The sequence below is a fragment of the Vibrio sp. SS-MA-C1-2 genome, from assembly GCF_021513135.1.
Classification (GTDB): Bacteria; Pseudomonadota; Gammaproteobacteria; order Enterobacterales; family Vibrionaceae.
In genome coordinates this window covers 1,614,805-1,730,147 of record NZ_CP090981.1, presented here as the reverse complement: position 1 = coordinate 1,730,147, position 115,343 = coordinate 1,614,805, and the positions used below count along the sequence as shown (strand labels likewise).

The following is a 115,343-nucleotide window of genomic DNA, read 5'->3' as shown; positions in this document are numbered from 1 at the left end:
TCGAGAAGATGCATCTATGAATTTAGCCGCTGTTGAAGAGCTTGCTCAACGTCATAAAAATTTAGATGTTGTTTTTGTCGAAAGTGGCGGTGACAATCTAAGTGCGACATTCAGCCCTGAATTAGCTGATCTGACTATCTATGTCATTGATGTTGCGGAAGGTGAAAAAATCCCACGTAAAGGTGGACCCGGTATTACTCGTTCTGACCTTCTAGTTATCAATAAAATCGACTTAGCACCTTATGTCGGTGCCTCATTAGAAGTTATGGAGCAAGATACTCAGCGAATGCGTCCAACCAAGCCATTTGTTTTTACTAACTTAAAAGAGAGTAAAGGCTTAGATGTGATTATTGATTTTATTATCACGGAAGGCATGCTGACTCTTAATGAAGAAGAAACAGTTTAACGCTGATTTTTTTATTTCATATTTTTCATTAACAATAGAATTCGATTCAACAGAGTGTTATGGCTAACTGGCTCAAATCAGCATAACACTCTGCGCCGCCCGAAAAAATCGATTAACAAATGATCACCAGTAAAATTATTATCTCCATTAATCTCTCCATTTAGTGAAAATATCTGTACTTATTTTTAAATTTTCTTTAAATTATTAATAACAATAGATAAAGGATAAATCGACACTTTTTTGTACGATTTAAGTAAATGGAATTATAATAATGAACAAAATATCCCTCGCAATAGTAGGTCTACTTGCAACAACCTCTACATCTGTATTCTCCGAAGAAATGACAAAAGTCACTTATAAAGCCGCTAAATCCACCAGCTCTTACTATCAAATGGCTGTTCAAGTGGCTGAAGGTGTAAAAAAAGCGACTGATGATGGCATGATTATTACCGTCGAAGAGAGCCAAGGTTCAGTGCAAAATGTAAAAGAGGCGAGTAAAAATCGTCCAAATTATATTTTCACCTCTCCACCCGCTCTAATTGATAATGCTCGTGCCAGCAAGAAACCATTCAGAGCAAGTAAGAAAGAGAAATACGATGATATTCGCGCACTCTACCCTATTCCTGCACTTACGATGCACTGGGTCGTCAGTAAAGAGTCTGAAGCAAGAGACTTCAGCGATCTTAAAGGTAAAGACTTTATTATTGGCCGTGGTAACTACGCCGCTCGTAAAACTGAAGATGTATTAAAAGCACTAGAACTTGATAAAGAAGTCAATGCGTTACAAGTCGAGTTGAATGGTGCCGTTACCGCGCTTAAAAATGGCAAAGTATCAGGTTTTGCTACCTCTAGCTCTTACCCCGCGCCAAATGTTATTGAAGTGGCAAGTTCATTACCGATTAACTTAATTAGTTTGTCTGATAGTGAATTAGCAAAAGTAAAAGGTACTCCGGTTACTATCCCAGCGAACACTTATAAAGGGGTTGATTACCCAGTTCAAACTATCTCGCTTCCTGTTGGTACGTATACCTTAAAGAGCATGAGTGATGAAACTGCTTATCAACTAACAAAAGCATTTTGGCAGTCTCGTGAAGAGATGGCAGGTATGTCTCCTTGGTGGCAGGGTGTTCAAGTGAAAAACCTAAAAGATCTAGCCGGTCCACTTCATCCTGGTGCAAAACGCTACTATCAAGAGCAAAACATCGCACTTCCTGAAAATTTAAAGTAGTTACTTTTTAACTTGAACGTTTCATCTGATGCTTTTTAACTATACCTAAAATAATTGGAGTTGCTAGTCAACGGCAAGTGAGTGAGGCTCCATGAGTATAGGTGTACTCTATGATGGGGGGCGAATAAGTGCAGCCAACAACCTAGTAACCTCAAGCATGAAGGTTGTAATTGGTTTTAATTTACAGTCAGTTAGAGCAAGACACAATTCAAGTCATCAGCGTCAAGGAATAGAGTCAGATATCAACTCACTCTATTCCTTTCTATTAATATCTGAATAATAAAAAATAATATGAATAAAAAAATATCTCACGGTACCATATTACTGTTGGCAATCGTTTCGGTTGCATTTCATTTATGGTTAGTCTTTTCTAGCCTCTACCCAAACCTTGTTACACGCCCACTCCATTTAGCTCTAGCGTTACCTTGGGTCTTTATTATAGGTAAAAAGAGCCGATTTCAAGCGATTAGTGGCACATTATTAACCTTTATCGGCGTAGCTATATGTTTTTGGATTGCATACTCCCATGAAGATCTCCTCGATCAATACGGATCATTAGAAACTGAAGCACAATACTTCTGGGGAGTAGGTTTAATTCTTATTGTCCTTGAGATGGCAAGAAGACAGGTAAAATTAGCCCTCCCTTTAGTTGCGGCTATCTGCATTGCTTATGGCTTATTTGGTGACTTGTTACCGAGCCAGTTTTCTCACGCTGGCATTCCATTAGACACCTTTCTAGGGACGCTAGTCATTACAGAAGGTGGACTTTGGGGATCATTAACAGGCATTAGTGTCAGCGTTATCTCTGTCTTTATTATTTTAGGTGCCTTTGTGAGTGCAGGTGAAGGTGGCAATGCCTTTATGAATCTTGCTGTCAAATTAGCTGGAAAATATCGAGCAGGCTCAGCGAAAGTCTCGATATTATCTTCAGCATTTTTTGGGTCAATCTCAGGTTCTGCCTCTGCCAATGTTGCCTCTACAGGTGCAATTACGTTACCAGCAATGAAGCGATTGGGTTATCCGCCCTCTTTTGCTGCCGCAGTCGAAGCGGTTGCCTCTACAGGTGGACAAATCATGCCACCTTTAATGGGAGCTGGCGCATTTTTAATGGTTGAACTGTTACGTGTTAGTTACGTCGAAATAATGGAAGCGGCAATCTTACCAGCCCTGCTGTTTTTCTTCTGTACTTGGGTCGGTGTTGACCACTTTGCTAAACGTTATAATCTAAAAGGGATTGCCAAAGATCAACTACCAACTTGGTACCTCGTCTTTCGTCTTTCAAGCTTCTTCTTCTTGCCATTTGCCACGCTATTAGTCATTCTATTTTGTACGACTTATACCGCTCAAGTAGGTGCAACTGCAGCCATTGCTGTCACAGCGGTAATGCTAATCGCAAATCGCAATGGTTTAGACTCATTTGAAAATATTTTAGAGAAGTACCAACAAGCTATTATTAACTCCGCAAAACAGATAAGTACCGTCGCTTCAATTATTATCTGCGCTGGCTTAATTATTGGCGTTCTCAATCTGACAGGGCTTGGGGTTAAAATTACCTCAATGATTCTCTCTTTTTCAGGCGGAAACTTATGGATTGCCTTACTGCTGACTGCACTTGCTTGTTTAATTTTAGGGATGGAAGTTCCGACAACCGCTGCCTATGCAATCTGCATTTCAGTGGCAGGTCCTGCGCTTGAGACATTGGGATTACCTCCACTCTATTCGCATCTTTTTGTCTTTTGGTATGCTTTACTTTCAACCATTACCCCACCTGTTTGTGGGACGGTCTTTATCGCATCGAGTATGGCTAATGCCCCTTGGTTACAAGTTGCAATGCGAGCAATGAGGTTAGGATTAGGGTTGTACATTGTGCCACTTGCCATGGTCGCAAACCCTTCACTGATCAAATTAACGACAGAGCCATTTTTTGCGCTGATTGCCGCAATCAAGATTGGTGTAGGTCTTTGGTTAATCAGCTATGCCTTAACGGGGAATAATCCAAGTAAATGGCGTCCACTTGCAGCCCTACTTATTGGTGGATTAGTGATATTTATGCTACCTGTTGGGAGTTTGAGTTAAATATAGCTAAAGTAATTGGAGTACGAGTAGGCGGCAAGTAAACGAAGCCTCATAAGTATAGATCGTCTATATGATGGGGCGAACGAATACAGCCAACAACCTAGCGACTTCAAGTATGAAGGGTATATTGGACGGCCAGAAAGAAAATATAAGATAGCGTCATAATACAATACTATCTATTATTACACATTATCTTACCCTTCGATAAAAATGAGAGCATATTAAAAATAATATGCTCTTACCTTTAAACCCTACCCTAGTAAACTAGGTAGAAAAAGTGTTAGCTGTGGAATATACGTCACCATAAACAGCACAATTAACATGGCAATAAACATCGGGAATATTTCTTTAATTATCACATTCAATTTCGTTTTTGATATTCCTGAAACTACAAATAACAGCATACCAAAGGGTGGCGTCGATAAACCAATCATCATATTCATCACCACCATCACACCAAAATGAACTAAATCAATCCCCATACCATCGACAACGGGCAAGACCATCGGAATAAAGACCAATAAAATCACCGTGGTATCTAAAAACATCCCCAATACCAGAAAGACAAGGTTAATTAATAGCAACAATAAAAAGGGGTTATCTGTGATAGTTAACAGGTGCTCACCGACTAATGCAGGAATATTTTCCATTGCCACGACATATGAGAATGCATAAGCCGCAGCAACAATACTCATCAAGATCCCCGTGGTTTTTACTGTATCTTGAACAATCAACCACAGCGCTTTTAACGACAGACAACGATAAACAAAAAATGAAATCAATAAGGCATAGAAAGCCGCCAATGCAGCCGCTTCTGTTGGGGTGACAATTCCACTATAAATGCCACCTAACAACACAACCACAGTAAACAGTGCAGGCAATGCGCTCCATGTCATCTGCAAAAATTGTTGCAAAGTATAAGATTTACCTAAAGGGTAATTGCGCTTTTTTGAGATATAACTGATATAAATCATCATGGCGATACCCAATAAAATTCCCGGGATCATGCCACCAATAAATAGCTGACCAATCGATGCACCGGAGAGCATCGCATAGAGGATCATAGGAATGCTTGGCGGAAAGATAGGTCCAATCGTCGAAGATGCTGCCGTAATCGCACAACTAAAGCCATCATCATAGCCGGCTTTTCTCATCGCTTTAATTTCCATGGCGCCAAGACCCGATGCATCAGCGACTGCCGACCCCGTCATGCCAGAAAAGATAATCGAAGCTAAAACATTGACGTGCCCCATTCCACCCCGTCGCTTACCAATTAATGCTGAAGCAAAATCAAATATTTTCTCCGTCACTACACCGCTATTCATAATTTTAGCGGTAAAAACAAACAGAGGAACCGCAATTAATAGATATTGCGACATTAGATTTGAGAGAATTTGATCCGCTGCCATTGAAACATCTAAACCAGCGGCCAATAGATAGAACAGTGTTGCCGTGATCATTCCAAGAGAAATCGGCAACCTTAAAATAAAAATCAAGCCAAAGCAGATAAGAAATGTCATCAATCCGATGGTCATGATTGGGCTTCCTTGTTAAAAATCAATTGATAGGTGTTATAGCTTAAACGGCCAATCACAATAATTGCAAACACCATGTAAGTCATGTAGATATAGTCAAACCGAATGCTTAAAGCCGTGGTTTTTTGAAAGTCCATAAAACTGATAAACTCATAAGTTGGCGATAATGACACCCCAAACGCGATAATCATCATTAAATTACCCGCGATTTTAGATACCCATTGCCATCGAGGAGAATAGCCATCATATAAGGAGCTAAAGACCACATGATCTTTATCTCTCAGCGCGTAACATGCTCCCAACAAAGTAATGACAAGAAAACAAATAAGCGTCACTTCCATCGGCCAAATTAAAGGCTGTCCGATAAAGTAGCGATAAAAAATTTGGATAATAAAGGTAATAAACAGAATAATAAACGCGACAGAAGGAATATAGACTTCTATGATGTTTAGACTTTTCTTTAAAAGGGCATTCAGAAACATTAGATTCTCAGAAAAAGACCAACCCTACCAACAATAGATAGGCGGAGTTACTAGGGTTAGTTACTTTAGATATTAATTGAATAGCGCGTGATTAAAATAACCTAGGGATTACTTTGCCGTAATTTGGTCATATAGCGCCATATTCCAATCTTTAGAAGATGGAGAGTTTTTATAATAGTCACGGGCATAGTCAATAAAAGCCGCTTTGTTTGGCGCATAAACACTCAAACCTTGAGACTTAAAGAAATCGACTAATTCTTTCTCTTGCGTTAAGACTTCGTTATCAACATATTTTCTTGCGATTTCTAAAGCAGAAAGGATCGCAGCTTTCTTCTCATCAGACAGGGCTTGCCATTTTCTTTCATTCATTGAAGGGAAAAATGGGTCAATAAAATGATCGGTTAATACGATAGATTGAGTGACTTCGTAAAACTTGGCATTTTTATCGGTTGGTAATGGGTTATCTTGACCATCAATCGCCCCGGTTTTTAGCCCCATATAGACCTCTGGAAACGCTAATGGTGTTGGATTTGCACCCAGAGACTTCGCCATCTCCATCCAAGACTTCGAATTAGGCATACGCAATTTTACACCTTGCAGATCCGCAGGCGTGTCAATTTTTTGATCCGAACGTAGGTTTAGCTGACGAGTACCATAGTAAAAAGCAGCCAATGGACGAATACCGGTTTTAGCGGCAATATCATCAAAGATTTGCTGACCAATCGGACCATTTAATACTTTCGTCATATGCTCGTAATCATTAAAAAGATAAGAAGACGCAAACATGGACATATAAGGAACATACTCAGAAAGCCAAGTTGGACTGGTGTAAATAATATCAACACCACGCCCACGACGGATTGCCGTCAATGCACTAATTTTATTCATTAGCTGAGCAGAGTGATAAACTTTAACATCCATATCCCCATCAGTCAGTTTAGCTAATTCATCCCCAAAGACTTGCATTCCTTTAATATGAGGATCGTTAGGTACACCTTCATCAGAAAAGATTAATGTTTGTGCTTGAGCATTTGCAGCAAATATTGTCACCAAAGCGATTGCTGTAACAGCCTTTTTTATCTTTTTAAACATCCTTAACCCTGTTAAAACTCATTTGAAATATAAAGTTCAATATTGTAATTTTATTTGTATTGCACTCCTACTATTATTTCTTATATTTGGGAATATGAACTCATATTTATGAATTTAATTGATCTTTGCTTAAACAATATCCAATTAATCACCTACCACGGCAACAGCGCCCCATCATAATTTCTAAATTCACCCGATTGAGAAAATTTAAACTCAGTAATGACTTTTTTTAATCCAGTAACAGACTCATTGACGGTGATATCGGCGCGATCTCCACCCATGTCTGTTTTTACCCAGCCAGGATGTAGCATCATAACAGCGACACCATCGCCCGCTAAATCTAATGATAAACCGGTACCAATAGAGTTTACTGCTGCTTTTGAAGCTCGGTAAATATATTCTCCACCGGCTTGATTTTTAGCCATCGAGCCCATGATTGACGAGATAATCGCAACTTTACTGTTGGTGGTTAATTTAGGCTTTAAAGCTTGAATCAATAATAACGGGGCTAATACATTAATAGACATCACCTCTTGAAAACCTTCATCAGTGATTTCTCCTAGAGGAATGCCTTTTGGCCCATACATCCCTGCATTACAGATCACTAAATCTAATGTACGTTCACCTAAATTTTCAGACAATTGATTTATCTGGGAGATATTACTGACATCGAGTTCAATGATCTCTATACGATTTGGGTGTTGTTTTGACAACTCTTGTAGTTCAATCGCCGACTCAGGGTGACGACAGCAAGCAATTATTCTATCTTGTTGATAAAGGTACTGTTTTACAAATTCGAATCCGATCCCACGGTTAGCACCTGTAATTAAAATATTTTGACTCATCTAACTGCCTTTTTCATTTAAAGTAAAATCATAATTTAGTATCTAAAATAGTTGATCCCTATCGTAATTACCAAACTTTAAATTATTATCTTGTAATCGGGATCATTTTTCAGATCTAATCAAGTTATTGCATATTCATCCTTTTTATATACTTAGGGTCATTTTTATTGAAAATTATCAGTTATGTAAACAATAATAAAGGATTACATATGCCAACTAAAAAAATAGTTGCTTTGGCCATTTCGTCTCTCTTTTTTACTGCAAACAGTAGCGCTTTTACCCTTTATAAAGGCGAAAATGGTGATATTCAGGATTTCTATGGTAAAGAAAGACGTACCTCGATTCAAAGCAGTACATTTAACTCAGGAGATTGGGAAGTCCTACCTGATGGCAACATCGATGGTTTAGGTCGTCCTGATTTAGCTGATGCGCCGATTCCCGCAACACCAGCAACTATTTCTGAAATTCAAGGTAATGATGGGAGTGGTTCAGATCTTAATGGTGAAACAATTTCTGTTACAGCACAAGTAAGCGCAGTCTTTACCAGTAAAGTAAAAGGGTTTTATCTTTATGATAATGATAATGATCCACTGAGCTCTGATGGCTTATTCGTAGAATCAAATGAAGCAGTCGAAGCTGGAGATTTCGTCACAGTTGAAGGTATTGTTAAAGAGTCTTACGGAATGACTCAATTAACATCTGTTACTTCTGTCACTATTGATTCAGCCGGTAACGAGCCAGCAGCAGCAGTTGATCTAGAAATGTTAACCTCTGATAACGGCTCTTTCTCTACCATGCTGCAGCGTTATGATGGTATGTTGGTTAAATTGCCAGAAGATATCAACCCATCTGAAGATGGCGATCAAGACATGCGTGTATCACGACCATATATGTTTGATTTTGATAACTTCAGTGAAAATATGTCGCTCGCTTATAAACGACCCAATGTTCAACCAAATCAGCGATTCGTCGCTGGTAGTGATCAAGCATTTGCAGCAATGGATGAGAATGATGATTTTAGATTGATCATTTTTGCCGATAATAGCAACACAGAAGCCGATATGATTGATTACTACCCTTCCTTTAACCCACAAAATTCAGGGTATGTGGGTGCCACAGAAAATGCCATTCGAATTAATGACAGTATCGTCGGGTTACAAGGTGTTATTAGTTTAGCTTACGGTGACTATCGTCTATATGTACCTAATGATGAGGCTTATTATATTGATACTAACAATGTCATTAAAAATACACCACGTACATCAGCGCCAGAGATTAATAGTGACCCAACTGCAGATAATAAATTTGTGATTAAGGTTGCAACACAGAATGTATTAAACCTATTTAACTCGCCATTTGGTGGTGACGCCAACCTGCAAGGTAATGATCGTGGTGCCAATAGCGATTTTGAATATCAACGTCAATTAGCCAAAATTACCGCTGCAATTCATGGTTTAGATGCCGATATTATTGGTTTAATGGAGATTGAAAATAATGGCTTTGGAGAACAAGGCTCTATTGCTCAGTTAGTTGATTCATTAAATATCGCTTATGACGAAAGTGACGCTGACAGTCAAGAAGACAGTGATGCGGTAAGTAAACGCTATGTATTCATCGGCTTTGACACCAATGGTAATGCTATTTTAGACAATGAAGATGCCATTGGAACGGACGTGATCACTTCAGGTATCTTATATCGCCCAGCGAAAGTGACAATTAAAAATAGTCATATTATTCCGATGCCACAACAACACGCCCCGACGATAGTAAACAGCAATAATCAGGTCGTAAAAGATAGCGATGATAATGTCCTTGAAAGCGGTGATAACTACATGCGAGACAGCGTTGCCGCAGAATTTATCGTCAACTCGACCGGTAAATACTTAACCATTGCAGTTAACCATTTTAAATCGAAAGGTTCTACCTGTTGGGAAGATTGGCAAGATACTGATTTCTCAGACAATGAAACTTGGGATGAAGATCCAACGGATACAGATAAGCAAGGGAGTTGTGAAAACTTCCGTGTTGCCGCTGCGGTTCAACTTGCCGATGAGATGGAAAAACTCGGTGATGATCGCATTTTACTGGGTGATTTCAATGCGTATGCTTATGAAGATCCAATGTTGGTATTAACCGATAACCCAACCAATAAAACCTTAACAACTTCACGTAACACTTTTATTCATCATATTGAAAAATATGGCGATACAGGTGCAACGGTACAATCAAGTTATGGTTATATTAATGCGATAGAACATCTTGCTAACGAGGGTGATATTACTTGGAGTTACTCATATAACGATGAAATTGGTTCACTTGATCATCTCTTGATTACTCCATCATTGGAAAATCGTTTATTAGATGCTGCGGATTGGCATATTAACTCATCTGAATCCCCATTGCTTGATTACAATACCGAGTATAAAGGCAATGGTATTGATGGTGATTACACAACGGATTACGACAATGGTGTTTATCAGTTCTATCATGATGATGCATTCCGTTCATCTGATCACGATCCAGCGATGATTACACTACAATATCAATATGCAGAAACAGAAAATAACAACGATATTGTGCTGCCAGTGAGCTCGGATATTGTTAAAATTCCTTACAATGTTCCAACTGGGGTTGAGTTAAATGTTGGTGATAAAGTGATGATGAAATTTGATCGATTAGATGATGAGAGTGTCGTTCCAACAACACCGATTACAGAATCTAACGTCACCTTTTTACAACTAGAAGCTCAAGGTCTACCGACAGGTGACAATGATGTTTCTATCTACGCGGTCAATAGCTCTGATGGTAGCAAAATTGAAGGCTCTGAAGTCTCACTCAATATCAATGTCGTTAAACCTGATTCATTAACACCGAAAGTCGTTGTTAATGAAAATGATGGCAGCGGTGGCTCTTTCGGTTTCGGTGCTTTACTAACATTATTAGGTTTAGGGTTTTTACGTCGAAAGAAGGGTTAAAGAACACGATAATCACCAATAAGACTTAAACAATATCTCACCACATTTTCTTACCTATCGTCTTTTTCAAAGCGAATAAACATAAGAAAGTGTGGTGAATTTACATGATGTACCCTGCCTAAACCTATTCACTCAATGTAACTGCTTTACAATAATTCCCCAAATCGCTTCATTAATGAAGAACTTTAATATCTATACCTAAATTAATTGACGTTGCTAGTAGGCGGCAAGTTTTAGGCCCCATGAGTATAGGTGTACTCTATAATTGGGGCGAATCAATACAACCAACAACCTAGGACTTCAAGTATAAAGGGTATTATTACTTTTCTTTTGGGAAAATAATAATAGCAAGTATTGGTGAGATAACCATAAGAGCGAACACATAAGAGAAGCCCATAGTAAAGCTGCCACTATTATCAATTGACCAAGCAATAAGTTGACTATTTATGGTTGCAAAAAGAAAAGTACAAAACCAAAAAACAGACATAGTGTAAGTAATTACCTTGGTATCTGCATTTTTAATACACTCTTTTGGTAAAGAGAAGATAAAAGCAAACCACGTTGCAAACACCAATCCAGTTAAGAATGAACAACTCAGAATAAGGATGTCATTTTTAGCAAACAACATGATGAATGTTGTTACTGCCATGAAGATACTCGTTTTAAATAACCAACCCTTATAATGAAAACCTTTTTGCTTAAATATTGGGCCAACAAAAGCTCCTAGCATGATACCCACTTGGTTAAATGTCCCACTCAAATGCGCATACGAGTCTTGCGGAAGATTTGCATACTTTGCATAATACAATGGCAAGAAAGTAAACATGAAGATCATCATGATCATTGCACCAATATATTGAATAATCATTCCCCAAACAACTCGATTAAAAATAGCTTGTTTAATTACTTCTCTTTTTTCTTCTGATGATAACTTAACTTTATTCGTTGTCTCTTGTTCATTATCTTTAAATGCAAAAAGCCAAATAATACCAAGAGCAAGAGTTAACAAGCCATATAACGCTAGCAAGTTTTTCCAGCCTCCCAACTGAGTAGATAAATAACCTGCTAGAGTTAAAGCAATAATAGTACCGATGATATTTGATGTACAATTGATACTATTTAATGAAGAAGCGTCTTTTTGATTAAAGAAACGAGCCACTGTTGGAACTAATGAAACTAAACAGATCGCACCACCCAAACCACCAAGGAATCGAATAACTAAAAGTAATTCAAAATTATTAGTTAATGGAATAAAGACTGAAATGCCAATCAGAATACAACCAAGTAAATAAGATTTTTTGGTGCCTAGCTTAGCGGTTAAAACAGCAGTACATACAGACCCAACTATTTTGGCCCATAAAATAACATTAGACATTAATGCTGCGTCAGAAACATTAACATGAAAATCAGCCATAATTTCTGGCATAACAGAACCTGTTGTTGCCCATGCTGCACCAAAAATCATGTACACTGCATAGAGAACAAACTCAATCGTCCACTTATTCATTACTTTTCTCCACTTAGCTTAGTCATTTCAATCAACATATCTGCCGCTGATTTCAACGATGACACGGGTAAAAACTCTTTAGTTGAGTGGAAATTGTGTGCGCCTGTAAAAATATTTATCGTTGGCAAACCATTTGGTGTAATTACACTTCCATCATATCCGCCACGCATTAAAAGTGGTGTTGGTGTAATCCCAAGATTATTCATCGCTTGTTGGACACTTGAAATTATTTGAGGGTTTTTATCTAAGCCTTCTTTGACATTAGAATAGGTATCTGAAAGCGTTAATTTAATACGATCTTCACCATATTTAAACTGAAGCAGAGAAGTTATCTCTTGCAATAATAATTTTCGACTTTTGTAGCCTTCTAATTCAAAATCTCTAATAGCAATATTTAACGTCGTTAATGCCGTATCTCCGGATAGATTTTGACACCAAAAATACCCTTCACGATCCTCTGTATGTTCAGGTCTTTCTTGTGCTGGAAGCAGATTAAAGAATTCATTCGCAATAACAAGTGAGTTGACTAATTTGTTCTTTGCTGACATCGGGTGAGCTGTCGCACCATTAAATTCAACTTTAGCATCTCCTGCATACCAGTTTTCAAAGACATATTCACCAATTGCACAACAATCAAGACAAATACCAAAATCTGCATTTAATTTATCGACATCTAAAGCCTTAGCTCCACGAATACCAATCTCTTCATCAGGAAGAAGAACAATTTTAATTTCACCATGTTTAAATGATGGTGTTGCAATCATAAATTTCACAGCTTCTACAGCAGAGGCAATAGCCGCTTTATCATCAGCGCCTAATAGGCTTGTTCCATCTGTAATAATGATATCGTCACCAGTATAATTGGCTAATTCAGATTCATAAATCACATCATTAGAATTAATTAATGCAACATTACCACCTTGATAATTTGATATAATCTGAGCTTTTGTATCTCCAGTATGATCTGCCGCTGTATCTAAATGAGCAAAAAAGACAATGCTTGGCATTTCAATGTCATTTGGCTTTAAAGTAATGGTAGTAATGGCGTTATCTAATATTTCTGTTGTAATTCCATCTTTGCCGTCGAGCTGATTGATAACATGTAAGGCTAAATCTCGTTGATTTGAGCAGCTAGGTAAGTGTGTTGATGCCGCTACTGCTGTTGTATTGATTTTTGTATATTCAAGAAATGTTGCTAGAATCTCTTTTTTATCTACATAACTCATTATAGGTATCCTACTAATTATTTCGGATTATTTTATTGAGGTCCACAACCTATTAATGTGATATTGATCACACCAAGCAGCTTGCAAAAATGTAAAATTACATTCGGATAATATATACACTTCACCCTATAAGATTACAAAACAAACCTTTCCTGACCAAGTTAACTTATCACTACAGTAATAAGTAATTGATTTAATATTATCTAACCAACACGCATAAAAAAACCTCTAGCCTAATCGTCTTGGATCGGGCTAGAGGTTTTTTATTTATATCTAAAGTCATTGACGCTGCTAATAGATGGGAAGTGAGTGCAACCAACAACCTAGCAGGTTCAAGTATCAAAGATATAACAGTAACTAACTATTATATTAATTGAACATAAATATTTAATTACTGATGAGCTTCCATCTTTTTCGCTTGCATCTCTTTTAGTGACGCTTGCTGCTCAGGTGTTAAGACGTTATACATTTGGTGACGTAACTTGGCAAAAGCCACTTTCTTATCAATCTGCTGATGGGAGATTTTATTCATTAACTCGGTTACAGCAGCTTGATCAAAGGTTTTCGCTTCAATTAATGTTCTTAATTGTTGACGATCAGCTTTTCTTACCGCTTTATTATCTTTCTTCGCGACTTTCAATTCTTCTTTAAATGACTTTCTTAACTCTTTCATCTGAACTTTTTGAGCGTCAGTTAAGTTTAACTGTTTAAAGGTTTTTTTATTAAACTTATGATGTTGACCACCATCGTGATGACAACCTTGATAAGACTTTTGATCACCAGAATGATGGTCAGCAAGTGCTGACGTTGAACTTAAAGCCAATGGTAATACAAGTGTAGAAAGCAATATTTTATTTAACTTTTTCATCATTATATCCTAGTTACGGTCGGTTCGAATTTGTAATACAATTATAGCCGTTACTCTGTAAATGAATGTGCTGCAACCGTAAAGAAATGTAATGATTACAGCCAGCAACCTAGCAACTTCAAGTAAGAAGGGTATAGTCATTTCAGTGTATCTGATTAATGATTAACATCTTCAAGATTTTTTTAGCCTTAATTATTCACTATTAATCAATGAACCAAGGTCGCTAATAACGTTCCTAGCGCAGAATACGATAAGTTTTTTTTACCTATAATAAAATTTTCATCCATTGACTGACGTCTAAATTCGCCATCAAATAGATATCTTTGAGTCTCTTTTGCGGCTAATTCAATATTTCTTTTTGTAACTGTTGCTAACCCCTGTTCATCCCAAATGAATTCACACCCTAAATCGATAATATTAAACCCAAACGGTTTAATATCCGATTCAAAAACGGGATATCGATAAACGACTTGAGGAACTTTTGCTACGATTCCTTCTAAAAATTGATTACCCCATCCTTCTAACCAGCTAGGATATGTCACGATATCAGCATGAACATAAGCATCCCAGAGAGAGTAATGTTTTTTCCCGTTAGTCACTTCACGACTATGCTTAATACATTGATTAATCGCCAACAATTTAACGTTTGATTTTTTGGCTTTATTTTTTAATTTTAAAAAGTACTCATTATCTTCATTCATACCCACAAGTAGTAAGACAATTTGACTCTCCGAAGTTATCATTTTTTTATTATAAAGCACCTTACCAACCCAAGAAGTTACCTCTTTTTGTTGTTCATTTTGTAACTGGGCAATGAGATCAATAGCAAGCTCAATCCCTTTTCTAGCCACTATTCTCGTCGCTTGTAAAAAGACAATATCAGATTCTTTTATGCCAAATTGCGCTCTAAAATCGTGGTTATAATCATCTACAACCCAGTGATTATTTTCAAAATCAAATACATTTGGGATAACTAACGACTCGATGTTCATCTTTTTCTTTAAAGAATCGGCGGCTAATTGATTAATGACACAATGCTTGTCTGTTACTCGTTTAGGGGGAAAATATTGATCTAAAATCTCTTGGATTTCAGGATAAACTGAGCTAGCAAACTTTTCTCGTTCCCAATGAAAATCATGATGATGATGTATAACTCGAACACCGGTTTTTTGAATTGCATTCTCAAGTCCAATTGCAGCAGATAAACTATGGCCAACCGCAAATATATTATTCGGAATAATCAGATCAATCTGCTTATCCTTAATTATTTTTATCGCTTCCTTTTCAATATCTTTTGCTTGTTGCTCAATCGCATGAACTAATTGTGTGGCATTATCAAAGTAGGTCGGCTCAATAAATGCATCTTGGGTGATTTTTGCATTCAGTCCATTATCATACCTTAATGCTTCAATACAATTTGCATCCACACTTCCTGCTGAACCTGCAAGATAAAAGGCTTCATGGCCTTGGTTTTCAAGTACCGATTTCCACTTATCCATCTCAAGAGAGACACCATCTGTTTCTCCAACTCGATAATGGGCTAATAGTATTTTCATTGATGGCTCCTTACTGGCTTATTATTCAAGAAACGAGGAATAATAAGCCAGCAAGGATCCTCGTTTCTAATGAAATGAAAATGGCTGTGATTAAAAACAGGCTAGGCTACAAGACCAACATGTGTGAGCCATGTGTTGCTTCTAATAGCTTCTCAGTATAAGTCGATGTTACTTGCCCAGAGTTCAGCGCCTCGACAGTTGTTTGTTCTTCTAGTTGTCCATTAGATAAAACATAAACATCATCACACATCCAATTAACGACATCAATATCATGAGTGACCATTAAATAGGTCAAATTTAGATCTTTTTGTAGTTTTTTTAAGAGATTAAGAACCTCAGCTTGAACAGATGCATCTAATGCAGATGTCGGCTCATCAAGTAACAATAGTTTTGGTGAAGGTAACAAGGCACGAGCAATGGCCACACGCTGTCTCTGTCCACCTGATAATTGATGTGGGTATCGATAACGAAATTTCGCCTCTAGCCCAACATCCTCTAAAACTTGCCCTACCCGTTCAGAGATATTATCCAGCTCATGAATCATCGCAACCTCAGTCAATGCTTGATTTATCGTATGCTTTGGATGTAAAGATGCATAAGGGTCTTGAAATACCATTTGAATGTTCTTACGCAACACTTTAGGGTATTTTGTGAATGGTTTTAAGGGTGACTCTACTAAATGAGTTTTACCTTGCCATTGATTGTTGATTCCAGTAAGCATTTGCAAAATGGTTGACTTACCTGAACCAGATTCACCAACTAACCCGACACATTGTCCTTGGTTAACTTTCATATTGAGGTTTTTTACCGCTAGAAAGTCTCCCCAAAAGATGCTCACATTTTCAAGGTTAATCATGATACTTTCTCCCAGCTAGGATTACGCTGTAACGTCGGTAAAACCTGATGACGATTATCATAAGAAGGTAAACATGATAATAACCCTTGAGTATAAGGATGCTTTGCATTTTTCAGCTCACCAGCATCTAATACTTCAACAATATTTCCTCGATACATGACGATAATTCTATCGCAAAAATCTGCAACCATCGGAAGATCATGACTAATCAAGATCAGTCCAGAATTATGCTGTTGGACATTTCTTTCTAAGATTCCCAAAATCTGTCGCTGAACAGTCACATCTAAGGCAGACGTTGCTTCATCTGCTATCAAAATCTTAGGCTCTGACATCAACATCATTGCAATCATAATTCGTTGTCCCATACCACCTGATAACTGATGTGGATAAGAACTTAATACACGTTCATGATCTCGGATAGCAACATCAGTAAGGCTCGAAATAATTGCGGCTAGTCCTTCTTTCTTCTTGCCTTTGTGGTGTAACATCCATGTTTCTAACATCTGCTGTTTAATGGTCATAACAGGGTTTAATGAATACTTTGGATCCTGCATGATCATCGAGATCCCTTGACCACGAATACCGCGCCACCCTTTATCGGATAAATTAAGTAAGGATTGTCCATCAAGCTCAAGCTTATCCGCACTTACTTTACCTGGTTGCCGAATTAACCCAAGCAGAGCGCGTGCTGTCATCGATTTACCAGAGCCCGACTCACCAACAATACCAATTTTTTCACGACCCATTTTTAAGTTGAATTTTTTTACAACATCAATCGGCCCTTTATTGGTTGGAAACGTCACCGTTAAATTTTTAATTTCTAGTAAAGACATAACTATTCCTTATTTCCCTTCTAACGCATCGCGCAAGCCATCACCTAATAAATTAAATGCGAGACTAACAAGTAAAATCGCAATACCAGGAATTGTCGCAACCCACCATTGATCAATAAGAAAAGAACGCCCTTCTGCAATCATTGCTCCCCACTCTGGTGTCGGCGGTGCAATACCCAACCCTAAGAAGCCTAAGCCAGAGGCAACTAAGATGATACCCGCCATATCTAACGTGACACGAATGATCACAGAGGTCGAACACATAGGAACAATATGTTTCAATAATATTCTTGGTGTACTCGCACCAGAAAGAATTGCCGCCTGAATATAATCAGAACGACGGCAAGTCAACGCTTCAGCTCGAGCAACTCGTGCATAAGGTGACCAGGCAGTTAAAGAGATAGCCATCACCATACTCCATAATCCTGGTTCCATAATCGCCACAAAAGCTAAGGCCATAACTAACTTAGGAAAAGCTAAAAAGATATCAGTAATTCGCATAAGCAACACTTCAACCCAACCACCGAAATAGCCAGCAACGACCCCAACTAACATCCCAAAAGGCGCTGTCGTGATTGTGACTAAAAAGACAATGAGTACCGTAACTTGGCTACCATAGATTAAGCGGCTAAAAATATCACGACCAAGATGATCAGTACCTAACCAGTTATCCCATGAAGGAGGCAATAATCGAGCAGCTAGATGTGTTTCGATTGGTGAATGTGTCGCGATCAATGGTGCAAAAATAGCCATAATCAGTAACAACAAAATAAATAGCAACCCAATAACAGTTAATGGATTACTCGCAAGTGACAACCAAATACGGTAAACACTAGAACATTGCGCTTGCCACTGGCTAGTTGGACTATCATCTAATAACCACATTTTTAAGTTAGGTTTATTTTTTTGTAGTTCAGAGACTCGAGTATTCATCGCTTTACCCTCGGATCTAGTAATGGATAAGCTAATTCAGCAAGCAGATTTAATGTCACAAAACAGACACCAACCACTAATGTTCCACCTAAAACCGCAGGCATATCAGCAGAAAATAATGCACTTGTTATATAAGCGCCCAATCCTGGCCATGCAAAGACGGTTTCTGTTAAAACAGCCCCTTCAAGTAGACTGGCATATGACAACGCTAAGATCGTAATTAGCGGAACTCGAATATTACGTAAGCAGTGCTTCGTAATAATATTCCACGTACTCACCCCTTTCACTTTTGCAGTAACGACATACTCTTTCTCAAGTTCATCCAACATCAGAGAACGAGTCATTCTGCCAATATATGCCATAGAAAAGTACCCTAATAACGTCACCGGTAATATTAAGTGAGCAACCGCATTAAAAAAGACCTCCCACTCACCAACCATTGCAGAGTCAATTAAAATCAAACCAGTCACTGGTTCAACTAAAAAATCATAACCAATATCTAATCGTCCAGGACCGGCAACCCAGTCTAATTGGGCATAGAAAATAAATAGTCCAATCAAGCCCAACCAAAAAACTGGTGTGGAATACCCAATTAAAGAGAAGACTCGAATAAAGTTATCTTGCCATTGACCACGTTTTAATGCAGCGAAGATCCCCAAAGGAATGCCTAACAATGTGCCAACAATCATTCCTAACGTTGCAAGTTCTAGAGTGGCAGGAAAAAATTCTTTTATATCATCAAAGACAGGGTTACCTGTACTTTGAGAAAAGCCCAAATCACCATTAAAGATATCTTTTAAATAAAGAGAAAATTGTGTCCATAGTGGTTGATCTAAGCCTAATTGCGCGCGCACTTGCGCATAAACTTCGGGGGTTGCACGATCACCAACAACCGCAACAACCGGATCAATTGGCATGATACGACCAATAAAGAAAGTAACCGCAAGCAATGCAAGGATGGTAACTGCAACAGTAGTTAGCTGTTTAACGATCCCCCAGCTAAAGGGGATCATGCGTTTTACCAAGCCTGTACTGCTTTTCGTACTTATCGCACTAGAAGCAATACTTGACATTATTTACTCACATTATGGTAGTAGATTTGATGGTTATTTGTTCCTTGCTCATAACCTTGAACATTATTGCGTAATGCTGATTGTTCTTGATTTTGGAACATAATAGAGAACGGTGAATTGTCCATCACCTCTTTTTGTAAGTCACGATACATCGCTAAACGAGTTTCACGATTACTCTCTTGTAGAGCGGCTTCAACTTTTGCGTTAAGCGCGGTATCTTGCCAGCCATTTCTCCATGTTGTCGTAGAAACATAAGCTGAATCATTATTATCCGCATTATATGCGAATGATTTAGCATTTGAGTGTGGATCAATAAAATCAGGTGCCCAATACAGTAAAATAGACTCATGGGTACGTGCGCGGTATTTAGTGATAACTTGATTACCCGTGCCAGGAACCAAGTTTAATTGAATCCCCGCTTGTGCAAATGTCGCTTGAATAGACTGAGCCATACTATTGAACGGTTCGCCATTAATGTAATCCATTGAAAGAGTTAAACCTTCTTGGTTTGCCTCTTTTAATATTGCTTTTGCTTTTTCAACATCAAGAGAATAAAGGTTTTCATTCAAGGCACCAGGCATACCGCTTGGCCAAAATGCTTGGTGCACCTTAAATTGATCTTTCAGAAATGAATCGGTCATTCCTTGATAGTCAATAAGATATTTCACGGCTTTCCATAACTTAGGATCATTAAATTTTTCATTTTTCACATTAAAAGAGAAAAAATAAACCGCTGCTTGTGGGTAGGTATTCACTTGAATATCACGGTTCTCTTTAATCGCTTGGATTTGGTCTGGCCCCAAGCCACGCGCAATGTCAATATCTCCTTTTTCTAGCATAATTCGCTGAGTTGTTGGTTCAGCAATATGACGATAAACAACTTGCTTAAGTACTTGTTCACCCTCCCACCAATTTTTATTTTGAGTTAATACAACTGTATTATTAGGTTTCCAAATACGTAATGCAAAAGGTCCTGAACCCGCACTATGTTTATTTAACCAAGCGTTACCGTAATCACCATTTTTATCATGACGTTTCACTTCTTGACTATCGACAATAGAAGCCGCTGTCGCCGTTAAGGCATTAAGTGTAAAGTCTGGAGATGTTCCTTCTTTATAGAAGACCTGTAATGTATCGTCATCGACTTTTTTTACTTTGCTATCAAAGTTTTCAGATGTCCAGCCCAACTGCTTAATCACGTATGCGGGTGTTTTATTGAGTTGTAGAACACGATGAAAAGAGTAAATAACATCATCCGCAGTGACATCATTTCCTGATGCGAATGTTGCGCCCTGATCTAAATGAAAGGTAATTGAGTGAGTCTTAGGATCCACTGTCCATGATGATGCAATACTGCTCACTAACGTCTCTGAATCTTTTGCCGTATACTCAACCAATTGGTCATAAATATTGTTTGCTAGCTCTCCCCCTGTAAACTCATAGATCTGAGCAGGATCAAGGGAGACTAAATCATCAATATTTTTAGCGACAACCAACGTCGATGCTGGTGTCTTTGCCGTCGCTGTATTTATGGCAATCGTTGAAAGCGCTAAACCCAAAACTATCGATTTTTTTACCCATTTATTTGAATTCATCATCTTATGCGTCCTCTGCAACCATTAATGATTCAACAAACTCGGCAATCAATTCTGAAGATTGCTGTACAATAGTGACTGCGTTATCCAAATCTAACGTTTTAAAAGCATCAGCTTTAGATAATAAGTTAACCGTACCAATAACGTTACCATTGTGTTGTACCGGCAAATTAACAGCCGCTCCCCAATTATTCGCAATAAATTGAGTTTCATCTTTTAATATATCAATTAATGTTTTTTGATCATGACAAATAAAAGGGGTTTTGTTGGTAATAACAAGGTTATACCAATCATCTTTAATGGTATCTTTCATGCCACTTAGCGCATAAATATCTGGGCGATTAGTATAACAACGACACGCTTTTTCTTGGTGTAAGCCCATAACGGTAATAAGTTCAAATTGAGTGATTGTTTCTAGTTGTTGTCGAATCTCTTCAAACTTTATGGTATTAAATTTCATTTATATACTCCCTGTATGTACCGAATAGAGGCACTAAAATCCATAATGATTAGCAATTGCTACATTCAATTACGTCTGTTTGTTTTATGAACAAATTATAATTATTCGATAAATATGCGATTTATTTTTACAAATAAATCGCTAAGCCCCATAAAACACTACATTTATAACACAAAACCCACAACAATAAATAGCATAAATGAATAAATATGCAGAGGTAAGACCGGAGGTGAATTTTACAATCTATTTAAAATTAACGATGTTCCACCAATACAAAAGAAGTCCTAAAGTGTGAGATCAAATTTTAAAAGCGGACTTTTGTCCTAATTTATATGTGCTCAATTGGTTATGATACTGCCATTGAAAATAAACGTGGAAAAAACAATGACAGCACATATTGATGGTAAATTAGGTGATTTTTCAGAAACAGTAATTATGCCGGGCGATCCGCTTCGTGCAAAATATATTGCAGAAACCTATTTGGAAGATGCTAAGCTCATTACGGATGTTCGTAATATGCTAGGTTACACTGGCTTTTATAAAGGTCAACGTATCTCAGTAATGGGTCACGGTATGGGTGTGCCATCAATGGTGTTATATGGTCATGAGCTTATCCATGAGTTTGGTGTTAAGCGTATTATTCGTATTGGTAGTATTGGGGCAACGCAAAAAGATGTCAAAATGCGTGACATTATTTTAGCTCAATCTGCAGGGACTGATTCTCCAACTAATGCTAAACGTAGCTCTGGTTATCACATGGCGACCTCAGCAACCTTTGAACTCTTACATAATGCATTTATGATGGCTCAAGAGAAATCGATTCCAGTTAAAGTCGGCAATATCTTCACTGGTGACCTTTATTATGATCCAGATGAAGAGATGATTTCAGCCCTCGAAAAGTTTGGTGTTCTTGGTGTTGATATGGAGGTTGCTGGACTTTATGGTTTAGGTCATCAGTTCAATATTGAAACGCTGGCAATTTTAACGGTATCAGACCACTGTATTACAGGTGAAGAAACGACCGCTCAAGAAAGACAACTCTCATTTAATAATATGATTGAACTTGCACTTGAAACGGCTATACACGCAGAAAAATAATCTTCTTTACTTAACGCTGGATATCAACCAATGAAAAATAAGATCACACTCACCGCAATAAGCTTTCTTGCTAACTTAGTTATGGCGGGGTTTGCCACTCAATTTGGCATGCTCGTTGAACCTATTGCTCATTTATATGACGCAAATGTCAATGAAGTCGCTTCTATTTTCTCTTTACTTAATGGTGGAGCGTTAGCAGGTACCATCGCTGCATTCTTTTTAATTGAGAAGATTGGTATTAAACGAATGACGGTTTTGAGTTATATCGCCATTGCGTTGAGCTCATTAAGTCTCTATGCCGCCTCTAGCTTAATGCTAGTCATGATTGCGATGACAATTATCGGTTTTTGTGGTGGTGTCGGTCTTTGTATTGCAGGTACGATTGTTGTTTCAGTTTGGAAAGACAAAATTCAAAGTACTATTTTAGTCATGCAAGATGCAACATTTAATATTGCTGGTGTTATATTCCCTCTAATTACAACTTACGCACTAACAAATAGCCTATCATGGAGCATTAGCTACTTAGCAGTAGGGTGTGTTGCGCTAGCTACCGCATTTATTGCGCTTATAACTAACTTTGACTTATGTACTAACTCTGGAGATGATCCAGAAAGTGAAATTAAGTCAGAGTGGAATTTCGGTATTATTAGTGGCGGTATTGGTCTATTTTTGGGGATGTTGGCACTGTACACGTTCTTAACTTGGGCTCCGATCTTTGTAAAAGATAAATTCAACATTCCCTTTGAAGATGCTGGAAATATTATCACTCAATATTGGTCAGCTGCTTTAGTGGGTGCACTACTATCTACATTAATTGTTTCACGAGTTAAGATTAACCACTTCTTGATTGCAATCATCAGTGCAGCAATGGTATTAACTGCACTAAAGAAACACAAGCTATGTATAAGCGGCTAGGTTGTGACATCACTCCTCCAACTACGAGCAACTAGAATTACGTTGAGTATATAAAATAATATTTAAAAAAATTTCAGTTCGTTGAAAAAGAGGTAAAACTAAGTAGTCAATCACATATTAATAGGCGTTGACTAACTTAATTCTCTCTCACATTATCAATTTATTGGCTTATTTACCCAATAATCCAAGAAGCTAAGTAAATCAGTTTTCATGTACTGGTTATAACTAACACCATGACCAATTTCAGGGTAAGTAATTACTCGTGCATTAACAAAACCAGCCATTGATAAATGATTTGCACAATTTCCAGTATTTTTACTGTAGTTAGTATTATAAGGTGCATCTTTTCCGAAATAAAAATCTTTATGGCCCATTATATTTAAGAAGGGGGTTTTCTTATTAGCTCCAACTTTGGGGTAATCGGTGAAATACCCTGGTTCACAACTCCAACTAAGAATCATTCGTCCTTTAAATTCATTACCTGCATACCTTGCAGTAGCAAACGCACCTTCTGACACGCCCAATAAATACATTTCATCTTTATTAACAAATTTCTGATTCAATAAAGAACCTACCACTTGTGTTATTTCAGCTTGTCGTATTTTGTGTACTTCTTCATATAAAGATTTTGCCACAGGTGAACTGAAGGTTGGACGATCTTCTATACTATGGGCATCAGGCGCAATAAAGATATAATCAGCATCAACAATCCAATTTGCATATCCATAATCCCACTTTAATTTTGGTTTACCGTCAGAGTGAGAAAATGTATTACCAGAACCATGCATATATACAATAGTCGGTGCTGAGGTGTTTTCTTTGAATTTTACGCTTTTCAAATTCTCATAATAACCATAAAAATCTTCACCCGAAGCTAATAAATAGCCAGGGATTCCTACCATTGCTTTATGTAAGCTTTGCTCAAATGTTGGATATTTTTCCAACATTTCTTTTGAGGATATTTTACCCAAATTCGTATATTCAGCAGAAACACCAGTTGATGTAATCATTAATAAAAAACAAGTTCCTCTAACAATATTATTCATTTTATTCCATTAAAAATTGCAATATAGAAATAAAATTCTAACAGCTTGATAGTTGAGAATATACAATCATTTCATATAACTTACTTATAGCAGAGTAATTAGAGTTACTAGCTGGTGAAAAAAAGCAGCCAACAATCTAGCAACATAAAATAAAAAGGCATAAGTATATATAAGTTATACATCAATAAACCTATCACGTAGCACTTCGTATAAACAACTTAGATTGGTATAACATACTGCTTTTTTTTACATTAAAGCTTCTCAAAAAATAGAGTAATCTGCCCTACTTCAACACCTAACTTCTTAATTTTGGTTAAATTAAAGACTCTTTTTTCGTCTTGTCGGTAGAGCCAATCATCAAAGGTAACCTTAACATTCGAATCATCCAACTCTAATTGAAAATCATATTGCCAATGGAGTGCATTACCTTGCTCTTTGCCGATAGCAACGCCAATAATATCATCAGCTTTACCAATATAACTGCCATCTTGCTGTTGTGTGATGATCCATATTCTTTGAGTAGTTTTACCATCATCAAAGATAAAATCTTCGACTAACGTTAATTTATCGTCTTTAATCGCCCCTTCCAAACTAACGGTAAAACGACGCATTTGTTTACCACTATAATCTTGAATCATTCCCCATGCTTGTGTTTTACCTTTAAAATAGCCAAAAAGATCAAATTTTGGCGTAGCGGATTTATACTCATCAATGTCAACGCTGCATGAAGTAAGCAACAAGATTAAGATACAAAGTAAATTTTTATAAACACTCATATTCACCTCATTGTTTATTCGATTTATTTTGGTAAAAAGTATTCACGTAGAATACGATTAACTAAAAACAATAAACGGATTCATTCTGATCCAGAGCAATCAGTTCTTAATATCAAACAATCCACTAACTCAACTATAGTGTATAGAGTCGTAATAAGAAAAGTCATTACAGTTAGACGCTTATTTAGGAGTGTGAAATGAAAAGTTTTATTAGATCCTTACCGAAAGTTGAACTTCACTTACACATTGAAGGTACGCTTGAGCCAGAGCTGCTTTTCACTCTCGCTAAAAGAAATAATCTCACCATTCCATACAACTCGCCTGAATCGTTGCGGGAAGCCTATAATTTTGATTGTTTACAATCTTTCCTCGATCTCTATTACCAAGGTGCTAATGCGCTACAAACAGAGCAAGATTTTTATGATCTGACTTGGCATTATCTGTTACGCTGTCAAGAAGATAACGTTATTCATACTGAAATATTCTTTGACCCACAAACACATACTGAACGCGGAATTTCATTTGATACCGTTCTCAACGGGATACACAGAGCATTACAAGATGGCCTAAATCAATTAAATATCTCATCACAAATTATTGCCTGCTTTCTTCGACATCTACCTGAACAAAGTGCCATTGAAACCTTCCAATCGATTGCTCAACACCAAGATAAAATTATTGCCGTAGGTTTAGATTCATCCGAACAAGGTCACCCTCCCGCTAAATTTAAACATGTCTTTGAACTAGCAAGAAACGCAGGATTTCTTACCGTCGCACATGCCGGAGAAGAAGGGCCAGCTCAAAATATAACGGATGCAATCGAATTGTTACACATTAACCGAATTGATCATGGTGTTCGTTGCACCGACGATGCAAACTTAGTTAACACGCTAATTAAAAAACAAATACCATTAACAGTCTGCCCTTTATCAAATCTTAAACTGGCTGTCTTTGATGATATGAAACAACACAATATTGTTGAATTATTACGTCAAGGCGTAAACGTCACGATTAATTCTGACGATCCTGCTTATTTTGGGGGTTATATGACAGACAACTTTCTCGCTGTCTCTCAAGCACATCCAATGAGTAAAAAAGAAGTCGCTCAATTTACAATTAATGCCATCAATGCCAGCTTTATTCCTGATGCACTCAAAGAGCACTATTTATCTCACGTTTCCACCTTCCTTCAAACAAATTAACCCTATCCCCTTCTTACTTGAAGTCGCTAGGTTGTTGGCTGCACTCGTTTGCCATCGACTAGCAATGTCAATTACTTTGGATATATAAAGAAGGAAACTAAATGAAAAGCCCCCTCTTTTATTCATCGATATCAAGCCGACCACCACCTCAGATTTCCCTTATTAATAACGATCACGAACAAATTAGAGCAATTTACCGTTTTAGTGAATAGTCAATGGATTGATATCGGTGCATTTATTGGTCAAACCTTTAATGATCAATTAATGGATATTCCTGCAAGTGAGCACCATCAATTTGCAGTTGTAATTGCAGATAGCGGTATTCAACAATCCTTTATTTGTGAAACAGCATCAAGCTTAAGTAATGCTAAACTTGCCGTTTCATTAGCTAACTGTATCAATAGTTATAGTAACCAAGATGAAAATAACCAATTGGTCAAAATTGGCATATTGGATGAAAATGGTCATATTAATGCTCAAGAACATAATAGTGACAACCGTATTTGGGCAAAAAGCGAGACAACGCAAATCTCTGTGACTTACCAAGCGATAGAAACTGAAACCGGATATATCTCACTAACCATTAATAATAGTAATCAAACAGCAAACAATGCCAGTTATACTCTATTTGCTTCTGATATTCATTCAGATAAAGCCTTTACCAAAATTGGCACTGTCGGCTCAGAAAGTACCTTAGAGCTTCCTGTTGGACAGTATCAAACATGGTTAGAATTAGATGTTCTTTTAGAAGGTCATGGTGTCGCTTATCGTAATGGAACCCTTTATTATTCTACAGCAACCCATATTTTCGCGATCCACAATTTGGCTACAGACTTAAATGATCATCAACAAATATCTGATCCAATCACAATCGCGACGCTTCCTGCTGGCGATACCTCATTTAGTCTTCTTGAGCCGACACGAAATGAAGGATTATTTTGGCACCAAAAACATACATTAAAATTCAATAGTCATGATCAAAGTGATCAAAACCTCTATGTTTCAATAGGCAAGCCATGTAATACCTGTGTGATAGAAGAGGAGCCTAATTACGGTACCGTATTAAAGGTTGATTTAAATAACGGTGAAATGACTCAAATTGCGAATGGTATCCGAAATACCGTTGGTTTTGATTGGGACCCAACCTCTGGCGATATCTGGTTTACCGATAATAACCGACAAAACTCAGACGGTAATGCGATTTATTATCCAGGAGAAATCAACCATATTAATGCGGATGACATTGCTAATGGCACAATTCCTCATTTTGGTTTCCCTTACCTTTCTGGCGTCGACACACCGGGGATCACACCAGAGCAATTTGCTGGGACATCAGGAACGACAGCTTTTAATTACTTGCCGCAAGGAGCTAAATTCACCGATCTTCAAGTATCAGAGATTGACTACACTCTTTATCAAGATCCGGACCTTGAACTTGAAGCTGCGTCTGCTGCGCTTGGATTGATGTTTTGGGAAACAGAGGGGATCCCTAGAGTATTAGGTCAACGTTCGATGATCTACACCACGCATGGCCCTGGTGATAATCAAAGAGCAGGATATGAAATCCGTCAAATGACATTAAATCCAATGGGCAAACCTATTTTAGATAAAGCGTTAATCACTGGATTTAAACAACCGTCGGGTGTCATTGGAAAACCAGTTGAATTACTTCGCCTTCCTGATAATTCTGTCTTAGTTTCAGATGATCAAGGAAACAGTATTTATCAATTAAAATATCAACCTCAAAGTGAAACAGGATCTGTCACCTTATTACCAACATCGGGTGAGCTAAATGATTATCAACAACCTATTATTGCCACATTAACACAGCCTGATGGTGTTCAACGTCGTCTTTTCTTAAAACTCGATGAGCAGGATATTCAGCTCTCAGGTTTACCCGTTGGCCAATATAACTTAGTGATTGATGAATTGGCTGTTGATGGGATGGATAACATGCATCCATCACAAAGTATTATTACGTTTGATATTACCCATGACGATGAACCTACCAGCGTTAGTTGGCACTACCAAAGTGAAAATAATCAAGTCGCTTATGGTGATGTATTAATTCACGCACCAGAAAAACCGACCGATGGCGGTGAATTCTATAGCAATAAAACCTAATATTGATGGATCACTTGATGAGTACAAAGACGATCCTAATGTAGAGTATGATCCAGTATTAAATCGCTACTTATTTAAGTTTAACTGGGGACAAAGTCACACATTAAACTTACCAAATGGTAATTATGATATTTATCCAAGTTATACCGATAACTCTATTCCAAACCAAGCTAAAGTCAGTATTTTAGTTTCTGGTGAAGGTGGTAATAATCAAACAGAAGTCAATATTGGTTATCAAGAGTTTACTTCGGATAAAGCTTATTTTGAATACCTCAATCAACAAACTTGTTCAAATTGTCACACAGGGCACTTTGCACCTAAATTTAGTGATGGGCCTCAAGCTAAATTGATCAATGAATATGCCGTCAATCCCAATGCAATTGCTGATATTGTCGCAGATATGCAAACACTCTACGGAGGTCGATTGTGATATTAACTGTCAGAGAACATCAACACGTTATTTAATTGAGGAACTTTGGGCGGATTACTTGCCTGATGTAGGTAGCCCTGTTGATACATCAACATTGCCAATTGATAGCTTCAATGGGGTTAGCTTTTATAGTAATCCAGCCAATATGGGTTATATGACCAATATCGACATCACTAAGTATGTTGATACTGCGCAGATAGTGGTCGAACAAATCAACTTAAATACCCTATCACAATGTCCAACGGCTGATGAGATCGGTAATTACTCTGAGTGGCAATCGGGATCGACTTATGTTGGCGGCGATCTTGTCATCTATAACGATGATGTATACCGTGCAGTTTTTTGGACTCAAGTTGCCCCTGATAGTCACTTTAGAGAGGAGAGTGAAATAGAACGTTTGCTTAATGATCAAAGAGCACACCGACAGTTTGCAAAATTCATGATGCAAACTATGGAGTTTACCGAAGATCGCGTGTTAGTCGAACAAGGCGCATTAACCAAAGATATTGCGACGGCAATGTTGGATGAATTTTATGCCTATATTGCACATTCTGTGTTCTCTGAAGAGAAAGGAACGTTTGCTGATCTGATGGCAGGAACAACAACCTCCGTTTCGCCCCCATTAGCAAATTATTACGGTTTAACTCAAAGCGGTTTAGTCTCGATCCTTTCCGAGCGCGGAAAAGGAATATTAAGCCTCGGTGCAGTCGGAGTTGCTTATGGCACCGATGAACGTACTCGCCCAATCCCTCGCGCAAGAATGGTACAACATTCATTACTGGGTTGGGACATTAGCCAAGCGGTTGGTGCAGCACCGAGTGAGTTAGAAAGTGACAGTTCAACTCGTGATTTTTGGCACCAATCAACAGGTCCTGGTACCGATTGTTGGGTTTGTCACGTCAAACTAAATGATGTGGGTTCTGCAATGGATGTCATTGATAAAGATGGACGCTACCGCCGTTTCGAAAATTACACGTCATTACTAGGTATTGAATATCTCAATGTCACCCTTGAGACAGACGGCATACTGTCAGATATTGATGGTAGAGATTACTCATTTAATGATTTAGCTCAACTTGCCGATATCATTTCAACCAGCACGGATGCGAGACAAGCGTTTGTCAGAAACTACTTCGATTACGTCGTTGGTGAAAGAGATAATAGTTTTGCGCCACTCTACAATGAGTACGCAGAATTTGATGATATTAAAACCTTTATGAAAAATGTTATCGCATCTGGCGCCGTGTTGGAGCGTAAGGAATAATTATGGACAATCAATATAAATTATCACGACGTCATTTCTTTCAAAAAACCGCGACGTTAGGGGTGGGTGCCGGAATTGGTGCATTAACGCCACTATCCAGTGCAATGGCGAACCCTAGCAATAACTCAAATACGAAGTTTTTCTTTATTAACTTTGCCGATGGATACCCAAATGGCACATGGTATCCAAGCGGTGAAAATGGCAACCTCACCATGAACGATTGTACAAAAGACCTTGATGCATACAAAGATAATATTGTCTTTTTCACTGGGGTCAATAATCACTTTGGTGCTGGTCATGATGGTTGGCGTGGATTATGGCGTGAAAGTCAGAGTCAAAATTCCATTGACGTTGAAATGGCAAACGCTTACTCAGAGGGGTTACCCAAACGAGCCGTTCGCTTAGGCGTTGATAGTAATTATTGGGGACATGGTGGTCGACAACCATCACTCAACTCAGATTCTTCTGTAGGTAATGCTCATGAAGATGATCCTCAACGTGTTTTTGATAACCTGTTTGCTCCCGTCTTTTCTACTCCGGGTGAAGCCCAAGATAAAGCCGATAGAGATCGTGCAAAAATTGATATTTTAGCCAAATCGATTGATGATGTTCGAATCTTGAAAAATAACTTAGGTTCACTTGAGCAGAATAAATTAAATGCTTTTGAAACCGCAGCAGTTCAAGCTCAAACTGAATTAGAAAATAGTTTAAACGGACAAACCGGTGTCTGTTCAAATATCTTCTCTGGTACCAGTTATGGCCGAGACCAACGAGCAGATCTTCAAGTTGCAAATGCGGCAATGGCGCTGGGCTGTGGACAGACTAAAATCGTTTCATTGCAACTTGGTACATCCAATGACTCAAAAGCTATTGAAACCTTTGGTGGCGGCCCCGTGCCTCATGATGCATCACATTGGTCATCAGCAACAAAACCCACTTATATTGCACACCGTCAATGGTATTTAAGTAAAGTTTTAAAGCTGATTGAACACTTAAAACTCCAGCCCGATACCAATGGCAATATGTTTGATAATACCGTTATTTTTGTTACTTCAGAGATGGGCGATGGGAATGCTCACAGTAACAGAGAGTTACCTGTCTTATTAATTGGTGGTAACAATACCCGATTAAACACCCAATCGGGTGGAAAAATCTATCGAGAAGTCGGTCCTATTGGGCGAATATTACGTAGCTATGCCGATGCTTATTCATTAAGCCATAGCTATTCCAGTTCGCCTATCTCAGGTCTTTTTTCATAACTAATACGATTCAACACTGATTAAAAGAAGTATTTATAATTACTTCATATTTACTTCCTTTCTAATTTTTCACGAGCCCCCTCGCCACTTTAGGTCGAGGGGATTCGCCGAAAGCCATAAAGTCACGATATTGTTTTACTCTCCTATTCTTTACTTGAAAGTAATTCCTCAAAGTTAAGATGAATATAATAAAAGGACTCTTAAATTCATGAAAAAAAGTATACTTAGTTTAGCGATTTTAACCATAATTAGTGCACCAGTTGCAGCCATTGAAGATTGGCAAGCTAAAAGCTATTCAGGTGGCAGTGAAGTCTGTCTTGATGGTAACCATTACCGTGCAAAATGGTGGGTTAGCGCAAGTGCTAAGCCTAACCCTAATTTACCAACGTCAGCCTCACAAAGTGGTTGGGGTAGCGCCCCTTGGCTTCCTTTAACAAACTCAGACGTTTGTCATACTGAACCTGAGATTATCGAAAACCAATCACCGATCGCCGTGGTAAATAACATTCTTTTACCTTTAAATACCAAAGAAGCGACTTTAAATGGCTCGAATTCACGTGATCCTGATGGTGATGCAATTAGCTTTGAATGGTCAACAGTCTCTGCCGGTATATCATTGAGCTCGACTGATATCGCAACCCCTTCTGTGACCATTGATGACTATGAATATAATATGGTCTATCAAATCCGCTTAACCGTCTCTGATGGCGCGCTAACAGACACGAAAATAGTGACAGTAACAACACCCGAAGAACCGACAATAATCGAAGAAAATAGACAACCAATCATACAACTAACAGAAGAATATTTATTATCTGCCGATCAAACGAGCATAACGTTATCCGCAGAAGGAACACATGATCCTGATGGTGATACACTGAGTTATCAATGGCGACCTTTAATCGTGGGTGTGACCATTGATGATGCGCAAAGTATCACCCCGACGATAAATATCACCGAATATGACTTTAATCGAGAGTATCAAGTTCAACTCACTGTGAGCGATGGCTATTTAACCACCTTTAAAGTGGTGACATTAAGGACACCCGCTCAAGAAGTTGATAATACTGCGCCACAAGCAAATGCAGGGGCGGATCTCATCATTCAACTGCCAGCGACTGATGTCCAACTAAATGGCTCTCAAACCAGTGATCCTCAAAATGATGTTTTATCTTATACATGGAAACAGTTATCTGGAACGCCAGTAACACTGAAAAATCCAAATACCGTGACCCCTCATTTTAATGTCGCTCATATTTCAGATCTATCGACACTCTCTTTTGAACTGCTGGTGAGTGATGGTGAGTTTGAAATGCAAGATATCGTAACAGTAACGTTGAAGCCAGAATCATTAACTGGCGATGATATTATTCATCGTTTTACTGACATTGACCGTTTACTTGAAATAAATTTAAACCATACGCAAGCTGAAACATTAAATGATAAATATGCCTCTGTACTAAATGTAAAAAACTTAGTCAAACCAGCCATAGTGACATTGAATAATATCCACTTTTCAGAGAATACCATTACCAATAATACCCCTTATCATTTAAATTCCGTTTATATTCAACAAAACCATATTATTTCAAAATTAACGTTAAATCAGACGATTCCTGCCTATAGTGAAGCCACATTATCAATTGATCTCAATAATGCTGTTCTATTAAATTCGCAGACATTGGCAAATACATCCATTAATTATCAAGGTAATCGCGGTATTGTTCCTCAAACCAGTAACTCTCGTTATGCAAATGCGATTGAACGTGCCAATGCTGAAAAAGTTCATATGTATGATCAATATATGATGAATAACCCAGCAACATTAGCAGAAATAACCACGCATTTAGATAATATATGCCAAGAAAATAGCTTATGTGAAAGTTATAACGATACAGCTACAAATTATGCGAGAGACACCTATTTTGCCAAATCAGTCTCAGGGATTAATACGACTTTTTGGATGGATGATGATGTATGGGGACTCGCAACAAGTGGCGCATTAAGTTTTAAACAAACCAAACATACACGCCATGCTTCAACACTTTGGATGCACCCAGCCCTAATGGGATTTATTGAGACCGGTTCATACTCCAAGAAAATTGAAGGTTCACAAGCACTGGTGCATGAGCTTTATCATAACTTTGGCTTTGCTCATGCCTCTGGTTGGCCATCAGCAAACGGTGTCGATGATCTTTTTGGCAAGAAATACGTTGATGACTATACGGTTAATATCGGTAATCAATATCTTCCTTCAGACGTCGTCGTGACATATCAAGAGGGACAACAAGGCACTTATACCTTTAAAACCTTTGGTAGCAACGCGCCTTTAAACTTTAGATTATTAGCAACATCTGAGCTAAATATAGAGCTGACAGAAAATGACACAAATACTATTTCACTTCGTTTTCTCGAAATACCTAAATCAAGTGTTTATGCGTCATTCTATACTGATAATGGTCAACAAATGGCCACTATTCCGCTCGACTTAGTGGCAGAAGTTAATTCAAAAGAAGCACTAAATGCCTTTAATCAAGAAGTCTCTAGCTTACTGAATCAGTCAGATACAATATACGTCTCGACAGCAGATGGGGCATGGGCTGGTAACTTTAATTTACCAAACAATGCTGATGCCGGTAAAGAAGTCCATTTTTCTCATATGGCGACCTATTCATCCTATGTCAATTACAATGGGCAACAAGACGTATTGAGAAATGGTGATTCGGCAGTTTATCGCTTTAACGGCAGTATTTGGGTTAAACTTTAAATCAGTGATTAATGAGGGTATTTTATGCCCTCTTCTTTTTATTGTTAACGAATAAAAAGTATAGAGTCGCTTGAAGAGATACATTAACATTACTGAAAAAAGATAAGGTATTTCATTTATACCCAAAATAATTGAAGTTGTTATTAGACGACAACTAAGTAAAGCCTCATGAGTATAGGTTTTCTATATGATTCGAGCGAACGAGTGTAGCCAACAATTTAGCGACTTGAAGTATAAAGGGTTATATATGATTAGTGTGAATAAACGCAGTCAATAACCTAGCAGCTTCAACGATGAGGAGTATGGTAAAGACAACACCGAGAATAATTTCAACACTAATGAAATAAAATGAATACTCCTCCGGTCTATATAGATAAGCATTAAAACGGAGAGCTAACATGAAAAAATCAATATCGATCATTTTTACCATCGTGGTATCAGCATTAAGCTTGTCATTTTTTTCCACTGCAGATGACTCTATGGGAAAAGCTAAAACGACTGACTCACATTATCAAGTTGCAACACTTGCCGGTGGTTGCTTTTGGTGCACGGAGGCCGATTTAGAAAAACTCAACGGTGTGATTGATGTTGAGTCTGGCTATGCAGGAGGTGACATTATCAATCCTACCTACAAGCAGGTTGCATCAGGAAGGACTCAGCACATTGAATCAATCAAAGTCATTTATGATCCAGCAATTGTTAGTTACCAACAAATCTTAGATTACTTTTTAAGGCATATTGATCCAACAGATGGTACTGGTTCATTTGTTGATCGTGGCGCTCAATACCGCCCTGCTATCTTCCCTCATAATCAAGAACAGAAAGAAGTTGCGACAGAATTTCTTCGTCAGGTTGAGGCGTTAGGTATTTACCAAAAACCTTTAAAAGTGGAGATCATTGATTATACAAATTTTTATTTGGCAGAAGGCTATCATCAAGATTACTACACAAAAAATCCAATTCGCTATGGTTATTATCGAAATGCATCAGGTAGAGATCAATATTTAACCTCTATCTTTGGTAAAGACCGTAAAACATCACCGATGACCTTAACAGCAATGATCGATAAATCATCAATGAATGATGTAAAAGTTAATCAATCGAAAATGATGACTTACCATCGTCCAACCGAGGCCGAAATAAAAAGTCGATTAACTGATATGCAGTATTATGTCACGCAAGAAGATGGCACAGAACGCGCATTCGATAATGAATACTGGGATAATAAAGAAGACGGCATTTATGTCGATATCGTGACAGGAGAGCCACTGTTTTCATCTGTTGATAAATATAAATCTGGGACAGGATGGCCAAGCTTCACAAAACCTATTGATGGAATTTATGTTACCACACAGACTGACTACAAGTTAATATTCCCACGCACAGAGGTTCGCAGTAAAATTGGCGGTTCTCATTTAGGGCATGTTTTTACTGATGGACCAGATCCAACCGGGTTACGTTATTGCATGAACTCAGCAGCGATGAACTTTATTAAAAAACAAGATTTAGAAGCACAAGGGTATGGTGAATATGTCGCATTATTTAAATAAATGATGGGAATATATAGCTAAAACAATTGGCGTTGCTAGTAGGCGAACGAGTACAGCCAACAACCTAGCGCCTTCAAGTATGAAGGGTATATTCGCTTATTGCTCTCATTAATGAACACTAATGAGAGCATATTGACTAAAAATAATTGGAACTGTTAGTCGGCAATAAATAAAAACCTGAAAGTATGCTAGATGATTGGGGCAAATACATGACCGACACAATCTAGCAGCTTCAAGTCTAAAGCGTATACCCCATTATTGTTAAGCTCGTAATCCAGCGGCAATACGCGTTGGATTTAATAACAAATCAATAGCATCAATAACAGAGAGACAATATAAGTCAGCACTCTCAATCGCCTTAACAGAGAGACCTTCTTTTGAATTTACGGCTATACCTACTTTTGCTGCTTGTAACATGAAAATATCGTTTAAGCCATTTCCTACCGTGACGGTGGTATCCAAATCTAAATGGCGAATGGCTTCTAGTTTTTCACGACCAACCATTTTACCTTCTAAACAGATTAATGATAAAGGTAATCCTTTTAACTCATCCGTTGCACTGCTAAAGGTATCTGCCGTTAATACATGAATATCGACAAGATGAGAAAGTTCAACCAGTTTATCTTCTACCGAATCAATCAGTTTTCCATCAACGGCTAACGTCCCATTAAAATCAAAAACAACATGCTCGATTGTCATCGTTTCATTAGGTAGTGTTATTGTTATCATTATACGTTACCCCATACTTAACTTTAATTAAGTGAACTTTTTATTTTAAAAATAGACTATAGAAATTATATTCTATGAAGGGCATTTATCTTTCTTTATATAGTCAAACATATATTCCATTTATGAGGGTTAACAAGTCAACTTAAATAAACACCATCAAACCATCTGATAATTATAATAAATATAATTCGATAAAGTTAAATATCAAATTCGCAGCTTATTTTTTTCACCGCGATAATAATATCTTTTTGTTCAGAGAATAATTCTTCTGGATAACCCACTTGTATCGACATATTACGAACGCCTTCAACACTCTTATCGTATGACTCGTGAGTGTGACCAGATAAAAATAGCGCCACATTTAACTCAGCTAATTCAATAAAAAAGTCATTGCTGTCACTACAAAAATAATACCCAAGCCCCTCGATATCAAATTTAGAATTAGCTAATTGATGCGATTGGGGAAAATGACTTAAACCGATCTTAATTCCTGCCTCACTTTGATTAAAATGGTTAACCATTGATTGTTGGTATTCCAAATTTAAAATTGGAAGATCAGAAGGTTTCAGTAACCTATCTCGGTAATGAATAAGCTTGAAGTCATCAATCGCCGTACTCAAGTTTTGTTTACTTTCTTCATCAAACCCTTTTAAATTTGACCAACCTATACCACCTGCAACACAAACTTTACCATCAAACAGTTCAACCGAACTATTTTCAATAAAGTGTAGGTTATCACACAGCTGATTCCAGCCATGAATATTCTGAAGGTAATCGTCATATGACAAAGTGTACAGTTCATGATTTCCTGCTATTGCAACAAACGTTTTATCTGGGAACTGATTCGCTGTTCGACTTAACGCTTCCATCATGTCATAACCGGTAGAAATATCACCGGTAAAAATAACTAAATTAGCTTCGTCATGAATAAGTTCAGAAATATCAATATGAGAAAATTCTTCGTGTATATCGGATAGATGTTGTAATTTTAATTTCATTATTACCTTAATGGGAGTTTATTATTTATACCCTTCTTACTTGAAGTTGCTAGGTTGTTGGCTACGCTCATTTGCCGTCGACTAACAACACCAATTATTTCAGATATACATAGTATAAGATAAAAGGCTAAATTTACTTGCTTTGCAATTGTAAACTCTATTTTTAATAAAGAGCATAAATATCAGTGAATTATAACAACAACTAAAAAGCCACCCCATATTGGAGTGGCTTCTATAAATTCGATTGCCAGTACCTGGCTAACTTTTCAATCTAAAACAGTCGCAACTTTACCATAAGTAGAGATAAGCTTGCCATTTTCAGCGCTTGTCCAGCACTTTACATTTTTATTCACAAGGTCAACGCTAGAATCACACTCTAAATGATCCACAATGCCAATTTCACCACAAGAAAGAATAACGACAGTTTCCATACTTAAACCTTTACCAAAGAATAATCACGACTAATATTTTCAATTTAGTACAGTTTTTCTGTAAAACAATAAAATCAATAAATAAATTGTTATTTTATTGTTAAATTATAAAAAAAGGCTAAAATACCTATTACCCTCTATTTTTTAATGGTTTATTTGCTTTTCTAGTAAAAGGAGTTTACATGAAAATAACAGACCAAGCGTTAACGACTCAACAAAACATTACGCAAGTCGAACTTAATGAACGTCTAAGTTTATTTGATTTGAGTAACAGTGATATAGATAAGTTAAGACGCTACAGTACGATTGTCACTCACCAAGTCGATACCATCATTGATCTTTTCTATGAGAAGCAGACACAAATCCCAGATATCGAAAATTTAATTGGTGATTTAGGTACACTTCGACGTTTAAAGTCGGCTATCCGTCAATACATTATTGAAATATTCACAGCAGAAATTGACCTTGATTATGTTGAAAGTCGTTTACGAATTGGCCTTGTTCATAAACGGATCGGCGTCGAACCTAAATTCTTTCTTTCTGCGGTCTATTACCTGCAATTAAATATCAATAAAGCGATCAGTGATCAAATTGAAGATAAAAGCATTGTTGAAGAGATTACGGGTATTTTAAATCGTTTGATTGAGTTTGATGTCTCATATATTTTTGACACTTATATAAAATCCATTATGAATGAGATTCAAATTGAGAAAGATCGCTCCGTTAAACACGCTGAAAATTTAGAAGCAAAAATTAAGCGTAAAACTGAACGCTACAAAGAACTCTCTCTGATTGATCCTTTAACTCAAGTTTATAATAAACGTGCATTTAATGAATTGGCAAAAGAAACATTTATTGAAGCAGAGCATTTAGGTGAATCTCTATCGTTAATCTATATCGATATTGATAAATTTAAACAAACAAATGATCAGTTAGGTCATGATGAAGGTGACAACGTACTGATTGTGCTTGCTGACTCATTAAGAAAAGTTTCTCGTCGAGATGACCTTATTTTTAGACTTGGTGGTGATGAGTTTGCGGTGATCTTAAATAACAGTAATACAAAGAATGTCTTAGAAAGTTATATACCTCGATTAATGACCAAAATTGAATCAACTGGTAAACCACTTTCAATCAGTTTAGGGCATTATCAAGTCGGCCCTGATGAATACTTAGCCCCAGCACAGGCGTTAAAACTAGCCGATCAAGAGATGTATAAAGTAAAGCGGAGTCGTACAACAGAGGGGAATGAAACCGAATTAATTAACAGAGAGAAAACACCCTATACCTAAAATAATTGGCGTTGCTAGTAAACGGCAAGTGAATGAGGCCTCATGAGTGTAGGTGTACTACATGATTGGGGCGAATGCGTGTAGCCAACAACCTAGCGACTTCAAGTATGAAGAGGATAATCCTCTTGAGTATTAGTCATGAATAAAGCCGCTACCCTATTTTTCTTTTTAGTTAAAAATAAATTAGCGGCTGACAGACCAAGAGCTCAATTAATCAAACATTTACTTGAGCTGTCGATAATTTTTTATATAATCGTTAATATCTGCACAGCTTTTCACATCCGCAGAATCATCATGTCGATTTAAATGAATAATACAAATATCGGTATTATTGTTATAAAAACGTCTAACATTGTCTAAATTATACATTTGATCATCAATAACTGCCTCAATCTTTCCATGTCGACTTTCTATTCCTGCAAAGTATTCCGTTTTATCTACATCATAATCAATACAGATCACTTCTGAAAACATATTTGGAAAAAAGGCTTGTAAATTACGCATTCGATTCGAATAGTGCTGCTGAGTACTACCAAAACTTGTTAACGCCACCAGCTTGTAATCTCTCGCTAATTTATGGATCTCATCGATGGCATCTGGATACCCCGTTAAATGACGACCAAATGCACTCAAGTTATAGGCATAAGCAAACTCTTGTGCAATTTTTTTATTGCTAGTACTGAATAACTCAGTCAATACAATATGAGTCGGCGCATTATAATGCTGTAAAATTGGAATGGGATTAATCCCATTATCTAAAGCAAAAAATGGTAAGTTTGACTCCCACTTTAACAACACTCCATCAACATCACAAACAATGACTTTTTTATCTTCCATTCGTTAATCTCATTTTTATTATTCTCTCGTTAATTTTAGTCATAATTATTAGGGATTTACAAAGCCTTTCATTAATTTAACTCTAAACTTAATAAACCTGTCTGCACACTTCATATAAAACCAATCCATATTTGCGCAATCAGGAGCATAAATAACTGTTTAAATTCAATGAATTAAATGAAAAAAAATCAAGTTATTGTTATTCAGATCACAGTATTAAATAATAATTAATAATCCCCTCCTTAACACTCCATTGACAATGGTAACCTTGCCATTACTATTAACAAGGATGAAACATATGACTTACAAAAAACTTCTTGCAGTCGCTATTTTTTCTACACTGCCTTTTACTGCAAATGCAGATCAATACCAAGATACTTATACAAGCTATATTGAGCAAGATCCGACAATCACTGCAAATTTATACCCTGAAATTGATGTAGACCTCTTTAGCCCTTATTTCCTATCAACTCCTAGGGATACTTTCACTACTTATAAAGAGATGGTGAAGTTTATGACAAGAATCGCAGAAGACAATGACTGGGCTGAATTGAATTACCTTGGTAAATCAGGAGAAGGTAAAAAAATACCTTATTTGACTCTTAGCAATAATGAAGGTAAAAATAAAAAAGTTCGCGCTTGGCTACAAGGAGCTATTCATGGAAATGAACCATCAAGCAATGAAGCCCTATTAGCGCTACTTGGTAATCTTGAACAAGACCAAAAAGGTACTTCAAAATTACTCAGCAACATGGATATCATCGTCATACCTGTGATCAATGCAGATGGTGTCGAATACTTTCAAAGAAGAAATAGTCGCAGCTTAGACCTCAACCGTGATCACTTAAAGATGGCATCCGATGAAACATTACAAGTAAAACAGCTATTCACAGAGTTTAATCCTCATGTGGTCGCAGATAGCCACGAATATGGACCTGGAAGTTATACATTATCTAAATTTGGTGATGAAGGTTACGAAAAATATTATGATGTACTTGTTGCAAGTGCACGTAACCCTAATATTGACTCAGCCATTCGCGATCTATCAAATGGGCCCTTCTTAAAAGATATGCAAAAATCGATGGATAAGTATGATATTAGTCATGAAATTTATTCAACTTATGGCTCTGGCGACAATGGTTATGTCAAAGTAACCGAGGCTGGGACTTCAGCAATTATCGGTCGAAATCAAGCGGGTTTAACCAATACTATTACCTACTTATTCGAAACTCGTGGTATTGGGCTTGGAGATCAACACTTCCAACGTCGAGTTGTTTCAATGTTAAAGCTAAATGAATCATTTCTTGCTTCAACAATGAAAAATAGAAACAAAATTTTAAAAACAATTGAAAAAGCTGAAAATGAAACGATTTATGAAGGCCTAACGGCTTCTAATAATATTATATTAAAAACTGAATCGCCTATTGAGTATAAAGACTACACTTTTGTAGATCTTGCGAATAAAAGTACCGTAACAATGGAGGTTGAATATCATTCTACAACGGATGTAACATCAACCTTAGAAGTAACTCGCCCTTACGCTTATATCCTGCCACCAGCTTATGGCGATATTATTGAAAAGCTAGAAGCGCTTGGTATTGAAGTGACTAAAACGACGGGTAAGATGACAAAATTAGTCGAAGCTTACAATATTACTGAAAGTTCACCAAGCTCAAGCCTATATGAAGGTGTTTTCAGAAATTATATTACAGGCATTGAACCGGTAATGCGTGAAATTACCTTCCCTAAAGGTACTTATATCATCTCAATGGCACAACCTAATGCTGACCTAGCAGCCATAACACTAGAGCCAGAATCTACAGACTCTTATGCTACATTTGGTTTAATCCCTGTTTCTTCGGGTGATCAATATCCAGTATTTAGAGATGTAGGCTATTAAGTCGTCTTCATGAGAAATTCACTATAAACCGAAAGTAAGGGTAATGACAGTTTACACATTATCATTACCCTTACTTAAACAAACAGTGAAATATTAAAAAAATCAATCTTTCAGCTTGATTTCTAAAAAAACTGTACTAGCTTTAAATTAAGCTATTGAAACATTTTATATTTTTACATATGGACGTGTCACTGAACTCGATCAGTGTTAGTTTCGCCCTGTTCCATATGATAAAGAGAAAATTATGTTTACAGAAAAAGAATTTATAGGTTGCACCCGCACTGGTAATGAAATCCTTATCTGTTTTAATACAGTAACTCCCCTAACGTTTAAATCTGATATATCTAAGCTTATCGTCAAAGAAAACGTCGTATTAACTAACGATGATAAATGTTATCTCATTAAAGGCGATGGTTGGTCTTTTTATGTTAGCGACCTCTGTCTACTCTTAATGCAAGAGCAAGTGTTAATCCCTACTGTATGTTATGCATAACTTTTTTATTCTATTTTTGGCGATCTTATTTGGTCGCCATATAATAAGATCGCCCTCGCATCATTGCCATTTTTAGACAAAATCCAGATTAAATAATCGTTGCCAATTCTGCAACAATAAATATCATCTGTATTAAAAATGCTGACTCCGTTGTAGTGAAGGCTAACATCCCAGCCAGATAATCTTAAATTAACCACAACAAATCTATTATTTCTTATCAAACTAGCGTTTTAGATCAAGTTGCGACAAAGATCCATTAGAATTGGTCGATATTTATAGGTATTCTATTATCTGGTGTAAACCGAACACTACCTTCATTTCTCATTAATTGAATTTTAGCAAGTTGCTTATAAATAATGTAATAACGACGGATATTAGCGACATATTTTACAGGTTCACTACTCACATGTTGCCGAGTAACCACTTCTACGTTCTTAAACCAAACGTTAGGATCATAACCTTTTCTCTTTGCTAAATTTCTCATTTTCCTTATTTTTGCAGGGCCCGCATTATAAGATGCTAGAGTAAAGTAAATTTGATCATCAGGTGATATTTTTTCATTATTAAAATATCGATTCTTTATAAACCGCATATACTTGATACCTGCATGGATATTGTTACTCACCCTATGAATATCTTTAATATTGACATTCTTATCTCTTGCTGTGCTAGGAAGTACCTGCATCACCCCTATCGCTCCTTTATGCGACACCTTACTTTGGTCTAAACCTGACTCCTGAAAGCCTTGAGCAGACATCATCCGATGGTCAAACTCATACTCTTTTGAGTAATGTATGAAAATTTCAGTTAAGGAGGCTAGCTTTTCTATTTTTTGGGGATCGAGAGCTTGGCTCAACCAGCGAGTATTATCTATATATTTTTTGTAAATGATATTACCCAGTAACGTACCTGCTTGTGCCTTTTTAATGTATTTATTAACTTCTTTTTCAAGTTGAGGCGTATTTTTACGTATCGCCCAAGCAATTTCACCCCCAGTTCGTAATGGAAAATCATCATGTACTTGTATATTTTCCATCACATTAAGCCATAAATTAGCTTTGTGACTATCCAGCACAGTACCGCTAATGTAGCCTAGGTTAACCATCTCAATTAACTCATAATCTTGCAAGCTCTCGTCAATGAAACGGATAAAAACAGGTGCTAACCCCTTTTTGTCTAACTTTTGATTAATGCGTTGTAGACTCTCAAAATAACTTGAACTAGCTCGTACCCAAAGTTCTTTACCACTAAGTTGCTCTAATGAAGTTATTGGTGCTTGACCAGATGAAGTAATAATCAATTCTTGAGTGTTTTTTATCATCGGATCGCTAAAGTCAACTAGCTTTAACCTTGATTTTGTAATCGTTAAATTAGCAACGGCTATATCACCGTAACCAGACTGTAATGAAGGCAGCAGATCATCTCGTTGTACTGGGATAACCTGAACAATGATCGATTTATGTGTTTTTCTCAGGTTTTTTTCAAAATGATAGAGCATTTCAGCCACGATCCCTTTCGGTCGACCTCTCTCTATGTAATAAAAACCAAGGTCGGCAGAAACAAGTACTCGGATACTCCCACGCTGTTTAAGCTTATCTAAATCACCTATATAAGATTTATTTTTTAGTGGCGATAACTCAAGGGCGAGAGATAGCGAGGAGAAAAAACTCAATACCATAATTAATAAAAATTTATTCACACATAACTCCTTGTTGGCATTTTATTAATTATTTTTCTAATATAGTTTGCATTTATTAAATAAAATTCTTAGTAATGTCTCGTTCTCAGTATAGTTGAAGATATGGATACCATGAGCCAACAGAAACAAAAATATAAAATGATTAAAATGACTTAAGCAAGTCAATTAATCACTAAAAATAGAAGTCACAGTCGATCTCTTTAATTCTCCTTATTATTGAACACACTTTACTGAGGTGATATTAACCTCTTCATAACCAGATATACCTTTATCTTTGCTAAAAAAACGTCTCTTCCACCATCAAGTACAAAACACAACAACAAATATAACTTATTAATATTTATATATAATATGTCTCAACTTCAATAAATCATAGTGATCAAAAACCAAGCAATTTAATGCAACCAATGTAATAAGCAGAATTGTGACACATCAATTGTATAGTCAACTAAACATCTAGTATTTTTCATCCACACATTTAGGTATTAGTAATCTTTTGGAGAAAAATAATGCTAAATAAGAGCGCAATTTTAGTCAGACAAGATGTGGATTCACCAGAAGAGGCCATTCGTTGTGTGGGTGAATTAATGGTAAAAAATGGTTTAGTCGAACCCAAGTATATCGACGGGATGCTTAATATATTCCATGAATTAGGCCCTTATTGGGTGCTCACTCCAGGGCTTGCGATGCCTCACGCTCGTCCCGAAGATGGTGCCAAAAAGTCTGGTTTCGCACTTATCACTTTAGATAAACCGTTAATTTTTGGTCACGATGAGCATGATCCCGTCACCATTGTTATAGGTATGTCAGCAACCGATTCAGAACAACATATAAAAAACATTCAATTATTAGCCACGCTGTTAAGTGACAGAACAAGACTCGATGGGATTGCCAATTCAAGCTCAATAAATGACGTTCTTAAACTCATCAATGAATAAAAAAAGGGAATCAATAATGAAAATTTTAACTGTTTGCGGATTAGGCATGGGGACTTCACTTATTTTGAGTATGAATGTCACCGATGTATTAAAAAAAGAGTTTGGGATTACCGATGTCAAAGTCGAACATATGGACGTCTCATCAGCAAAATCAATCCCTGCCGATTTAATTATTACTAACTCAGAGTTAATCGGTAATTTGAAAGATGCCCATTGCCCCGTTGTTGAAGTTAATGACTACGTCAACCACGAAGAAATAAAAGAATCATTACTCAAATCAGGATTATTTAATTAAAGGAGCATGACTATGTTAGACATTATCAAGTGGATAACGGTAAATATATTTGGAGAGGCTTCAATCTTAATCGGCTTAATTGTTTGCTTAGGTTTGGTGCTACAAAAAAAGAGTGTCTCTGATACGGTAACCGGAACTTTAAAAGGTATTTTAGGGTTTTTAATTATTGGTGCAGGTGCTGGAATCATCGTCCAAGCATTACTGGCTTTCCAACCGATTTGGACTGAAGTCTTTGGTCTAAAACAGATGACATTAGATCAAATTATTGGACAAGAGAGTTTCATTGCTCAATATGGTTCATCGGTCACCCTTGCAATGGCAATTGGTTTTGCTATTAATCTACTTTTGGCTCGCTTTACCCCTTGGAAATATGTCTATTTAACAGGGCATATGATGTTTTGGACCACCATGATATTTGCAGGGATTGCAGTCAATGTTGCCCCTGATGTTTCAGCGTTTAAATTAACGACTTTTCTTGCCATATTAATGGGCTTGTATTGGACAGCTCAGCCAGCAATAACCCAACCCTTTATGAGAAAAGTGACTGGAAATGACAATATCGCATTAGGTCATACCTCCGCATCGGTCGCTATTATTGGTGCACTCAGTGGCAAATTATTTGCAAAAAACAAAATTGACTCAGCAGATATTAAAGTCCCAGAAAACCTCGGATTTTTAAGAGATTCCAATGTCGTCACCGCCTTAACAATGCTACTGCTATTTTTTATCGGGACGTTTATTATTCAAATCAAAGGTGGGGAAAAAGCGCAAGAGATATTAAGTGCTTCCGGCGATCTCAGTTTCTACGTCTACTCTTTAAAACAATCTCTCCTCTTCACTGGAGGTATCGCTGTTGTTCTATTAGGTGTTCGTATGTTTATTGGTGAGATGGTTCCAGCATTTAAAGGGATCTCAGATAAATTAGTGCCTAATGCTAAACCTGCACTAGATTGTCCATTGGTGTTTAATTATTCACAAAATGGGGTTGTCATCGGCTTTGTTGGCGCATTTATTGGTTCATTAATTTGGTTGACAGTAATTGGTAACACCACCGGATATGTTTTTGTTCCATCAATGATCGTACTCTTCTTTCATGCAGGTACAGCTGGCGTTTTTGGTAATAGTACGGGAGGAGCAAAAGGTGCATTGTTAGCTGGGTTTATTACCTCAACCATTGTCGCTTGGGGACAGTACTTCTGTGTCACCTATTTAATTGATAGTACGATTCCAGATACGGCATTATGGGCAGCGGATTCTGACATGTTTATTCTTGCGCCAATTGTCGATTTATTAGCAGGTCTACTTCTTTAACTCACTAATCTTTAATCTATCAATATGGAGGAGGATATTTTCTATTCACTTTGTTACTCATATCAGATTTAATGCTAACCACATGATCTTTGTCATTGGTATAACAACAAATATAAATAGAATCAATATCCTCAATAACGATGTCTGAAGCCATTAATCTATACTTAAAACAAATAAGCTCAAAATTACAGCTAATTAAAAACAACCACTCTCAATACTCTGACGTCGCCTGTAAGGTGGTCGATGCTATTGAAAATGGAAATTCCATATATGTTTTTGGAGCAAGTCATGCTGGTATTATCACTGAAGAGCTCACCTATCGTGCAGGTGGATTAGCCATTTTTAACCCGATATTCAATCCTTCTTTGATGGTAAATATTACCCCCATTACCTTAACCTCTGATCTAGAAAAGCTTCCCAACTTTGGCAAGAAGATCATTGAATCATCGAAATTAAAACAAGGCGATATTTTATTTATTCATTCCGTTTCAGGAAGAAATCACGTCATCATTGATGCCGCAATAACAGCAAAATCATTAGGTGCCACGATTATTGGATTAACTAGCGTCGATACCAATAATAGAGTCACTTCAAAACACCCAAGCGGCCATTTATTAATCGATATTGTTGATTTTGTTTTAGATAATTATGTCGATTATGGTGATGCTTGTACCTCAATTTCTGGCGTTAAGCAATCTGTCGCACCTCTTTCCACGGTATTAGGCACCACCATTGCAAATAGTCTCGTATTAGCGATTACAGAACAATTTGTTGCGAGAGGGATTGCACCACCCGTCCTAGCTAGTGCAAACTTAGATGGTAATGCTGAAATCAACAGACAAATCTTCGAAAAGTACCAACAACAAATACATTATTTATAAGGAATCTAATGCCTAATAAGCTTCCCCTCTATTTAACAATCCGTAATGAGTTAGAACAACGAATATTACACTCGGTTTATCAAGAAAAAATTGAGGGGGAACTGACATTAGCCAGTGAATTTGGTGTCGCTAGAGGGACGATAAAACAAGCCGTTGACTCTTTAGTTCGTGATGGACTATTAGAAAAAAAACAAGGGAAAGGAACATTTATCAATCGTGAACAATTTGATAAAAAAATTAATGATTTTCCTGATTCACTTTCCTTTATGACCGCTAGTCATCCAATTTCGTGTCAAATCATGTCGATTATTCCCACCAATGCCAATTATGAACAAGCTGAAAAGCTTAATCTTCATGTTGGCTCACCACTATTCAAAGTTGACCGACGATACCAACAAAATGAAAAAATTATTGGATTTTTAGAATCTTACCTAGACAGTAATCTATTTCCTGATATTTCAACCATGCATTGCAATATGTCCCTTTATGAGCAACTAAGAACTTTTTATGGTATCACTGCCGTCGAAATTAAAGAGGACTATCAATTCTTATTGCCAACCGAAATAGAGCGGATCATTTTAGGTATTTCAGATCTCTCAGAGGTGATAATGAAAATAAATCGGGTCTCTTATAATCACAGCGGGAAAGTGGTTGATTACTCCAACATGTTAATCAAAAACAATCAATTAAGTGTGAATCTAAAATTAGATGCGTTACAGCAAGGTGAAAATAATAATCTGATTGCCAACATTCACTTTTAACTGTCAACGATCATTTAACAACAGCCCTTATTCTCTGGTAAGAAAACTATACCCTTCTTACTTGAAGTTGTGAGGTTATTGGCTACGTTTGTTCGTCGACTAGCAACGCTAATTATTTGCAATTTCATAACAATAATTAATAAGAGAGGTCTGATAAATATGACGCAAAGTTTAGAATCGAAGCAGAAATAATCAACTGTTCTAAGTTACCTCCCCTCTTCAATAGGAAAATCACATATAGTGCACTTGTCTATTCATCTAGTCATCTGTCACTGTCACTGTCACTGTCATCAATCATGAGTGACTGAGCATGGATAACTGAATATACCTAAAGTAATTGATGTTGCTAGTAGGTGAACGAATGTCGCTATGACGATGATAAACCTAGCCCAGAAACTTCAAGTAAAAAGGGAATAGTGACGAATAGACCTATTTTTTGTTTAGTTAGGAGAAGTAATAATGAATATAAAATATCCAAATATCGTGTTCATGTTAAGCTTAATTACTCCTTTGCCGCACAATCAACAGAGTGGCAACTTGTTGAACATGAAACATTTGATCGTCCCTTTACCACTGAAAATGCTGATTGGTTAGAAGATAAAGGAGGGGAAACCAGTTCTTGGTATATCGATGATTTTGATGACTTCGGTAAAGTGTGGAATAAGATTAGCGATCCGCAATTTACTAAAAACATGGGTTCAATGAAAATATTTCGTCAACGTGTCGTTTTCTCTGATAATGGCTGGTTAACCGCCGAAGTTGCAGCTCAAGATAAAGATGCCGATGGTAAACCAGACTCAAAACCAAAAGCCCATACCGTAAAACTTGCCAATGGAGAAAGTGGTTTAAAGTTGGATGAACCAAGTTGGGACTCTGGCGTCATCATTCGACCAACCAAACCCCTACCGGCTCAGTATCGCGTAGAAATGACGTTACGTAAAATTGATTTTGGTGGTAAACGTAATGGCAGTTTTGAGTATGAAGACAAATTCAACGGCTACTCAAAACCTTCTGACTGTAAAACCAACTTTCCTTGGACATTTAAAGGCTCCCCAGAAGATAAAACCCGTTGTGCAAGTCATAATGTCACCCAAGAAAATGGATTCTATTACTTAACGATTCTTGACCATGCTAATCCATCACCTCAAGGAAATCCGGGAATTCATTTACGTCGAAAAGTCGTTGTTGATGGCTACTTTTCTGATGCAGAGTGGTCTCAAGACAATGGGGTTTGTAACCCTAAAACCGGTGAGATATACGGTATTCAAGACTCTACTTTTAATGGAGTTAACGCCATATTTGTCCTAGGGAATAAGTTCCGTAAAGCTCCGTTTAATGAGTATTTCTTTAGAACGGCTTGTGGCGACTATCGGGGCGATGAACAATGGGGGACTGATAATAAGTACACAGATATATTAACCAGTGCCGAGTTACAACCCGAACTTCTACCCGAAAAAAGTTACACCTTTGCGGTAGAGCGTGATGAAGGTGGTTACACGATTGAAATGACAGGGCCATTTCGCCATGTTGGTCAAACGACATTACGTTATCACCATAAATTCATCGAAGAAGATCGACCAATTTGGCATTATAACCAGACAGCAGAAGAGTATGACGGGCAATTCAATGGTGAATTAACACATAATGGTTATGCAGCTAAACATATTCAAAAGAATATATGGCCAAAGGGCTCAGCTTATCCTGATACCTTTATTATTGGTGATCCTCATTTAAACTTCTATGAAGGCAGTGCAATTATTGATGATATTAAGTTGTTCGTGAAATCAGAAGATAATAAATAGTCATTTAATCAAACGGTATGCGATATTTATTATGAATGAGCTTCATTTATGATGAGTTTGTTTATTAAGTTAAATTGGGATTATTATCTTTTTGATAGAATCACTTTAAGCTATCCTAAACGAAAAAAGCCCTTGAATCATCAAGGGCTTTTTTGCTGTATGTGGCGGAGAGATAGGGATTTGAACCCTAGAAGGGCTACAAACCCTTGCCGGTTTTCAAGACCGGTGCTTTCGACCACTCAGCCATCTCTCCGCAGAACACGGCGAATAATACGGACTGTTCTTAACGCTGTAAACCTTTTTTTCTATTTTCAGACTGTTTGTTCAAGTTAGCGTCGTTTTGTTGATTTTATCGGCTTTTTCACCATAATTTCACGATAAATGATTAAAGTTAAATATCCACTGATTAAACATCCACTTATTAAAAGAGTTTACCGATTCCCTATCGCATTTCTACTCAAATTCTTAGATGAAAAACCCAAACAAACTTAATCGTTGTCGTTAAAATAGTTTTAACGGTATCACCACAAATTAGATTAGAAAAACTAATCTGAAATAATATTTTTTTCTCTTTAAAAAAAATAGAGGATATCTATAATAGCCAACATTGAAACGGGGAAGCTAATCTCTCCAACAAAAAACAAATCAATTTACCCTTTAATATCAAATAAATAGGCACAAAAATGGCAAAGCGCATCTTATCTAAAATTACTCGTACTTATCAGCGTTCTTTTGTTGAGCTATACAAGCGTGACAATAAGTAATATTTAGCCTATTTGAAACCTGTTTTTCATTAGCAAACGCTTTATTTGTTAATGAAAGCAGGTTTTTTTATATTTGCAATTTAAAGAGAGAAAGCTAACTGCCCTATATTCAAAGCAGAAAAGAGCTGTTGAGCTAAAAAAGAGTGATCTGATCTGAGATAATCTCATCAAAGGATTTATCGAGAAAAACTAAAATAGAATCAGCAACGGGCTTAAGCTGCTTATCTATGTAGTGTTGGTAATCAATTTGAGATTGCTGATATTCTTTGGGTTCCACACCATTAATCGTTAATACATATTCAATCACACCGTGATTTTGATACTGTAATTGTCGGCCTAACTTGGCATTAAACTCATCAGCAAGTCTTGCCGCACGGACTTGTGGTGGAACATTCTTTTGGTATTCGCTTAACTTGCGTCGTAAACGCTTTCGATAAATTAGCTGTTGGTCATAAATTCCTTGTTTTGTATCATTAACAAATCGTCTAATATACTCATCAACTGGCTTATCATGAAAAATTTGATCATAAAGCTCCTTTTGAAAGGTTTTCGCTAATGCAGTCCAGTCGGTTCGTACCGTTTCTAACCCTTTAAATACCGCTTTTTCTACTCCATTTTGCCAAATTAACCCCGCATAACGCTTTTTACTTCCTTGTTCTTGGTTACGAATGGTTGGCATAAAAAATTTATGATAGTGGGTTTCATACTCGATCTCTAAGGCCGATTCTCGTTGATAGTTCTGTTGCAGATGTTTTTGCCACCAGTGATTAATATAATTTGCTAATTCACAACCGATTTTGTTGGCTTGTTCTGGTGTTTTTGCCGATTTAAGCCAAACGAATGTAGAATCAGTATCGCCATAAATCACCTGATATCCTTTATCTTCTATCAACGCTTTGGTCACTTTCATTATCTCATGACCACGCATCGTAATACTGGATGCTAAGCGATGATCGAAAAATCGACAGCCAGATGAACCCAGTACGCCATAAAATGAGTTCATAATAATCTTTATTGCATGAGAAAATGCACTGTTGTTCTCTTTTTTAGCAACATCTCTCGCTGCCCAAAGTTTTTCGATCATTGCAGGTAAAAAGTGTTTAGTTCGATGAAAAACACCCCCTCGATACCCTGTCACTACATCAGCTTGTTCGCCTTGCTGTTCCTGCAATTGTAAACCTTCAATTAAACCCATGGGATCAATACAGAAAGAGCGAATAATAGCGGGGTAAAGCGATTTAAAATCCAAAACTAAAACAGAATCATAAAGCCCTGGCATAGATTCCATTACGTAGCCACCCGGACTCGCAATCCAATTTTCACTTTCTAAGTTAGGTGCAACATAGCCTGCTCGATGAAGCTGAGGCAGATAAAGGTGAGTAAATGCGGCAACTGAACCGCCATTTTTATCAAGTTCTAAGCCAGTTAAATTCACTCGCTCTATCGCAAAAGCAAGCAGATCAGTTTTTGCGAAGATCTCTTCAACTAATCGACAATCTTGAAAATTATAATAGGCGAGAGAAGGCTTATCTTGTTGAAATTTTCGGTTAATTTCCGCCATTCTATCGTGAGGGTTATCAATGGCTTTTCCTTTATTTAACAGCTCTTGAGAGACGGACTCCAACGACCATGAAGCAAAGTGATAACTGGCATTTTTTAAAGTATCAATACCATCTAACACCACACGGCCTGCAATAGATATATATCCGCGATGACTTCCTTCTCGAAAGTAAGGTTTCTCACTACCGCGACCAATTTTAAATGTTAATCCGTGCCAAGCAGCACGTTTTAATAAGAGTCGAAAATCAAAATCCACCACATTCCAACCAATAATGACATCCGGATCAAAATGATGAAACCACTGCTCAAGCCTGATTAATAAGGCTTTTTCATCTATTACCCACTCTATCGTAAATTCTGAGGGTGAATAATCTGGATGTAATGCTTTATCTCCGACCATAATGACTCGATTATCAACGTTAGATGCTAATCCTACCGAATACAGCACCCCCTTTTCTGAACACTCTAAGTCCAAAGAAACCATCAATAAGTTAGGATGATAAGGCTGTTCAACGGCTTTTGCTTGTGCTTGATAAACGGCTGTATAACCCTGCTTTTTTTGATACTGACCATTAAACGTGATCCCGCCTCGAATAAATCGCTCCATCATAAAGCGATCGGTTAGTCGAATATCTGCTTCAAAATAAGGAATATTTAAAGTATCAAAAAGCTTTAAGGCATAATTAAACTTCTGATGCGTTTTAAAATAACAAACTGCAATTTTCTGATGATTAAAGGTTTTTAATTTTAAAGGGGAAGTATCAACATCAATATCCAATGCCGTAATACGATTTAGATCTTCTTGATGTATAAAACAAAGTGGACGTTGATCATTAATAATCAATTGATGAGGTTGATTATCTGTTTTTACCCATAGGACAAGCTCATGATGATCACCGCGATCTCGACTGTGTCGCGTTAATACAAATCCGTGATGTTGATGAGGCAAGTTATCTCCTATACCTAAAATAATTGGAGTTGCTAGTAGGCGGCAAATGAGTGAAGCCCCATGAGTATAGGTGTACTATATGATTGAGGCAAACGAGTGCAGCCAACAACCTAGTGCCTTCAAGTATGAAAGGTATATTAGGCAAAATCAATTAATACTATTTTAGAATCCATGATCGCAGTATAGATTGATACGGTTATACTGTAAAAATTGTCTATTGTTGTATAAAATAGCAAACAACTTTACTTAAAAAAGAGAATCCACATGGACAATGAACAGCTTCTATCTGTTGATGATGTTATTGATACTGCCTACGATATTTTTTTAGAGATGGCACCTGATAACTTAGAGCCTGCTGATGTGATCTTATTTACCGCACAATTTGATGACCGCGGTGCCGCAGAAATGGTTGAAGTCAATAATGATTGGGAACAACATGTTGGCTTTGAGGTTGACAAAGACCTATTTGGTGAAGTCCGTATTGGCTTAGTTAATGAAGAAAATGATGTTCTAGACGATGTCTTTGCTCGTCTGTTAATTAGCCGTGAAACTGACAAGAAATACTGCCATGTTTTATGGAAACGAGATTAAAAATAACTTAATCGACTATTGATATAACGCCTATACCTAAAAAAATGAAGCAGTTAATTGGCTACAAATCAATGCAGCCAACAACCTAGCGACTTCAAGTATGAAGGGTATAGGCTATATGATTGGGTAGAATAAATGCAGTCAACAACCTATCAATTTTGAATATAAAAGATATACCCACAATATGATTTCATTTAATTAGAGTGACTAAAATCTACATCTATTTTTTGAATTTGCTTCACTAATTCTGCTAGTTTTCGATATGAGATGTTACCACTCCAGTAAGATGCTGGGATCCCTGAAAATTTTTCATAATACTTTGTATCAATTTTCATTTGTAAAGTTGCAATACTATCCAAGTCAATATCATGATAATACTTCGGAATTGAGAGCACTTCAGGTTTAGTGTTTGCATAACGAATTAATTCAAGGTTATTACCCGTATTATCTATCGGTAATAATGCAGGAGTTTGTTCACTTCCAAATTTAAAGTTTCGTTTTAACAGAAATTGTTTATTGGGCACATACTCTTCAGAGTTCCACCAAGTGCCATCGACAGCTGACATCACAGCTTTTGATTGAGACTTATCTACCGCACCTAATTGCTTTAATATACCATTAATATAAAGTGTCATATTACGGTTATATTGGTCTTTGCTTAAGATATCATTTTCTAATATCAAGTGAAGCGCAATTTTCGCGCCCAACATATTAGAATATAAATCTTCTAATGAAAATGCTGACTCTTCTTCTGACCACCCAGGAAAGATACCATAACCCACCCATTGTGCTATTTCATGAGTTTCTGCTTTAAAGTATGACACGCGTGCGGAAATATAAGCCGCAATAATCCATTTATCTTTATCTGATAGCGGTTCAACATCAAAAGGTTTCATTTCAACATATCGCTTACCTATTTCTCCAGGTAATTTGATCGTATGTTCACGACCAAGATGTGCTAATACTTCAAAAAATAATCCCATCGTATCATCCGCACTGTCTCTTAAGTGAGCAAGATCAATAAAGCCCCCTTTTTGAGTATAAATTAAACCATTATTCTCACTACCAGAGCGGCCTGTTGACGAGTTTATACCTAAAGTATATGAATAGACTCCGCCCGCAAAAGTATGAGGTCCAATCCCCTCAAGTTCAACGATATTGTTCAGTTTAAACCAAGGAATCGGTATTGATGCAACAGCAACTTTTTGCTGATCACCAAAAATACAACATGGACGGGTATTTTGCGGAACGATCAATTTAGGCATCAAGGTAGGATTAATATAATAAGATCTCTCTACGGCCCCCTTATTATCGAGAACAGCTTCAATTTCATGATGACTAGGTTCTGTTGATGCATCCCAGCTATCTACGGATGTACATCCAATTAAAGTAACCAATAATGATGCAGAAATTGATAATTTAATAGTGGCTTTGGAGAGCATTGACCTATTCTCAGTAAATAATTAAGAATAAATAGGATAGCCAATAAAATAAATTTAACTTGATGAAAAGAAATAATGTTGATCAACAATAATCTAATTAACAACATAACTTAAATATCAATAAAAACGACATCTTCTTGATAAACCACAATTAGTAACGATAATACGTTGATATAAATCAAGAAAAGAATAGAAAAAAAACAAAAATATCTAAAACAAGATTCATATCACAATTAATCCGATTTATAACTCATTTTATTTTCTCACCTTAGACAATGTAACCATCTCGACCTATACTCTGCCACAGTTTATAGGTACTTCTTGATACCTAATTAAATATAACACTTAATACCCAGTAATGAGGATCTAATGACAATAAAAAAACGTACCATTGCACTCATCGCCGTAATCGGTATCGCAGTTGGTTGGATAACGCTAGGAGGTACTGCATATGTCATGGAGAAAACTTCTAGTACTGAATTTTGTATCTCTTGCCACACTATGACTACCCCTTATGAAGAGTATCAAGGTTCTATCCACTTTAGTAATGCCAAAGGTATTCGTGCTGAATGTTCAGATTGTCACGTACCAACCGATCCTATCGGCTTTATCGTAACTAAATTAAAAGCAACCAAAGATATCTATCACGAATTTGTGACCGGTAAAATCGACACCGAAGAGAAATACGAAGCGCATCGTTTAGAGATGGCTGAAAGTGTTTGGGCTCAATTAAAAGCTAATGATTCAGCGACTTGTCGTTCTTGTCACACATTTGATGCGATGGATACTTATGAGCAGTCAAAAGATGCGGCGAAAATGCACCAATATGGTCAAGAAAACAATCAAACATGTATCGATTGTCATAAAGGTGTTGCTCACTTCCCACCTGAGTTAGAGATGGATTCATCTGCGTTTGATCACTTAATTGATCTAACAAAGTCAGCTGATCCAAAAGCAACGACAGTTTATCCAGTTCAACCAACACCAATGGGTGATTTAGGTACCATTAATCCTGCAACAAAACTAAAAGTGACTAACGTTGAAGGTGATAAGCGCCAAATTGAAATTGATGGTTATCAAATGGCAGGAGCTGAACAAGTTATTTATCTCGATAAAGGTAAGCGAGCAATCATTGCAAGCTTAACTGAAAAAGGAACGAAAGCCGTTAAACAAGGTGAAGAGTCTACCGATGATTACGGTAATAAATGGCGCCCTGTCACTTTAACTGCCGATATCGATACCCCGGTATTATCTGACCTAGAGCCTTTATGGGAATATGCAGAGCAATTAGACACCGTTTATTGTTCAACGTGTCACGCGAAAATCCATGCAAATCACTTTACTGTCAATGCATGGCCATCAGTAGCAAAAGGTATGGGTGCCCGTACCGATATCTCAGATTTAGATTTAGAAATTTTAACTAAGTTCTTCCAGTATCACGCGAAAGACGCAAAAAAATAATAAATAAATTAGGAGTTCAATCATGACAGAACTATCTCGCCGTGGATTTATGAAAGGAGTAGGTGCAACTGCTGGTGCCGTTGCTATTACCTCTATCGTTCCAATGACTGCATCTGCACAAACTCGCACAGGCTCAGCAGTATTAACTGCGGGTCGTTGGGGGCCAATGCTTGTTGAAACTAAAGATGGTAAAATCATCTCTTCAACTAACGCATTAGCACAAAGTGTACCGAACAGCCTGCAAACAACGGCACCTGATCAGGTACACACTAAAGCACGTATCAAATACCCAATGGTACGTAAAGGCTTCTTAGATAACCCAGGTAAGCCAGATGGCAAGCGTGGTAAAGATGAGTTCGTTCGCGTATCTTGGGATGAAGCTTATAAGCTGATCCATGAACAACATATGCGTATTCGTCAAGAGAGCGGTGCAGAATCGGTATTCGCAGGCTCTTACGGTTGGCGTTCAAGTGGTATTTTACATAAAGCTCAAACACTGCTGCAACGTTACATGAGCATGGCTGGCGGTTACTCTGGTCACCTAGGTGATTACTCTACCGGTGCAGCTCAGGTTATCATGCCGCATGTTATGGGCTCGATTGAAGTTTATGAACAGCAAACAACGTACCCTGTTATTTTAGAAAACAGTGATGTTGTGGTTCTTTGGGGCATGAACCCAATGAATACCTTAAAAATCGCATGGTCAAGTACGGACTGCCAAGGTATTGAGTTCTTCAACCAGCTTAAGCAGACTAAAAAAACAATTATTGCTATCGATCCAATTCGCTCTGAAACTATCGATTTCTTCGGTGATAAAGCAGAATGGATTGCACCGAACGCTGGGACAGATGTCGCATTAATGCTGGGTGTTGCTCACTCTTTAGTGAGTAAAGGTAAACACGATAAAGCATTCCTAGATAAGTACACAACAGGCTACGACAAGTTTGAAGCTTACCTACTAGGTAAAACAGATAAAACACCTAAGACACCTGAGTGGGCATCTGACATTACCGGTGTTCCAGCGAAACAAATTGAAGTGCTAGCGGACATCTTTAGCCAAAACCGAACCATGCTTATGGCGGGTTGGGGTATGCAGCGTCAACAATACGGCGAACAAAAACATTGGATGATCGCGACATTAGCTTCTATGCTAGGTCAAATTGGTCTACCAGGTGGTGGTTTCGGTCTATCTTACCACTACTCTAACGGTGGTAACCCAACTCGCGATGCGGGTGTATTACCGGCAATTTCTGCGTCAATCGGTGGTGGTTCTTCTGCTGGTAATGATTGGGCTGTTTCTGGCGCAGTTAATGCTTTCCCAGTGGCTCGTATTACTGATGCGCTTGAAAACCCAGGTAAGAAATACCAACACAATGGTAAAGAGTTAACTTACCCAGAAATTAAGATGATCTGGTGGGCAGGCGGTGGTAACTTTACTCATCACCAAGATACTAACCGTTTAGCGAAAGCATGGCAGAAGCCAGAGATGACTATTATCTCTGAACCTTACTGGACAGCAGCAGCAAAACATGCCGATATCGTTCTACCTATCACGACCTCTTTTGAGCGTAATGATATGACAATGACCGGTGACTACAGTAATCAGCATCTTGTACCAATGAAGCAAGTGGTTGAGCCTCAGTTCGAATCTCGTAACGATTTCGATGTATTTGCAGATATGTCTGAACTACTAAAACCAGGCCAAGGTCGTGATGTCTTTACTGAAGGCAAAACTGAAATGGATTGGTTAGTGGGTTTCTATGAGACTGCTCAAAAAGGTGCGCGTAAACAACGTATCCGTATGCCTAACTTTGGTCAGTTCTGGAAGAAAAATGAACTGATTGAAATGAAGATCAACAAGAAAAACCAACAATTTGTTCGTCATGCAGAGTTCCGTCAAGACCCTATCGTGAATGCGCTGGGTACGCCAAGTGGTAAAATTGAACTTTACTCTAAGACGATCGAAGGCTTTGGTTACGAAGATTGTCCTCCACACGCATCATGGATTGCACCTACAGAGTGGGTTGGTTCTGCGAAAGAGGGTGAACTTCAGCTAATGACAGCCCATGCTGCTCACCGTCTACACAGCCAGCTAAACTACGCAAAACTTCGTGAGCTTTATGCCGTTGCAAACCGTGAACCTATTACTATTCACGTTGAAGATGCAAAAGCACGTGGCATTAAAGATGGCGATTTAGTTCGTGCATTTAATGGTCGTGGTCAAGTTCTTGTGGGTGCACATGTGACTGATGGAATCAAGCAAGGTACGGTATGTATCCATGAAGGTGCATGGCCTGACCAGAATGAGACTGATGGTCTTTGTAAGAATGGTGCGCCAAACGTACTAACTGATGCGATTCCTACGTCTCAGCTAGCGAACGGTTGTGTTGCTAACTCTTCTTTGGTTAAAATTGAGAAATTCACTGGAACTGCGCCAACACTAACGGCGTTCAATCCACCGAAAAATGCTTAATCTTTTCCATTAAGATAAATCAGCGTTTTAGCTGAAAATAAAAAGCCCACATACCCCTTACACTAATAATGAGTAAGGGATGTGGGCTTTTTTTATTGGTTTTTTACAAGATTTATTTACGATTAACAGTAAAGTGTACTTTATGGAAGCGTAAATGTTCTTCTATAAAGCTAGCAATAAAGTAATAAGAGTGATCATATCCAGCTTGCATCCTTAGTTGCAATGGATAGCTCACGTCATCTGCCACCGCTTGTAAATTCTCAGGCTTTAACTGTTCAACTAAGAAGTTATCTGCGTCACCCTGATCCACCAGCATAGGAACTGTCTCTTTTGCTGACTTCATCAATTCACAACTATCATATTGCGCCCATAATTGCGGGTCATCACCTAAATAGTTGCTAAAGGCTTTAATACCCCAAGGTACAACCATTGGATTAACAATCGGACTAAATGCCGTCGCTGAGCAATACTTTTCAGGATTTTTTAGCGCAATGGATAGTGCACCGTGTCCACCCATTGAGTGTCCACTAATCGACCGTTGCTGACTAACTGGGAAGTTCGCTTCAACGACACTGACCAATTCATCAACCACATAATCATACATCTGATAATGTTGATCCCATGGTGCTTGCGTTGCATTTAGATAAAATCCCGCCCCTAAACCAAAATCATAACTTGAATCTGGATCATCAGGCACACCTTCACCACGAGGACTGGTATCAGGCGCAACAATCGCAATCCCTAATTCAGCAGCAACACGCAATGCCCCTGCCTTTTGCATAAAATTCTCATCAGTACAGGTTAACCCTGAGAGCCAGTAGACAACCGGAACTTCACTTCCCTTCTCTGCTTCTGGTGGTAAATAGATAGCAAAGCGCATTCCACACTTCAAGACTGTCGATTGATGAGAATATTGTTTTTGCCAACCGCCAAAAGCACGGTTTTCACTCACAAGTTCAATAGTCATCGAATATCTAATCCTTGTTATAATGGATAACAGAACGGATACTCTTCCCTTCATGCATCAGATCAAACGCTTCATTAATCGCTTCTAAGCCCATAGTATGAGTAATAAAATCATCAAGCTTGAACTTACCCTGCATATACTCTTCAACAAGACCTGGAAGCTCTGAACGACCTTTAACACCACCAAATGCAGAGCCACGCCATACACGTCCCGTCACTAATTGGAATGGACGCGTTGAGATCTCTTGACCTGCACCTGCCACACCAATAATCACCGACTCGCCCCACCCTTTATGACAACACTCTAACGCTGAACGCATCACATTGACATTACCAATACATTCAAATGAGAAATCTACGCCGCCATCGGTCATCTCAACAATCACATCTTGGATTGGCTTATCGTAATCATTAGGATTAATGCAATCTGTCGCCCCTAATTTCTTCGCCAGTTGGTATTTACTTTCATTGATATCAACACCAATAATACGGCTTGCTCCCGCCATTGTTGCACCAATAATAGCAGATAGCCCGATTCCACCTAAACCAAAGATAGCAACAGTATCACCCTTTTGAACTTTTGCCGTTTTGAGTACTGCACCCATTCCCGTTGTTACACCACAACCCAGTAAACAAACTTCTTCTAACGGTGCATCTTTGTTAACTTTTGCTAATGAAATTTCAGGAAGAACCGTATATTCAGAGAAGGTTGAACAACCCATGTAATGATAAATTGGCTCACCATCTTTATAGAAACGAGTTGTTCCATCAGGCATTAAACCTTTACCTTGAGTTTCACGCACTGCGCTACAAAGGTTCGTTTTGCCTGAAGTACAGAACTTACATTTACCACACTCAGCGGTATAAAGCGGAATGACGTGATCACCCACGCTAACACTGGTAACGCCTTCGCCGATTTGCTCAACAATACCGCCACCTTCATGACCTAAAACAGCAGGAAAAATACCTTCAGGATCTTCACCAGAGAGAGTAAATGCATCGGTATGACAAACTCCTGTTGCCACGATTCTGACTAAAACTTCACCTGCTTTTGGTAGCATTACATCAATTTCTTCAACAGATAAAGGTTGGTTTGGTCCCCACGCAATTGCTGCTTTAGATTTAATAAATTGATCACTCATGGCATCTCTCCTGAAAATATAAAATAGGTACTTATACCCGTCTGACTTTGGGTACTTAAATAAATTGTTATCCGCACCGTTTAAAAATAGTCGTTATTTTAAATAAGTCTAATCAATTCATAGACTATTCACTTTATCCACTATTATATTTATTTCTCATTTAATGATAATAGTGCTATTTTACAATTCACTTTTACTGAGTAGTAATAATAAAAATCATTTTTTGTTGATAGGTATCTGTATGTATTTATGGGAAGGCATGACTGAGTTTGTCTACGTAGCTGAAAGAGACAGCTTTACCGAAGCGGCAAGGGCATTATCGATATCAACAGCACAAGTAAGTCGACAAATTTCGGCATTAGAAAAGCGACTCAATATAAAACTTTTTTATCGTACAACAAGAAAAGTCTCTTTAACTGAAGAAGGACAAATCTATTATCAACATGCACGAGAGTTATTAGATGGATTAGAAAGTGCTGAAATGGCGATGACCAATTTGCAACAAAGCCCACAAGGAAAAATTAAGCTGACTGTACCTGTCTCTTACGGTGAGCGCTATATTCTCCCCTTGATTAATAATTTTATGCGGCTTTATCCTGATATTGAGATTATGGTTCAATTAACCAATAAAAAAGTCGATCTTCATGAAAATAATTTAGATCTCGCGATTCGATTAGGTCACTTAGAAAGCTCAAGCATGATGGCAAAACAGATAGGCAAACGGACACTTTCTATCTGTGCATCACCGCAATATTTAGATAAATATGATGAGCCTACTCATCCATCTCAACTAAAGGATCATCAATGTCTATTAGGAACTTACCCTTTTTGGCGTTGCAGAATAGCAAAAAAAGAACAAAAGCTAAAAGTATCAGGGCGTCTTTCTTGTAGCAGTGGTATCGCTTTATTAGATGCGGCAAAAAAAGGATTAGGCATTGTACAATTACCTAATTACTATCTTGAACAAGCCGTCTTAGATGGAGAACTGAAAAGAATCTTACAAGATTTCAAATCACAAGATGAAGGGATTTGGGCGCTCTACCCACAAAACCGTCACCTCTCTTTTAAGGTCAAATTATTGATGGATTACTTATCTGATCATTTATCCCATCATTAAAGATTATCCTCAAAATAATGTGAGTTATTCGTCGGCGAAAAGTGAATAATATTAACTAAAAAAGCCGACTCATACCCTGCTTCAAACAGAATATTAATCGGCTTTTATATCTAAAGTAACTAAAGTTGCTAGTCGACAGTAAGTGACTGAGGCCTTAGATCAACTCAGAATAAAGTAAGAATCCACCAAAGGCTAATGTCACGACGAGTGCGACCACTCCACCCGCAGCTTGATAATTTCTTGTCATGTTTGAATCAGGAAGCGATAAATTACCCGAACGTAATCTAACAATCATCGCCACCGGAATAAATACCGCTAAGAACACCAAGATAATACCGGCATAGCCTAAGATAGCTAAGAATTCATTTGCCGCTAATACTGCGCCAATTAATGGCAGAATAAATGTAATAATAAAACCAACAAAACGATTACAGCCTAATACATCAATATTCTGATGATATAACGCCAATGCCACACCAAGGAAAGAGGTTAATAGCGCTAATCCTGTAAATAGTGATAACAAACCATTTAACCATGGATAATTAGCTGAAAGCGCATTAATTAATTCCGAAACGTTAGCAAAATGAACCAGTTGATCAATCGATAAATTACCAATTGCCGCTGCTAACCAAAGGAAATAACAAACCAATGGAATCGTTGAGCCAACAATGATCATTTTCTGTAACTGCTTATTCGTTGCTTCACTGTTGTAAGAGACCAATGAAGGGATCACCACCATAAAACCAAAGCTGGTAAATAGAACTGAACTATTTTTAATTAACTCCGTATGATTGGTCACACTAACCGCAAATAAGTGCTCACTATTAATCCCTGGGACCAGAGCGAATAATGTCACCACTAATGATGCTACCATGGCAAAGAAAAGGAAACGATTTAGTTTATCAACAACGCTAGTACCTGAAGAGACAATAACACCTGCAACAAGAGTGAAGATAATCTGGCTCTCAGTTGCAGATAAGCTCACACCATTATCAGAAAGTAGTGAAATTGAACCCAATAACTTATTAAGCAAATCGCCCGCACCTAAGATATAAGCCATCAATAAACAGACAAGTAACGCATAAAGTAAACCATTGGTAATAACTTGTCCGCCTTTACCTAAAGTGTACTTTGCAATCGCATTCATACTCACACTACCGCCAACTTTACAACTGGCTTCAAGAAGAAGGAGTGCAGCATAAGTTGTGCCAACATAAATAAATAACATTAATAAAGAGCCAGCGATTAAACCAAATTGCGCTAACACCATAGGAATCGCTAACATCCCAGCACCAAGGGCGGTACCAGCCACAATTAATGTACTACCTAATAATTTAGAATTCACAACAAAACCTTAACAATAATATCACTCAAAATCACACTTTGTTAGATATATATTTCACCCTAACAAAAATAAACCAGATTATATTCTTTAATATGCATCCATACTAAAACAGTATTTTTTATATGGGAATAGACAGCTGTAAAACAAACAAACCACACTGTAAATAATTATTTACGAAAAGTGTTCTTTATCAATTGTTCATCATAATTAAGAATATTCAGATTAATAAGACATTTAAAATCAATAAACTAAATAAATATGGTGATTCTCATAAAAGATATTTTTGCCTCAACCTTTGTGAACAAGTAGAATAGTGCTCCCTTTTGGAGGAGTGACGATGTCAGAGAACAATAAACGCAAAGCATTAAAGAAGATCGCTAAGTGCTTAGAGCTAGGAAACTCAGCGAATATCAATGAAGCTGCACAAGCAATTAAGATGGCTCACCGTCTGATGCTAAAATATGGCTTAGAACCTGATGATATTGAATTTATCAAGATGGGGAAAACTATCTCTGAAACCTTATTACCAACCTCTATCTCCAGTAGTATTTTACGAATTATTCGTGGTATCAATACTCGCTTTGCTGTTGAGTGTGTTCTCACCAATTATAAAGGTCTGAAAAAAGCTGAATTTATTGGTAATGCGGACCGTGCTATTTTTGCCGCTTTTGCCTTTGATATCGTCTATCGAGAGATGAACCAACACGTTGCCCAATTTAAAAACAGTTTTGCGGGTAGTGGTACCAGTACCACTCAAGTCACTAAACGTGTTAGCTCATTTTCTGCAGGTTGGATTGAAGGTGCGTTAGATAAGTTGCCTATTCTCACACCAGATGATGAGAGCCAAAATAAAATCAATGATTATATCGATAAAGAATTTCAGTCGATCGATCGCGAAGCATTTAAGAAGCAAATGCAAGAAGCCATTGCCAATATGACCCAAGATTATGAGAAAGGAATGAAAAAAGGCCGTCAAGTATCGGTCAATCGACCGGTGGGCGGAACACAAAAAGCAAAGCAATTAGATCACAAATAGTTATTTATCTACACTTCAACTTAAAAAAACTAACAATTTTGACCTTGGTCACTTGTTTCTGTAATTAAATGCAACAAATTAAATATAGTTATTCACATTAATCGATTAATTATGTAATATCTTGGTTAGATTATTATTTAACAAAAAGAGAGCGCTATGGATAGCCCAGATATTACCTCGTTGATCCCTATTATTATTACCCTTGCTATTTCCCTATACACTAAGAATGTCGTTCTTGGCCTATTTTTAGGGGTGTTTAGTGGGGTATTTATGCTAAACAACTTCCAACCTATTGATACATTTACTTCTTTAATGAAGGGACACCTTGTACCTCAACTAACAGATAGCTACAACGCTGGCGTATTAGTATTACTTATCTTCATTGGTGGTTTTGTTGCCTTAATGGAGAAATCCGGTGGAGCAAGTGCTTTTGCTAATAAGATCACCAACTGGATCAGTAACCGTTACCGAGCTCAAGTTTCTGGTTGGTTGGGTGGCATTATGGTCTTTTTCTCTGACCTCGGTACCCCATTAATTATTGGCCCTGTTTTCAGACCCTTATTTGATAAATTAAAAGTCTCTCGTGAGAAATTGGCCTTTGTTATTGATTCAACCTCCTCTCCAGTGGCGATCCTAATTCCATTCATTGGTTGGGGTGTCTACATTATGAGTTTGATTCAAAAAGAGTTTACTGCTCTTAATGTGGCGGAATCAGATTGGTCTGCATTTATCTCAGCTATCCCTTATCAGTTCTATGCTTTCCTTGCGATTGCTATCGTTCCTCTACTTGCATTCAGTAAGCTAGATTTTGGTCCAATGGCAGATGCAGAGACACGTGCAAAACAAGGGTTAAAGCCAATTCCTCCTGTTGGAGTAAGTGCTGATACACCTACCCTATTTACTCATAAAAATGCAACACCTGCATTAGTTTGGTTACCATTACTGGTCATGGCTACGGTACTATTTGGTATGTTAGGTCCACTGGGCTTTCCATTTCAAAAGGTCGCTGGTTCAACGTTTAGGGCTGCACTGTCTACCGCTTACCTACTCGCTGCAACAACATTAATTGGCTTAATGGCTTATCAAAAAGTTCGTTCTCTTGCGGATAGCTTCCAGATTTACTTGCAAGGTATGGGCGGTATGATGCAAGTGGCAATAATCCTAATTTTAGCTTGGACATTAAGTGGTGTAGGTAAAGAACTTGGTACCTCGCAGTATATTGCAGAGTTAGCACAAAATGGTTTCCCTGTTTGGTTAATCCCAGCAATGGCCTTTTTACTTTCAGCGATTATCTCTTTTGCTACAGGTTCATCTTGGGGAACATTTGCCATCATGATGCCATTGGTTATTCCAACTGCTATTTTAGTTGATGCACCACTTTATGCTTGTATCGGGGCGGTATTATCAGGTGGCCTATTTGGTGACCACAGTTCACCAATTTCTGAAACAACAATTTTGTCATCAACCGGTGCGGGTTGTAATCAGTTTGAGCATTTTAGAACTCAGCTACCTTACGCCTTAATGAATGGTTCGGTTGCCTTTATCTGCTTTATTATTGCAGGTATTACCGCAAGCCCGATGACACTGTTTATTGCTTTTGCGCTACAAGTTGTCGTACTTTATGGTTGCTATCGTCACTTTAATCGCCAAAAGCAGTTACAACAAGCAACGCAATAAGTGCCATGAATCGAATGCTTAACAAAAAAAATATTCGTTAAATAATAGAGATATTACAGCCTAAGCCACTACTTAATCGACAATTTCTACCTTGTCGTTAGAGTAATGGCTTTTTTGTTGTCAGATAAAAGATAAATTTCCCAATGACTCTGATATAATGCCCGCCGATTTTGGTTTATCTTTTAACCATCCCCTTTCTGTAGGACAACTATTTTGACCCAAACTGCATTTTCAACGCTGAACCTAAAGCCTGAGCTATTATCAAACTTATCAACGCTTGATTATAAAGAGATGACTCCGATTCAAGCTCAGAGCTTACCAATTATCCTTCAACATAAAGATGTGATTGCTCAAGCAAAAACAGGCTCAGGGAAAACAGCCGCATTTGGGTTAGGGTTACTTCATAATCTTGATGTAAAACGCTTTCGTATCCAATCGTTAGTTCTTTGCCCAACGCGTGAATTAGCAGATCAAGTTGCTAAAGAGATCCGTAAACTGGCACGCTCTATCCACAATATTAAAGTATTAACCCTTTGCGGTGGCTTACCTTTTGGCCCACAAATTGGTTCATTAGAGCATGGGGCTCATATTGTTGTAGGTACCCCAGGTCGAATTCAAGATCACTTAATTAAAGGTCGTTTAGATCTTAGTAATCTCAATACGTTTGTTCTTGATGAAGCCGATCGTATGCTAGAAATGGGCTTCCAAGATGCTATTGATGACATCATTGAGCAGATGCCCACTGATCGTCAAACTCTTTTATTCAGTGCAACTTATCCACCACAGATTAAATCAATCGCTAACCGTATTATGCGTTCACCTGAGACGGTAAAAGCAGAATCTCAACACAGTGAAAGTACCATCAAACAACACTTCTACCGTATTAGTAACGATGAGCAACGACTGACTGCCGTTCGTCAACTTCTGATGCAGCATCAACCTGAGTCTTGTGTGATCTTTGCTAATACCAAAAGAGAAACCCAACAGATTGCTGACGATTTAGCGGATTATGGTTTTAGTGCGATTGGTCTGCATGGCGATTTAGAGCAACGTGATCGTGACCAAACTTTAGTTCGATTCGCAAACAAAAGTACTTCTGTGTTAGTGGCTACCGATGTTGCCGCTCGCGGTTTAGACATTGATGCGTTAGATTTAGTAATTAACTACCACCTCTCTTTTGATCCTGAAGTTCACGTTCACCGTATTGGTCGTACTGGCCGTGCAGGAAGTGAAGGCGTCGCTTGTAGTCTATTTAGTGATAAAGATGTGACTAAAATCATTGCACTAGAAGATTACTTAGGTCAATCTATTCAAGATGAATCTTTGCCACCAATGTCAGTATTAGATCAACCGATCTACAGCCCGAAAATGGCAACATTGCGTATTGATGGCGGTAAAAAGCAAAAAGTTCGTCCTGGTGATATCTTAGGTGCACTGACTGGTGATAAAACGATCGCTGGTAGTAGCATTGGTAAAATTCACCGCTTTGATTTCTGCTCTTACGTTGCAGTTTCAAAAGAGATGGCGAACCAAGCATTGAAGAAACTAGAGAATGGCAAAATCAAAGGCCGTCAGTTCCGCGTGTGGCGAGTACGTTAATCACTCTTCTTATTTGAAGTTGCTAGGGGATGACTACCTTTATCGTTCATCACTAGCAACATCAATAACTTAGTGTATCGTACTCAGTGACAGAGTTTATTAAGGATAATAGTTTGAAGAAAATCGCGATCTTTGTTGATATACAAAATATCTATTACACCACGCGCCAAGCCTATCGACGTCAATTTAATTATCGACGTTTCTGGCAACATATTGAGCACGAAGGTGAAATTGTCATGGCGACAGCCTATGGTATTGCTCGCGATGACGACAAACAGCACAAGTTTCAAAGCGCGCTGCGCCATATCGGTTTTGATGTGAAGCTAAAACCTTTTATTCAACGTGAAGATGGCACTGCAAAAGGGGATTGGGATGTTGGTATTACGATCGATATTCTAGAATCTGCGCCCGAAGTGGATGCAATTATTCTGCTTTCTGGCGATGGTGACTTTAACCTTTTGCTCAATAAAGTGAGTGAAAAGTACCAGACAGAAACACAAGTCTATGGTGTACCTACCTTGACGGCGTATTCATTAATTAATGCCAGCGACCATTTTCACCCTATTGACGAAGCACTGCTGTTGTAGCTATATTTAAGCTCGATATACTTTTCATAATTGAGCATGTATCTTTAATAAAACAGTCATTAAAAAGCCATAATATGCAGAACTTTTACTCTGTTATTATGGCTTTTTCTTTTAAGGCACCCTAACAACTTCAATTATGAAAGGGATACTAGCCTCATTTACATTGTCTTATTTATGCACTTTACCTACCCTACTCCCTTTCATAGACTTTACTTTATTATCATCTACGTCATACAATGTAATACATCACTTATCTTTTTTAGGTATGCCAATGAAAGTTCAAATTAAAAAAATTGGTAATTCAGCAGCTTTGCATCTTCCTTCAAACATACTAAAACAACTACATCTATCTATCGGTGAAGAGCTATCAATTTCTATGACTGACAATGGCATGTTATTTGAAAAAGTCGCTAAACCACGAGAAGGCTGGTTTAACGGTATTAACCAAGCTTCAGCGAAAAGTGATGCAAAAAAATGGAAGATGACTTCAGTAATACTCAGGAAAAAACCTTAGATGATTGGGAATTTGGTGAAGAATGGTAAAAAGATATGATGTTGTTTTAATTAATTTAGATCCAACTATAGGTACTGAATGTAAAAAAAACACGACCTTGTGTCATTATCTCTCCCAATGATATGAATCAAGCATTGCAGACCATTTTAATTGCACCGATGACGTCAACTCATCGAGGCTGGAAATTTAGGCCCTTAATTACAGGACCTAAACATCAAAGTGAACTCGCTCTTGATCAACTTAGGGCGATAGATAAAAAACGAGTAATAAAACAGCTAGGGCATTTATCTACAGGTGATCAAAAAAGGTATATCACATCCTTAAAGAGTTATTAATTTAGTTATTGCATTCATTATTAACTTAACTATTTATCTTATATTTCGAAGGATATAAGTGTCCAACATCAGTACAGACACCCTCTACCCCCCAATTGAATAACTCATTCGCTCTAGCAAGATTATTAACTGTCCATACATTGACGCGGTAGCCTGCTTCAATAAATTGTTTAACCCGTTCTCGACTCAACCCCTTGTTTTCAGGATGAATATACTCCGCCTGACACCATTCAGCTAAGCTTTGCCAATCATCATGAATATTATGAGTTTCAAATAGACAAGCAACTGAGATATCTGGATTTAAACGTTTAAACTCAGCAAGCAGTAAAAAGTTAAAACTAGAGACAATTAACTCCCTCTCTGGATCTAACGCTTTTATCGCGATGGTTAAGTTTGCAATTAGCTGATGGGCAAGTTTAGCCCCACCAATACAAGACTTAATTTCAATGTTTAAATTAAGCTTTTTCTCATTGGCTAAAGTAATAAGTTGCTGAATAGTTGGGATACGCTCATTAAGATATTGGTCACTAAACCAGCTACCGGCATCGATGGTTGCTAACGCATTTTGGGTTGTATCACATAATCGTCCACTTGCATCGCTACAACGATCGAAGGTATCGTCATGACACACCACTAAAGTTCCATCTTTTAAAATATCGACATCACACTCAAACCATTGAACACCATGCTCTTTACAAAGCGAAAATGCAGACAGGGTATTCTCTGGCGCTAAAGCAGACATACCACGATGTGCGAATATTTTTTTTATCATTTGCGTAACCTTTTTCTGTTTTTATCTACCAAGTACAGATCTTATTCTACAGCACAACAAAGAAAATTTTGTGACTTCTCTCGACAATTAACTCACAACACCCTTACCGTCAGTGCATAATAATAAGTTGAATAGACAATAACTCCCTTTATTTAGGCTTTTAAAAGAATGATAATCAGACAAAAAAATGATTACACCCTAGCGCAATCGTTTGCTTTTCTGTTATGCTTTAACCCTACCCTGATTAAATTATGTTTGAATAGGATTTTCACCATGAGTTTAGCCAATCAAGTTCTTGCCGTTAATAATGACTTCCCAATTAAAACTGATCTGCCCATTCACAGCGGAAAGGTTCGTTCTGTTTACTGGTTAACGGATCAAGATAGCCGCCGATTAATTAAAGAGAATAACTACCCTGTAGCAAAAGATGCCCCTCTTGCTATTATGATTATTAGTGATCGTGTCTCTGCATTTGACTGTATCTGGCAAGGCGAAGAAGGGCTAAATGGTGTGCCAGGGAAAGGGGTCGCGCTCAATTCAATTTCTAACCACTGGTTCTCGCTGTTTAAAGAGCAAGGATTAGCCGATAGCCATATTTTAGATATCCCCCACCCTTATGTCTGGATTGTTCAGAAAGCGCGTCCCGTTATGATTGAAGCGATCTGTCGCCAATATATTACAGGCTCAATGTGGCGTTCATACAAACAAGGTGAGCGAGACTTTTGTGGCATTCAGATCCCTGAAGGTTTAACTCAAGACCAAAAATTACCCGAGTTACTGCTAACCCCTTCAACCAAAGGTATTTTAACCAATATTGAAGGTGTACCGGCTGTCGATGATGTCAATATAACTCGAAATGATATTGAGCGAAATTATGATGCTTTTGGCTTTAACTCTTTAGGCGATATCAATCAATATGAAAAGCTACTGACAGAAGGTTTTGATCTCATCAGTCAATCTTTAGATAAGATAGATCAAGTCTTTGTTGATACCAAGTTTGAGTTTGGCTATGTACACGATGCTGATGGAAATGAAAAATTAATCTATATGGATGAAGTCGGCACGCCTGATTCATCTCGTATTTGGGACAAAGAGCAATACTCAGCCGGTAATATTGTTGAAAATTCTAAAGAAGGTTTCCGTCAGTTCTTACTTAATCACTTCCCTGAACCTGATATTTTATTAAACAAAGCGAGAATGGAAGAACGTTTAGCATTAGCAGAAAATAACCCGCTACCTAAAGAGGCGATTTTTGAAATATCAAATACTTATATCAATATTGCAGAGAAAATTATTGGTGAAAAAATAACGATTCCCGAAAATCCAAGAGCTGAGATCATCTCAGTCTTAAAAGAGAAGTATCATTTAATTAATTAAATTTACTTTACTCATTTAAAGTTATACTCACCCTTAAATAATCAATCGGTTATTAAGGGTGATTCATCATTGAAAACAAATAAATAAATTATGCTTTTTCTAATTGCTTCTGAGATTCTAACTCTTCTGCCGCCACGGGCTTATTAATTAACTCAATAGTTTCATCTTGTAATGGGAATGATTCGCCATTAAAACGACCACCACGATCAATGCTCAAATCATTGCAATAGATAGTGCCTGATACATGTCCATTGTTCATAACTTCAATTGTATTCGCATAACAACTGCCTTCGATCTTGCCATTAACAACCATTTTATTGGCATAGATTTCACCTTTCATGCGCCCAGTATTGCTCACAATCAACGTTTGATCCGTGGTGATTTTACCTTCGACATAACCATCAACTTGGATATCATTACTTAACTCTAATGTGCCTTTAATGCGAGTGCCTTCAGCAATAATGGTAGAGTTCATTGCTTTTGCTGCTTTATTGGTGCTTGTATTATTTTTATTATTATTAAATAGAGCCATGTTCTATTTCCTTTCTATAACAGGTACTTATTCAGTGTATATAAATTTATATTAATTCTAGTAATTATACCTATTCATGGATTTAACTCATAGGTAGAATTTTGATTATGAGCTAATTCTGACAGAGATTTGACGCAGAGTTGTTGATTTAAATTATATTTAGAAAATTAAAGTACCATTAAAACAAAAAAGCCATTAAAGAACAGGTCTCTAATGGCTAAAGTTTTACTTATTTTAGTTTTAACTCTAATTTAAGACAGAGTAAGCGTTTGGATTATTCCCAATCTAAAATAACTTTACCTGATTGACCTGAACGCATGGTATCAAAGCCTTTTTGGAAGTCATCAACTTTATAGTTGTGAGTAATGATTGGGGTTAAATCTAGACCAGATTGAATCAAACTTGCCATCTTGTACCAAGTTTCAAACATTTCACGACCATAGATGCCTTTAATCACTAAGCCTTTGAAGATCACTTTATTCCAATCAACCGTCATATCTGATGGTGGAATACCTAGCAACGCAACGCGACCACCGTGGTTCATGGTTTCTAGCATTGAATTAAATGCCGATGGTACGCCTGACATCTCTAGACCAACATCAAAGCCTTCCGTCATATTCAACTCGGCCATCACATCTTCAAGTTTTTGCTCAGCTACGTTAACAGCACGAGTTACCCCCATCTGACGAGCAAGGTCTAAACGGTACTCATTGACATCGGTAATCACAACGTGACGAGCACCAACATGTTTAGCAACAGCCGCTGCCATAATTCCGATTGGGCCAGCACCTGTGATCAGAACGTCTTCACCGACAAGATCAAAAGATAAAGCAGTATGAACAGCATTACCGAATGGGTCAAAAATCGCAGCAAGATCATCTGAAATCTCATCAGGGATCTTAAATGCATTGAAAGCAGGGATCACTAAGAACTCAGCAAATGCACCTTCACGGTTAACGCCTACACCCACAGTGTTGCGACAAAGATGCGTACGTCCACCACGACAGTTACGGCAATAGCCACAAGTAATGTGTCCTTCACCTGATACACGATCACCAATTTCGTAGCCGCGAACTTCTTGCCCCATCGCAACAACTTCACCCACATATTCATGACCAACAACCATAGGAACTGGAATCGTGTTCTGAGACCACTCATCCCAATTGTAGATATGAACGTCAGTACCACAAATTGCGGTTTTTTTGATGCGGATTAAAAGATCATTATGGCCAACTTCAGGTTTATCAACCTCAGTCATCCAGATACCTTCTTTTGGGTGTAGCTTAGATAGTGCTTTAATTTTCATTGTTCTTCTCAACTATTAGAATCGTAAACCAGATTAGATGATGCCCATCTCATTACCCACTTCAATAAAGACGTCAATCGCTTTATCAAGTTGAGCACGGCTATGACCAGCAGACATCTGAGTACGGATACGAGCTTGACCTTTTGGTACCACAGGGAAAGAGAAACCAACAACATAAACGCCTTTTACTAATGCACGTTCTGCAAATTCCGCCGCGACTTTTGCATCGCCTAACATAATCGGAATGATGGCGTGATCAGCACCCGCTAGGGTAAAGCCTGCTTCACTCATGCGTGTACGGAAGTGCGTAGAGTTATCCCAAAGTTGGGTACGTAAGTCACTGCTTTCTGCTAGTAGATCTAAAACACGGATAGACGCAGAAACAATGGCAGGTGCCACTGAGTTAGAGAAAAGATATGGACGTGAACGTTGACGTAACCAATCAATCACCTCTTTTTTACCTGAAGTGTAGCCGCCTGATGCGCCACCCATCGCTTTACCAAGAGTACCTGTAATGATATCAATACGATCCATGACATTATGATATTCGTGTGTACCACGTCCCTCTTCACCCATAAAGCCAACCGCATGTGATTCATCGATCATCACAAGTGCATTGTATTTATCAGCCAGATCACAAATGCCAGGTAAGTTTGCTACCACGCCATCCATAGAGAATACACCATCCGTCACAATTAACTTATGACGAACACCAGCTTCATCCGCAGCAATCAGTTGAGCTTCTAACTCTTCCATATTGTTGTTCGCATAACGGAAGCGTTTTGCCTTACAAAGACGAACACCATCAATGATTGAAGCATGGTTCAATGCATCAGAAATAATCGCATCTTCCGCACCTAAAATTGTTTCAAATAGACCTGCATTCGCATCGAAACATGAAGAATAAAGAATCGTATCTTCAGTACCTAAAAACTCTGAAAGCTTTTTCTCTAACACTTTATGTGAATCTTGAGTACCACAAATAAAGCGTACCGATGCCATACCAAAACCGTGCTCATCCATACCGGCTTTCGCTGCTTTGATAAGTTCTGGATGATTAGCTAAGCCTAAGTAGTTATTTGCACAGAAGTTTAATACTTCTTGATCAGAGTTTTCGATTGCAACAGAGGCTTTTTGTGCCGAAGTAATGATACGCTCTGATTTATATAGGCCTTCACTCTTTACATCTTCAATCTGTTGGGTCATCTGCTGATAAAACTTTGAAGTCATTTCGTCCTCTCAAGGATATATAAAGTTAATAGTTTGAACGGATTTATTTGCAATCAAACGTTATCTATTGCAAATTTAATCGTTATTTACTGTTATGTTTAGTTGTGTTTCTTGGAATCAACTTAGTCGGAATCATCATCTTCACTAACATCGTCTCATCACTATTTATCTGGTCCAGTATTATCTTTACTGACTCTTTTGCTAATCTTTTGAAATCTTGTTTAAACGTAGTTAATTGATATCCTAACCATGCTGATTGCGGTATATCATCAAAACCAACAACTTGCAGATCCTCAGGGATCCTTAAATTAAATTCATAACGGGCAACATCCATCACGGCGACGGCTAAATTATCTGTTGCACAAAAAATACCTTCAATTGGTTTCTCTTCACGAAATAGCGTTCGGATACACTCTAACGAAGTGTTGTAATCATAATCCGCTTTTACTTCTCTTACCTGTTGCCCAGTGAGTTGTTGAAATTCACTGCGAAAGCCTGATAGTCGCTCATCATTGGTAAACGTTGGGACTTCACCGGTTAAGTATACAACATGTTTAGTACCACTTTGATAAAAGAGCTCTGCCGCCTGCTGACCCGCTTGATGGTTATCAGAAATCACATAGCTACTTTTAGTTCCTTCAACTACACGAGCATATTGAATGATTGGGATATTTAATTCATGGCACTCTTCATATAACGATCGATTAAACGTCGCTGAAGCCGCAATCACGCCATCTACTCGATATTGAAAAATATTCGGTATCGAATGATTCTTCTCATCATCAACTTGCCAAGGAATCAAAACAGCGGAATACCCTTGTTTCTGAAGTTCGGCTGAAATCAATTGTAAAGTCTGCATATGAATTGGATAGTCTGCATCAGGAAAGACTAATCCAATCAATTTAGATTCTTTTGTCGTCAAACTTCTCGCAAACGCATTTGGTCGGTAATTAAGGGTCTTTGCTGCATCAAATACTTTTTGCTTGGTACTCTCAGCAACCGAACTACCCGCAACAAAAACACGAGAAACTGTTGATTGCGAAACTCCAGCATATTTCGCGACATCTTTTGATGTTATGTTAGTTTTTTGTGATGACATAATTATATTTCTGTATAGCTGCTAATACGCTCTTTTAAATACCAATGACACAGGTTGCTTAATAATATAACCGATCATAAATGATATTGAGATCAATTTATGCGGTTACACACTAATTTTCGCAATTTAATGTAGATAAAGTGACAGGAGTTGAGTGAATAATATCACCTAGAGACATTTAAGCAGCATTGCACCCTAGATAATATTTGATAATCTATATATTCCTACATTTGAAGTTGTCACAGATTAATAACAACCTCAAATGAGAAAAATAAGATAACTAACTTATAACGATGGATTCATGATCGCTTGGGTGCGTTCAAATACATCTAACCCTTGCTGCTTCAACCAATATGGTAGATCGATCAATACCCAGTTCTCAGACAGTTTATCTTCATCACGATAGTAAACGTCAACAACTTGCATATCTGCACGAACTTCACCGCCAGTCATGCCTAAGAAGCCGCCTGTTGGCGTATTAGAAAGGTTTGGCCAGCCAAAGAAACAAGAGAAATTGCCTTCCGCGAAGCGACAAACATGTCCATTAAATTTCTTATCTTTTAAGTTATTACGGAAAGGTAACTGATGTTGCTGTTGGTAACGAGGAATCGTATAAGAAGCACCAATACCACAAGGACCATACCAGATCATATCTTTTGACCAGCTTTTCTCTAATACTTCAGGTGGACAACCCATTGCACCACTATCGTTAAGAGCAGAAAGATCATCAACCATCTTATTCACTAACGCTAACGTCGCAACACCCTCTTCTGGTGCAGCATCTTCAAATAACAGACCATCATGATTACGTGGGCCAGGATAAACAAAATATTTACCAGTTGATTGTGGTAATGGGTAACAACCCGCTTGATCCATCATACCTAAAAGATCTAAAAACAGACCTGTTTTGGTGATCTTACCATCTTGAACACAGTTGAATTCAGCATAACGAACATTCATCATTTTGCCTGTCGGACGCATACCTAAATATTCAGCATCGAAAAGTCCCATAAAGTGACCCATGCTCATCACCCAAATTTCATCTGGGTTAATTTCATTATTACCGCCAATAAAAATATCCTGACGACGCTGCATACGCTTCACTGATTGTAATAAAGGAGACCAAAATACTTCTGCTACTGCTTGTGCGCCTTCTTGCTCGCGAAATGGATAAACACCGCGCCATAAGTAATTTTCTGAAGTATGGGCTTTTAATACATCTGCAACGGTTTCTGATGTTGCATTTTCCATCGCATTAAAATATTCACGAACAATGCGTTTTGCTTCTTGATATTTAGACATGATAAATTCCAGTTTTATTTCAAAGGATTTCTAGATTAAGTGGTCACATCAAAGACCACTTTTAAATTTTTATTTTTTTTCTATGACGCTAATGAAATAGCTTTATGCTGTTGCTTCATTTAACGCTTTTTTTTATAAAAGATGCCGCCTTTTAACGTTTCAGGAAGAGACAACCACAATAGACCTGCAAGGATCCAGATAACAGGTGATCCCCACATTGCCGTTGCAAGATCCGAACGCTCTTTAATAAAGATAAGAACCATCGGTGCCCACATGCCGATAATACGACCACCATGGAATAATGCAGCACCAAAACTACGTAAATGAGCAGGGAATAGCTCAGAGAAGTATCCCCCCCAAACCGCAGAAGCAGACAGACCAAAGTTATAAATTAAACCAAGAATAGCCAACATATTTAGGCTACCGATCATCATATCGCTCGGAGCCACAAAGAAGACCGAAGCCATCACACCAGCAATAATAAAACCAAAAGCATTCACTTTACGACCAAATTTATCGGCAATCGCTCCCCAAATCCAAGCACCAAATAGTGAACCAAACGCAGAGATAGAGAAAATCACCCCAATAGTTGCACCATCAAACTGACGAACTTCTTTTAGGTATGTGGTCACAAAGCCACTGAAGAATTGATAACCATAAAAGTTAAGACCCGCTAATAATAGACAAGTAATCGTAATTTTACGGTAAGGCGCACTTAGCATCTCAGCCCAAGAACCTTTTTTCGCTTCTTTGTTTGAACTGTTATTTTCAGGTGACTCTTCCTCACCATAAGCGATCACTTTTTTGTCACTCGGTAGAACGAAGATCATAACCGCTGCAGCAACCAATGGTGGAATACCACCCACCCACATCAAGCTTTCCCATGGTGCATCAATACTAGTAATAAACGCTGCATACGCACCCATAACCATTAATGCTACAGAGAACATCGATGATGCAAACGCCGTTAATTTTCCACGTACTGTGGGAGTAAACAGACCAATCATTAGGCTAACCGCTACCGTGAAGTAACCGCCTAAAGAGATACCGATAATTAAACGCATTGCTGCCCACGTTGCATAATCGGTAAACATCATATTAATAATAGTTGCACCACCATTTAAAGCGGTAATCGTAATAAGAGTCGATTTTTTACCAAATCGAGAAGCTACAGATGCACAACCCAGAGCACCAACTAAGGCTCCGATTGACTGCCAAGTATAAAACTGAGCGGTATCAGATAAGCTTATGCCGTCATAAGCTTCGACAATATATGGTCGAACATAGTCGATAATGACAAAGTTATAGCAGTAGAAAAAGTAACCAACCAAGATTGCAAGGTAAGCAATGACTCTTTGAATCGTTGGTACTTCACTCATGTGTTTCTTAGCATTCATGCTGAATAAACCTCTATTCCATTTTAGTTTGAATTATGGGTGGATATAAAATTCATCTTAAGAAAGAGCCATAACGCCCTCCCTTAACGCTTTTATTAGGATATGTTGTATTGCCCTCCATCATCTGTGATCAAAGTCAATTAAACAATGACTGCGTACCCATAACTTTCAAATTAGTGACCTATTTCACAAAATTAAATTAATGATCAATTCCACTTCCACTTTTATCGCTAAAGTGATTTTTATCACAGCTTTAATTAATAAATTATCTAAATAACCATTCAACGAGTAGAATAAAGTTGATTATAAAAATAGGAAACATCAGGAAGCTGACACAATGGTTGCGTATTCATCTCTTGCCGTGATTGGAATTTATATCTTAATCACCCTTTTAATTAGTTATTTTGTCAATGTGAAGTATAAAAAGAGCAGTGACTTTGCCACCGGCGGAAAAAGCTTCGGCTGGTTTACTGCTGGCGTCTCTATTTTAGCCACTTACATCAGCGCCATGACTTTTATTGGTATGCCTGGATGGGTTTATCATTCGGGAATGGAGGTGATGAGCATTCATCTCAACTATCCGATTGTAATCTTTTTTACGATTCTATTTTTTGTTCCTCTTTTTTATAAGCTTGGATTAACCTCGATTTATGAATACCTTGAACTGAGATTCGGTGTTTATGCCCGAACAATTAACTCATTAATCTTCATTTTAGTGCAGTGTATTTCAGCTGGGGTGATCTTATACGCAGTATCTTTAATCTTAATTCAAGTACTGCCTATTTCGATCTCAGAAGCGATTATTTATATCACTGTTTTCACAGCGCTTTATACTTATGCTGGTGGGATATCAACCGTTATCTGGACAGATATGTTGCAAGCAGTTGTTTTAATTATTGGTAGTATCGCAATATTTTCAATTTTACTGATGGACATTTCGACGACTCAAACTTTAACGCTCGATCAGTTAAATATTATCAATCTAAACCTTGATTTTGGTGTTGATACGACGCTTTGGGCGGGTGTAGTTGCTGTTAGTTTTCTCCACCTAAGTGTTTATGGAACCAATCAATTAATCATTCAACGAACTCTGGCGACTAAATCCGTAAAAGATGCCCAAAAGTCGATGTTACTTTGCGGCTATGGCGCGTTCTTTATCTATCTATTTTTCGCCATTATGGGCGTATTGTTGTCTTTATTTTATCAAGGAAAATCATTCGCTAACAGCAATGAAGTAATTCTGGATTTTGTCTTTAACCATACCAACCCAATAGTAATTGGCTTAATTATTTCTGCCTTAGCTGCAGCCGCGATGTCAACATTAGACTCTACGTACAACTCAATGGCAACAGTCGCCACAGAAGATATTTATAAGCGCTTTATCAATCGAAATGCAACGGATCAACAATATGAAAAAATTGCCAGAAGATCGAGTTTATTGGCTGCAGGATTAGTCGTCATACCCGCTCTGTTTGCGGTATCCAATGAATCAGTTTTAAAAACAATTGCGAGTTTAACCTCGGTCTTTGTTGGTATCCGTTTAGGCTCTTTTGTTCTTGGTCTGTTCTTTTCTAAAGCCAATGAAAAAGGGGTTATTATTGGCAGTATAACCAGCATGGTAGCTGTCTATTTAACGATGCAATTTGATATATCTTGGCCATGGTTCGCGCCGATTGGTACCGCTGCATTTCTATTCTTTGGTCTAATTGGCAGTTATTTTTGGGGTAAAAATACCTCTCAGCAACAAGCTTTCTTTTATGGACAAAAGACCCTATTGACTAAACCAACCCAAAGTCATTATGGTTTATTAATATTTGCGGCAGCGACAATTATTTTTTCAGCTTTCGTACCTGAATGGCTTTATACCCTGTTATCTTAAGATAAAGAATCGCCTTTTATACAATGTCGAATTGAACGTGTATAAAAGGCGAGCGATTAATAAAAAATAACGTGAAAAATAGACAAAAATTAAATGAGTAAACCTTAATTTTCTCTCAATCTAGCTAACTAATAACGGTAATACTTGTTGCTTATCAACATCAAATAAGCCTTGAGAGGTCATTTTGATAGTTGGAATGACAGGCAAGGCTAAAAAACTCATTTGAATAAATGGCTCATCTAACTCAGTCCCAATCTTCTTTGCTTCAGATTTTAATTTCTTAATGTTGGCAACAATATTTTCTGAGTTATCAATACTCATGATCCCCGCTAAAGGTAATGGTAAATCAGCCATCACTTTTCCTCGATCAACAACACAAAATCCTCCACCTAACTCGAGTAGATGATTTACAGCTAACTGCATACTTTTAGAATCAACACCAATGGCTAGAATATTATGAGAATCATGACCAACACTGGTTGCAATCGCACCGCTATGAAGAGAAAAGCCCTTAACTAATCCCAATGCTGGCGGTAATTGATGACCATGACGTTCAATATAAGCAATATAATTTATCTGTTGCTTTTCTATGGGTTGATCATCAAAACTAACGATAATTTGATTGGTAATTAATTCATTATCTACAATCTCAATTACATTGTATCTAGACTGCTCCAACTCTAGGGTCAATTGCGCTTCAGTAACACTCTCTCTATCCATTGTGGGCTGTAATGGTGGTTGAGAATCGTCTAACTTTTGACTGACTTGTTCAGCTAGATTTAATTGGTCAACCCACTTACCTGCGATCATTACCCGTTGAATATCGACCTTTTCTAATTGATTGACAAAGTTAATGTCAGCACGACATCCCGGAGCAATCATACCGAGTCGTTTAAGTCCAAAATGATTGGCCGCAGACCAAGAAGCGACACGATATGCAAGGTAAGGTTTTATCTTATGGTGTTGAATTAAACGTCTGACCATATAATCGATATGCCCCTCTTCTGCGATTTCATAAGGGTTACGATCATCGGTACAGAGTAGGCAGAATGGTGAACTTGCGTCTGTAATGAGCGGCGCTAAAGTATCAAGATTTTTAGCCACTGATCCTTCTCGAATAATGACGGTCATTCCTTTACGGATTTTCTCTTTACCCTCTTCAAGTAAAACCGTTTCATGGCAATTTTGAACCCCTGTTAAGACATAAGCAGACAGGGGAAGTCCCTGTAGCAATGGCGCATGCCCATCAATATTAAGATCTGAAAAAGCGGAAATTTTATCCAATAATAACGGACGACCTGCGATCACTGAGGGAAAATCCATCACCTCTGCTAATCCAATCACATGGTCATGATCTAGATATTGAGCCATTTCATAAATAGGAAAATCAGCACCACTAATATCAACGCCTGGAAGTGCTGGTACGCAAGAACTGACTTGAATAAACTGATTCTGAATAGTTTGTTCACTGCATCGTAAAAACCATTCAATTCCTTGCTGACCAATAACATTAACCAACTCATGAGGATCAGCAACCACAGAGGTTGTCCCTTTTTCTAATGTAGTTCGCTCAAATTCAAACGGTGTCATTGTTGATGTTTCGATATGCATATGACCATCAATAAAGCCGGGAACAGCCGTCATATTTTGGCAATCTGTGACGTTTTTTGCAGAAAGTTGATTAGCCTCTTCACCAACAGCGACAATGGTATGATCGAGAATCGCGATGGAACCCGAAAAAGTTTCCCCCTGAATAACATCGAGGATATGGAGATTTGTCAGCAAGAGATCAACAGGTTGCTCACCTCTTAATGCTGACAATATTTGAGTTTGATGAGATTGAGAAAGTTGCTGAGTATGTTTACTCATTAAGTTAGCCATAGAAATCCTTTTTAATATAGATGACTTATCGATATCAATAGATTTTTGCTAACTCAGCAACCTTTCTTTTACGTCATATTTTTATGATATAGTTCAAAGGTTTAATATATTAATGCCCATCAACAAAAATAAATTTAACTAAGAATAACACGGCAACTAAAGCAACACCGGGATGGATATCACGCCAGCGACCCGTTCCTAGTTTTAAAACACAATAGGTAATAAAACCGGTTGCAATACCTTCTGTAATTGAAAAAGTAAATGGCATCATCACAGCCGTAATAAAAGCAGGCGCTGACTCAGTAATATCTTCCCAATCGACTTTAGCTAATCCTGATGACATTAAAACGCCAACATAGATAAGTGCACCCGCGACCGCATAAGTGGGCACCATGCCTGCTAATGGTGAGAAGAAAATAACTAATAGGAACAAGATTCCTGTTATCACAGACGTTAAGCCTGTACGACCTCCAACAGCCACTCCTGCAGAACTTTCAATATAAGCAGTGACCGTTGATGTTCCCATTACAGCACCTAACACTGAGGTTGTTGAATCAGTGATTAATGCTTGCTTCATGCGAGGAAAACGACCTTTGTCATCGGTCATGTTACAACGTTCGGTGACACCAATCATGGTGCCTGAACTATCAAAAAGACTCACTAAAGCAAATGAGAAGATAACGCCTGCAAAGCCTAAATTAAATGAGCCCCAGATATCTAATTGAGCAAAGACTGGCGAAATAGAAGGCGGCATAGAAACAATACCACTAAATTGAACATCACCTAAAAGCGCAGCAAGCGCAGTAACCACAACAACAGAAATCAGTACAGCCGCGTGAATACCACGAGCAGCCAGCACAACAATAATAAAGAAGCTTAACGCCCCTAAAACAGCAGGAATTGAAGTTAAGTCACCAACAGCAACCATTGTTGCTGGGTTTGCGACAACAATACCGGCATTATTTAAGCCAATCATCGCAATTAACAGACCAATACCCGCTGGAATACCTAATCGTAAAGAGGCTGGAATACTGGTTAAAATCCATTGTCTAACACCAAAAATGGACATTAAAGCAAAAATAATCGCGCCCCAAAAAATAGTCCCCATCGCCACTTGCCAACTTACTCCCATGCCAATAACAACAGAGAAAGCAAAAAAGGCATTTAAGCCCATTGCAGGTGCTAACGCGATCGGAAGGTTTGCAACCAATCCCATGGTAATACTGCCAACAGCAGCAATTAAACACGTTACAACGAAGACGCTTTCAGCATTCATTCCGGCAGCGGATAAAATTTGTGGATTTACAAATACAATGTAAACCATCGTCATAAAGGTGGTAATACCGGCAACGACTTCAGTTGAAGCTTTGGTTTTATGTCCAGAGAAGTCAAAAAACTTGGCTAAGAAGCCGGTGTTTTCTGCTATTTTTGATTCAGATGATAAATCATGTGGATTATCATGAGTTGACATGGATAGTTTCCTTAAAAATAGACAACAAGTGGCTATTCATCGATATGGAATATATCAGATTAAAATAGTCACTGCTTTAATCGTAAAGCTTATTCTGCTTTATTTACCCATTCCTAATCATACCACGCTTGCCCCCTCACCCCAATAGTGATCTACTTCTAATTATTCAAAGAAAACGTTTATCTATTTCATAAAGTGGGTAGTTAAGCAGTTTTAATAACTAATAATTCAAAATTATATAGGTAATAATATGTTATCTATATGTTTGCTGTCGCTGTAATAATTCTAACATTGTCACAGGTTGATTTAAGAAAATGCGGTTGATTAAAACTAAATAAAGTTCTGCGGTGGCAATCGAATCAAACAAGGCATCATGCGCTTCATATTCGGGAAGGTTAAAGTATTCGCGCGCTGAACCCAATCTAAAATCACGAGGTTGGTTATGAAGTTCAGATAATGATTTGTACAGTAATAATGTATCAATCCAAATCAGCGGAAAATCAGCAATATTATAACGTTGTAGGATATATTGCTGGATAAAACCTTGTTCCATAAATGAACCATGAGCTAATAATAGTCGCCCTTTCATTGCAAGAAATAGTCTTTTCATCACCTCATCTAATGATTCTCCTTCTTCTAACATTGTTGAGGTAATTTGATTAACCAATGCTGCATCAATATTAATATGTTGATGGCTATTAACATATTCATTAACAGAGCTAGAGAGAATGATTTTTTTTCCGTTAATTTGTACATAACCAACGCTAAGAATTTGATCTTTTTCTGGATCTTTGCCCGTCGTTTCCATATCAACAGAGAGGATATTGACGGTTCTAAGATCACACTCTTTCGTGATTATTGGCGTTTCAATCAAGGTTATTAGCCACTTAGGCAACAATTTAGTGTGCTCTCGATTTTTTGCTAACCATTGTTGTTGCCGTTTGATTTTTCGATCATAAAGATCAGAAAAGAGTGAGCACCATTTCATCAGTGAACCTTAATATTTATAATGAGAGTTACATTTATTACTGTACTCACACAGATAAAAATAAAGATGAATAAAAATATAGATCATAAATAGCTATAAATTATACTTTAACTTCATTAAGTCTTGAAAATCAGCAATAATTTTAAATGCTTCACGCAGATGTTTACGTTCAAAACTACCAAACTCACTAGGATCGATATTATTATTCAACGGTGATCCTCGTTTTAATGCCTCAGCTTGGTGGTTATAACGTAATTGAGTGAAAAACTGATAGGCTCCATTAAGATCATTAAATGTTGCTTCATTAATAATCTGCTGTTGATGAAGGTAACTCAATCGATCTTCGGTACTGGTTAACTGACAGCTATGAGTAACTGCATAGATACGAATTAAATCCACCAGTAGCGAAATTGCCGATGATTTTATATTCAAGGTATTAGCATTATCTCCATCTTTAATCAGTACTAAATTTTTAAATATACTCAAAGGTGGCTTTATCACTAATGAGTTCCGTACTAAAGCGGAAATAAAATGCTGATTGTTATCTATTTTCTGGTGAAGATAATCATTTAATTGATCAAAGAGTTGATTATCGCCATAAATGGCGCGGATCTCTAAAAAAACACTAATATTTAAGATCAAATCATATTCAGGGTTCAATGACCATTTACGGTAATAAGCTTTCCATGTAGAGAGTGATTGACACCATTTTGTCGATGCTGCCATAAAACGCCCAGTACAAAGTGGATAACCACACAAATCCATTCCTTTACAAACATCCATGGCCAAATGGGTAAAATAGATTTTATCTTGCTCGGTGGCGCTATCTGAAAAAACAATGGCGCTGTCTTGATCTGAAGTCATGTTCACTTCATTTCGAGCATGAGACCCAGCCACCATCCAGAGGTACTCACAAGGCGGTGAACCCAACTTATCTTCTGCCAACGCAATTAAGCGGCGATTGTAGCAATCCATGATCATCGCCATCACTTGGCCAATCACTTTCGTTGGTACTTTCCCTTCCACTAAGGCTTCAAAAATCGCTTGTCGCTCTGCAGTTAAATCAACGAGTTGATCGATAGAATCCGCTTTATTTATTTTATCGACAAGATAAACCGCTTGAACACGATTCTTTTGAATAAGGTTTGCTGCTGTTATTAACGCAACGGGTTGACCATGATGAACGACAGGGATATTTTGAATATTATGCTCCATCATCAATGCCGTCGCTTTAAAGACTAAATCATCATCATTCACACAAAAGGGATTTGGCGTCATCACCGTTGCAATAGATTGTTGAATATCGATGCCTTCAGCAATCACCCTTTTGGTCATATCCTTATCGGTGATTAAACCAACAAACTGTTTATTTTCCATCACAAACGCACAAGAAACTTTAGAACGCAGACGCATTTCTCTCGCAACTTCTTGAATTGAAGTATCACTAGTTACCGTCGCAATATGATAATTAGCAACTTCAGTAACTGTTTTGAAAAATAGCCCTTTTTCTTCTGAAGACCAGACGATATTCATCGCACTTTTGAGGCGAACTAGCGCGTTAGAGGCAAAGTAAGAGAGGTATGTTGGATCATTATTTAAGATCTGATAAAGGGGAGCGGCAGGGATCAAGTAGATTAATGACTCTTCAATAGCGGTTATCGTATATTCTTTATTTGCAGGTGTTTGCGCATCAAGAAAAGTAAAACCAAAGAGATCTTCACTCGCTAAACGCGCTTTTAATGTGCCATCTAATTTCCGCTGCTCTACTGCCCCAGTACGTATAATATAAAGACATTGATCATTTTTATCAGACGAAAACGTTATCTGCTCACCAACAGAAAGAAAAGTAACCTCAATACTCATTGCAATTTCTTTGACAATAGATTTAGGCAATTTATCGAAAGGATCAATCTGTTCAATAAAATGCAGAATATTTGGCATCAATGTCGTCGACATCACAATGTCCTCTTATGTAATACTCAGCCTTGAATAATACTGTATTCCCTAATGTTGATGTTATTTTAACTATCAGTCAGCGTTAAAATAGATTATTTTTCAGTAATATCATTATAGATTTTATTACTGGTATTCAATAGCCGAACATCTATTTGATTCAATGTGTAAAATTGACTATTCAGTTCAATATCATTAAGAACACGCTTTAATGAGTTCACCATAACTTCACGGTTTACATCATTGTCATCTAACATGGCAACACCGTTCGCTAAAGCTATCGCGATTGCAGTAATGTTGTGAGGTGTTAATAAACTCTGCTTTTGAAAAACGTCCGGCATATCATTCCACACGTCATTAACCAATTGGTTGGCTATCTGATGAGACGTTCTCTCTTCGGTTAAAATTATGTCATCCCCAATTAGTTGATTAATAATACTAACAACATCCTGTTTTTTTAAATTAGGTGAAACTGAAGCAAATATACCCACTAAGAATTACTCATCTTATTATGATTTATCTCTATATTATATCTCATTACAGTTAACTGCACTGAAAGATTTACTGATCATTGTAATTTTTATCTCTTTTTACGATGCCAACAACCTAACACCTGTAAAAATCAAGGGTATAATCAATCATTATCATATTTCTATCATTTAAAATAACTAATATCGGTAACTTAAAATAGCAAAAATCCCCCTTCTCTCTTCTCCATATTGAGCCTCTGCCGTTAAACCATAATTTCTCGTAATATTCCAATTGAGCCCCACTAAGCTAGCAAATTTACCATTGTTCTCTTGCTTAATTGAGTACGATAAGGTCTCCATACTTCCTTTATCTATAGTTAAAGTATCTTGAGATAAACTACTTGTATCCATATAGGAAGCACCAATATAAGCACTAAATACGCCCCAATGAAGTGTTTTGTATGACTTACCCACTCTGGGTGCCACCATAAAAGAGGTTGATGCTGTATTATCATCATCTGTTTTTGACCACGTATAACTGATAGGTAATAAAACAAAATAATTACGATAGCCAGCCACCAAATTCATGTTAATTCCTAAGTTACTTCCTTTCACTGAAGGAGAGAATCGATCTAAATAGATACTATTTTGACAACCATTTGGTGGATCAATATCGATATTTCCATGTGGGACAGGGTCTCGACCAGGAGAAAGATGAATACCTTGGCATGCCCGTGTAAACATAGCAGTCGGTACCGTAATCAATAAATCTGAATTCCCTTGAAACCGACCAACGTAACTACTCACTTCCATAAAAGGAAAAAGCCAAGCCGCAAACCGTAACTGAAGACTTTGACTTGTTATCTCTGGTTCACCAAAATCAACCATATCTAGATCATAAATATTACCGAGATCGAAATGATTAATTTGAACACCTAAATCACTAAAGCTAGCAGTCTGGCTCACAAGGTTAGGAATTAATGAAATGGTAAAAGGCAATGGAAGCTCAAATCCTAAATCTATAATATTTTGAGCATAAAAGGGTAAAATATGTTGCCATTTATTTACTGAGCCCGGATTATCTAATTCGTTCTTTTCCTCATAACTTAATGTTGGGTCAAAAACTGGAATAATATCACTTTGAACACTCCTATCTCTAGCTGTTTTATTGTTCATAATATTAATTTCATGATAATAATATTGATCTAAAATATTCAGATCTTCACTTGTTAGTTCATCATTAGCGTAACAATTAAATACTAACAAAGACGAAATCATTAATATTATACAGGCGATTATAATAGACATAAAAAACCAACTCTACAACAATAAAGTAATAATTAAAAAGACAATAACCAAGAGAAAACAAGTAATAAATAATTTAATAAACCAATAAATACATAGCCAACAACCTAGCAACTTCAAGTGTAAAATGATATTAATATTTAATTAAAAAGTAAGTTGTGAATTGATCACTTTTCCCCGTAGCCATTTATGAGGGATATCATTTTCTCTTGATGAATGCCAAATAATAGAAACAGGTAACTTATCTAAACCTAATGGTGCATTGAAATATTTTAAATTGAAGGCTCCACAAAGTTTCTTGGCTATTTCTTCGGTAACTAAACCGATTAATTCTGATTTTTCAATGATTGATAACATCTCTGTTGTCTCTTTTGCATACCAACGAATATCCCTTTTCCTCAATAAATTAAAGCTCAGAGCATGTTTAAAATTATCATCATGGGCAATATGAGTATGTACGGCATGCTTTTCTGCCATAAACTGTTCTGGTGATATATGACTACCCTTAATCCTAGGGTGCTCTCTAGCACAGACTACAACTAACTTATGATAACCCAAAGTATGGCTATTTAATGATGCTATATTTGGCCTGCCTATATTAATAGCAAGATCAAACTTATGGTTAATTAAATCATTTTCTAAGTTTTTATTTAATAATGACTGGGTTTCAATCGTAATATTTGGAGACTGTTTAATTAACTCCCTAGAAAAATTAGAGATCACGGAACTAAAAGAAACACTTAGTGTAGCTATCTTGAATTTACATTTAATAATTGCAGGATTAAACTCCTCAGTTGGAATCGTCAGCATGTAATTATTCATAATATTTGATAATATCGGAAATATTTCATAAGCATAAGGTGTTGGTTCAACACCATAATTTAATCGGTTAAAAAGTTGATCTCGATATATATACCGCAGTTTACTTAGGGCAGCACTTACCGCTGGTTGACTTAAATTCATTTTTTTTGCAGCGACAGATAAACTACGCTCTTCCATGATCATAATGAAGAATGGAATAAGACTTAAATCAGAATTTTTCATATTTAAATTTCCAAATGAAATCGTTCTATATTTTAAACAATGGTATACCCTTCATACTTGAAGTCACTAGGTTGTTGGCTGTATTCGTTCGCCCCAATCATAGAGTACACCTATACTCATGGGACCTTTTCCGCCGACTAGCAACTCCAATTATTTTAGGTATCGTTGAAGAAGATAAAAATACTAGCAACCTAGATATTTAAAATAAGAGAGGGATAGTTATTCCTACCTTAATAAATTAAACCTATTAAGGTAGGATAGAATTAATTATATTTAAATTTATTTATGGGTATTGAGTGAACATCTTATCAATTTCTGTAAATATTATTTCAGATCTATCTTTATCACTCATAAACTTCGTAATCTTTTTATTTGACACTCCACGCCATACGATCTGATTTTTATTTTTGTCGATTAACTCGATTACAATATTACCATAACTCTCTTTTTGATAAACTCGCTCAGACGAAGTCGCGACGCCAATGTTTTTTGTTGAATAACCAAAACTTACCGTCGGATTTCTAGATATGAGTTCTTCATTATTTTGAATACTCGGCTTTACCAGTAACGAGCTATTTTCAGATAACGCTAAGCCTTTCAATTCCAATTGCTGCGTCACAGCTTGCTTCATTCGCCCTTCATCAAGAGTTAATGGTTGGTCTTTATCAATATTAAAACTAAACGATTGATAACTCGTTAAATCAATTTGATGGTCACGATCGACCATAATTGATGAACATCCCGCAATGACTAACAATAGGAGTGATGATAAAAGTATTTTTACCTGTTTCATGCTAATACCTAAATAGTAATGAATAAAAAAATCACTTAAAGTTATCAGCGACAGCCTACAAAATTCAAGTGATTCTATTTATAGCAATTGTGAAAAGTGTATATTCGCTATTTAATGATCTAAATATAGATAATTTTGCCAACTTTTCATTCGAATTAGGACTTTTCTCATAATTGCAACATGAGAAAAGTGATCGGAATAAATCGCAATTTCAGCACTCGTACCGAGTGGTAAATGATATTGAGATAGATCATCCGTCACTTGAAGTTTCACTAACACCCGGCCATTAGTGTTAATTGTTGAAGCGCTCACTAAACCATTTCTAGATTGTACTTGTCCTTCGGTAATATTAGGAATAATCTCCAGAACTTGGCCTTTAAAGACTTTACCCGGTAGTCCTTTAAATAGAAATTCAGCGTCATGACCTTCTTCTAAACGCTGTAGCGAGTTCTGGCGAAAAGCACCGACGAAATATTTCTCTTCGCTATGAGTAAAGATCATTGAAGGAACTAATGGTAATGGGACTGCCATCATTCCTGGTCGTAATGTGACTTGAGAAACAAAACCATCAGTCGGTGCTCGCACAATGGTTCCATCTAAATTAAACTGCGCTTGAACTAATTCTGCTTTTAGTTTTGCAATTGTCGTATTTTCACCATTTATATTAGATTCATACGCTAGCTTTGCTTGTCTCTCTTTCGATTTCTGTGCTAATAAAAACGACTCCGCAGCTTTATAAGCTTGGTTTGCACTATCCACTTGCTGTTCTGTAAATGCGCCTTTTTTAAAGCTCTTCTGATAACGAATATACTTTCTTTTCGCTTCATCTCGTTCAGCTAATGCTTTTTGAGTGGTATTCTGTGCAGCCACATAAGCTGACTCTAACTCAAGAATATCTTGGCTAGCTTCTGCTAATTGTGCGTTGATCTTATTCACGGCCGCTAAATAAGGGGTATCATCGATTTTAAATAGTATATCACCCTTCTTTAGTTGTTCATTAGGTGTCGCTATCACCTCTATCACTTTACCGCGAACCGTCGGAACAATCGGTGTTGTGACATAAAATTGTCCACCTTTCTGAGTAAATGGGTGGTTATAGTTCATCAAAAGGACTAATGCGCCAACCAAAATAATACCACCTAAAACAGCCGTAGGCACACTCCACTTATTTAATGGAATATTAAATATTTTAAAAATAAAAATACACAATGCGGCATAAGTAAGAATTAACAATAGATCCATTACAAGTCTCCTGATCTGTTTTTCTTTAATAACTCAATTTCAGCCTGTAACTTATCCAGTTTCACTGACATTATTTCTAACTTATGTTGTTGATCATGTTGCTCTTCTTCTATTTTTTGAAAACCCCAACCACGATCTTCTCGCCATAACGTCGCCCAAATCCATAAAAAAGGCCATAGCGCATGAAGAGTAAATAAACTTACCCAGCCAGCAACATGTATCGCATCTTGATGAGGATGATTTCGCTCCTTCGATATCTCATAAGGAATATCATGAATCACAATCACACCATAAAAGATCACTAAGACAACAAAAATTAAGAGCCCCAGTGCAATATAATCTAACATTTGAAAATTACTCCTTTATTCAATTCTTTTAACTATAGTTGAAAACAATGACTTATCTATACTCTTCATGCTTGAATCTGCGTCGTTGTTGACGGTGGTTATTCGCTCAAATCTATTCTCATAAGAGCCTACTCACTTGCCGTCTACCTGCACTGATTTATTTCAGATATACGTTCTTCTTATGGCGTATCATTATTAGCATTGACATAACTAAATAACCGCATAACAAAATTCACTAAAGTCATTGATAATAGAATAAAAAAACCAATTATAAGTAACATTAGTTCATTATTAATAAATAAATGATATCGATAAAAAAGAGCCAACTTATAAAAGAAAACAATAATTAACAGACTAATCATTAATAATTCTGTTTTCATGGATTTCAAGCATAAAGCACTAATAAAACTCCATAAAATCAATGCAACTTCAATAGCGAACTGCAATCTACTCGGGCGCTCTCCAAATGTAAAAATAATCAATAGGTAAAGAGTTAATATTGGTAAAGCAAGTAAAATGTTTAAAATCACATCTCCTCATACAAGTATCTGATACGGTCTATCACCGTTATTAATGATGCGATGAAGATTAACATCAAAAATTCAAATAACTCTAAAACTGATTAATTACATCACTTTTAGTTGATTTTTGATATAATTAATAAAACAATAGGTTATATAAGCAAAATAATTTGATAAATAATTAGCTGGGAAATTCAATCATGACTAAAAATCATTCCTATTTTATTCGAGCAAATGGTTTGTTCAATCTTTATCAGAATGTCATCCAAAATAAAAACTACCCACACACATCTCCAGAAAGTATTCCCTTATCTGCACTTAAGAATCCAATGAATTTATTGCCTGTTTCCGAGGTTTTTAAGTTATATAGAGAGCTAGAATTACAAACTCAAGATCCTGATTTTATGCTTAAAGCGGTAACGACATTTAAGGTAGGACAGCTTGATCCAATCGGACGCTGGATGTTTTCAAGTCATGACTTAATGTCAACAATCCGCAAAGTAAACTTTGGAATGGCTAATATTCAATCTGGTTCAACTTGGATTGCCAGCCCCACAGGTTCTATTACCAAATGGTGTTATAAAAATCGATATAACTCAGGAGAACTGACTGTCCATGATAGTATTCGTGTTGCTGTTTTTATGAACTCGATATTGAAAATGTACTTAGGAAATAAATTTACTCCAATGCGAATTATGTTTTCAGGATCCCGTAATAGTGCCCTTTATCAAGAGTATTTTAACTGTGATATTGAATGGAACCATCATCAAACTGAAATTTGGTTTCATTCAAATGTACGAACAATATTAAAACAACACAGTCAGGATAATAAACAAAATTTGTCTTTAACCTTTGATGATTTAGATAATTTTCTCAATATGCCTCAACCTGATGATGACACCAAAATAGCCTATGAACTGATAAATTACTCATGTCATTTTGGATTACCCACCTTATCAAAAGTCGCTGAATTACTGGGTATATCCACTCAACAATTACAACGCCGCTTTTTTAAATATGGCCACAACTTCTCAGAGATATGCGGATTTGTATTAAGTAATAAAGCAGTAAAATTATTAACAGATTCTATATCGATTGAAGATACTGCTGTTTTATTAGGCTATAGCAATGTGGCGAGCTTCAATCAGATGTTTAAAAAATATCGAGGGATAACGGCAGTTCAATTTGTAAAGTCATTAAACTAAAAAAAGCCCCAATCATATATACCCTACCCTTAAGGTATATATGATTGGGGCTTATCCACTTTTCGCCTACGAGCAATTTCAATGTTTTTGGGAGCAAGCTTTAGCGATAATATTTAAAATAAACAAATTACAGCGAATAAATATAGTATATCTGCGACTTCATTCGAATGATTATTCCTCGAATGACATTAAGAAAATCTAAGAACCCTATTGGTTTTTCTGCGGCAACCCAAGCTAAACCGACAGAACCAACAGGGATATCATGTTGGCTATCTTCATTAATCTTTAAGCGAACAAAGTGATGTTTATTCATTAAGTTTTGTCCGGTCGTTGTTCGAACAGAAGTCTCTCTTGCTAACAAACTCGCTTGAGATTCGCCTGTTGCTTCAATAATTCCTTCAACTTCTGCCGAGAAAATCTTGCCTGGGTAAACGGCGGTAGCAAACTCAGCCGCTTGCCCTACTTTTACATTTCGAATCGCTTGATGATTGACTCGCATTAGTACATACTTTTCATTGGTATACATCTGCATACGAGGTACGACACCCACATATTGACCAGGACGTAAAGTAAAGTTTGTGACATAACCATCAGTTGGCGCATAAACTTTAGTTTGCGATAGATTCCAAAGCGCTTGTTCATAATTTGATTTAGCTTGCTCCATTTCAGCTTGACGAGTCTCAATAGCTAACTCAGCTTTATCTATTGCTAGTTTCTTCTGTTCAGCAACAACTTTACTACGCTGTTCTTTAACTTGAAGGGTATTTAACTCACTGGCTGACTTCTCAACTAATGTGTCTTGCTCATCAAGCAGACTCTCTGTTATTGAGTGTTTAGAGGCGCTATTTTGATCATGATAACGTTTCAGCGTTGCTTCTTTCCAGGTTAAATCTTCTTTTGCTGAAATAATTTGACTGCGATTAATATCTACATCTTTTAACGCCAATTGATGATCCGTTATCGCAATTAATTTATCTTCTTTTGCCGTTAAATAAGCCGATTTAGCAACAGAAAGTTGTGCTTTAGTTTTATCGACTGCAATTTGATAAACATGGTCATCTAGGCTGTAAATTAATTGCCCTTTTTCTACCTTTTGATTCGGATTAATATAAACATGGTCAACATTACCAACCACTTGTGTAGAACCTGGTCTTAATTGAATATGTGGCGATTGAACAATCGATCCACCGCTTAAATCCATCGGAGCCCAAGTAATTAAACCAATCCAAACAAAAGCCAACCATGAACCACCACCAATATAAGCAAAAGCTTTAAAAGGGGCATTCCATGGAACACCAACTAAACGCAGTAAGTAAATAAACAGAGCCCAAACAGCTAAACCTTCTAACATGATTTGTCCTCTTTTTTATTCTCTGCATGCCAAATATCACGAAAACGGATCACTAACTCTTTTGCGTCCACCAATGCCACAATAACGGCAATAACCCAAACCCAATGCCATATAAAACCAATCCAAGTTAAAGTAGTGATCAGTGCAATCTGTTGATGTCCTTTCTGGTTTGCTTTATGGATCGGATACTCGTGAAAACGCCAAAAACCGATACCTATCGCAGCGACAGTTGCGATCAATACCACGCCAGCCACCACATGTAATCCAGTATCAAAACCAGTACCAACGAAGGGCATAGAAATTAAACTCATTTATTGTCCTTATTTGCATAACATATTGACCATATACGCAAAATAATTGGAGTTGCTAGTAGGCGGCAAGTGAGTTAGGCCCCATGAGTATAGATAGACTATATAATTAAGGCGAACGAACACAGACAACAACCTAGCAACTTCAAGTAAGACGAGTATATATCCCTTCTTGTTTGTAATGATTAGAGGGTATGTAAAATGCTAATCAATAGTAAAAATATCTTATCTTTTAATTTTATTACAATATTAAATAATTCAAATACGAAATAATTCCAATATAAAACAATAAGAAATCGATAAGTGTAGTCTAATCAAAATATGAACAAGAGGGAGCTAGTAAAAATACTGGTTAATAAATAAAAGTTATAACAAAATATTTCAACGCATTTTATTTATATATATAGCGTGGATTTTATGAACATAAAATAGAAAGCCGATACTGATCATTACAATCAATACCGGCTTTATACTAAGATAATTTGAAACTGTTGGCTACATTCTTATTCTGTACCCTTCATACTTGAAGCTGCTAGGTTGTTGGCAGCATTCGTCCGCCCACTAGCAACTCCAATTATTTTAGATATATTACCCTTCAAATAACCAATTATGCCAACTCTGCATACGTAAAATAACTTTACGAATAATCGAGAACATCTCCCAATGTGGAGAATAAACGGCAACATGGGCATCAGTTCCAATAGGTATTGGCATCCCCTTCAATAATTCAGGCTGGTCAATTTCAACGCGAACTAAAATACGTCCTTCTTGTTGCAACATTAAAGGATCAATTAAGTGCCCACTCGCCGACACTGAGCCTTGAGAAAATATATCATTAATTTGAGTCACTTTTGCTTTGTAAGCATGACCAGGGATGGTCGCAAAGGTAATTTCAGCCGGATAGCCAACTTTTAAATATCTTGCAGGTGATTGTTTAAATGCCGCAAAAATAATCTTATCTTCATCATGAACAAAAGTTAAGTTACCTTGAAATGGTACTGAACGACTTTTCATTCCTGGTCGTAATAACATTTGAGAAACGTAACCATCTGTAGGTGCTCGTACAACCGTTGAATCCAAATTAAATTGATCACTCTGTTGCTGAGCTAATAAAGATGCACGTTGAGCCAAGGCTTCATCAAGTTGATTGGTAATATTATCAACTGATTCTTGTGACGCAAAGTCCGTTTTATTCAAGTTCTGGTAACGAGCTAATTCTGTTTTGGCATATTTAATTTCAGCATCTACTTTTAAGATATCAGCTTTTGTACTGTCTAGCGCGGCTTTAAAAGGTGTAGGATCAATTAAATAGAGTGGATCCCCCTTCTTAAGCGGTTCATTACCTTTGATATAGACATCCGTCACTAACCCTCTCACCTCAGAGGTAATCGGTGTCGTGACACCCACTACTCGAGCTAAACGAGAGACTGGTTGATACATTGCCATATACAAGAAAATCCAGCCAAGCAAAAAAGCGCCAATAACAACCGCCGTGGTTAAGGTCCAACGATTTTTTGGCACCTTAAACACGCGAAAGACAATAACACAAAGAGCAACATAACTAAGTGTAATGAGTGTCTCCATTATTTACTCTCCTGCTGTTGCTCTAATTTTTCTATCTTTTGTTCTAGTTTTAGAAGCTTTTGTATTAATAGCTGTGAGTCAATATCTGTCCCTTTTTTACTTCCAGCCCAGTTCTCTTTTTCAGGATCATAAAGCATGGCCCAAATCCATAAAAACGGCCAAATCGCATGAAGGAAAAAAAGACTAACCCAACCTGCCACATGGATTGCATCTTGATGTGGATGATTACGCTTCTTCGCTAATTCATAAGGGATATCATGAATGGCAATTAATCCATAAACTAATATTAAGATAACAATAAACAGTATTGCCAAAGATGCATAATCTAATGTTAGGTTCATTACTACTCTCTTTTATTTAACAAACTAGTCTCTCAGTATAGTTCAATACTATAAAACTTTTCTCATAGAGATCAAGAAAATAAAATAACAGTAAGTCATTATTTGATAAGGTAATTATTCTTATAATTTAGAGTAATAACTGGTTTTTAATAGGAATAATACATAGACGAATTATATATATTATTCTAATGAGATTATATTCAATAGTCGCCAATGAAATACACGCCTATTTCACCTTATTATTCGCAATACCATAAGGGATATGAACCAGCGCTAAACCTTGTTCATCTGCATCAAGGTGTACCATTTGATCATCAAAAAACATATCTGGTTTTAAGGTTTCAAATATTCTTGCTTTCTTTAAACCAGCAAGAAAAAATGTTTCATCCGCAAAAACCCCCCAAGTGTATAACGTCGTAATCACTCTCTCATGAGCTGGAGCCCCACGAGCCGTCACGATCGATGTTCTAAGAACTTTTTTATAATTTGGATCTTCACTCTCTTTTTGTGATTCTAATTGCTGAATCCAAGATATCTGTTTAAAAAATTTCGCTAATGGACCTGGAGAGTGTGAAATATTGGCATTTTTAGTTTCAAAATTTTGAAATTTATCAAGATCACCTTTTTTATATACAGATTCAGACTCATCATCAACAACAACACCATCAAAATCAAAAGCTAGCTTCAATATATCACCATTACTGTCACCCATATGGTCATAATTAAGCACTAAACCCGCTGGGAAACCTTTATTTATAGCAAGATCAATACTCGTTCGGTTCGTTGATAAAAAGAGTGACACATTGAAGGCAGGAATATAGTCATGCGGCTCCCCACCAGAAAGAAAGACAGCTCGACTAATTGGTAATTTATAATGTTCAATAGAACGAAAGACTCGACGTCCCGCTTTCACTGAATTCTTCGATAACACCACAACTTCAACAACTTCTTTCCCAAGTTGATGATTAAGTGAGAGCAGTTTTTTTACAAAATTAAATGCCGGCCCACCTTTAAGCGGTGTATCGACTCTCTCTTCTTGATATTTTTCAAATGCTTCTGTGCCATTATTAATAAAAATATCTGAACCATCTCGTTGGTCAAACAAAGCACTAGAAGTGACAGCGACCACTAATTTATCATTAATTGTTTCGACAAAATCATTATTACTCATCGTTTACATCTCTATAATCTCATACTCATTAAAGTATAAGATAATTTTCCTCTTTACCATCAAGATTTATTAATAAGTAGTTAAAGTGGATGACGACGACTCGTTGAAACAATACATATTCGCAAAGAACAGGAATTTATAAATGAGCAGCAAAGAAAGGAGGTGTACTTGCATGAATGGAAAATAGAAAAGCCGCTGTGTGATTAAACACCGCGGCTTTTATCAATCGATTTTAAAATCTAAAAATTTGTTCAATTATAGCTTTTTAGATATCACAGCAAAGAAGAGGATAATACCAACACCAACCATCATGATTGCGCCTTTACCACTCTCAAATCCACCCTGAATGCCTGCGAATGCAACAATCGCGATAGCAACAGGAATGATGTACTTAACTAATGTGTACCAAAGGCCAAATAATGGGAAAGATACTTCGCCGTCATTAGTGATCTCTTTTTCAAGATCTTTACGATTTAATCTCCAACCTGCGTAGATACACACTAACATGCCGCCGATTGCTAAGAAGATCTTATCTGTTAATAGGTCAAATACATCAAATGCACCCGTTCCGAATAACTGAGGACCTAGCCCACCGATAGAAAGTGAAGCGAAGATACAAAGAACAGCCATTACCGCACTTGCTGTAAATACTGCTTTTTTACGCGTCATCTTTTTCTCATCGATTAAATAAGAAACCACAACTTCTAATAGAGAAACCGAAGACGTTAATGCCGCAACACTCAAACCAATGAAGAATAGTAGAGCGAACAACATACCGACAACGCCGCCCATTTCAGCAAATATCTGAGGGACAACAACAAAAACAAGACCAGGACCAGCAGCAGGTTCCATGTTGAAAGCAAACATTGCAGGGAACATTGCAACACCAGCAAGGATTGCAACACCAGTATCCATTGCAGTTACCATTCCGGTCGTTTGAACTAGATTCTCTTTCTTCTTAATATAAGAGCCGTAAGTAATCATACAACCCATACCAAGACTCAGAGAGAAGAATGCCTGACCTAATGCAGCTAGAACAACGCCACTATCAACTTTAGAGAAATCTGGCTTAAATAGGAATTCTAGACCTTTCTCAGCACCTGGTAACATAAGTCCTTTCACTGAAACAATAATCAGGATAATGAACAGTAAAGGCATTAACACTTTACCTGCTTTTTCAATACCACCAGAAATACCACGGATAACAATAAAGATGTTTAATAGAAGGTATAATCCCATCCATAGTAACGGTTGTACAGGATCAGAGATGAAGCTACCAAAGCTATCACCAATCGCAGCTGGCGTGCTTAGTAAGCCTGAACCTACTTTATAGATATAAGCAATTGCCCAACCACCAACAACCGGGTAGAAGCCCATAATTAATAGACCACTAAATACCCCTAACACACCGGTAAATGCCCAACGACGGTCTTGCGACTTAAAAGCACCTACTGCAGAAAGACGTGTCTTACGACCGATAGCAAATTCAGTCAACATAACGCTGAAACCGATGAAAATAACAAACAGAAGATAGATAAGTACAAACGCACCACCACCATTCTCACCTGCGGTGTATGGGAATTTCCAAATATTACCTAAACCAACAGCAGAACCTGCTGCTGCCATAACGAAACCTAATTTTGATCCCCACGTATCGCGTGGAAACTCACCTGCATTATTAGCCACTGTTATCTCTCCAAGATTATTTTCTATTTTTTCTATTTTTTCTATTTTTATACTTACAGCAGAAAAAATCGTACATCCATGTTTACACCAGTTTAAAATGTTGCTTTCACAATGAACAAACTAAGTAAACCAGTTTATGATCAATATTGGAACCCCAAAAAGAATTTTTTATAAAAATAAATGATAATTCATGACTATTAGTTCAAAAAACAATCTAAAAACTCACTTTGAACTTAAACCACAAAAATACGAGCATAAAAATCAAACAGCAAACATTAAACTGTAAACTTATGTCTACACCATTAATTGAAAATTTACTGCTTAACACCTGCCATTTTCAGCCTATAAAAAAGGGGTGTCAAATTGACACCCCTTTAATCTATAACATTTTGGTGACATTTAACACACAAACATCACCATTTATGAATATTTAGAATAATAACTCAAACCAATATTCAATCTGTTTCTCTACAAATATAGAGTGATTAATCTGAATATATTTACTGATAAAACTTAAATTCTATGATGCTTGTTTATCTATATTAAAATGGGATTAGACTTAACATTATCAGCTAAATAAATAGTCTTTTTTAATTTATACCCCAAATATCTTTTAACTTATATCCCAGATAATTGGAGTGACTAGTAAGCGGGAGTTCCAATTACTTTAGGTATATATACCTAAAATAATTGGTGTTGCTAGTTGGCGGCAAGTGAGTGAGGCCCCATGAATATAGGTGTACTCAATGATTGGGGCGAGTAAGTGCAGCCAACAACCTAGCGACTTCAAGTATGAAGGGGATAACGTGATTGAACTATCGTTATAAAACTTAGCCACCATTTAAAACTAATTTCTCAGTATCCAAAAGATCATCAAATAAAAAATCTGTTGAATAGATAGTATTGTACTATTTGTCTGCCAAATAATTCATTAAATCAGTCAATTGCTCTACCGTTTTTAAATTTTTAAATATAATTTTATACTTACCATTAACCACGAAGGTTGGAATACTATTAATACGGTAATATGACTGTTCTTTATCCCATTTTGCCACTTTTTCTGCTACTACTGGGCTTTTTGCTGCTTTATCAAACGACGCGGCATCGACACCATTTGCTACTAATATTGTTTTAATATCTTGCAATGTTGCAACTGAAGGCCCTTTTTCTTCATGACCTTTTGGTGCTGAATGGTGATCATGATTGCCGCCCATCGCTTCAAACATCACCTCTTTTAATCGGGCATCATCTTCAATTCCCATTTCTTGCATAATAGCAAACGCTTCAACCACGGCTTTTGACGTTTGATTCTGTGCATAATCAACATGTTTTTGATTAAAAGATATGTCTTTATCCAGTTCAGGCTTGATCAATGGTAAGTAACGGGTCTCCATGTTGTAGCAGTTTCCGCAATAAAAAGAGAAATACTCCGTCACAGTTGGTGTTTTTGTTTTTTGAACAGGGAAAACTTGATAATGCACACCTTCTTTAAACTCACTCGCAGAAACAGAAACACTAAACAGTGCCGCTAAAAGAAGAACGCCTTTAATAAATTTTTTCATTACAACTCCATTATGTTATCGTTTTTATTCAATGGTTAGTGAAAGTACAGTTCAACGAATCGAACTCAAGCCGGAGACTAGCATAAATAGTCACTAGGTTTAATGACTCTTTTACTAAAATGTGTAGTAGGTAAAGTTCCACTATCGGTATTTTGTTGTAAAGGATATAATACAGAATTATTTTTCAATAGATTTCATTAATATGGATATGACAAATCAAGCTGCCAAATCACCGTCTATTGCGATTATTGGTGGTGGCGTTTCTGGTGCAACAGCAGCACTCTACCTCAGCCAGCAGGGGTATAGTGTTACACTGCTTGAAAAAGGGACCGAACTGGTCAGTGGCCCGCCAATTTGTCACCTTCACGCGGGTGGTAATTTATACCGAGAAATATCAACTGAACAATGTTTAGCGTTATTAGATCAATCGATTGAAACTATAAATTATTATCCTGATAGTGTGAATGTTCGCCCAACGGTGATTGCTATTCCTAAATCTGATCCTGCTGATCCTGCAAGTTTACTGCCTCGATTAGAGAGTATTACCGCTCATTATCAAAAACTAATTAAGAAAAGCCCTGAAAATCAACGTTTAGGTAAGCCGAGTCAGTACTTTCAACTCTACACGAAACCTCAACTTCAAGCTTTAGCACAGCAACAACAGCCCGACTTACCAACGAGTAATGATGAGTGGTTGATTCCCTTCGCTAAATATACCGATTTAAATGCACTAAAATATCCAGTAGTAATGGTGCAAGAGTATGGTTTGAGTGTTTTCCGTCTGGCGTCAACGATCGAGCTCAAGCTAAAGGCACTGTCTAATTGCTCACTTTTCACTAATAGCCAAGTCACAACAATTCATCGCAATGATAATCACTGGTCAATAGAATATGATCAAGACGGCAAACAATACCAAATTGTCGCAGATTATTTGATCAATGCCGCTGGTTTTAAATCTGGAACGATCGATCAACAAATTGGTGTTAACTGTTCTCGTTTTGTTGAATTTAAAGCAGCTTATGTCACTCAGTGGCAATGTAAGGAAAACTGGCCAGAAGTTATTTTCCATGGTCAACGTGGCACACCTCAGGGAATGGCCCAGTTAACACCTTATGCCGATGGTCATTTTCAACTCCACGGTATGACAGATAATATCACTCTATTTAAAGATGGTTTAGCCTCTTCCAGTAAAAGAAACCCGCAACCAAATTTACCAACTCAACTAGAGAACAAAATCAATAACGGCTGGCAACCTGAAACGATTAAACAGAGAACAGAAGCCGCCATTGATCATCTAAGCCAATACATCCCGGCGTTTCATACCGCACAACTTGCCAGTCAACCTTTATTTGGTGCACAACAAGTACCCGGCAATGATCCTTCTCTTCGAGCAGCCGATGTTACCTTCTCTATGAATAACTATGCCAGAATTGAAATTGTAAAAGCTTCTTCTGCCCTCTTGTCCGCAAAAAAAATAGCGATAAAACTTCAACAAGATTTCATATCACCTCAACCTAAAGAGGAGATTAATATTCCATCAAAAGCGATCAATTTACGTGCAGAAGAGATTGCAATTTCCCGAGGTTACCCAAAAGCTTTAGCAACAAAATCTACATTATTTTCATATCGTTAAAATATTATTGACATTCAAAGTCATGACATGGATTAGAAGAAAACAAGTCATAGAGGGATCGTGCAAACACTTAGCAGCCAAAGATTCAAATATCCGATTCATACTTGAATGTACTATACCCAAAGTAATTGGCGTTGCTAGTCGGCGGCAAGTGAATGAGACCCCATGAGTATAGGTGTACTCTATGATTGGGGCGAATGAGCGACGCCAATGATTTCAAGTATAGACTTAACTAACAAACAGATAGAAACACGCATATATAGTCAAAAAAAATGAATAAGTATTGACAAAAACCAAAGATAAGTTTAATAATACTAAAACAATAACTATAATGATAATTCATGGGTTTACAAGTGAAGAACAGTAGAATAAAAAAAGAATTACTAAGTTCAGTTATTATCATGGCTGCATTTTTATCTATTAGTAATTTTGGTGATATCCCACTAGAAAAATTTAACTTCGCTGTTGAAGTGTTGCTAGTAATTGTCGCTATGGCCGTTTTAATGCTCTTTGAAGGACGAATATCCACCAGTATTTTAAGTACCATTTTAATCATTAAAGTTGCTTATGATGTCTATGTTTCGATTAAACTTTTTGACTACTTTAATCCCACTACTCTTATCTCTTTGCTTTTATTCTATCTCGCCTTCCTTTGTTTAATTTTATTTGATAAATATAAGAACCGAGCATCTTTACTTCGCTTTAGTTAATCGCTATTTCCAAGTGTTAAGAATATAACCATAGATACAGAATTATTATTACTTTGTCGTATTTATTCAATTATCTAAAGATGCTATTCGTTACAATAGATCTTGAAATCATTAAATAAATAGGTCATTTGGAACATTATGTCTCGATCACAAAATGAAATACTCTTAGCGTTAAAGCAAGGTAAAGCGATTCCATTCTCTGAGAGTTTATCTATCCAACTAATACAACCTGCCGATCTGGCGGACATCATCACGATGTTAGCGGATGATCGTGTTAATCAATATCTATTCTTTGCCCCTGCCCCCGATGAACTTTATCAAGGCTTTTTTGGCCCGATCATTGAAAACACCGAGCAAGCAATAAAAGATCAGTGCTGGCCAGATAACCCGACCTTCATTATTCGTAACCAACAAGGGAAATACATGGGCATGACAGCGATTACCGCCGTGATGTTTATGGAAGGCAATTTTGAATTGGGTTATCAACTCCCATTTCACGCTTGGGGACAAGGCATCGCAACCAAGGCATGCCAATTAATGACTGAGCTTGGCTTTACTCAGCTCGATGCGCATAAAATCAGTGCTGATTGCTATGGAACTAATATTGGTTCTTATAAAACGTTAGAAAAGTGTCACTTTGTTCAAGAGGGTTGCCAAAAAGATTACTTTAAAACTGACGCAGGTTTTGATGACAAACTTTACTACGGCATAACTGAAAAAGAGTTCAATGCGCTGAAAAATGCTTTCTAGCTTTTGAAATAACAAACCACAGAACTTTTATCTCTACCTAAAATAATTGGCGTTGCTAGTCGGCGGCAAGTGAGTGAGACCCCATGAGTATAGGTTTTCTATATGATTGGGGCGAACGAATACAGCCAACAACTTAGCGACTTCAAGCATGAAGGGGATATTTATTTTTATCCACTAGCTTCAAACCGATAGTGGATAGACCTTCTTAAATCGTTCAAGCACTAACAGTGAATCTTCAGTAAAAGGCACATCAATACTTTTTGTATAATGGGTAAAAAAGGTTAAATGTGCATCTCGCCACCATTGATAGCTTCGATCACCCTCACCTTCCGCAGCGGCAAACTCTGCCGTTACCTTGTTAAATGGAGACAAACTAATTTCGGTTAATTCAATAATACAGACCGGATTTTGCTGCCAATCTAAAACGACCGTTAGTCCACCAACTTTAGGCAGTGGCTCATTTTCGGCATCATAACCCGCCTTTAAACTGCATGACGCGGTTTTAGTCCCTTCATTGATCAATCTTGCGCATTCATTGGCATTGTATTCATCAGCACAAAAATATTCAGCAATGACCTGCGGCACACTGTTTTTCTGCTCTGTCGTTAACAACTGTAAATATTGCTCTAAATATGCTTTATGTTGCTCCTGCATTTTGTTACCTCCTCTGTTTTAAAGTATTATTTAAAATAACTCATCAATTTTTAATTATACCTACCAAGTTCCAAATCTAACCTTGTCTATAAGAGACAAAATCAAAACTGTATTGTGAGACTAAAAAGTAATGTTCTGTATATTCAAATGGTTGATCATTGCTTAATAGACCAACGGCATCAATTTTTAAAATTGGCGTTCCGACAGTAATCGCTAACTTATCAGCGACAATATCATCCGCAACAATCGGTTTAGCACTCTGTTTGCTGAGTTTTATCTTTAGCCCTTTCTGTTGCTCAACATACTGATATTTAGAGTTTCGCATCACCTCTATATTAAGGTCTGGAAACAGAGCAACAGGCATATAGGTATGTTCTAGGACTTCAGGCTTATCATTAATCAAGCGTAATCGACGAATAGAGAAAATCTCATCACCTTCATTAATCGCCAGTTTTTGTGCAATCGTCGGTTCTGCTTGCTGTAATTCAAAGGTAATAATTTTAGAGCTCGGCGTTTTTCCTTGTGCCGTCACTTCTTCATTAAAGCCATTTAATTCAATCGCATTATGCTGAACTTTCGGCGCTTTAATATAGGTACCACTCCCGCGAACACGATACAGTAAATCTTGATCGACCAAGACTTTCATTGATTTTCTAATCGTGACTCTGCTGACTTGATACTGTTCTTGTAACTGCTGTTCAGTCGGTAAAATACTTCCTTCCACCAGCACGCCATCACGGATCTGTTCAATCAGATCATCTGCGATTTGTAGATAACGCGGTTTCTGCACGATATGTTCTCTTATTAATGCTTTACCGCAGAATAACAAATTTATGATCAATAATACATTTTCAAACCTTATTTAGTGATTAATGTGATCAATTACACAAATGTATTCTTAAAGTATCACTCACCACTTTTGTTCGTAATACTTTTAAGATACATTTAGCCCAAGTTAAACAACACCTCAGAATTTGTAATAGAGAGAACTTTATGAAACGTCAAAATTTAACCGTTGTTGGTGCAGGTAGTACTTATACACTAGGTATGATGAACAGCTTAATTGCAGAGAAAGAGACTTTTCCTCTGAAACGTGTTGTTTTTTATGATATTGATGCAGAACGTCAAGAATCTAATGCAAAGGCAACTGAGATTCTATTCCGCGAGCACTACCCAGAAGTTGAAGAATTCATCTACACAACGGATAAAGAAATTGCCTTCTCAAACTCCGATTTCTTCTTTATTCAAATTCGTACTGGCGGTCTCGCTATGCGTGAAAGAGATGAGCAAATTCCTCTTTCGCATGGCTGTGTCGGTCAAGAGACGTGTGGTGCAGGTGGTATGGCGTATGGCCTGCGTTCTATTGGCGATATGATTACGTTAGTCAATGAAATCCGTCACTATAGCCCAGAAGCTTGGATTCTGAACTACACCAATCCTGCTGCTATTGTTGCTGAAGCCCTAAACCGTGAATTCCCTAACGATAAGCGAATTCTAAATATTTGTGATATGCCCGCTGCAATTATGGTGAGCTACGCACAAATCTTAGGTTGTGAATTCTGGGATCTCGTACCAGAGTACTTTGGCTTAAACCATTACGGTTGGTTTACCGGTATTCGTAATAAACAAGGTCAAGATCTAACAGATGAAATTAAAAATATCATTCTAAATAAAGGTATTACTGCCGTCGATCCTGAAATTGCTGACGATCCATCTTGGCAAGCAACCTTTAAGAACATGAAAACCATGTTAGAAGATAACCCTGAATTTCTTCCTAACACTTATCTTCAATACTACCTCTACCCAGAGAAAATGGTTTCAAAAGAAGATATCAACAATACCCGTGCACGCCAAGTTATCAATGGACGTGAAAAACGTGTATTTGAATTAAACCAACGCATTATTGATGCCGATACGACTGAAAATGAAACACTGCATGCTGATATTCACGGTCGCTACATGGTTCGAGTTGCTGCGTCTTTAGCTTATAACATGGGTGATACTTATCTTGTTATCGTTCAAAATAACGGCATCATTTCAAACTTACAAGATGACGCAATGGTTGAGGTTCCAGCATCATTAACAAATAAAGGCCCTCAGCCTTTCGCAGTAGGTAAGATCCCAACATTCCAAAAAGCGATGATCGAAAGCCAACTAGGTTATGAAAAATTAGTGGTTGATGGTTGGTTTGAAGGGAATAAACAGAAATTGGTTAACGCATTAACGCTTAACCGTACAGTTATTAATGTCTCAACAGCGAAAAAGATTGTTGATGACCTATTAATAGAAAACAAGCCATATCTACCACAATTCTCAAAATAATTATAATAACAAATACTTAATAGAGCCTTCACCTTTCGCGATTATTTGCTCGAGGGCTCTACCTTTATTAACCATACTTTCAATTCCAATGATGAGGTTTCAATGAAAGATATGATTCAGCGTTTTGGTGCAGCAATGTTTGTACCTGTATTACTTTTTCCTGCAGCAGGGATGTTGCTTGGCTTTAGTGTCATGCTTCTTAATAAAGATCTGTTCCCTTTCGCGGTTGAGGGAAGTGCTTGGTTTAATGTTTCAACCATCCTACTTCAAGCATCTTTAGCTGTATTTAAAAATATGCCATTAGTGTTTGCATTAGGTCTACCTATTGCATTAGCTAAAAAAGCATCTGGTCGAGCGGTTCTTGCCACTTTTGTCTCTTACATTACTTTTAACTACGTAATTGGTGGTATTTTACAGTTTTGGGGACCAAGTTTTGACATCAACTATGTTGCTGGCGAAATGGGTTTAACTGAAATTGGCGGTATTCTAACATTAGACACTTCACTACTTGGTTCAATTCTAATTGCATCGATCTCAGTATGGGTACATAACCGTTACTTTGATAAGTCACTTCCAGACTGGGCAAGTGTCTTTGGTGGTACACCATTAGTGGTGATAATCAGTTTCCCAATCATGGTTTTTGCCGCGATTGTCACTTGCTTTGTATGGCCATCAATCCAACACGCTATTACTGGTTTACAAACCGTCATTATCAACTCAGGCACGATGGGTGTTTGGTTATTCGCATTCCTTGAGCGTTTACTGATCCCAACCGGTCTTCACCACTTCATCTACGGCCCTGTATTCTATGGTCCTGTTGCTGTTGATGGTGGAACTGTTGCCTATTGGATTCAACACATCGCTGAGTTTGCTGCAAACCCTGCACCACTAACAGAACAGTTCCCACAAGGTGGCTTAATGTTAACAGGTATGGGTAAAGTCTTTGGTTGTACTGGTATTGCATTAGCGCTTTACTCTACAGCTAAAAAAGAGAACAAAAAAATGGTGGCAGGCCTAGTTATCGGCGCAGCTATCACCGCAATTCTAACCGGTATTACAGAACCGATTGAATTTACGTTCTTATTTATTGCACCTATTCTATTTGTTATTCATGCACTACTTTCAGCAACCATGGCAGCCATTGCATTTTCAATGGGACTATCTGGGAACTTCCAAACAGGTCTAATCGACTTTATCTTCCAGAACTGGTTACCTTTAGGGGCTAACCACTGGCAGGTTTATGTTATGCAGGTGATTTTAGGATTAGTTTTTGTCGGAATCTACTTCATTGTCTTCCGTACATTAATTATCAAACTGAATATCTTAACCCCTGGACGCGGTAATGCTAAAGCGAAACTGTACAGCAAAAAAGACTTCAAAGACGCGAAAACTCAAGGTGGTATTGAAACCGCAAAAGCTGAAGCATTCATTGAAGGTTTAGGTGGTAAAGATAACATCGAACTACTAACTAACTGTGCAACTCGCTTACGTATCAAGGTGATTGACCCAGCAAAAGTTGCAGAGACTGAGTATTTCCAAGCTCAAGGTGCAGTGAATGTGGTGCGTAATGGTAATAGCTTCCAAATCATTGTTGGCTTAACGGTTCCTCAGGTGAGAGAACATATGTCACAAATGATTAAGATCTAATTCAACACCCGAAAAGTATTTTTAAATCATCAACGAGTTGTTTCTATCATGAAGCAACTCGTTTTTTTGTGTGAATGAACAAGCGATCAATCAGACAGTTCGCTCTTTCATTAACTATAAATAATCGGAATATCTTTCCAATTTGTTGTAAAGTGAGGTGAGAGGTACTGCTGCCTCATCGCCCATTTTTGCTCAATACCTTGTCCAGCGATAAACAGGGTATTTTGACCATACTTCTGATTCAGTCCATCTAATGCGGTCATCAAAGATCGATTATCATCAGGGATAAAAAGATCACTCTGGACATGCTGTTCCTTTACCAAACCGATTAACCCTACGCCGACTTTTTGATATTTAACTTCGGGACGAAAGAGTTGAGGTACAAGCTTCGATACCGCTTGAGAAATAATTAAACTATCGGCTGTAGGTTGTGCAAATTGATATAGAGCCTGTAACCTAACATTAGGGCGATCGAACGCGATATCTCCAGCAAAAATAACCAATGCTTCAGCACACTGTTTTTTCTTTCTTAATTTATTCGCGGCAATCTGACTATGTTTAATTAACGCTTGTTGTAGATCATCTAAACAGAAAACCGGTTGACCTAAGGTTCGTGTGGAAAAAATTTGTCGATTTTCTTCTTCAACAGCGTGCCAATGAATACAAGCTTCACCTTTGAGTTCTCTCACCGTCTCACAGAGAGTGCGATTAAATTCCGCCTTAATTCTATCAAATGGATAACGAGTTAAATCTAATGCGGTTTTGATCCCCAATACGTTTAAGCGCTGAGTCAATCGACGACCGATCCCCCAAACATCATCAATTGGCGTTATCGCGAGCGCCTGTTCAATCACCTCAGCTGAATTGAATAAACAGACACCTTGCTGTTGTCGCTGTTTTTTTGCTAATCGATTTGCTAATTTTGCTAACGTCAACGTTTTTGCCATACCGACACAAACCGGTAATCGACACTTTTTCCAGACATTTAATCGAATTTCACTGCCAAGTTGCAAATATTCATTATCCGTTTGTTGGCAATCATTAAAAGAAAGAAAGGTTTCGTCAATCGAATAGATATATTGTTCTGGCGCAAACTGGCCGATAACTTCCATCATCTTGGCAGAAAGATCAGCATAAAGAGGATAATTAGAGGAGAAAACTTCAATATTATGTTGTTGGCAAAGATGCCTCACTTTAAAAAAAGGCGTAAATTTAGGTACCACTTCTTGGGCTTTACGGTTCGCAGCCACCACTACACCATCATTATTCGACAACACAACAATACCTTTATGGCGAATGTCCGGTCGAAACACCGCTTCTGCACTGGCATAAAAGGCATTGGCATCAACAAGCGCAAACATTTTACTGCCTAAAAGAGCTAATCGTATGAATAACAACACCTTCAACAGAAAAGGTATCTCCTTCTGCAATAATAATGTCTTGATAAGAGCCATTAGCTGAGCAGAGTTTTCTCTCCGGAATATTGATCTGTTTCACCACAAATAAGCCATTATAATTAGCGACAATCACGTCGCCATTTTGATAATTCAACGCACGATCAACGATTAATAATGAACCGTCCATAATGCCCACCTCAATCATTGACTCGCCACTCACACGCCCAATATAGGTAGAGCTCGGATGAGAAATAAGTAGATCATCAAGGCTTAAATTGAGTTGTTTGTACTCTGAGGCAGGAGACTCAAAGCCACTAATCCCTGCACTGGCTGGAATTGGAATAAATTTCATAAAAAAACCACTGGATAAATAAACAGTATTTTTAATTATATAACGCTAATAAAAATAATCAATCCCAAAAGATCATTGAAAATTTTCATGGGCGATAACTCGGTTTGATAAGAGTTGAGCAGTCCGATAATGTGGGTATTAAAATACCCTCACCACCAATCTACTTCAATGATAAAAAAGAATACTTAAATATGATTGGACAAACGGGTGATGCCAAAAACTAGCAACGTCAAGTATGGAGAAGATATCGTTTAAAATTTAAACTAAACTTAATCAAAGGTATATGGCATCGTCAAATAGGACTAGTTATGAAAAAAATCAGTTATCGATCTAGAAATATCATACTTGGACTATTTACATTATTATTTGTTACATCTTGCACAACCCAGTTTGTTTATCGCCATCTTGATTGGTTTATTGGTGAATATGTTGAAGAATATGTTGATCTCAATAGTCAACAATCTGAACGATTAGAAAAAAAAGTCTCCAGTTTCCAATACTGGCATAAACAAAAAGAGCTCCCACGTTACAAAAAACATTTAGATCAACTGGCTAATTTAGATTTACACCAACTCACCATACTTCAAATAGAACACCAGCAGCTCGAGCTATTTGCTCATATTGAACGTTCTAGAGAGAAGATTGCACCGATCCTTTACTCCCTTTTTACGACTCTAACTCAAGAGCAGCAGGATCAACTAATAAAAAATATGACTAAGCGTATTTACGAATACTCAGAAAAAGTTAGGGATAAATCAGAAAAGGAGCACCGTGAAAATTACGTTGAAAAGATGGAAGGTTATGTTGACCATTGGTTTGGTTCAGTTACCGCTCAACAAATGCAGTTATTGCAATTGTGGTCGAAAAAGATCTTATTAACCAAAGAAGATTGGATTGAATCTCGCATTCTATTTATTGAAAAGTTGTCCGTTTTATTTTCAGAAAAAGAGAACAGTATTGTCTATCGCCAGCAATTTATTGATTATATCTCCCACCCTGACGCCCTCTACTCTGATGTCTTCTTAACAAAAATAAAAAGCAATAAAGCCTTATTTAGCCAGATGTTTGTCAAAATTGCTCATACCACGACCCCAGATCAACAGCGTCATTTTAAAAATGAAATGCGAGATTGGAAAGAGACGGTGATTAGTATTGAGGAGGATTAAAGTTGACTAGAAATAAACGGCTCTTCGACGTTTCAAGTGGATTTCAATATTTCAGCGGCAGGGCTCGCTATCATGTAGATCATGGTGATGAACGTGGCTGTATTTCTATAGCCTCGAGCCCTCGACCTCGCGGCTTGAAATAAACTGTTCAGACCTTCCATTCGCGCATTAGTATAGGTCGACGTCCAGCGTTGAAGTATTCTCTCCGAGTGCTTTTCTAAGGTGGCTAGCGCTTTTCTTACGGGCTCTAAAGCATCTGAACTTCCTATTTCGTCAAGTGTAAACTTGATGAAATTAGTCAGGCGCCAGCGAGCGGCTTGAGTCGTTTTCGCTTCTCTTATCCAGCGTAACTTTTCTTTCACTCGCCAAGCTTTCGCTGTCTCAAGTTCATACTGTTCTAGGTCAAGTAAAGCTTGTGCTTGCTTATCTGTCATTGGACTTTCAGCGTTCTTTAAAACTGCCCAACGAAGCGCCTTAGGCATGTCGCTGTGCTTTCTTTCCTCTTTCCGAACTTCATCAACTGCTCGGGTAAATAACTGCACAACATGGAACCAGTCAACGGTGACATTCGCTTTCGGAAATTCACCTTTGATACCGCTTAAAAAGGACGGAGACATATCACACACGACTTCAAGGACTTGCTCAGATTTCGCCCCATGCTTTTCAATAAAGGTTTTAAACTCAGAGACTGTTTTCTTTCCTTTTCCTGGTGTAGCAAATACAACAGGTAGGGTTTTGCGAGCCATGTCGATGAAAACAGTGACGTAATTATGTCCACGCTTTGAAGCTGTCTCATCAAATCCAAAGGCTTGAAGAGATGAGAGGTCAAGTCGTGATAAAGCTTGTTCCACGTAATGTTCCACCACTCGCCAAAGCCGCTTATCCGTCACTTCCATAAACTTAGCTGCAGCGTTAACTGGCATCTCTCTTACGAGTGTTAAGGCCACTTCTTCGAACAGCAAAGTAAAACCACTACCAGGTCTTGCCCAAGGCACTTCGATGAGCCTTACCCCGTGAGTTTTGCAGTGAACTCTAGGTATCTTCGCTGTGATATAGCAATGGTGCTGAAAAAAGTTAAGATGACGCCATGTTTTCTCTTTGAAGTCATGTGCAGAGCAAGGAGCGCCACATTCTGGGCACGAGTAAAGCTCTCCACGTTCAGCCCCCACTTGTAGATGAAGCTCATAAGGAGAATGTTCTGTATTAAGGGATTGGTCGATAAGTTTCCAGGGTGCTTGAAGCCCCAACCCGAGCATAAAAATATCAGAAGAATTCAATGTGACTGGACCTTGTATTAGAGCCTATTTAGAAGATGCCTATTTTAACCCAAATCCACACAAAACGTCGAAGAGCCAAATAAACTTAGCTCAAAACAACACACTCATTTCCAATATATAATCAAAGTCTAACTCAAATTATATTTAAATAGTACAGATAAAAGGGATTAACATGTACACAGAGAATAGTCGTACTTCCAAGAAAAATAGAAAAAAATCATTTTAGATACTGACCCAGGTATTGATGATGCAATGGCGATACTATTTGCCGAAGCGAGTCCTGAAATCGAACTCCTTGGTATTACAACAGTTTTTGGTAATGCTACAATACAGAATGGCACTCGTAACGCACTTTATCTTAAGAAAAAATTTAATATGAAGGCCGATATAGCTCAAGGAGCATCAAAACCTTTAGTTAGAGATGAAGTTGGCCCAACGGTGATAGTACATGGCGAACAAGGCTTTGGTTATTATCAAATATCTTCAGATTTCAACCCAACACCACCCCCTATCTCTGCTGTCGATTATATGATTAAACAAGTGAAAAAATACCCCCATGAAATTACATTAGTCGCTGTTGGCCCATTAACAAACCTTGCTCACCTACTACAAAAAGAACCTGATATCGTTAGCTTGGTAAAACAAGTTGTCATTATGGGAGGCGCATTTGGTCACAATGGCCATTTTGGTAATGTCGCGCCCTTTGCAGAAGCCAATATTTATGATGATCCCGATGCTGCTGACTTGGTTTTTTGTGCTGATTGGCCGGTGGTTATTCTCGGTCTTGATGTCACCCAGCAAAGTTTCTTTTCTGGAGAATATCTTGATCAATTAAAAGAAGATGCAGGAGAAGTTGGTGAATTTATTTGGGATGTCAGTCGTTACTATTTAGAATTTTACTCGAAAAGCATTCAATTAGATGGTTGTCATGTTCATGATCCTTCCGCTATCGCTTATGTTATTAATCCAGATTTATTTACTCTCCAACAAGGGCCTGTCAGAGTCATCAAAGAAGGTGTCGCAATGGGTATGACCATTCAGAAAATAACAAGTCAAAGACACCCTAATGACGATTGGAGCGATAAACCTGCTCAAAATATCGGAATTTCAGTCAACGATCAAGCACTGTTACGTTTATATCGAGAAAGCTTGATTGGCTATAACAGCTAAAGATATATCCAAAGTAATTGGCGTTGCGAGTAGGCGGCAAGCGAGTGAAGCCCCATGAGTATAAGTGTACTATATAATTGGGGCGAACGAATGCAGCCAACAACCTAGCGACTTCAAGTAAGAAGAGGATAAAGCCCAAAAGCCCTCATTGAAATATTCATATAAATAAACAGTTGAGGGCTTTTCGCAATTAATTTTCCTTCAGTATTTATGGGTCAACCTGAACCCGATATGTCACAAAACCAG

Annotated in this window: 96 protein-coding genes, 1 tRNA gene and 2 pseudogenes (2 of these 99 only partly in view); 42 read left to right on the top strand and 57 right to left on the bottom strand. The window is 37.5% G+C overall.

All coding sequences use genetic code 11. The features are described from left to right. From ureG to L0B53_RS12325, 3 genes are all read left to right on the top strand, one after another. Positions 1–406, top strand: partial view of an urease accessory protein UreG gene (gene ureG / locus L0B53_RS12335; protein ID WP_235059911.1) — the 3' portion only. It extends 230 nt beyond the left edge of the window; only the last 406 of its 636 coding nucleotides appear in the window; the start codon falls outside the window, past its left edge; its stop codon occupies positions 404–406. A 271-nt stretch (positions 407–677) separates the two neighbouring features. Then, the gene (locus tag L0B53_RS12330; RefSeq protein WP_235059910.1) at positions 678–1,634 is read left to right on the top strand and encodes a TAXI family TRAP transporter solute-binding subunit; all 957 of its coding nucleotides are present in this window, start codon (positions 678–680) and stop codon (positions 1,632–1,634) included. Positions 1,635–1,925: 291 nt separating this feature from the next. Next, positions 1,926–3,710 (top strand): TRAP transporter fused permease subunit, encoded by a 1,785-nt coding sequence (locus L0B53_RS12325; protein ID WP_235059909.1) that lies wholly within the window; start codon positions 1,926–1,928, stop codon positions 3,708–3,710. Positions 3,711–3,961: 251 nt separating this feature from the next. Here L0B53_RS12325 and L0B53_RS12320 read toward each other — a convergent pair whose 3' ends face one another. From L0B53_RS12320 to L0B53_RS12305, 4 genes are all read right to left on the bottom strand, one after another. Next, a complete protein-coding gene (locus tag L0B53_RS12320; protein ID WP_235059908.1) occupies positions 3,962–5,245 on the bottom strand; it encodes a TRAP transporter large permease in 1,284 nt (427 codons plus the stop codon). After that, positions 5,242–5,727, bottom strand: a complete 486-nt coding sequence (locus tag L0B53_RS12315) for a TRAP transporter small permease (RefSeq protein WP_235059907.1) — start codon at positions 5,725–5,727, stop codon at positions 5,242–5,244. The genes L0B53_RS12320 and L0B53_RS12315 overlap by 4 nt, the downstream gene beginning before the upstream one ends. A gap of 108 nt (positions 5,728–5,835) precedes the next feature. Continuing rightward, positions 5,836–6,819, bottom strand: coding sequence for a sialic acid TRAP transporter substrate-binding protein SiaP (locus L0B53_RS12310; RefSeq protein WP_235059906.1), 984 nt, complete (start codon positions 6,817–6,819; stop codon positions 5,836–5,838). A gap of 152 nt (positions 6,820–6,971) precedes the next feature. Next, positions 6,972–7,664 (bottom strand): SDR family oxidoreductase, encoded by a 693-nt coding sequence (locus L0B53_RS12305; protein WP_235059905.1) that lies wholly within the window; start codon positions 7,662–7,664, stop codon positions 6,972–6,974. 209 nt (positions 7,665–7,873) lie between these two features. Here L0B53_RS12305 and L0B53_RS12300 point away from each other — a divergent pair, with 209 nt between their 5' ends. Then, positions 7,874–10,639, top strand: coding sequence for an ExeM/NucH family extracellular endonuclease (locus tag L0B53_RS12300; RefSeq protein ID WP_235059904.1), 2,766 nt, complete (start codon positions 7,874–7,876; stop codon positions 10,637–10,639). 319 nt (positions 10,640–10,958) lie between these two features. Here the strand turns inward: L0B53_RS12300 and L0B53_RS12295 are convergent, their stop codons facing one another. The 10 genes from L0B53_RS12295 to L0B53_RS12250 all read right to left on the bottom strand — a co-directional run bounded on the left by L0B53_RS12295 (position 10,959) and on the right by L0B53_RS12250 (position 21,546). Further along, complete coding sequence (locus L0B53_RS12295; RefSeq protein ID WP_235059903.1) at positions 10,959–12,146, bottom strand: nitrate/nitrite transporter; 1,188 nt, start codon at positions 12,144–12,146, stop codon at positions 10,959–10,961. Next, positions 12,146–13,372 carry a peptidase T gene (pepT, locus tag L0B53_RS12290; protein ID WP_235059902.1) on the bottom strand — a complete coding sequence of 409 codons (1,227 nt, stop codon included), beginning with the start codon at positions 13,370–13,372 and terminating at the stop codon, positions 12,146–12,148. Before pepT ends, L0B53_RS12295 begins: the two co-directional genes overlap by 1 nt. 391 nt (positions 13,373–13,763) lie before the next feature. Beyond that, positions 13,764–14,243, bottom strand: a complete 480-nt coding sequence (locus L0B53_RS12285; protein ID WP_235059901.1) for a Spy/CpxP family protein refolding chaperone — start codon at positions 14,241–14,243, stop codon at positions 13,764–13,766. A gap of 203 nt (positions 14,244–14,446) precedes the next feature. Beyond that, the gene (locus L0B53_RS12280; protein WP_235059900.1) at positions 14,447–15,796 is read right to left on the bottom strand and encodes a glycosyltransferase family 4 protein; all 1,350 of its coding nucleotides are present in this window, start codon (positions 15,794–15,796) and stop codon (positions 14,447–14,449) included. 106 nt (positions 15,797–15,902) lie between these two features. Continuing rightward, a complete protein-coding gene (locus tag L0B53_RS12275; protein WP_235059899.1) occupies positions 15,903–16,652 on the bottom strand; it encodes an ABC transporter ATP-binding protein in 750 nt (249 codons plus the stop codon). Further along, a complete protein-coding gene (locus L0B53_RS12270; protein WP_235059898.1) occupies positions 16,649–17,485 on the bottom strand; it encodes an ABC transporter ATP-binding protein in 837 nt (278 codons plus the stop codon). Before L0B53_RS12270 ends, L0B53_RS12275 begins: the two co-directional genes overlap by 4 nt. Before the next feature lie 9 nt (positions 17,486–17,494). Further along, complete coding sequence (locus L0B53_RS12265; RefSeq protein WP_235059897.1) at positions 17,495–18,418, bottom strand: ABC transporter permease; 924 nt, start codon at positions 18,416–18,418, stop codon at positions 17,495–17,497. Then, on the bottom strand, positions 18,415–19,491 hold the full coding sequence (locus L0B53_RS12260) for an ABC transporter permease (protein ID WP_235059896.1): 1,077 nt from the start codon (positions 19,489–19,491) through the stop codon (positions 18,415–18,417). Before L0B53_RS12260 ends, L0B53_RS12265 begins: the two co-directional genes overlap by 4 nt. Beyond that, the gene (locus tag L0B53_RS12255) at positions 19,491–21,089 is read right to left on the bottom strand and encodes an ABC transporter substrate-binding protein (RefSeq protein ID WP_235059895.1); all 1,599 of its coding nucleotides are present in this window, start codon (positions 21,087–21,089) and stop codon (positions 19,491–19,493) included. The genes L0B53_RS12260 and L0B53_RS12255 overlap by 1 nt, the downstream gene beginning before the upstream one ends. Position 21,090: 1 nt before the next feature. Next, a complete protein-coding gene (locus L0B53_RS12250; protein ID WP_235059894.1) occupies positions 21,091–21,546 on the bottom strand; it encodes a hypothetical protein in 456 nt (151 codons plus the stop codon). 384 nt (positions 21,547–21,930) lie between these two features. Between L0B53_RS12250 and deoD the strand changes: the two genes are divergently transcribed. Together deoD and tsgA are read left to right on the top strand one after the other, a co-directional pair. Beyond that, on the top strand, positions 21,931–22,644 hold the full coding sequence (gene deoD / locus L0B53_RS12245; RefSeq protein ID WP_235059893.1) for a purine-nucleoside phosphorylase: 714 nt from the start codon (positions 21,931–21,933) through the stop codon (positions 22,642–22,644). A 30-nt stretch (positions 22,645–22,674) separates the two neighbouring features. Continuing rightward, a pseudogene (gene tsgA / locus L0B53_RS12240) lies at positions 22,675–23,529 on the top strand (MFS transporter TsgA); the annotation flags it as partial. A gap of 185 nt (positions 23,530–23,714) precedes the next feature. On the opposite strand, the gene L0B53_RS12235 reads toward tsgA, so the two are convergent. Together L0B53_RS12235 and L0B53_RS12230 are read right to left on the bottom strand one after the other, a co-directional pair. Beyond that, positions 23,715–24,605, bottom strand: a complete 891-nt coding sequence (locus tag L0B53_RS12235; RefSeq protein ID WP_235059892.1) for a hypothetical protein — start codon at positions 24,603–24,605, stop codon at positions 23,715–23,717. 251 nt (positions 24,606–24,856) lie between these two features. Next, positions 24,857–25,381 (bottom strand): DUF3833 domain-containing protein, encoded by a 525-nt coding sequence (locus L0B53_RS12230; RefSeq protein ID WP_235059891.1) that lies wholly within the window; start codon positions 25,379–25,381, stop codon positions 24,857–24,859. Between the two features lie 197 nt (positions 25,382–25,578). Here L0B53_RS12230 and L0B53_RS12225 point away from each other — a divergent pair, with 197 nt between their 5' ends. The 7 genes from L0B53_RS12225 (at position 25,579) to msrB (ending at position 35,977) form a co-directional block, all read left to right on the top strand. Continuing rightward, positions 25,579–26,583, top strand: a complete 1,005-nt coding sequence (locus tag L0B53_RS12225) for an adenosine deaminase (RefSeq protein ID WP_235059890.1) — start codon at positions 25,579–25,581, stop codon at positions 26,581–26,583. A 204-nt stretch (positions 26,584–26,787) separates the two neighbouring features. Continuing rightward, a complete protein-coding gene (locus L0B53_RS12220; RefSeq protein ID WP_235059889.1) occupies positions 26,788–28,707 on the top strand; it encodes a sorbosone dehydrogenase family protein in 1,920 nt (639 codons plus the stop codon). Next, complete coding sequence (locus tag L0B53_RS12215) at positions 28,676–29,137, top strand: hypothetical protein (protein WP_235059888.1); 462 nt, start codon at positions 28,676–28,678, stop codon at positions 29,135–29,137. Before L0B53_RS12220 ends, L0B53_RS12215 begins: the two co-directional genes overlap by 32 nt. Before the next feature lie 58 nt (positions 29,138–29,195). Continuing rightward, complete coding sequence (locus L0B53_RS12210) at positions 29,196–30,401, top strand: DUF1588 domain-containing protein (RefSeq protein ID WP_235059887.1); 1,206 nt, start codon at positions 29,196–29,198, stop codon at positions 30,399–30,401. 2 nt (positions 30,402–30,403) lie between these two features. Continuing rightward, on the top strand, positions 30,404–31,660 hold the full coding sequence (locus L0B53_RS12205; RefSeq protein WP_235059886.1) for a DUF1552 domain-containing protein: 1,257 nt from the start codon (positions 30,404–30,406) through the stop codon (positions 31,658–31,660). A gap of 208 nt (positions 31,661–31,868) precedes the next feature. Then, the gene (locus L0B53_RS12200; protein ID WP_235059885.1) at positions 31,869–34,427 is read left to right on the top strand and encodes a PKD domain-containing protein; all 2,559 of its coding nucleotides are present in this window, start codon (positions 31,869–31,871) and stop codon (positions 34,425–34,427) included. Positions 34,428–34,825: 398 nt separating this feature from the next. Then, positions 34,826–35,977, top strand: a complete 1,152-nt coding sequence (gene msrB, locus L0B53_RS12195) for a peptide-methionine (R)-S-oxide reductase MsrB (RefSeq protein ID WP_235059884.1) — start codon at positions 34,826–34,828, stop codon at positions 35,975–35,977. A 261-nt stretch (positions 35,978–36,238) separates the two neighbouring features. On the opposite strand, the gene L0B53_RS12190 is transcribed toward msrB, so the two are convergent. The 3 genes from L0B53_RS12190 to L0B53_RS12180 form a co-directional block, all read right to left on the bottom strand. Further along, positions 36,239–36,706 carry an HAD family hydrolase gene (locus tag L0B53_RS12190; protein WP_235059883.1) on the bottom strand — a complete coding sequence of 156 codons (468 nt, stop codon included), beginning with the start codon at positions 36,704–36,706 and terminating at the stop codon, positions 36,239–36,241. Between the two features lie 197 nt (positions 36,707–36,903). Beyond that, positions 36,904–37,704 (bottom strand): metallophosphoesterase, encoded by an 801-nt coding sequence (locus L0B53_RS12185; protein WP_235059882.1) that lies wholly within the window; start codon positions 37,702–37,704, stop codon positions 36,904–36,906. Positions 37,705–37,970: 266 nt separating this feature from the next. Then, on the bottom strand, positions 37,971–38,135 hold the full coding sequence (locus tag L0B53_RS12180; RefSeq protein WP_235059881.1) for a hypothetical protein: 165 nt from the start codon (positions 38,133–38,135) through the stop codon (positions 37,971–37,973). A gap of 182 nt (positions 38,136–38,317) precedes the next feature. Between L0B53_RS12180 and L0B53_RS12175 the strand changes: the two genes are divergently transcribed. Beyond that, entirely contained in the window at positions 38,318–39,427 is a 1,110-nt protein-coding gene (locus L0B53_RS12175) for a GGDEF domain-containing protein (protein WP_235059880.1), read from the top strand. 222 nt (positions 39,428–39,649) lie between these two features. Here L0B53_RS12175 and L0B53_RS12170 read toward each other — a convergent pair whose 3' ends face one another. Next, on the bottom strand, positions 39,650–40,264 hold the full coding sequence (locus tag L0B53_RS12170) for a hypothetical protein (protein WP_235059879.1): 615 nt from the start codon (positions 40,262–40,264) through the stop codon (positions 39,650–39,652). 298 nt (positions 40,265–40,562) lie between these two features. Here L0B53_RS12170 and L0B53_RS12165 point away from each other — a divergent pair, with 298 nt between their 5' ends. Beyond that, positions 40,563–42,164 carry a M14 family metallocarboxypeptidase gene (locus L0B53_RS12165; RefSeq protein ID WP_235059878.1) on the top strand — a complete coding sequence of 534 codons (1,602 nt, stop codon included), beginning with the start codon at positions 40,563–40,565 and terminating at the stop codon, positions 42,162–42,164. A 244-nt stretch (positions 42,165–42,408) separates the two neighbouring features. After that, positions 42,409–42,657, top strand: a complete 249-nt coding sequence (locus tag L0B53_RS12160; protein WP_235059877.1) for a hypothetical protein — start codon at positions 42,409–42,411, stop codon at positions 42,655–42,657. Between the two features lie 256 nt (positions 42,658–42,913). Here the strand turns inward: L0B53_RS12160 and L0B53_RS12155 are convergent, their stop codons facing one another. Further along, on the bottom strand, positions 42,914–44,335 hold the full coding sequence (locus L0B53_RS12155; protein ID WP_311197320.1) for a lytic transglycosylase F: 1,422 nt from the start codon (positions 44,333–44,335) through the stop codon (positions 42,914–42,916). 530 nt (positions 44,336–44,865) lie between these two features. Between L0B53_RS12155 and L0B53_RS12150 the strand changes: the two genes are divergently transcribed. From L0B53_RS12150 to L0B53_RS12125, 6 genes are all read left to right on the top strand, one after another. Further along, positions 44,866–45,294 (top strand): PTS sugar transporter subunit IIA, encoded by a 429-nt coding sequence (locus L0B53_RS12150; protein ID WP_235059876.1) that lies wholly within the window; start codon positions 44,866–44,868, stop codon positions 45,292–45,294. Between the two features lie 16 nt (positions 45,295–45,310). Continuing rightward, a complete protein-coding gene (locus L0B53_RS12145; RefSeq protein WP_235059875.1) occupies positions 45,311–45,589 on the top strand; it encodes a PTS sugar transporter subunit IIB in 279 nt (92 codons plus the stop codon). A 12-nt stretch (positions 45,590–45,601) separates the two neighbouring features. Next, on the top strand, positions 45,602–46,900 hold the full coding sequence (locus L0B53_RS12140; protein WP_235059874.1) for a PTS ascorbate transporter subunit IIC: 1,299 nt from the start codon (positions 45,602–45,604) through the stop codon (positions 46,898–46,900). Between the two features lie 140 nt (positions 46,901–47,040). Further along, the gene (locus L0B53_RS12135; protein WP_235059873.1) at positions 47,041–47,781 is read left to right on the top strand and encodes a sugar isomerase domain-containing protein; all 741 of its coding nucleotides are present in this window, start codon (positions 47,041–47,043) and stop codon (positions 47,779–47,781) included. Between the two features lie 8 nt (positions 47,782–47,789). After that, complete coding sequence (locus L0B53_RS12130; RefSeq protein ID WP_235059872.1) at positions 47,790–48,542, top strand: GntR family transcriptional regulator; 753 nt, start codon at positions 47,790–47,792, stop codon at positions 48,540–48,542. A gap of 353 nt (positions 48,543–48,895) precedes the next feature. Further along, positions 48,896–50,344, top strand: a complete 1,449-nt coding sequence (locus L0B53_RS12125; protein ID WP_235059871.1) for a hypothetical protein — start codon at positions 48,896–48,898, stop codon at positions 50,342–50,344. Positions 50,345–50,506: 162 nt separating this feature from the next. Here L0B53_RS12125 and L0B53_RS12120 read toward each other — a convergent pair. Then, positions 50,507–50,597, bottom strand: a tRNA-Ser gene (locus L0B53_RS12120). Between the two features lie 644 nt (positions 50,598–51,241). Beyond that, positions 51,242–53,617, bottom strand: coding sequence for a DNA polymerase II (locus tag L0B53_RS12115; protein ID WP_235059870.1), 2,376 nt, complete (start codon positions 53,615–53,617; stop codon positions 51,242–51,244). A 264-nt stretch (positions 53,618–53,881) separates the two neighbouring features. Here L0B53_RS12115 and L0B53_RS12110 point away from each other — a divergent pair, with 264 nt between their 5' ends. Further along, the gene (locus L0B53_RS12110) at positions 53,882–54,208 is read left to right on the top strand and encodes an HI1450 family dsDNA-mimic protein (RefSeq protein ID WP_235059869.1); all 327 of its coding nucleotides are present in this window, start codon (positions 53,882–53,884) and stop codon (positions 54,206–54,208) included. Positions 54,209–54,402: 194 nt separating this feature from the next. On the opposite strand, the gene L0B53_RS12105 is transcribed toward L0B53_RS12110, so the two are convergent. After that, a complete protein-coding gene (locus L0B53_RS12105; protein WP_235059868.1) occupies positions 54,403–55,650 on the bottom strand; it encodes a DUF4056 domain-containing protein in 1,248 nt (415 codons plus the stop codon). 369 nt (positions 55,651–56,019) lie between these two features. On the opposite strand from L0B53_RS12105, the gene L0B53_RS12100 reads away from it, so the two are divergent. Both L0B53_RS12100 and L0B53_RS12095 read left to right on the top strand, forming a co-directional pair. After that, positions 56,020–57,111 carry a NapC/NirT family cytochrome c gene (locus tag L0B53_RS12100; protein ID WP_235059867.1) on the top strand — a complete coding sequence of 364 codons (1,092 nt, stop codon included), beginning with the start codon at positions 56,020–56,022 and terminating at the stop codon, positions 57,109–57,111. A gap of 22 nt (positions 57,112–57,133) precedes the next feature. Then, complete coding sequence (locus L0B53_RS12095; protein ID WP_235059866.1) at positions 57,134–59,584, top strand: trimethylamine-N-oxide reductase 2; 2,451 nt, start codon at positions 57,134–57,136, stop codon at positions 59,582–59,584. Between the two features lie 112 nt (positions 59,585–59,696). Here L0B53_RS12095 and fghA read toward each other — a convergent pair whose 3' ends face one another. Both fghA and L0B53_RS12085 read right to left on the bottom strand, forming a co-directional pair. Continuing rightward, a complete protein-coding gene (gene fghA, locus L0B53_RS12090; RefSeq protein ID WP_311197296.1) occupies positions 59,697–60,551 on the bottom strand; it encodes an S-formylglutathione hydrolase in 855 nt (284 codons plus the stop codon). Positions 60,552–60,558: 7 nt separating this feature from the next. Then, positions 60,559–61,692, bottom strand: coding sequence for an S-(hydroxymethyl)glutathione dehydrogenase/class III alcohol dehydrogenase (locus L0B53_RS12085; protein WP_235059865.1), 1,134 nt, complete (start codon positions 61,690–61,692; stop codon positions 60,559–60,561). A gap of 241 nt (positions 61,693–61,933) precedes the next feature. On the opposite strand from L0B53_RS12085, the gene L0B53_RS12080 reads away from it, so the two are divergent. Continuing rightward, entirely contained in the window at positions 61,934–62,809 is an 876-nt protein-coding gene (locus L0B53_RS12080) for a LysR substrate-binding domain-containing protein (RefSeq protein WP_235059864.1), read from the top strand. Positions 62,810–62,963: 154 nt separating this feature from the next. Here the strand turns inward: L0B53_RS12080 and L0B53_RS12075 are convergent, their stop codons facing one another. Then, entirely contained in the window at positions 62,964–64,154 is a 1,191-nt protein-coding gene (locus L0B53_RS12075; protein WP_235059863.1) for an amino acid permease, read from the bottom strand. 337 nt (positions 64,155–64,491) lie between these two features. On the opposite strand from L0B53_RS12075, the gene L0B53_RS12070 reads away from it, so the two are divergent. From L0B53_RS12070 to L0B53_RS19590, 6 genes and pseudogenes are all read left to right on the top strand, one after another. Beyond that, the gene (locus L0B53_RS12070; RefSeq protein WP_235059862.1) at positions 64,492–65,190 is read left to right on the top strand and encodes a DUF2786 domain-containing protein; all 699 of its coding nucleotides are present in this window, start codon (positions 64,492–64,494) and stop codon (positions 65,188–65,190) included. Positions 65,191–65,346: 156 nt separating this feature from the next. Continuing rightward, positions 65,347–66,810 (top strand): annotated as a pseudogene (locus L0B53_RS12065) (Na+/H+ antiporter NhaC family protein); the annotation flags it as partial. A gap of 270 nt (positions 66,811–67,080) precedes the next feature. Continuing rightward, positions 67,081–68,466, top strand: a complete 1,386-nt coding sequence (gene dbpA / locus L0B53_RS12060) for an ATP-dependent RNA helicase DbpA (protein ID WP_235059860.1) — start codon at positions 67,081–67,083, stop codon at positions 68,464–68,466. Between the two features lie 113 nt (positions 68,467–68,579). Beyond that, positions 68,580–69,053: an NYN domain-containing protein gene (locus tag L0B53_RS12055; RefSeq protein WP_235059859.1), complete on the top strand. Its 474-nt coding sequence runs from the start codon at positions 68,580–68,582 to the stop codon at positions 69,051–69,053. A 271-nt stretch (positions 69,054–69,324) separates the two neighbouring features. Further along, on the top strand, positions 69,325–69,567 hold the full coding sequence (locus tag L0B53_RS12050; RefSeq protein ID WP_235059858.1) for an AbrB/MazE/SpoVT family DNA-binding domain-containing protein: 243 nt from the start codon (positions 69,325–69,327) through the stop codon (positions 69,565–69,567). Between the two features lie 74 nt (positions 69,568–69,641). Further along, positions 69,642–69,902: a type II toxin-antitoxin system PemK/MazF family toxin gene (locus tag L0B53_RS19590; protein WP_409202838.1), complete on the top strand. Its 261-nt coding sequence runs from the start codon at positions 69,642–69,644 to the stop codon at positions 69,900–69,902. A gap of 25 nt (positions 69,903–69,927) precedes the next feature. On the opposite strand, the gene L0B53_RS12045 is transcribed toward L0B53_RS19590, so the two are convergent. Then, the gene (locus L0B53_RS12045) at positions 69,928–70,671 is read right to left on the bottom strand and encodes a glycerophosphoryl diester phosphodiesterase (protein ID WP_235062246.1); all 744 of its coding nucleotides are present in this window, start codon (positions 70,669–70,671) and stop codon (positions 69,928–69,930) included. Between the two features lie 276 nt (positions 70,672–70,947). Here L0B53_RS12045 and L0B53_RS12040 point away from each other — a divergent pair, with 276 nt between their 5' ends. Continuing rightward, a complete protein-coding gene (locus L0B53_RS12040; protein ID WP_235059856.1) occupies positions 70,948–72,051 on the top strand; it encodes a phosphoribosylaminoimidazolesuccinocarboxamide synthase in 1,104 nt (367 codons plus the stop codon). 88 nt (positions 72,052–72,139) lie between these two features. On the opposite strand, the gene L0B53_RS12035 is transcribed toward L0B53_RS12040, so the two are convergent. The 6 genes from L0B53_RS12035 to L0B53_RS12010 form a co-directional block, all read right to left on the bottom strand. Then, complete coding sequence (locus L0B53_RS12035) at positions 72,140–72,583, bottom strand: polymer-forming cytoskeletal protein (RefSeq protein ID WP_235059854.1); 444 nt, start codon at positions 72,581–72,583, stop codon at positions 72,140–72,142. A gap of 274 nt (positions 72,584–72,857) precedes the next feature. Next, positions 72,858–73,889 (bottom strand): L-threonine 3-dehydrogenase, encoded by a 1,032-nt coding sequence (gene tdh, locus L0B53_RS12030; protein WP_235059853.1) that lies wholly within the window; start codon positions 73,887–73,889, stop codon positions 72,858–72,860. Positions 73,890–73,922: 33 nt separating this feature from the next. Next, positions 73,923–75,119 (bottom strand): glycine C-acetyltransferase, encoded by a 1,197-nt coding sequence (locus L0B53_RS12025; RefSeq protein ID WP_235059851.1) that lies wholly within the window; start codon positions 75,117–75,119, stop codon positions 73,923–73,925. A gap of 82 nt (positions 75,120–75,201) precedes the next feature. Further along, entirely contained in the window at positions 75,202–76,218 is a 1,017-nt protein-coding gene (locus L0B53_RS12020; protein WP_235059850.1) for a LacI family DNA-binding transcriptional regulator, read from the bottom strand. Positions 76,219–76,503: 285 nt separating this feature from the next. Then, positions 76,504–77,520, bottom strand: a complete 1,017-nt coding sequence (locus L0B53_RS12015; protein WP_235059849.1) for a nuclear transport factor 2 family protein — start codon at positions 77,518–77,520, stop codon at positions 76,504–76,506. A gap of 119 nt (positions 77,521–77,639) precedes the next feature. Then, complete coding sequence (locus tag L0B53_RS12010) at positions 77,640–78,917, bottom strand: MFS transporter (RefSeq protein WP_235059848.1); 1,278 nt, start codon at positions 78,915–78,917, stop codon at positions 77,640–77,642. A gap of 337 nt (positions 78,918–79,254) precedes the next feature. Here L0B53_RS12010 and L0B53_RS12005 point away from each other — a divergent pair, with 337 nt between their 5' ends. Continuing rightward, positions 79,255–80,796, top strand: coding sequence for a sodium:solute symporter family transporter (locus L0B53_RS12005; protein WP_235059846.1), 1,542 nt, complete (start codon positions 79,255–79,257; stop codon positions 80,794–80,796). 120 nt (positions 80,797–80,916) lie between these two features. Here L0B53_RS12005 and adeD read toward each other — a convergent pair whose 3' ends face one another. The 10 genes from adeD to L0B53_RS11955 all read right to left on the bottom strand — a co-directional run bounded on the left by adeD (position 80,917) and on the right by L0B53_RS11955 (position 92,290). Continuing rightward, positions 80,917–82,677, bottom strand: a complete 1,761-nt coding sequence (adeD, locus tag L0B53_RS12000; RefSeq protein WP_235059845.1) for an adenine deaminase — start codon at positions 82,675–82,677, stop codon at positions 80,917–80,919. A 109-nt stretch (positions 82,678–82,786) separates the two neighbouring features. Continuing rightward, positions 82,787–84,148: an NCS2 family permease gene (locus tag L0B53_RS11995; protein ID WP_235059843.1), complete on the bottom strand. Its 1,362-nt coding sequence runs from the start codon at positions 84,146–84,148 to the stop codon at positions 82,787–82,789. Between the two features lie 253 nt (positions 84,149–84,401). Beyond that, positions 84,402–85,136: a 3'-5' exonuclease gene (locus L0B53_RS11990; protein ID WP_235059842.1), complete on the bottom strand. Its 735-nt coding sequence runs from the start codon at positions 85,134–85,136 to the stop codon at positions 84,402–84,404. 93 nt (positions 85,137–85,229) lie between these two features. After that, a complete protein-coding gene (locus L0B53_RS11985; protein ID WP_235059840.1) occupies positions 85,230–87,092 on the bottom strand; it encodes a putative nucleotidyltransferase substrate binding domain-containing protein in 1,863 nt (620 codons plus the stop codon). Positions 87,093–87,184: 92 nt separating this feature from the next. Then, positions 87,185–87,580, bottom strand: a complete 396-nt coding sequence (locus tag L0B53_RS11980; protein WP_235059839.1) for a hypothetical protein — start codon at positions 87,578–87,580, stop codon at positions 87,185–87,187. Between the two features lie 177 nt (positions 87,581–87,757). Then, a complete protein-coding gene (locus L0B53_RS11975) occupies positions 87,758–88,735 on the bottom strand; it encodes a hypothetical protein (protein WP_235059838.1) in 978 nt (325 codons plus the stop codon). A 273-nt stretch (positions 88,736–89,008) separates the two neighbouring features. Beyond that, on the bottom strand, positions 89,009–89,908 hold the full coding sequence (locus L0B53_RS11970; protein ID WP_235059837.1) for a LysR substrate-binding domain-containing protein: 900 nt from the start codon (positions 89,906–89,908) through the stop codon (positions 89,009–89,011). Between the two features lie 283 nt (positions 89,909–90,191). Further along, complete coding sequence (locus tag L0B53_RS11965) at positions 90,192–90,701, bottom strand: DUF4136 domain-containing protein (RefSeq protein ID WP_235059834.1); 510 nt, start codon at positions 90,699–90,701, stop codon at positions 90,192–90,194. Between the two features lie 111 nt (positions 90,702–90,812). Then, positions 90,813–91,943: an HlyD family secretion protein gene (locus L0B53_RS11960; protein WP_235059833.1), complete on the bottom strand. Its 1,131-nt coding sequence runs from the start codon at positions 91,941–91,943 to the stop codon at positions 90,813–90,815. Beyond that, positions 91,943–92,290 carry a DUF3302 domain-containing protein gene (locus tag L0B53_RS11955; protein ID WP_235059831.1) on the bottom strand — a complete coding sequence of 116 codons (348 nt, stop codon included), beginning with the start codon at positions 92,288–92,290 and terminating at the stop codon, positions 91,943–91,945. The genes L0B53_RS11960 and L0B53_RS11955 overlap by 1 nt, the downstream gene beginning before the upstream one ends. A gap of 721 nt (positions 92,291–93,011) precedes the next feature. Between L0B53_RS11955 and L0B53_RS11950 the strand changes: the two genes are divergently transcribed. Further along, positions 93,012–94,016 (top strand): AraC family transcriptional regulator, encoded by a 1,005-nt coding sequence (locus L0B53_RS11950; RefSeq protein WP_235059830.1) that lies wholly within the window; start codon positions 93,012–93,014, stop codon positions 94,014–94,016. A gap of 127 nt (positions 94,017–94,143) precedes the next feature. Here L0B53_RS11950 and L0B53_RS11945 read toward each other — a convergent pair whose 3' ends face one another. The 7 genes from L0B53_RS11945 to L0B53_RS11915 form a co-directional block, all read right to left on the bottom strand. Beyond that, positions 94,144–95,367 (bottom strand): HlyD family secretion protein, encoded by a 1,224-nt coding sequence (locus tag L0B53_RS11945; protein WP_235059829.1) that lies wholly within the window; start codon positions 95,365–95,367, stop codon positions 94,144–94,146. Beyond that, complete coding sequence (locus L0B53_RS11940) at positions 95,361–95,678, bottom strand: MFS transporter (RefSeq protein ID WP_235059828.1); 318 nt, start codon at positions 95,676–95,678, stop codon at positions 95,361–95,363. Before L0B53_RS11940 ends, L0B53_RS11945 begins: the two co-directional genes overlap by 7 nt. Before the next feature lie 585 nt (positions 95,679–96,263). Continuing rightward, the gene (locus L0B53_RS11935) at positions 96,264–97,259 is read right to left on the bottom strand and encodes an HlyD family secretion protein (RefSeq protein ID WP_235059827.1); all 996 of its coding nucleotides are present in this window, start codon (positions 97,257–97,259) and stop codon (positions 96,264–96,266) included. Further along, complete coding sequence (locus L0B53_RS11930; protein WP_235059825.1) at positions 97,259–97,600, bottom strand: DUF3302 domain-containing protein; 342 nt, start codon at positions 97,598–97,600, stop codon at positions 97,259–97,261. Before L0B53_RS11930 ends, L0B53_RS11935 begins: the two co-directional genes overlap by 1 nt. A 226-nt stretch (positions 97,601–97,826) precedes the next feature. Next, a complete protein-coding gene (locus tag L0B53_RS11925; RefSeq protein WP_235059824.1) occupies positions 97,827–98,771 on the bottom strand; it encodes a 5'-nucleotidase in 945 nt (314 codons plus the stop codon). 255 nt (positions 98,772–99,026) lie between these two features. After that, positions 99,027–100,457, bottom strand: a complete 1,431-nt coding sequence (locus L0B53_RS11920) for a sodium-dependent transporter (protein WP_260115547.1) — start codon at positions 100,455–100,457, stop codon at positions 99,027–99,029. Between the two features lie 908 nt (positions 100,458–101,365). Beyond that, the gene (locus tag L0B53_RS11915) at positions 101,366–102,019 is read right to left on the bottom strand and encodes a thiol:disulfide interchange protein DsbA/DsbL (protein ID WP_235059823.1); all 654 of its coding nucleotides are present in this window, start codon (positions 102,017–102,019) and stop codon (positions 101,366–101,368) included. A 202-nt stretch (positions 102,020–102,221) separates the two neighbouring features. On the opposite strand from L0B53_RS11915, the gene L0B53_RS11910 reads away from it, so the two are divergent. The 3 genes from L0B53_RS11910 (at position 102,222) to L0B53_RS11900 (ending at position 105,112) form a co-directional block, all read left to right on the top strand. Then, complete coding sequence (locus L0B53_RS11910) at positions 102,222–103,652, top strand: FAD-dependent oxidoreductase (RefSeq protein WP_235059822.1); 1,431 nt, start codon at positions 102,222–102,224, stop codon at positions 103,650–103,652. A 353-nt stretch (positions 103,653–104,005) separates the two neighbouring features. After that, the gene (locus L0B53_RS11905) at positions 104,006–104,362 is read left to right on the top strand and encodes a hypothetical protein (protein WP_235059821.1); all 357 of its coding nucleotides are present in this window, start codon (positions 104,006–104,008) and stop codon (positions 104,360–104,362) included. A 138-nt stretch (positions 104,363–104,500) separates the two neighbouring features. Further along, the gene (locus L0B53_RS11900; RefSeq protein WP_235059819.1) at positions 104,501–105,112 is read left to right on the top strand and encodes a GNAT family N-acetyltransferase; all 612 of its coding nucleotides are present in this window, start codon (positions 104,501–104,503) and stop codon (positions 105,110–105,112) included. 180 nt (positions 105,113–105,292) lie between these two features. Here the strand turns inward: L0B53_RS11900 and L0B53_RS11895 are convergent, their stop codons facing one another. Further along, complete coding sequence (locus L0B53_RS11895; RefSeq protein ID WP_235059817.1) at positions 105,293–105,766, bottom strand: ASCH domain-containing protein; 474 nt, start codon at positions 105,764–105,766, stop codon at positions 105,293–105,295. Between the two features lie 76 nt (positions 105,767–105,842). Then, positions 105,843–106,556 carry a GntR family transcriptional regulator gene (locus tag L0B53_RS11890; protein WP_235059812.1) on the bottom strand — a complete coding sequence of 238 codons (714 nt, stop codon included), beginning with the start codon at positions 106,554–106,556 and terminating at the stop codon, positions 105,843–105,845. Between the two features lie 203 nt (positions 106,557–106,759). Between L0B53_RS11890 and L0B53_RS11885 the strand changes: the two genes are divergently transcribed. Next, positions 106,760–108,088, top strand: coding sequence for a 6-phospho-alpha-glucosidase (locus tag L0B53_RS11885; RefSeq protein WP_235059811.1), 1,329 nt, complete (start codon positions 106,760–106,762; stop codon positions 108,086–108,088). A gap of 102 nt (positions 108,089–108,190) precedes the next feature. Then, on the top strand, positions 108,191–109,735 hold the full coding sequence (locus L0B53_RS11880; protein ID WP_235059809.1) for an alpha-glucoside-specific PTS transporter subunit IIBC: 1,545 nt from the start codon (positions 108,191–108,193) through the stop codon (positions 109,733–109,735). Positions 109,736–109,845: 110 nt separating this feature from the next. Here L0B53_RS11880 and L0B53_RS11875 read toward each other — a convergent pair whose 3' ends face one another. Both L0B53_RS11875 and umuD read right to left on the bottom strand, forming a co-directional pair. After that, positions 109,846–111,096: a Y-family DNA polymerase gene (locus L0B53_RS11875; protein ID WP_235059808.1), complete on the bottom strand. Its 1,251-nt coding sequence runs from the start codon at positions 111,094–111,096 to the stop codon at positions 109,846–109,848. 1 nt (position 111,097) lies between these two features. After that, positions 111,098–111,484, bottom strand: coding sequence for a translesion error-prone DNA polymerase V autoproteolytic subunit (umuD, locus tag L0B53_RS11870; RefSeq protein ID WP_235059807.1), 387 nt, complete (start codon positions 111,482–111,484; stop codon positions 111,098–111,100). 308 nt (positions 111,485–111,792) lie between these two features. Between umuD and L0B53_RS11865 the strand changes: the two genes are divergently transcribed. Then, positions 111,793–112,650, top strand: coding sequence for a DUF6279 family lipoprotein (locus L0B53_RS11865; protein ID WP_235059806.1), 858 nt, complete (start codon positions 111,793–111,795; stop codon positions 112,648–112,650). Between the two features lie 32 nt (positions 112,651–112,682). Here L0B53_RS11865 and L0B53_RS11860 read toward each other — a convergent pair whose 3' ends face one another. Then, the gene (locus L0B53_RS11860; RefSeq protein ID WP_235059805.1) at positions 112,683–113,927 is read right to left on the bottom strand and encodes an ISL3 family transposase; all 1,245 of its coding nucleotides are present in this window, start codon (positions 113,925–113,927) and stop codon (positions 112,683–112,685) included. A 252-nt stretch (positions 113,928–114,179) separates the two neighbouring features. Here L0B53_RS11860 and L0B53_RS11855 point away from each other — a divergent pair, with 252 nt between their 5' ends. Further along, the gene (locus tag L0B53_RS11855; protein WP_235059804.1) at positions 114,180–115,097 is read left to right on the top strand and encodes a nucleoside hydrolase; all 918 of its coding nucleotides are present in this window, start codon (positions 114,180–114,182) and stop codon (positions 115,095–115,097) included. 208 nt (positions 115,098–115,305) lie between these two features. Here the strand turns inward: L0B53_RS11855 and L0B53_RS11850 are convergent, their stop codons facing one another. After that, positions 115,306–115,343, bottom strand: the 3' portion of a protein-coding gene (locus L0B53_RS11850) for an Ig-like domain-containing protein (RefSeq protein WP_235059802.1). Its footprint extends 4,180 nt past the window's final position; only the last 38 of its 4,218 coding nucleotides appear in the window; the start codon falls outside the window, past its right edge; it ends in the stop codon at positions 115,306–115,308.

Coding starts and splice junctions, on each gene's coding strand:
- L0B53_RS12280 (WP_235059900.1), bottom strand. CDS start 15,796: ATGAAAATACTATTAGCCCATTATCGAGTTGGAGAAACAGATGGTGTC.
- L0B53_RS12015 (WP_235059849.1), bottom strand. CDS start 77,520: ATGTCTAAATATCAAGAAGCAAAACGCATTGTTCGTGAATATTTTAAT.
- L0B53_RS12100 (WP_235059867.1), top strand. CDS start 56,020: ATGACAATAAAAAAACGTACCATTGCACTCATCGCCGTAATCGGTATC.
- L0B53_RS12225 (WP_235059890.1), top strand. CDS start 25,579: ATGAAAAGTTTTATTAGATCCTTACCGAAAGTTGAACTTCACTTACAC.
- L0B53_RS12080 (WP_235059864.1), top strand. CDS start 61,934: ATGTATTTATGGGAAGGCATGACTGAGTTTGTCTACGTAGCTGAAAGA.
- L0B53_RS12180 (WP_235059881.1), bottom strand. CDS start 38,135: ATGGAAACTGTCGTTATTCTTTCTTGTGGTGAAATTGGCATTGTGGAT.
- L0B53_RS11960 (WP_235059833.1), bottom strand. CDS start 91,943: ATGGATCTATTGTTAATTCTTACTTATGCCGCATTGTGTATTTTTATT.
- L0B53_RS11950 (WP_235059830.1), top strand. CDS start 93,012: ATGACTAAAAATCATTCCTATTTTATTCGAGCAAATGGTTTGTTCAAT.
- L0B53_RS11935 (WP_235059827.1), bottom strand. CDS start 97,259: ATGGAGACACTCATTACACTTAGTTATGTTGCTCTTTGTGTTATTGTC.
- fghA (WP_311197296.1), bottom strand. CDS start 60,551: ATGACTATTGAACTTGTGAGTGAAAACCGTGCTTTTGGCGGTTGGCAA.
- pepT (WP_235059902.1), bottom strand. CDS start 13,372: ATGAGTTATGTAGATAAAAAAGAGATTCTAGCAACATTTCTTGAATAT.
- L0B53_RS11930 (WP_235059825.1), bottom strand. CDS start 97,600: ATGAACCTAACATTAGATTATGCATCTTTGGCAATACTGTTTATTGTT.
- L0B53_RS11880 (WP_235059809.1), top strand. CDS start 108,191: ATGAAAGATATGATTCAGCGTTTTGGTGCAGCAATGTTTGTACCTGTA.
- L0B53_RS11985 (WP_235059840.1), bottom strand. CDS start 87,092: ATGTCGACGACATTGATGCCAAATATTCTGCATTTTATTGAACAGATT.
- L0B53_RS12305 (WP_235059905.1), bottom strand. CDS start 7,664: ATGAGTCAAAATATTTTAATTACAGGTGCTAACCGTGGGATCGGATTC.
- L0B53_RS12205 (WP_235059886.1), top strand. CDS start 30,404: ATGGACAATCAATATAAATTATCACGACGTCATTTCTTTCAAAAAACC.
- L0B53_RS12035 (WP_235059854.1), bottom strand. CDS start 72,583: ATGGCTCTATTTAATAATAATAAAAATAATACAAGCACCAATAAAGCA.
- L0B53_RS11900 (WP_235059819.1), top strand. CDS start 104,501: ATGTCTCGATCACAAAATGAAATACTCTTAGCGTTAAAGCAAGGTAAA.
- L0B53_RS11865 (WP_235059806.1), top strand. CDS start 111,793: ATGAAAAAAATCAGTTATCGATCTAGAAATATCATACTTGGACTATTT.
- L0B53_RS12250 (WP_235059894.1), bottom strand. CDS start 21,546: ATGAAATTTAATACCATAAAGTTTGAAGAGATTCGACAACAACTAGAA.
- L0B53_RS12285 (WP_235059901.1), bottom strand. CDS start 14,243: ATGATGAAAAAGTTAAATAAAATATTGCTTTCTACACTTGTATTACCA.
- L0B53_RS12095 (WP_235059866.1), top strand. CDS start 57,134: ATGACAGAACTATCTCGCCGTGGATTTATGAAAGGAGTAGGTGCAACT.
- L0B53_RS12130 (WP_235059872.1), top strand. CDS start 47,790: ATGCCTAATAAGCTTCCCCTCTATTTAACAATCCGTAATGAGTTAGAA.
- L0B53_RS11955 (WP_235059831.1), bottom strand. CDS start 92,290: ATGTTAGATTATATTGCACTGGGGCTCTTAATTTTTGTTGTCTTAGTG.
- L0B53_RS12020 (WP_235059850.1), bottom strand. CDS start 76,218: ATGTCATCACAAAAAACTAACATAACATCAAAAGATGTCGCGAAATAT.
- L0B53_RS11970 (WP_235059837.1), bottom strand. CDS start 89,908: ATGAAAAATTCTGATTTAAGTCTTATTCCATTCTTCATTATGATCATG.
- L0B53_RS11915 (WP_235059823.1), bottom strand. CDS start 102,019: ATGAAAAAATTTATTAAAGGCGTTCTTCTTTTAGCGGCACTGTTTAGT.
- L0B53_RS12260 (WP_235059896.1), bottom strand. CDS start 19,491: ATGTCAAGTATTGCTTCTAGTGCGATAAGTACGAAAAGCAGTACAGGC.
- L0B53_RS12005 (WP_235059846.1), top strand. CDS start 79,255: ATGGTTGCGTATTCATCTCTTGCCGTGATTGGAATTTATATCTTAATC.
- L0B53_RS11945 (WP_235059829.1), bottom strand. CDS start 95,367: ATGTTAGAAGGTTTAGCTGTTTGGGCTCTGTTTATTTACTTACTGCGT.
- L0B53_RS12110 (WP_235059869.1), top strand. CDS start 53,882: ATGGACAATGAACAGCTTCTATCTGTTGATGATGTTATTGATACTGCC.
- L0B53_RS11940 (WP_235059828.1), bottom strand. CDS start 95,678: ATGAGTTTAATTTCTATGCCCTTCGTTGGTACTGGTTTTGATACTGGA.
- L0B53_RS12315 (WP_235059907.1), bottom strand. CDS start 5,727: ATGTTTCTGAATGCCCTTTTAAAGAAAAGTCTAAACATCATAGAAGTC.
- L0B53_RS12070 (WP_235059862.1), top strand. CDS start 64,492: ATGTCAGAGAACAATAAACGCAAAGCATTAAAGAAGATCGCTAAGTGC.
- L0B53_RS11885 (WP_235059811.1), top strand. CDS start 106,760: ATGAAACGTCAAAATTTAACCGTTGTTGGTGCAGGTAGTACTTATACA.
- L0B53_RS12255 (WP_235059895.1), bottom strand. CDS start 21,089: ATGATGAATTCAAATAAATGGGTAAAAAAATCGATAGTTTTGGGTTTA.
- L0B53_RS12165 (WP_235059878.1), top strand. CDS start 40,563: ATGACTTACAAAAAACTTCTTGCAGTCGCTATTTTTTCTACACTGCCT.
- L0B53_RS12295 (WP_235059903.1), bottom strand. CDS start 12,146: ATGAATAAGTGGACGATTGAGTTTGTTCTCTATGCAGTGTACATGATT.
- L0B53_RS12230 (WP_235059891.1), bottom strand. CDS start 25,381: ATGAGTGTTTATAAAAATTTACTTTGTATCTTAATCTTGTTGCTTACT.
- L0B53_RS12150 (WP_235059876.1), top strand. CDS start 44,866: ATGCTAAATAAGAGCGCAATTTTAGTCAGACAAGATGTGGATTCACCA.
- L0B53_RS12140 (WP_235059874.1), top strand. CDS start 45,602: ATGTTAGACATTATCAAGTGGATAACGGTAAATATATTTGGAGAGGCT.
- L0B53_RS12235 (WP_235059892.1), bottom strand. CDS start 24,605: ATGAATAATATTGTTAGAGGAACTTGTTTTTTATTAATGATTACATCA.
- L0B53_RS12190 (WP_235059883.1), bottom strand. CDS start 36,706: ATGATAACAATAACACTACCTAATGAAACGATGACAATCGAGCATGTT.
- L0B53_RS11925 (WP_235059824.1), bottom strand. CDS start 98,771: ATGAGTAATAATGATTTTGTCGAAACAATTAATGATAAATTAGTGGTC.
- L0B53_RS12270 (WP_235059898.1), bottom strand. CDS start 17,485: ATGTCTTTACTAGAAATTAAAAATTTAACGGTGACGTTTCCAACCAAT.
- L0B53_RS12185 (WP_235059882.1), bottom strand. CDS start 37,704: ATGAAATTAAAATTACAACATCTATCCGATATACACGAAGAATTTTCT.
- L0B53_RS11875 (WP_235059808.1), bottom strand. CDS start 111,096: ATGTTTGCGCTTGTTGATGCCAATGCCTTTTATGCCAGTGCAGAAGCG.
- L0B53_RS12175 (WP_235059880.1), top strand. CDS start 38,318: ATGAAAATAACAGACCAAGCGTTAACGACTCAACAAAACATTACGCAA.
- L0B53_RS12160 (WP_235059877.1), top strand. CDS start 42,409: ATGTTTACAGAAAAAGAATTTATAGGTTGCACCCGCACTGGTAATGAA.
- adeD (WP_235059845.1), bottom strand. CDS start 82,677: ATGGCTAACTTAATGAGTAAACATACTCAGCAACTTTCTCAATCTCAT.
- L0B53_RS12085 (WP_235059865.1), bottom strand. CDS start 61,692: ATGAGTGATCAATTTATTAAATCTAAAGCAGCAATTGCGTGGGGACCA.
- umuD (WP_235059807.1), bottom strand. CDS start 111,484: ATGAAATTTATTCCAATTCCAGCCAGTGCAGGGATTAGTGGCTTTGAG.
- L0B53_RS12155 (WP_311197320.1), bottom strand. CDS start 44,335: ATGGTATTGAGTTTTTTCTCCTCGCTATCTCTCGCCCTTGAGTTATCG.
- L0B53_RS12330 (WP_235059910.1), top strand. CDS start 678: ATGAACAAAATATCCCTCGCAATAGTAGGTCTACTTGCAACAACCTCT.
- L0B53_RS12325 (WP_235059909.1), top strand. CDS start 1,926: ATGAATAAAAAAATATCTCACGGTACCATATTACTGTTGGCAATCGTT.
- L0B53_RS12275 (WP_235059899.1), bottom strand. CDS start 16,652: ATGATTAACCTTGAAAATGTGAGCATCTTTTGGGGAGACTTTCTAGCG.
- L0B53_RS12265 (WP_235059897.1), bottom strand. CDS start 18,418: ATGAATACTCGAGTCTCTGAACTACAAAAAAATAAACCTAACTTAAAA.
- L0B53_RS12050 (WP_235059858.1), top strand. CDS start 69,325: ATGAAAGTTCAAATTAAAAAAATTGGTAATTCAGCAGCTTTGCATCTT.
- L0B53_RS12300 (WP_235059904.1), top strand. CDS start 7,874: ATGCCAACTAAAAAAATAGTTGCTTTGGCCATTTCGTCTCTCTTTTTT.
- L0B53_RS12135 (WP_235059873.1), top strand. CDS start 47,041: ATGTCTGAAGCCATTAATCTATACTTAAAACAAATAAGCTCAAAATTA.
- L0B53_RS11855 (WP_235059804.1), top strand. CDS start 114,180: ATGGCGATACTATTTGCCGAAGCGAGTCCTGAAATCGAACTCCTTGGT.
- L0B53_RS12200 (WP_235059885.1), top strand. CDS start 31,869: ATGAAAAAAAGTATACTTAGTTTAGCGATTTTAACCATAATTAGTGCA.
- L0B53_RS12025 (WP_235059851.1), bottom strand. CDS start 75,119: ATGACTTCAAAGTTTTATCAGCAGATGACCCAACAGATTGAAGATGTA.
- msrB (WP_235059884.1), top strand. CDS start 34,826: ATGAAAAAATCAATATCGATCATTTTTACCATCGTGGTATCAGCATTA.
- L0B53_RS11910 (WP_235059822.1), top strand. CDS start 102,222: ATGGATATGACAAATCAAGCTGCCAAATCACCGTCTATTGCGATTATT.
- L0B53_RS11975 (WP_235059838.1), bottom strand. CDS start 88,735: ATGAACAATAAAACAGCTAGAGATAGGAGTGTTCAAAGTGATATTATT.
- L0B53_RS12010 (WP_235059848.1), bottom strand. CDS start 78,917: ATGAATGCTAAGAAACACATGAGTGAAGTACCAACGATTCAAAGAGTC.
- L0B53_RS12170 (WP_235059879.1), bottom strand. CDS start 40,264: ATGGAAGATAAAAAAGTCATTGTTTGTGATGTTGATGGAGTGTTGTTA.
- deoD (WP_235059893.1), top strand. CDS start 21,931: ATGACAGCACATATTGATGGTAAATTAGGTGATTTTTCAGAAACAGTA.
- L0B53_RS11895 (WP_235059817.1), bottom strand. CDS start 105,766: ATGCAGGAGCAACATAAAGCATATTTAGAGCAATATTTACAGTTGTTA.
- L0B53_RS12215 (WP_235059888.1), top strand. CDS start 28,676: ATGGCGGTGAATTCTATAGCAATAAAACCTAATATTGATGGATCACTT.
- L0B53_RS11995 (WP_235059843.1), bottom strand. CDS start 84,148: ATGTCAACTCATGATAATCCACATGATTTATCATCTGAATCAAAAATA.
- L0B53_RS11965 (WP_235059834.1), bottom strand. CDS start 90,701: ATGAAACAGGTAAAAATACTTTTATCATCACTCCTATTGTTAGTCATT.
- L0B53_RS12105 (WP_235059868.1), bottom strand. CDS start 55,650: ATGCTCTCCAAAGCCACTATTAAATTATCAATTTCTGCATCATTATTG.
- L0B53_RS11990 (WP_235059842.1), bottom strand. CDS start 85,136: ATGAAATGGTGCTCACTCTTTTCTGATCTTTATGATCGAAAAATCAAA.
- L0B53_RS12320 (WP_235059908.1), bottom strand. CDS start 5,245: ATGACCATCGGATTGATGACATTTCTTATCTGCTTTGGCTTGATTTTT.
- L0B53_RS12310 (WP_235059906.1), bottom strand. CDS start 6,819: ATGTTTAAAAAGATAAAAAAGGCTGTTACAGCAATCGCTTTGGTGACA.
- L0B53_RS12145 (WP_235059875.1), top strand. CDS start 45,311: ATGAAAATTTTAACTGTTTGCGGATTAGGCATGGGGACTTCACTTATT.
- tdh (WP_235059853.1), bottom strand. CDS start 73,889: ATGAAAATTAAAGCACTATCTAAGCTACACCCAAAAGAAGGTATCTGG.
- L0B53_RS12040 (WP_235059856.1), top strand. CDS start 70,948: ATGAGTTTAGCCAATCAAGTTCTTGCCGTTAATAATGACTTCCCAATT.